This window comes from Cupriavidus gilardii, assembly GCF_013314895.1.
Lineage (GTDB): Bacteria > Pseudomonadota > Gammaproteobacteria > Burkholderiales > Burkholderiaceae > Cupriavidus > Cupriavidus gilardii_C.
Genome location: NZ_JABTYE010000008.1, coordinates 1 through 114624, shown reverse-complemented (window position 1 = coordinate 114624; position 114624 = coordinate 1). Strand labels below are relative to the sequence as shown.

The 114624-nt window shown below is 67.2% G+C and carries 101 protein-coding genes (1 of these 101 only partly in view); 65 read left to right on the top strand and 36 right to left on the bottom strand.

Translation table 11 applies throughout. The features are described from left to right. The 8 genes from HTY53_RS10240 to fliF all read right to left on the bottom strand — a co-directional run. Positions 1–1831 carry the 5' portion of a PhoX family protein gene (locus HTY53_RS10240; RefSeq protein WP_174106383.1) on the bottom strand. 20 nt of this gene lie to the left of the window's left edge, so only the first 1831 of its 1851 coding nucleotides appear in the window; it begins with the start codon at positions 1829–1831; its stop codon lies off the left edge, out of view. Between the two features lie 286 nt (positions 1832–2117). Beyond that, entirely contained in the window at positions 2118–2783 is a 666-nt protein-coding gene (alkB, locus tag HTY53_RS10235) for a DNA oxidative demethylase AlkB (protein ID WP_174106382.1), read from the bottom strand. A 127-nt stretch (positions 2784–2910) separates the two neighbouring features. Beyond that, a complete protein-coding gene (locus HTY53_RS10230) occupies positions 2911–4365 on the bottom strand; it encodes a flagellar hook-length control protein FliK (RefSeq protein WP_174106381.1) in 1455 nt (484 codons plus the stop codon). Between the two features lie 7 nt (positions 4366–4372). Continuing rightward, positions 4373–4831 carry a flagellar export protein FliJ gene (fliJ, locus tag HTY53_RS10225; RefSeq protein WP_174106380.1) on the bottom strand — a complete coding sequence of 153 codons (459 nt, stop codon included), beginning with the start codon at positions 4829–4831 and terminating at the stop codon, positions 4373–4375. Beyond that, a complete protein-coding gene (gene fliI / locus HTY53_RS10220; protein ID WP_238511949.1) occupies positions 4824–6272 on the bottom strand; it encodes a flagellar protein export ATPase FliI in 1449 nt (482 codons plus the stop codon). Before fliI ends, fliJ begins: the two co-directional genes overlap by 8 nt. A gap of 19 nt (positions 6273–6291) precedes the next feature. Then, positions 6292–7056, bottom strand: a complete 765-nt coding sequence (gene fliH, locus HTY53_RS10215; protein WP_174106458.1) for a flagellar assembly protein FliH — start codon at positions 7054–7056, stop codon at positions 6292–6294. Positions 7057–7243: 187 nt separating this feature from the next. Beyond that, complete coding sequence (fliG, locus tag HTY53_RS10210; RefSeq protein ID WP_053823465.1) at positions 7244–8236, bottom strand: flagellar motor switch protein FliG; 993 nt, start codon at positions 8234–8236, stop codon at positions 7244–7246. Continuing rightward, entirely contained in the window at positions 8226–9959 is a 1734-nt protein-coding gene (gene fliF, locus HTY53_RS10205; RefSeq protein WP_174106379.1) for a flagellar basal-body MS-ring/collar protein FliF, read from the bottom strand. The genes fliG and fliF overlap by 11 nt, the downstream gene beginning before the upstream one ends. Positions 9960–10466: 507 nt before the next feature. On the opposite strand from fliF, the gene fliE reads away from it, so the two are divergent. Further along, a complete protein-coding gene (gene fliE, locus HTY53_RS10200; protein ID WP_174106378.1) occupies positions 10467–10787 on the top strand; it encodes a flagellar hook-basal body complex protein FliE in 321 nt (106 codons plus the stop codon). A gap of 246 nt (positions 10788–11033) precedes the next feature. Here fliE and HTY53_RS10195 read toward each other — a convergent pair whose 3' ends face one another. From HTY53_RS10195 to HTY53_RS10160, 8 genes are all read right to left on the bottom strand, one after another. After that, positions 11034–11321 (bottom strand): EscU/YscU/HrcU family type III secretion system export apparatus switch protein, encoded by a 288-nt coding sequence (locus HTY53_RS10195; RefSeq protein ID WP_174106377.1) that lies wholly within the window; start codon positions 11319–11321, stop codon positions 11034–11036. Beyond that, positions 11318–12703, bottom strand: coding sequence for a flagellar hook-length control protein FliK (locus HTY53_RS10190; RefSeq protein ID WP_174106376.1), 1386 nt, complete (start codon positions 12701–12703; stop codon positions 11318–11320). Before HTY53_RS10190 ends, HTY53_RS10195 begins: the two co-directional genes overlap by 4 nt. A 69-nt stretch (positions 12704–12772) precedes the next feature. Then, entirely contained in the window at positions 12773–13108 is a 336-nt protein-coding gene (locus HTY53_RS10185) for a flagellar protein FliT (protein ID WP_174106375.1), read from the bottom strand. Further along, entirely contained in the window at positions 13108–13566 is a 459-nt protein-coding gene (fliS, locus tag HTY53_RS10180) for a flagellar export chaperone FliS (RefSeq protein ID WP_174106374.1), read from the bottom strand. The genes HTY53_RS10185 and fliS overlap by 1 nt, the downstream gene beginning before the upstream one ends. A 21-nt stretch (positions 13567–13587) precedes the next feature. Beyond that, entirely contained in the window at positions 13588–15036 is a 1449-nt protein-coding gene (gene fliD / locus HTY53_RS10175; RefSeq protein ID WP_174106373.1) for a flagellar filament capping protein FliD, read from the bottom strand. Between the two features lie 45 nt (positions 15037–15081). Continuing rightward, positions 15082–15453 carry a flagellar protein FlaG gene (locus tag HTY53_RS10170; RefSeq protein WP_174106372.1) on the bottom strand — a complete coding sequence of 124 codons (372 nt, stop codon included), beginning with the start codon at positions 15451–15453 and terminating at the stop codon, positions 15082–15084. A gap of 130 nt (positions 15454–15583) precedes the next feature. Continuing rightward, entirely contained in the window at positions 15584–16774 is a 1191-nt protein-coding gene (locus HTY53_RS10165; RefSeq protein ID WP_174106371.1) for a FliC/FljB family flagellin, read from the bottom strand. Positions 16775–16996: 222 nt separating this feature from the next. Further along, complete coding sequence (locus HTY53_RS10160) at positions 16997–17326, bottom strand: RNA chaperone Hfq (protein WP_174106370.1); 330 nt, start codon at positions 17324–17326, stop codon at positions 16997–16999. A 945-nt stretch (positions 17327–18271) separates the two neighbouring features. Here HTY53_RS10160 and HTY53_RS10155 point away from each other — a divergent pair. The 3 genes from HTY53_RS10155 (at position 18272) to HTY53_RS10145 (ending at position 22580) form a co-directional block, all read left to right on the top strand. Then, on the top strand, positions 18272–20086 hold the full coding sequence (locus HTY53_RS10155; RefSeq protein WP_174106369.1) for a methyl-accepting chemotaxis protein: 1815 nt from the start codon (positions 18272–18274) through the stop codon (positions 20084–20086). A 119-nt stretch (positions 20087–20205) separates the two neighbouring features. Continuing rightward, a complete protein-coding gene (locus HTY53_RS10150) occupies positions 20206–20700 on the top strand; it encodes a helix-turn-helix transcriptional regulator (protein WP_174106368.1) in 495 nt (164 codons plus the stop codon). 395 nt (positions 20701–21095) lie between these two features. After that, positions 21096–22580 carry an MDR family MFS transporter gene (locus tag HTY53_RS10145; protein WP_174106367.1) on the top strand — a complete coding sequence of 495 codons (1485 nt, stop codon included), beginning with the start codon at positions 21096–21098 and terminating at the stop codon, positions 22578–22580. Between the two features lie 55 nt (positions 22581–22635). Here the strand turns inward: HTY53_RS10145 and HTY53_RS10140 are convergent, their stop codons facing one another. Further along, complete coding sequence (locus HTY53_RS10140) at positions 22636–24066, bottom strand: FAD-binding oxidoreductase (RefSeq protein ID WP_174106366.1); 1431 nt, start codon at positions 24064–24066, stop codon at positions 22636–22638. Between the two features lie 96 nt (positions 24067–24162). Continuing rightward, positions 24163–25758: a PLP-dependent aminotransferase family protein gene (locus HTY53_RS10135; protein WP_174106365.1), complete on the bottom strand. Its 1596-nt coding sequence runs from the start codon at positions 25756–25758 to the stop codon at positions 24163–24165. 135 nt (positions 25759–25893) lie between these two features. Between HTY53_RS10135 and HTY53_RS10130 the strand changes: the two genes are divergently transcribed. From HTY53_RS10130 to HTY53_RS10070, 13 genes are all read left to right on the top strand, one after another. Further along, positions 25894–27213 (top strand): ArgE/DapE family deacylase, encoded by a 1320-nt coding sequence (locus HTY53_RS10130; RefSeq protein ID WP_174106364.1) that lies wholly within the window; start codon positions 25894–25896, stop codon positions 27211–27213. Positions 27214–27376: 163 nt separating this feature from the next. Continuing rightward, on the top strand, positions 27377–28981 hold the full coding sequence (locus HTY53_RS10125; protein WP_174106363.1) for an ABC transporter substrate-binding protein: 1605 nt from the start codon (positions 27377–27379) through the stop codon (positions 28979–28981). A 126-nt stretch (positions 28982–29107) separates the two neighbouring features. Then, positions 29108–30112, top strand: coding sequence for an ABC transporter permease (locus tag HTY53_RS10120; RefSeq protein WP_174106362.1), 1005 nt, complete (start codon positions 29108–29110; stop codon positions 30110–30112). Next, entirely contained in the window at positions 30109–30948 is an 840-nt protein-coding gene (locus HTY53_RS10115; protein ID WP_174106361.1) for an ABC transporter permease, read from the top strand. The genes HTY53_RS10120 and HTY53_RS10115 overlap by 4 nt, the downstream gene beginning before the upstream one ends. Positions 30949–30959: 11 nt before the next feature. After that, entirely contained in the window at positions 30960–32624 is a 1665-nt protein-coding gene (locus HTY53_RS10110) for an ABC transporter ATP-binding protein (RefSeq protein WP_368040964.1), read from the top strand. 92 nt (positions 32625–32716) lie between these two features. Next, positions 32717–33979, top strand: a complete 1263-nt coding sequence (locus HTY53_RS10105; RefSeq protein ID WP_174106456.1) for a 4-aminobutyrate--2-oxoglutarate transaminase — start codon at positions 32717–32719, stop codon at positions 33977–33979. Between the two features lie 42 nt (positions 33980–34021). Further along, positions 34022–35479, top strand: a complete 1458-nt coding sequence (gene gabD, locus HTY53_RS10100; RefSeq protein ID WP_174106454.1) for an NADP-dependent succinate-semialdehyde dehydrogenase — start codon at positions 34022–34024, stop codon at positions 35477–35479. Positions 35480–35552: 73 nt separating this feature from the next. Continuing rightward, complete coding sequence (locus HTY53_RS10095; protein WP_174106360.1) at positions 35553–35891, top strand: cupin domain-containing protein; 339 nt, start codon at positions 35553–35555, stop codon at positions 35889–35891. Beyond that, entirely contained in the window at positions 35888–37630 is a 1743-nt protein-coding gene (locus tag HTY53_RS10090) for a thiamine pyrophosphate-binding protein (protein ID WP_174106359.1), read from the top strand. The genes HTY53_RS10095 and HTY53_RS10090 overlap by 4 nt, the downstream gene beginning before the upstream one ends. 64 nt (positions 37631–37694) lie before the next feature. Next, positions 37695–38768 carry a histone deacetylase family protein gene (locus HTY53_RS10085; RefSeq protein ID WP_174106358.1) on the top strand — a complete coding sequence of 358 codons (1074 nt, stop codon included), beginning with the start codon at positions 37695–37697 and terminating at the stop codon, positions 38766–38768. 24 nt (positions 38769–38792) lie between these two features. Beyond that, positions 38793–40037, top strand: a complete 1245-nt coding sequence (locus HTY53_RS10080; RefSeq protein WP_174106357.1) for a Zn-dependent hydrolase — start codon at positions 38793–38795, stop codon at positions 40035–40037. Continuing rightward, positions 40034–40981 (top strand): DMT family transporter, encoded by a 948-nt coding sequence (locus HTY53_RS10075; RefSeq protein ID WP_174106356.1) that lies wholly within the window; start codon positions 40034–40036, stop codon positions 40979–40981. Before HTY53_RS10080 ends, HTY53_RS10075 begins: the two co-directional genes overlap by 4 nt. 240 nt (positions 40982–41221) lie before the next feature. Further along, a complete protein-coding gene (locus HTY53_RS10070) occupies positions 41222–42208 on the top strand; it encodes a Bug family tripartite tricarboxylate transporter substrate binding protein (RefSeq protein WP_174106355.1) in 987 nt (328 codons plus the stop codon). Positions 42209–42247: 39 nt separating this feature from the next. Here HTY53_RS10070 and HTY53_RS10065 read toward each other — a convergent pair whose 3' ends face one another. From HTY53_RS10065 to HTY53_RS10050, 4 genes are all read right to left on the bottom strand, one after another. Further along, positions 42248–43192, bottom strand: a complete 945-nt coding sequence (locus HTY53_RS10065) for an oxygenase MpaB family protein (protein ID WP_174106354.1) — start codon at positions 43190–43192, stop codon at positions 42248–42250. Positions 43193–43285: 93 nt separating this feature from the next. After that, a complete protein-coding gene (locus HTY53_RS10060) occupies positions 43286–44308 on the bottom strand; it encodes a cytochrome d ubiquinol oxidase subunit II (RefSeq protein ID WP_174106353.1) in 1023 nt (340 codons plus the stop codon). After that, positions 44305–45684 carry a cytochrome ubiquinol oxidase subunit I gene (locus HTY53_RS10055; protein WP_174106352.1) on the bottom strand — a complete coding sequence of 460 codons (1380 nt, stop codon included), beginning with the start codon at positions 45682–45684 and terminating at the stop codon, positions 44305–44307. Before HTY53_RS10055 ends, HTY53_RS10060 begins: the two co-directional genes overlap by 4 nt. Before the next feature lie 6 nt (positions 45685–45690). After that, the gene (locus HTY53_RS10050; protein WP_174106453.1) at positions 45691–46287 is read right to left on the bottom strand and encodes a GbsR/MarR family transcriptional regulator; all 597 of its coding nucleotides are present in this window, start codon (positions 46285–46287) and stop codon (positions 45691–45693) included. 203 nt (positions 46288–46490) lie between these two features. Here HTY53_RS10050 and HTY53_RS10045 point away from each other — a divergent pair, with 203 nt between their 5' ends. From HTY53_RS10045 to HTY53_RS09995, 11 genes are all read left to right on the top strand, one after another. Then, positions 46491–47816, top strand: coding sequence for an NAD(P)/FAD-dependent oxidoreductase (locus tag HTY53_RS10045; RefSeq protein WP_174106351.1), 1326 nt, complete (start codon positions 46491–46493; stop codon positions 47814–47816). A gap of 58 nt (positions 47817–47874) precedes the next feature. Next, entirely contained in the window at positions 47875–48612 is a 738-nt protein-coding gene (locus tag HTY53_RS10040; protein WP_174106350.1) for a response regulator, read from the top strand. Then, positions 48609–49982 (top strand): ATP-binding protein, encoded by a 1374-nt coding sequence (locus HTY53_RS10035; RefSeq protein ID WP_174106349.1) that lies wholly within the window; start codon positions 48609–48611, stop codon positions 49980–49982. Before HTY53_RS10040 ends, HTY53_RS10035 begins: the two co-directional genes overlap by 4 nt. 273 nt (positions 49983–50255) lie before the next feature. Then, positions 50256–52532: a TonB-dependent receptor gene (locus HTY53_RS10030; RefSeq protein ID WP_174106348.1), complete on the top strand. Its 2277-nt coding sequence runs from the start codon at positions 50256–50258 to the stop codon at positions 52530–52532. 106 nt (positions 52533–52638) lie between these two features. Continuing rightward, a complete protein-coding gene (locus HTY53_RS10025; protein ID WP_174106347.1) occupies positions 52639–53325 on the top strand; it encodes a Fe2+-dependent dioxygenase in 687 nt (228 codons plus the stop codon). Then, on the top strand, positions 53322–54413 hold the full coding sequence (locus tag HTY53_RS10020) for an alpha-hydroxy acid oxidase (RefSeq protein WP_174106346.1): 1092 nt from the start codon (positions 53322–53324) through the stop codon (positions 54411–54413). Before HTY53_RS10025 ends, HTY53_RS10020 begins: the two co-directional genes overlap by 4 nt. A 141-nt stretch (positions 54414–54554) precedes the next feature. Then, positions 54555–55115 carry a DUF2796 domain-containing protein gene (locus HTY53_RS10015; protein ID WP_174106345.1) on the top strand — a complete coding sequence of 187 codons (561 nt, stop codon included), beginning with the start codon at positions 54555–54557 and terminating at the stop codon, positions 55113–55115. Positions 55116–55120: 5 nt separating this feature from the next. After that, on the top strand, positions 55121–55849 hold the full coding sequence (locus HTY53_RS10010) for an ABC transporter ATP-binding protein (protein WP_174106344.1): 729 nt from the start codon (positions 55121–55123) through the stop codon (positions 55847–55849). Then, on the top strand, positions 55846–57141 hold the full coding sequence (locus tag HTY53_RS10005) for an ABC transporter permease (RefSeq protein WP_174106343.1): 1296 nt from the start codon (positions 55846–55848) through the stop codon (positions 57139–57141). Before HTY53_RS10010 ends, HTY53_RS10005 begins: the two co-directional genes overlap by 4 nt. 3 nt (positions 57142–57144) lie before the next feature. Further along, positions 57145–57837, top strand: a complete 693-nt coding sequence (locus tag HTY53_RS10000; protein WP_238511889.1) for a DUF3299 domain-containing protein — start codon at positions 57145–57147, stop codon at positions 57835–57837. Between the two features lie 151 nt (positions 57838–57988). Further along, positions 57989–59038 (top strand): asparaginase, encoded by a 1050-nt coding sequence (locus HTY53_RS09995; RefSeq protein ID WP_174106342.1) that lies wholly within the window; start codon positions 57989–57991, stop codon positions 59036–59038. A gap of 157 nt (positions 59039–59195) precedes the next feature. Here HTY53_RS09995 and nhaA read toward each other — a convergent pair whose 3' ends face one another. Both nhaA and HTY53_RS09985 read right to left on the bottom strand, forming a co-directional pair. Next, positions 59196–60434 (bottom strand): Na+/H+ antiporter NhaA, encoded by a 1239-nt coding sequence (nhaA, locus tag HTY53_RS09990; protein WP_174106341.1) that lies wholly within the window; start codon positions 60432–60434, stop codon positions 59196–59198. 293 nt (positions 60435–60727) lie between these two features. After that, the gene (locus tag HTY53_RS09985; RefSeq protein WP_438820945.1) at positions 60728–61684 is read right to left on the bottom strand and encodes a DMT family transporter; all 957 of its coding nucleotides are present in this window, start codon (positions 61682–61684) and stop codon (positions 60728–60730) included. Positions 61685–61760: 76 nt separating this feature from the next. Here HTY53_RS09985 and HTY53_RS09980 point away from each other — a divergent pair, with 76 nt between their 5' ends. The 3 genes from HTY53_RS09980 (at position 61761) to HTY53_RS09970 (ending at position 64013) form a co-directional block, all read left to right on the top strand. Continuing rightward, positions 61761–62210 (top strand): Lrp/AsnC family transcriptional regulator, encoded by a 450-nt coding sequence (locus tag HTY53_RS09980; protein ID WP_174106340.1) that lies wholly within the window; start codon positions 61761–61763, stop codon positions 62208–62210. A gap of 161 nt (positions 62211–62371) precedes the next feature. Then, positions 62372–62989: a 2-hydroxychromene-2-carboxylate isomerase gene (locus tag HTY53_RS09975; RefSeq protein WP_174106339.1), complete on the top strand. Its 618-nt coding sequence runs from the start codon at positions 62372–62374 to the stop codon at positions 62987–62989. Between the two features lie 40 nt (positions 62990–63029). Next, a complete protein-coding gene (locus HTY53_RS09970) occupies positions 63030–64013 on the top strand; it encodes an NAD(P)H-dependent flavin oxidoreductase (protein WP_174106338.1) in 984 nt (327 codons plus the stop codon). 114 nt (positions 64014–64127) lie between these two features. Here HTY53_RS09970 and HTY53_RS09965 read toward each other — a convergent pair whose 3' ends face one another. Then, positions 64128–64856, bottom strand: a complete 729-nt coding sequence (locus HTY53_RS09965) for an SDR family oxidoreductase (RefSeq protein WP_174106337.1) — start codon at positions 64854–64856, stop codon at positions 64128–64130. Positions 64857–65113: 257 nt separating this feature from the next. Here HTY53_RS09965 and HTY53_RS09960 point away from each other — a divergent pair, with 257 nt between their 5' ends. Continuing rightward, positions 65114–66058 carry an Rpn family recombination-promoting nuclease/putative transposase gene (locus HTY53_RS09960; protein WP_174106336.1) on the top strand — a complete coding sequence of 315 codons (945 nt, stop codon included), beginning with the start codon at positions 65114–65116 and terminating at the stop codon, positions 66056–66058. 87 nt (positions 66059–66145) lie between these two features. On the opposite strand, the gene HTY53_RS09955 is transcribed toward HTY53_RS09960, so the two are convergent. Continuing rightward, a complete protein-coding gene (locus HTY53_RS09955) occupies positions 66146–67132 on the bottom strand; it encodes a Bug family tripartite tricarboxylate transporter substrate binding protein (protein ID WP_174106335.1) in 987 nt (328 codons plus the stop codon). 41 nt (positions 67133–67173) lie between these two features. Beyond that, entirely contained in the window at positions 67174–68265 is a 1092-nt protein-coding gene (locus HTY53_RS09950; RefSeq protein WP_174106334.1) for a porin, read from the bottom strand. Between the two features lie 319 nt (positions 68266–68584). On the opposite strand from HTY53_RS09950, the gene HTY53_RS09945 reads away from it, so the two are divergent. The 13 genes from HTY53_RS09945 (at position 68585) to HTY53_RS09885 (ending at position 81926) form a co-directional block, all read left to right on the top strand. Beyond that, a complete protein-coding gene (locus HTY53_RS09945; protein ID WP_174106333.1) occupies positions 68585–69436 on the top strand; it encodes an alpha/beta fold hydrolase in 852 nt (283 codons plus the stop codon). Between the two features lie 200 nt (positions 69437–69636). Then, the gene (locus tag HTY53_RS09940; RefSeq protein ID WP_174106332.1) at positions 69637–69942 is read left to right on the top strand and encodes a recombinase-like helix-turn-helix domain-containing protein; all 306 of its coding nucleotides are present in this window, start codon (positions 69637–69639) and stop codon (positions 69940–69942) included. A 49-nt stretch (positions 69943–69991) separates the two neighbouring features. After that, entirely contained in the window at positions 69992–71059 is a 1068-nt protein-coding gene (locus HTY53_RS09935; RefSeq protein WP_174106331.1) for an aromatic ring-hydroxylating dioxygenase subunit alpha, read from the top strand. Then, positions 71052–71834, top strand: coding sequence for an SDR family oxidoreductase (locus HTY53_RS09930; RefSeq protein ID WP_174106330.1), 783 nt, complete (start codon positions 71052–71054; stop codon positions 71832–71834). Before HTY53_RS09935 ends, HTY53_RS09930 begins: the two co-directional genes overlap by 8 nt. A gap of 95 nt (positions 71835–71929) precedes the next feature. Then, on the top strand, positions 71930–72466 hold the full coding sequence (locus HTY53_RS09925) for a cupin domain-containing protein (RefSeq protein WP_150082231.1): 537 nt from the start codon (positions 71930–71932) through the stop codon (positions 72464–72466). An 86-nt stretch (positions 72467–72552) separates the two neighbouring features. After that, on the top strand, positions 72553–73374 hold the full coding sequence (locus HTY53_RS09920) for an IclR family transcriptional regulator (protein WP_174106329.1): 822 nt from the start codon (positions 72553–72555) through the stop codon (positions 73372–73374). A 14-nt stretch (positions 73375–73388) separates the two neighbouring features. Next, a complete protein-coding gene (locus HTY53_RS09915; protein ID WP_174106328.1) occupies positions 73389–74192 on the top strand; it encodes an SDR family oxidoreductase in 804 nt (267 codons plus the stop codon). Further along, positions 74185–75957 carry a thiamine pyrophosphate-binding protein gene (locus HTY53_RS09910; protein WP_174106327.1) on the top strand — a complete coding sequence of 591 codons (1773 nt, stop codon included), beginning with the start codon at positions 74185–74187 and terminating at the stop codon, positions 75955–75957. The genes HTY53_RS09915 and HTY53_RS09910 overlap by 8 nt, the downstream gene beginning before the upstream one ends. A 12-nt stretch (positions 75958–75969) precedes the next feature. Continuing rightward, complete coding sequence (locus HTY53_RS09905; RefSeq protein WP_174106326.1) at positions 75970–76776, top strand: aspartate dehydrogenase; 807 nt, start codon at positions 75970–75972, stop codon at positions 76774–76776. Positions 76777–76798: 22 nt separating this feature from the next. Next, positions 76799–78274 carry an aldehyde dehydrogenase gene (locus HTY53_RS09900; protein ID WP_174106325.1) on the top strand — a complete coding sequence of 492 codons (1476 nt, stop codon included), beginning with the start codon at positions 76799–76801 and terminating at the stop codon, positions 78272–78274. Positions 78275–78306: 32 nt separating this feature from the next. After that, on the top strand, positions 78307–79281 hold the full coding sequence (locus HTY53_RS09895; protein WP_174106324.1) for a VOC family protein: 975 nt from the start codon (positions 78307–78309) through the stop codon (positions 79279–79281). 42 nt (positions 79282–79323) lie between these two features. Then, positions 79324–80280 carry a PDR/VanB family oxidoreductase gene (locus tag HTY53_RS09890; RefSeq protein ID WP_174106323.1) on the top strand — a complete coding sequence of 319 codons (957 nt, stop codon included), beginning with the start codon at positions 79324–79326 and terminating at the stop codon, positions 80278–80280. Positions 80281–80489: 209 nt separating this feature from the next. Further along, entirely contained in the window at positions 80490–81926 is a 1437-nt protein-coding gene (locus HTY53_RS09885) for an MFS transporter (RefSeq protein WP_174106322.1), read from the top strand. 110 nt (positions 81927–82036) lie between these two features. On the opposite strand, the gene HTY53_RS09880 is transcribed toward HTY53_RS09885, so the two are convergent. Then, positions 82037–82594: a MarR family winged helix-turn-helix transcriptional regulator gene (locus HTY53_RS09880; RefSeq protein ID WP_174106321.1), complete on the bottom strand. Its 558-nt coding sequence runs from the start codon at positions 82592–82594 to the stop codon at positions 82037–82039. A 217-nt stretch (positions 82595–82811) separates the two neighbouring features. Between HTY53_RS09880 and HTY53_RS09875 the strand changes: the two genes are divergently transcribed. After that, positions 82812–83642, top strand: coding sequence for an IclR family transcriptional regulator (locus tag HTY53_RS09875; protein WP_174106320.1), 831 nt, complete (start codon positions 82812–82814; stop codon positions 83640–83642). A gap of 244 nt (positions 83643–83886) precedes the next feature. Further along, on the top strand, positions 83887–84813 hold the full coding sequence (locus tag HTY53_RS09870; RefSeq protein ID WP_174106450.1) for a tripartite tricarboxylate transporter substrate binding protein: 927 nt from the start codon (positions 83887–83889) through the stop codon (positions 84811–84813). A gap of 31 nt (positions 84814–84844) precedes the next feature. Here HTY53_RS09870 and HTY53_RS09865 read toward each other — a convergent pair whose 3' ends face one another. Further along, positions 84845–85684, bottom strand: a complete 840-nt coding sequence (locus HTY53_RS09865) for a FadR/GntR family transcriptional regulator (RefSeq protein ID WP_053823510.1) — start codon at positions 85682–85684, stop codon at positions 84845–84847. A 312-nt stretch (positions 85685–85996) separates the two neighbouring features. Here HTY53_RS09865 and HTY53_RS09860 point away from each other — a divergent pair, with 312 nt between their 5' ends. From HTY53_RS09860 to HTY53_RS09830, 7 genes are all read left to right on the top strand, one after another. Further along, positions 85997–87199 carry an ABC transporter substrate-binding protein gene (locus HTY53_RS09860; protein ID WP_149319557.1) on the top strand — a complete coding sequence of 401 codons (1203 nt, stop codon included), beginning with the start codon at positions 85997–85999 and terminating at the stop codon, positions 87197–87199. A gap of 197 nt (positions 87200–87396) precedes the next feature. Beyond that, entirely contained in the window at positions 87397–88254 is an 858-nt protein-coding gene (locus tag HTY53_RS09855) for a branched-chain amino acid ABC transporter permease (protein ID WP_174106319.1), read from the top strand. After that, positions 88254–89279 carry a branched-chain amino acid ABC transporter permease gene (locus HTY53_RS09850; RefSeq protein ID WP_174106449.1) on the top strand — a complete coding sequence of 342 codons (1026 nt, stop codon included), beginning with the start codon at positions 88254–88256 and terminating at the stop codon, positions 89277–89279. Before HTY53_RS09855 ends, HTY53_RS09850 begins: the two co-directional genes overlap by 1 nt. Next, the gene (locus tag HTY53_RS09845) at positions 89276–90043 is read left to right on the top strand and encodes an ABC transporter ATP-binding protein (protein ID WP_174106318.1); all 768 of its coding nucleotides are present in this window, start codon (positions 89276–89278) and stop codon (positions 90041–90043) included. Before HTY53_RS09850 ends, HTY53_RS09845 begins: the two co-directional genes overlap by 4 nt. Before the next feature lie 2 nt (positions 90044–90045). Next, positions 90046–90747, top strand: a complete 702-nt coding sequence (locus tag HTY53_RS09840) for an ABC transporter ATP-binding protein (protein ID WP_174106448.1) — start codon at positions 90046–90048, stop codon at positions 90745–90747. 33 nt (positions 90748–90780) lie between these two features. Continuing rightward, complete coding sequence (locus HTY53_RS09835; protein ID WP_254599890.1) at positions 90781–92082, top strand: Zn-dependent hydrolase; 1302 nt, start codon at positions 90781–90783, stop codon at positions 92080–92082. A gap of 53 nt (positions 92083–92135) precedes the next feature. After that, positions 92136–93614, top strand: a complete 1479-nt coding sequence (locus tag HTY53_RS09830) for a M81 family metallopeptidase (RefSeq protein ID WP_174106317.1) — start codon at positions 92136–92138, stop codon at positions 93612–93614. 71 nt (positions 93615–93685) lie between these two features. Here HTY53_RS09830 and HTY53_RS09825 read toward each other — a convergent pair whose 3' ends face one another. From HTY53_RS09825 to HTY53_RS09815, 3 genes are all read right to left on the bottom strand, one after another. Continuing rightward, positions 93686–94198 (bottom strand): DUF3597 domain-containing protein, encoded by a 513-nt coding sequence (locus HTY53_RS09825; RefSeq protein ID WP_174106316.1) that lies wholly within the window; start codon positions 94196–94198, stop codon positions 93686–93688. A 241-nt stretch (positions 94199–94439) separates the two neighbouring features. Beyond that, positions 94440–95999 (bottom strand): methyl-accepting chemotaxis protein, encoded by a 1560-nt coding sequence (locus tag HTY53_RS09820; RefSeq protein WP_174106315.1) that lies wholly within the window; start codon positions 95997–95999, stop codon positions 94440–94442. Between the two features lie 228 nt (positions 96000–96227). After that, positions 96228–97115: a LysR substrate-binding domain-containing protein gene (locus HTY53_RS09815; protein WP_174106446.1), complete on the bottom strand. Its 888-nt coding sequence runs from the start codon at positions 97113–97115 to the stop codon at positions 96228–96230. A gap of 137 nt (positions 97116–97252) precedes the next feature. Here HTY53_RS09815 and HTY53_RS09810 point away from each other — a divergent pair, with 137 nt between their 5' ends. Then, positions 97253–97978, top strand: coding sequence for a glutathione S-transferase family protein (locus tag HTY53_RS09810; protein ID WP_174106314.1), 726 nt, complete (start codon positions 97253–97255; stop codon positions 97976–97978). Positions 97979–98073: 95 nt separating this feature from the next. Here the strand turns inward: HTY53_RS09810 and aqpZ are convergent, their stop codons facing one another. Beyond that, positions 98074–98772, bottom strand: coding sequence for an aquaporin Z (aqpZ, locus tag HTY53_RS09805; protein ID WP_174106313.1), 699 nt, complete (start codon positions 98770–98772; stop codon positions 98074–98076). 452 nt (positions 98773–99224) lie between these two features. Between aqpZ and HTY53_RS09800 the strand changes: the two genes are divergently transcribed. Next, positions 99225–99473, top strand: a complete 249-nt coding sequence (locus HTY53_RS09800; RefSeq protein WP_174106312.1) for a hypothetical protein — start codon at positions 99225–99227, stop codon at positions 99471–99473. A 31-nt stretch (positions 99474–99504) separates the two neighbouring features. On the opposite strand, the gene HTY53_RS09795 is transcribed toward HTY53_RS09800, so the two are convergent. Then, positions 99505–102072: a hybrid sensor histidine kinase/response regulator gene (locus HTY53_RS09795; protein WP_174106311.1), complete on the bottom strand. Its 2568-nt coding sequence runs from the start codon at positions 102070–102072 to the stop codon at positions 99505–99507. Positions 102073–102315: 243 nt separating this feature from the next. Then, the gene (locus HTY53_RS09790; protein ID WP_174106310.1) at positions 102316–103641 is read right to left on the bottom strand and encodes an MFS transporter; all 1326 of its coding nucleotides are present in this window, start codon (positions 103639–103641) and stop codon (positions 102316–102318) included. 202 nt (positions 103642–103843) lie between these two features. On the opposite strand from HTY53_RS09790, the gene cyoA reads away from it, so the two are divergent. From cyoA to HTY53_RS09755, 7 genes are all read left to right on the top strand, one after another. After that, a complete protein-coding gene (gene cyoA, locus HTY53_RS09785) occupies positions 103844–105001 on the top strand; it encodes a ubiquinol oxidase subunit II (RefSeq protein ID WP_174106445.1) in 1158 nt (385 codons plus the stop codon). Further along, positions 104994–106997 (top strand): cytochrome o ubiquinol oxidase subunit I, encoded by a 2004-nt coding sequence (gene cyoB / locus HTY53_RS09780; protein ID WP_174106309.1) that lies wholly within the window; start codon positions 104994–104996, stop codon positions 106995–106997. Before cyoA ends, cyoB begins: the two co-directional genes overlap by 8 nt. Continuing rightward, complete coding sequence (gene cyoC / locus HTY53_RS09775; RefSeq protein ID WP_006577860.1) at positions 106990–107646, top strand: cytochrome o ubiquinol oxidase subunit III; 657 nt, start codon at positions 106990–106992, stop codon at positions 107644–107646. Before cyoB ends, cyoC begins: the two co-directional genes overlap by 8 nt. Then, a complete protein-coding gene (gene cyoD, locus HTY53_RS09770; RefSeq protein WP_174106308.1) occupies positions 107643–108083 on the top strand; it encodes a cytochrome o ubiquinol oxidase subunit IV in 441 nt (146 codons plus the stop codon). Before cyoC ends, cyoD begins: the two co-directional genes overlap by 4 nt. Next, positions 108080–108895: an SURF1 family protein gene (locus HTY53_RS09765; RefSeq protein ID WP_438820943.1), complete on the top strand. Its 816-nt coding sequence runs from the start codon at positions 108080–108082 to the stop codon at positions 108893–108895. The genes cyoD and HTY53_RS09765 overlap by 4 nt, the downstream gene beginning before the upstream one ends. 136 nt (positions 108896–109031) lie before the next feature. Continuing rightward, the gene (locus tag HTY53_RS09760; protein ID WP_174106307.1) at positions 109032–110408 is read left to right on the top strand and encodes an ATP-binding protein; all 1377 of its coding nucleotides are present in this window, start codon (positions 109032–109034) and stop codon (positions 110406–110408) included. Beyond that, positions 110395–110979, top strand: coding sequence for a response regulator transcription factor (locus tag HTY53_RS09755; RefSeq protein ID WP_174106306.1), 585 nt, complete (start codon positions 110395–110397; stop codon positions 110977–110979). Before HTY53_RS09760 ends, HTY53_RS09755 begins: the two co-directional genes overlap by 14 nt. On the opposite strand, the gene HTY53_RS09750 is transcribed toward HTY53_RS09755, so the two are convergent. Beyond that, positions 110972–111838 (bottom strand): TetR/AcrR family transcriptional regulator, encoded by an 867-nt coding sequence (locus tag HTY53_RS09750; RefSeq protein WP_174106305.1) that lies wholly within the window; start codon positions 111836–111838, stop codon positions 110972–110974. The genes HTY53_RS09755 and HTY53_RS09750 overlap by 8 nt on opposite strands. On the opposite strand from HTY53_RS09750, the gene HTY53_RS09745 reads away from it, so the two are divergent. Further along, on the top strand, positions 111826–112758 hold the full coding sequence (locus HTY53_RS09745; RefSeq protein WP_174106304.1) for a VOC family protein: 933 nt from the start codon (positions 111826–111828) through the stop codon (positions 112756–112758). The genes HTY53_RS09750 and HTY53_RS09745 overlap by 13 nt on opposite strands. Positions 112759–112940: 182 nt before the next feature. After that, positions 112941–114503 carry a class I adenylate-forming enzyme family protein gene (locus HTY53_RS09740; RefSeq protein WP_174106303.1) on the top strand — a complete coding sequence of 521 codons (1563 nt, stop codon included), beginning with the start codon at positions 112941–112943 and terminating at the stop codon, positions 114501–114503. The last annotated feature ends 121 nt before the right edge of the window (positions 114504–114624 follow it).

Below are 114624 nucleotides of genomic sequence, written 5' to 3'. Positions count from 1 at the left end.
CGTCCTTGTGGCGAACCACGATGGTCGACGAGCGTGCCGGCAGGCTGGCGCTAGGCCATGCGCCGTTCGGGTGCTGGATGTTGATGAAGAACGTCGTCAGGTCCGGCGTGTAGGCGATGCCGGTGATTTCGCAGCCGTGCGGGCCCACCAGGAAGCGCTTGCACTCGCGGGTCTGCTGGTCGACGTAGTGCATCGAGTTGGCACCGAAGATGTCGGTCGTGCTGCTGCCGGTGCCGGCATCGGTCTGCACCCACAGGCGGCCCTTCGGATCGACGCGGATGCCGTCCGGGCTCGAGAAGGTGTCGCCAACGATGTTGCCCTTCAGGTTGTCCGCAGCCAGCGACGGGTCGCCGGCCAGCAGGAAGATCTCCCAGGTGAAAGTGGTGGCCAGCGGCGAGTCGCCCTGTTCCTTCCAGCGGATGATGTGGCCGTGCGGGTTGGTGGCGCGCGGGTTGGCCGGATCGGTGACGCGGCGGCTGCCGTTGTTGGTCAGCGTGCAGTACACGGTCTTGTCCAGCGCGACCGTGATCCACTCCGGGCGGTCCATCAGCGTGCCGCCGGCAACGCGGGCAGCGGCCTTGGTCTTGATCAGCACGTCGGCCTGCGAGTTGAAGTCGACCAGGGTCGGGGCCGGCGGGGTGGTCGATTGCGTGTAGTTGCCCGGATCGCTGGCACCGGTGACCAGGCCGTTCTTGCCGTGCGTCAACTCGACCCACTGGCCCGAGCCGTCGCCGTTGAACTTGGCGACGTACAGCGTGCCCTGGTCCAGCAGGTTGGCGTTGGCGGCGCGGTTGTTCGGATCGAAGGCATTGCTCGGGATGAACTTGTAGATGCAGCCCGGGGTGCCATCGTCGCCCATGTAGAACGCGACGCGGTTGTTGGCGTCGGTCATGTAGGCGGTGTTTTCGTGGTCGAAGCGGCCCATCGCGGTGCGCTTGGTCGGCGCGCCCAGCTCGTTCAGCGGGTCGATCTCGACCACCCAGCCGTAACCCTCTTCGGGGTTGGTCGGGTCCAGGTAGTTGTCGGTGGTTTCTTCGCAGGTCAGATAGGTGCCCCACGGCGTCTCGCCGCTCGAGCAGTTGTTCAGCGTGCCGACCACGCTGCCGCCCAGCGCGCCGGCTGCGGGACCGCTGACCCGGTAGATGGTGTTGCCGGTATAGCGCTTGTTGTAGCGCGAGTCGCGCTTGACGCGCCACTTGCCGTCGACGAACTCGACCTCGATGATCGACACGCCGACCGACGACAGCGCCAGGCGCTTTTGTTCGGGCGTGGCGGTGGCGGCGTTGTAGCTGCCCGGGAACAGGATGGCCGAATCCATCGCTTCGTGATTGATCGCCAGCAGGCCGCCCTTCTGCGGGTCGACACCGGGGATCGCGAAGAAGTGCATGCCGTCGTGGTTGCCGCCGGCCTGACGCTCGGTTTCCGCCGAGCTCTGGAACGAGCCGCTATAGCCAACCGAGCCGATTTCGACCGGATCGCCGGCGGAGAACAGCACCTCGTACGAGTAGTTGTCCGGCAGCGTCACCGTATCGGCGGTGATCTTGTCCGCCACCGGGTTGAAGCCGATGCTGTAGTCCAGCGGCTGGCTCGGGGTCGGGCCAGGGGCCGGTGCCGGCGCGGGAGCCGGTGCGGGATCGTCGTCGCCACCGCAGGCGGCCAGCAGGCTGGTCGAACCGAAGACCGACAGCAGCGACAGGCTCAGGCCGCCGCGCAGCACCTTGCGACGGGCCGGATTGGCGGCGACGATCTCTTCGAGCGTCTGGCCGGGAACGGTGATGTAGCCTTCAGCCGCGCGACGCGGTTCGCGCGCCTTATCGGTGATGTAAGACATGACGGGGGACCTCCCTTTGTTGGATTGAATTGCCGGGCATCGCATCGCGGCCAGATCGAACGCCAATTGCAGGTCATTCAGCGGCCGCATCGTGCCAATGCGATGAATGCAGCGGCAAATGCAGATTGACGGCGAGGTGGATGCTAGGGGCGGTCCGTGACGTCGCGATGAAAAGATGTCTGATGCAATGGCATCAAGTGCACGCCAAGGCGCGGCGTATCGACGGTCGGTGAAATCTTCATCGACGCTTCATCGAAGCGTCATCACGATGTCATGTCGATGCGATTCAACCGGCTTTGCGGAAGGTCAGATTCAGGCGAAGCGCGCCGATCAGCGGGTGGCTGCCGTCGGCCAGTGGTGCGATGCCGTGATAGTAGAGCCGGCTCGGTCCGCCCCAGACGGCAATATCACCGTGGGCCATGCGCACGCGCGCGGGACGATCGGCGCGTTGCGCGCCGCCGAACAGGAACACCGCAGGCAGGCCCAGCGAGACGGAAACGATCGGCGCGCGCAGATCGCGCTCGTTGCGGTCCTGATGCAGCGACAGCCGGGTACCTGGCGTATAGCGGTTGATCAGGCAGGCGTCGGGTGCGAAGTCCGGGTAGCCGGCTGCCGCGGCGGCCTCGCGCGCGATCTCGGCGAAGTCCGTCGGCATCGCGGGCCACGGCCGGCCGCTGTCCGGGTCGATCCGGTCATAGCGATAGCCGCGCGCATCCGATACCCAGCCGAGCGTGCCGCAATTGGTCATCGCCACCGACATGCGAAAGCCGCCGGGTGTGACCAGATGACGGAAGGGGGCTTCGGCCTGGATCTGCGCGATCGCGTCGTGAAGCGCCGCCGCGCGAGACAGCGCGAAGCCGCGCAGCACCACGGCGCCCGGACCGATCGCTTCGTTGTGTTCGCCGCCGCGGCTGTGGGACTCGGGCAGGTTGTCGAACAGGTCGAAGGTCATGGGGGTGCCGCGCGTATCGATTCACTGGGATGGGAATGATACGCCGGTGAGCGCAGTCGCCCGAAGGTTTGCTTCCCTCTCCCGCATGCGGGAGAGGGAGAACACCAAGAGGTGACTATTCGCGGACTCAGGCGAACGTATCGACCTCACCCAGCGCCACGCGGCGCGGCGCGGCTGGTGCCGTGGCGGTCTGCGTCGCGCCAGGCTGCTGGAATTCCGGCATGCCCTGCGCGAAGCCCTGGCCGCGGTGTTGCGGGGCCTGCTGCTGGCCCTGTCCCGGCTGGCCGGCGAACTGTTCGGCGCCGACCGAGGTGTGGCCGAGCTGGATGCCGCTGTCGGCCATCGCATGGCGCAGTTGCGGCAGGGCGGCTTCGACCGCCGCGCGCACGCTGGCGTGCGGCGAGACAAACTGGGCCTGGGCCTGGTCGTTGACCACATTGAGCACAACCTTCAGCGGACCGAGGTCGGGCGGGTTCAGTTGCAGCTCGGCGGTGTGGTTGCCTTGCGTGGTCAGACGGACCATCTGCTGGCCGAGGGCCTGCGGCCACTGCGGATCGCCGACGCGCGGGGCCAGCGGCAGTGTGGCCGGAGCCTGCGAGCCCGACTGCGCCCCCAGCGTGGTGGTGGTGCCATGCGCAAGCGGCGTGGTGCCTTCGATGGGCGCGGCAACCGCGCCGTTGTCTTCGCCCGGCGCCTTGGCGGCGGCCGAAGCGGCCTGCAGGGCGGCCTGCAACGCGGCCGTCGGCGATGCCGTGGTGCTGCTCGCCGCAGCAGCCGGCTGCTGCGCAGGCGCGGCGAACTGGCTGGCGGCGCCGTCGCGGCCGCCGCCGGTGCCGTCATGCTTGCCGCCTGTGTCGGTGGATGCCTGCCCTTGCGCGACGCTCAGCGCGGACTTGGCAGCCGCGTCGAACGACACGGCGGGCTTGCCGGCATCCGCATCGGCCGGCGTGGCGGGCTTGGCCGCGGCCGCGTCCGGCGCGGCGGTGGTCGTTGCCAGCGCTGCGCGTTGCGACGCGATGGTGTTCAGGGTGTCCTCGGCCAGCGACGATGCAGCTTCCGGTGCGGTCGCCGCAGCCGGCAACTGGCCGGCGATGGCGGCGTTCGCCGCGGCAGGCATTGCCGTGCCAACCGCCGGGCCCGTGCCGGCAGCGGCGGCCGCGGCAGCAGCGGCAGCAGCGGGCGCGGCCGGCAGCATCGCCGCCAGCAGCGCCGCCGCAGCCGCGGCTGCGGCGCCGTCGTTGGTGCCGGTCTCGTCGTCGGCCAGATCGGTGCTGTCCTTGCGGCCTTCCGTGGCGCCCTCGGCCTTGCCGGTGCTCGCCTGCGTCTTGCCGGCATCGGCGTCGGCACCGGCGGGGTCCGCCTTCTTGCCCGTGTCCGCGGCCTGCTTGCCGGCGCCGTCGGCCGCCTTGCCGCTCTTGGCGGCCGACGGCTGCTGACTGGCTGCGCTCGCTTCTCCGGCCTGCGTCTGGCGCGCGCGCGCCAGTGCATCGCCGAACTCGCTGGCGCCCGAGGCGGGCTGCGGATTGCGCGGGGCGTTGGCGGGCGCGGTGCCGCCGCTGACGATTTGGCTGATGTCGATCATCTGGGGCTTATTGGTTGTGTCCGCTGCGGATCTGCTGGCTGGCCACGCGGGCGGCGTATTCGTCGGTGGTGCGCTGTTCGCGGCGGGCGGCAATCTGCTGTTCGCGCGACTCCGCGCGGGCGATCAGCGTGTCGAAGGAGTTCAGGCGCTGCTTCTGCTTTTGCCAGTTGGCGCGGCCGGCCAGCAATTGCGATTCGGCCTTGGCGAGCGTCTCGGTCTGCTGGCGGATCGCCGCGTCGAGCGAATCGAGGAACTGCGAGAAGTCGTGCCAGCGCGCCGACGGCATGCCGTTCTGCATCAAGGCCTGCATGCGCGCGCGATATTCCTGGCGGTATTGGGTCAGCGCGGCGAGCTGCTGCTCGGCCTGGGTGCGCTGGCCTTGCAGCCGTCCGAGCTCGCGTGCGGCGGTGTCGGTGTCGTTCTGGGCCAGATCGGCCAGCGTGTTCAACGGAGAGGTCTTAGCCATTCGCGCTCCTGTCGAAGAGCAGATGCAGTTGATCGATCGATTCGCCGTAGCCGGCGCGCTCGTGAATGTCCTGCTGCAGGAAGGCTTCCATGCGCGGGTGCAGACGGATCGCAAGATCGAGTTCGGGATCGGCGCCCGGCACGTAGGCGCCCACGCTGATCAGATCGCGGTTGCGCTGGTAGCGCGACATCAATTGCTTGAAGCGGCGCACCGAGCCGAATTGCTCCGGCGAGATCAATGCGGTCATTGCGCGGCTGATCGAGGCTTCGACGTCGATCGCCGGATAATGGCCGGCCTCGGCCAGGCTGCGCGAGAGCACGATATGGCCGTCGAGGATCGCGCGCGCCGAATCGGCGATCGGATCCTGCTGGTCGTCGCCCTCGGCCAGCACGGTATAGAAAGCGGTGATCGAGCCGCCGCCCTCGGCGCCGTTACCGGCGCGCTCGACCAACGTCGGCAGCTTGGCGAACACCGAAGGGGGGTAGCCCTTGGTTGCCGGCGGCTCGCCGATGGCCAGCGCAATCTCGCGCTGGGCCATCGCATAGCGCGTCAGCGAATCCATGATCAGCAGCACATGGCGGCCCTGATCGCGGAAATATTCGGCAAGGCGCGTCGCATAGGCGGCGCCCTGCATGCGCAGCAGCGGCGAGGTGTCGGCGGGCGCGGCAACCACCACCGAGCGTGCACGACCTTCCTCGCCGAGGATGTTCTCGATGAAGTCCTTGACCTCGCGGCCGCGTTCGCCGATCAGGCCGACCACGATCACTTCGGCGCTGGTATAGCGGGCCATCATGCCGAGCAGCACGCTCTTGCCGACGCCCGAGCCGGCGAACAGGCCCATGCGCTGGCCGCGGCCGACCGTCAGCATGCCGTTGATCGCACGCACGCCGACGTCGAGCACGGTATCGATCGGGGCCCGCGACAGCGGATTGATCTGCGATCCGGCCAGCGGCACTTCGCGCGCGGCCTGCAAGGGCCCAAGGCCATCCAGCGGCCGGCCTGCGGCGTCGAGCACGCGGCCGAGCAGGCCTTCGCCGACCGGCAGCCGCTTCGAGCCGGGCTCGCGTGGCGCGCTGTCGCCGCTGGGCAGAGGCGACGGCTCGAGCGGATAGACGCGTGCGCCGGGGACCAGGCCCACCACATCCGACTGCGGCATCAGATAGAGGCGGTCGGCGCCGAAGCCGACCACTTCGGCTTCCGCCATGCGCGGGCCATGGCCGGGCGCGCCGGCATGGCCGGGAATTTCGATCAGGCAGTCGCTGCCGACCGGCATGCGCAGGCCCACTGCTTCCAGCACCAGCCCGGCGGCGCGGGTCAGCCGGCCGCAGCTGCGCTTGCTGTCGAGCGCCGCGACATTGGCAGCGGCGCCGGCCAGCGCATCGCGCCAGCGCTGCCCATGCAGCTGCGGGGCACCGGCGGGGTCGGTCGCGGCGGGATTCATCGCCGGCGCGGCATCGGGCTCACGCATCGGGCGCTTCCCACGGATCGTTGCGGCCGAGCGCCTTGACGACACGGCTCCAGCGCGTGGCCAGCTTCGCGTCCAGTTCGCCGCTGGCGGCGCTGGCAATGCAGCCGCCGCGTGCCACCGTCGCATCGGGGCGCACCGACCAGCCTGCCGCTTCGAGCTCGCCAGCCAGATGCGTCTGCACCAGCTCGACATCGTCGGGATTGAGCAGCAGGCAGGGTGCGCCGGACAGCGCCGGTTCGTTGGCCAGCAGCTCGCGGACGGCAGGCAACAGCACGGCCGGGTTGTGCGCGACGGTGTCCTGCACCAGCTTGCGGGCGACGTCGAGCGCCAGGGCGATCAGCGTCTGGCCAACCTCGTCGTCGATGCGGCGCAGCGCGCCGGCGAAGGTGGTGGCCAGCTCCTGCAGACGGGCGGCCTCCTGACGCGCGGTTTCGAGGCCGCGCGCATAGCCTTCGCGATGGCCGTCACCATAGCCCTGGGTCTGGCCCTGCGTGTAGCCCTGGGCATAGCCTTCCTTGCGGGCGCCTTCGCGCATCGCGTCGAGCGCGGCGAAGTCGATCGGCGGCGGCGCCGGCTCGTCCGGTTCGGCTTCGAACGCGGGCGGCGGAGGCGGCGGCGCGTCGAAAGCCGACATCTTCCAGCGGCGCCAGCCGTTGCTGTCGTTGCTCCGGCCGGCATGCTTGCCGCCAGGCTGCGGCGCATCGGCGCCGAATGCATCGAAGGACTCGAAGCCGGCGCTGTCGCGGCTGCCGCGCATGTTCAAGCCCACGGAGGGGGCGGAGGGGCCGGAGGGGCCCGACGAAACGGTGGACGCCGAGGGCACGGCGGCGCGGGCCTGGGCGCGCGGCTCGTAGCGCGCGCCGAAACCGTCGTCGCGTTCGTCGTCGCGTTCGTTGCCGACCGGGCCGCCGAGATGGTGGCCCAGCGCCTGCCGCGCGTAAGGGTTAGACATAGGCATCGTCGCCGGCTCCGATCTGGATCTCGCCGGCGTCGGCCAGGCGTCTTACCACCTGCAGGATGCTCTTCTGCTCGGCCTCGACCTGCGACACGCGCACCGGGCCCAGCGCTTCGAGGTCCTCGCGCAGCATCTCGCCCGCACGGGTCGACATGTTGCGGATGAACTTGTCGCGCAGTTCCTGCGGCGCGCCCTTGAGCGCGACGATCAGCGACTCGGTGGCGATTTCCTTGAGCACGCGCTGGATGCCGCGATCGTCCACTTCCAGCAGATTCTCGAACAGGAACATCTCGTCGATGATCTTCTGCGCGAGGTCGCTGTCGTGCTGGCGCACGCCGGCGATCACCGCCTCCTCGTGCGTGGTGTTCATCAGGTTGATGATCTCGGCCGCGGTGCGGATGCCGCCCATGCGGCTGCGCTTCAGGCTCTGGCCCGCCAGCAGCTTGGTCAGCACGTCGGTCAGTTCCTGCAGCGCGCCCGGCTGCACGCCGCCGAAGGTGGCGATCCGCAGCACCACGTCGTTGCGCAGACGGTCGGTGAACAGCGCCAGCACCTCGGAGGCCTTCTGCCGGTCCAGATGGATCAGGATGGTGGCGATGATCTGCGGATGCTCGTCGCGGATCAGCTCGGCCACCGAGGTCGCGTCCATCCAGTTCAGCGAGTCGATGCCGCTGCCCGGATCGCGCGATTCCAGGATGTCCTCGATCACCGACAGCGCGCGTTCCTCGCCCAGCGCCTTGTTCAGGACGCTCTTGATGAAGGTGCTCGAGTCGACCGACAGCGCCAGGAACTGCTCGGTCTCGCTGCGGAACTCGGCCAGCACGGCCGCCATTTCTTCTCGCGTGACGGCGTTCAGCGACGCCATGGCCGAGCCCAGCGTCTGCACTTCGCGCGGCGACAGGTGCTTGAACACCTCGGCCGCCGCATCCTCACCGAGCGACATCATCAGGATGGCGCTCTTCTGCAAGCCCTCACCGTTCATCGCTAGACATCCAGTTCTTGATCACACTGGCGACCAGACGCGGGTCGCGTTGCGCGGCGTCGCGCACCAGGGCGAGATCGCTTTCGTATTTGGCGGTCAGGCGCAGCACTTCCGGATCCGGCTGCTGCTCCTCGACCGGCAGCAGCACCGACTCGGCCGCATTGGCCTCGGCTGGCGGCGGCAACGGCGGCGCGGTGTACTTGCGCAGGATCGGCCGTGCCACCTTGAACCACACGAACAGGGCCAGCAGTGCCAGCAGCAGGTATTGCGCGGCGGTCTTGGCCAGCTCGATCATTTCGGGTTGCTTCCACAGCGGCAGTTCGGGTTTGATCTCGTCGCCGGAGGTGAACGGGCTGTTGACCACATTGAGCGAGTCGCCGCGCGCCGGCGAGAAGCCCATCGCCTCCTTGGCGAGGTTCTCGATCTGCGCCAGTTGCGCGGCCGTCAGCGGCTCGCTGGTGATCTTGCCGTTCGGGCCCGCCACCTGGCGATGGTTGACCACCACCGCCACCGACAGTCGGCGGATGCCGCCCGGTGCCTGCTGCACGTGGCGCACGGTGCGGTCGAGCTCGTAGTTCGTGGTCGAGTCGCGGCGGTTGCTGCTCGGGCCGGACTGGGCGCCGGCGAGGGCGGCCTGCGTATTGGCGGTGCCGGCCTGTTGGCCCTGCGCCTGCTGACCGGCCTGGCCTTGCTGGCCCGGCTGTCCTTGTTGACCCTGTTGTCCTTGCTGTCCCGGCTGCTGCGTGACCACCGGCGCGGCGGCCTGCAGCGGCGGCTGGTTCGACAGCGCGCCCGGCACGCCGCCGACCGGCGAGCCGCCTTGCTGGCTCGATTCGCTGGTCTGCTGGCTGCGGATCGCCGCGCGGGTCGGGTCCTGGTTCGGCTTGAACGATTCGTCGGTGTGCTCGACGATATTGAAGTCGACGTCGGCGGTAACCTGCGCCTTCACATTGCCCTGGCCGACGATGGGCGCGAGGATCGATTCGACGCGCTGCACATAGGTGCGCTCGAGCGTCTGCACGTACTTGAGCTGCGTGGCATCAAGCATGCGCTCGTTGCTGCCGTTGCCGGACAGCAGATTGCCATGCTGGTCGACGATCGAGATCGACTTCGGCGTCAGCTCGGGCACGCTCGACGACACCAGATGGCTGATCGCCGCGACCTGGCCCTCGTCGATGGCACGGCCGGGATGCAACGTCAGCACGATCGAGGCGGTCGGCTTCTGGCGCTCGCGCACGAACAGCGTCGGCTTCGGAATGGCCAGATGCACGCGCGCGGACTGCACCGCGGCGATCGATTCGATCGAGCGCGCGAGCTCGCCTTCGAGCCCGCGCTGGTAATTGACCTGTTCGGCGAACTGGCTGATGCCGAACTTCTGGTTGTCCATCAGCTCCATGCCGGCGTTGCCGCTCTTGGGCAGGCCTTGCGAGGCCAGCCGCAGCCGCATCTCATGGACCTTGTCGGCCGGCACCATCACCGCACCGCCGCCCTCGGCGAACTTGTACGGCACGTTCATCTGCTGCAGCGACGCGATCACCGCGCCGCCGTCGCGTTCGGACAGGTTGCTGTACAGCACCTTGTAGTCGGGGCTGCGCGACCACAGCACGCCGACGGCAATCGCGGCGGCCAGGGCGGCGCCGCCGAGCATCAGCGGCAGGCGCGGATTGCCCTTGAAGCGCTCGATCAATTCCGAGCGGTTGCCCAGCACGGCTGCGGCATTCATGCGCGGACCTCCGTGTTGGCCGACCCGCCGAGCCGGCCGGGCAGGGGCGAACCTTGCCGGGGGCGCAGTGCGCCGCCCTGGCGGTGGCCGGTGTCGGCATGGCTCAGATCACGCAGCAGACAAAACACGCGTACTCTCCGCGATAGTTAAACAAAGGGGCGCCGGTGTCGTTAATGCATTCGCTGGCAGCAAACCAGGGATGCGGGTGGGAAGCGGCAAGACGACAGCCCGCCAGACCCGGCACGGTAGCGATGATCGGTTACCGGGCGCACAGACAATCGGGGGAATAGGGCGGCTTTTCGGTCCGATTTCCCCCTATTCCGGGCGGGACGCGGCGGGTACGCTTCGGCTGCTGGATGGGAAAGGGCGCCCGTATTGCGCGCATGCCCGCCCGGCCGGTCAACAGGGCCGATCAACAGGCCGACCAACTGGCTGACCAACCGTTCGACCAATTCAGGGGCGCCGACCTCGTTTCGGCAACCCGCCAATCACGGAAAAGACAGACCGATGAGTTCGATTGCTTCCATCGAAGGCATGCTGCAGCAGCTGCGCGGCCTGGCGCAGAGCGCGTCGGGCACGACTTCCCAGGCCGCTCCGGCCGCCGCCTCCGGCTTCGCCGGCGAACTGCAGCGCTCGCTGCAAAAGATCAGCGGCGCCCAGGAACGCGCCTACGGCCTGGCCGAGGCGTTCGAGCTGGGCAAGCCGGGAATCGCCCTGAACGACGTGATGATCGAAATGCAGAAGGCCAGCATTTCGTTCCAGACGGGCGTGCAGGTGCGCAACCGGCTGGCGATGGCGTATCAGGAAGTGATGAATATGGCGGTGTAAGCGTCGCGACCCAAATCCTAGGCCGCACCTTTACAACGTGATCATTGAGTTTTCGGACTCGAACAATCGGCGTCCAATAGCAGGCTGCCGCCACAAGTCTGGCGGCGCGTAGGGTTCGTTGTAGGGCAAATTATTCGCTAACCCTATGATCGGTATAGGGATTCGAACCATGCTGTAGGGTTCCGTGCACGGTTCGCAGACGAATCGTGGCCCTGTTCAGCATGTCTTAGGGGTGTTACCGCCCCCTCATTCGATTCGCACGATCCCCGTATCGGCCTCCAGCCGATGCAGCCACGCCAGAAGCTCGGCCACCGCCGTATAGAGCTGCGGCGGGATCTGGCTGTCGAGGTCGACCTGCATCAGCAGGTTGACCAGCGTCGGGGAGTCGTGAACATAGACGCCGGCCTCGCGCGCCTGCGCGATGATCGAGTCGGCGATCAGGCCGTAGCCCTTGGCCACCACGCGCGGGGCCGCGTCGTTTTTCTGGTACGACAGCGCGACGGCGGCGCCGCGGGGCGGGTCCTGCTGGCTCATGCCGCGCCCTCCGCGTCGGTGTCCCGGCGGATCGAGAAATGCAGCAGATCGATGCCGCGCGCGCCGAGGTTATTGCGCAGGCGGTCCTGCGCGTCGTCCAGCATCCGCGCGATGCGGTCTTCCTGCACTGCGAGCCGGGTCTCCAGGCCGTTCGGCGTCAGAGTCAGGCGCGCTTCCACCGTTCCCAACTGAGGCAGTTCCAGCACCAGGCGGCTGGACCATGTGCGCTCGTCCGCGCCGTCGCCGTGCTCGCCGGATGACCCCTGCTCCTGCTGGCGTTCGGCAATGTCCCATTGCATCGGCGTGCCGGGCCACGCTTCGCCGGCCCAGCGGAATTGCTGGGTGGCCAACAGTTCGAGCTGCTGGCGCACGATGCCTTCGGTATCCGGATGGATGGCAGGGGCGGCTTCGGCTTTCGGCATGCTTCCGGTGGCATCGGGCCGGGCCTGTGCGTCGCCGTCGGTGGCCGTGTTCAGGAGCGTCTGCGTCCCGGCCTGGCGGGCGGCATCGTTGGCTGCTGCCTGGTAGGCCTGCGCGGCGGCCTGCAGCGAACGCGGCGTTTCGCTGCCGCGCGGCGCTTCACCGGATCGGGCGCCCGTATCCCGCGGCGTCGCGGCTGGCTCTTCGGTGCCTGCATCGGGGCCCGCGCCCGCCGCGGAGCGGGCCGCATTCAACGCCGCGTCGAGCACCGCCTGCGAGGGCTCGGCGGCGGCCAGCGCCTGGATCGCGCTGCTCAGGGCCTGGGCGTCAGAGGGCGAGGCAGAGGGCAGCGTGGGTAGTGGCGCGGTGGTCGAGGGGCGCATTGCGGCGCCCGGTTCCGCGCCGTAGGTGCCGGCCGCCGATCCCTGACCAGAAGCGGTGCCGCCATGCGGTGCACCGCTGCCCGGATAGGGGTGCCGGCCGATTCCGGCCTGCGGCTCGCGGGCCAGGCTGGCGAGCCCGCGTTCGCCGGCAATCCACTGCGCCAGATGCGACTCGTAGAAGAGCCCGCTGTCCTGCACGAGATGCATCAGCGCCTGCCGCACCTGCATGGAGCCCTCGGGCAGGCGCGAGGGCGGCACGGCCAGCAGCGGACCGGCGCTGCGCAGCGGCGCGGCCGAGCCCTGGGCCAGCAGCGTGAGGATGGTGCGAGCGGCGAAACTCAGGGTTTCGCGCGTGGAGCCGATCGGCGGCGTCGCTGGGGTCTGGCCTTGCGGACCTGTCCGCACCGGCTGTTCGACCGCGCCGGTGGAGGTGCCGTCGGACTGCCGCACCGTGGCGCCGCCGGGGCTGGCCGTGGGAATCAGCGCGGCAAGCTTGTTGGCCGAGACCTGCGCGCGCAGGGTGTTGGCATCGAGGCTTTGCCCTGACGGCGAACCGGGCGGCAAATGGATCGCGGTCATGGGGATGGTTCCGGATGGTCTGCTGGGTCACCGGCTTGCCGGCGACGGCCAGCGGGACCCGGCATGGGCTCAGGCAAGCGTGCGATAGGCGTGCGAAAGGTTCTGACGGCGGCGCGAATCGCCCAGCAATTGGCCCAGGCGCGCCAGGTGCGGCAGCATCAGATCGCGGATGCGGGCGTCGTACGCCAGGATCCGGTCGAGCAGCGCGTGGCGCCGCATCCGTTCTTCGGCCGAGACCGGCACGTTGTGCTCGAGCTCGCGCAGGCGGTCCACCACGGCGAGGTAGACCGTCTGCACGTCGTTGAAGGCGGTCCAGTTTTCCGCCTCGGCGGCCTCGAGCATCTGCTCGGACAGCACCAGCAGTTCCTCGTAATTCAGCACGGTAGGAGACACGGTACGCATCATCAGTTCTCCTGTGCTTCGGCAACGGCCGCCGACTGAGCCGGGGCCGCCGATTGCGCGGCGTGGTCGCCGGCTTCCGGTTCGCCGATCTGCGCCCATGCGGTGGCGAGGTTTTCCAGCAGCGCGTCGACCTCGTTGAGCAGTGTGACATCGCTGCGCACATTGGCCAGCAGCAGCCGGCGGGTCATGTAGTCGTACAGCGCTTCAAGATTGGCGGCGATCTCGCCGCCGGTGTCGTGGTCCAGCACCGCGCGCAGGCCGTTGTCGACAATGTCGATCGCCTTGGAAATGGCCAGGCCGCGCGCCTGCACGTCGCCGGCATCGAGGTGGAACTTGGCCTGCGCAATGGCCGAACGCGCGCCGTCGTACAGCATGGCGATGAGCTTGTGCGGGCTGGCGCTCATGGCCCCGGTCTGCACACCGACCCGGGCATAAGCGTTGATTGCTTGGCGCGCATACATGATGGCGATCCTTGCCGTTGGTTACTTCTTGGTCTGGTTGGCCAGCGCGGCGAACTGCTCGGTCAGATAGCTGCGGGTCTGATTGAGCTTGCTGACCAGCAGGTCCAGTTCCGTGAACTGCGCGCGGTAGCGTTCGATGGTCGTGTTGACGCGGTCCTCGACCTGCGCGTAGCGATCTTCGAGGTCCTTCAGGCTCTCGGTCAGGCCATCGGTGGCAACCTTGATCGCCCCGTTGGTTTCGTTCAGGTCGTCGATGGCGTCGGTGATCTGCTTGCCGTAGCCGCCGGCGCCGGTGGTGTGCGAGAACATCGAGGTCACGCCGCCGAGGTTCTCGCTGATCGCCTTGGTCAGCTTCTTGTCGTCGACCTGCAGCGTGCCGTCCTTGGTGAACGAAACGCCGATCTCCGACAGCGTGATCGTGCCGCCCTTGCCGTCCGGCTGCGGCACGTTCAGCATGCTGCGCAGACTGGTCTGGATCGAGCGCAGCGTGCTGTCGCCGTTCAGTGCGGCGCTGCTGCCGGTGGTCGTGTCGAACGCGGTCAGCGACTTGGCCGTGCTCTGGATGTTGTTGTACGCGGTGACGAAGCCCTGGATCGCGGCCTTGATCGCCTCGGTGTCGCGCGTGACGGTCAGGCTGCTGGTGCCGGTCTTGTTCAGCGTCAGCGTGACGCCCTGGGCCGCATCGGTGACGGTATTGCTCTGGCTGACGACGTCGATGCCATTGATCTTGAGCTTGGCGTTGGTCGCGCGCACCGTCTCCTGCATGCCGCTGGGCTGCACCGCCTGGGTCGGATCGAAGCCGACCAGATTGCTCAGTTCGGGGCTGTCCGCGGTAATGCGCATGCTGGACTGTTCGCCGGTGGTGTTCGAGGTCAGCACCAGGCGATAGGGCGTGCCGCTGCCGTCGTTGACGATGCTGGCGGTCACGCCCACGTTGGCCTGATTGATCGCGTCGCGAATGCCCTGCAGCGAGTTCTGGCCGGGCTTGATCTCGACGGTCTTGGTGCGCGCGGCATCGGCGGTGAAGTCAAGCGGATCGGTGTAGCCGCCGGTGCCTTCGTTGTAGCCCTGGCGGGTGCCGAATTCGAAGGTGATCTTGCCGGTGCCGATCGCGGTGGTCTGGCTGGCGACGTTGGTGCCGACCAGCGATTGTGCCTGCGCGAGGCTGGTGACGTTGACCGAGTAGGTGCCCGGCACGGCGTTGGAGCCTGCCGCGGCGGTCATGATGTCGGTGGAACCGGCCACCGCCTTGGCGGCGCCGAAGGTAGCAGCATCGGCCAGCTTCTTGGCGGCGCTCTGGTAGGCGGACAGCACGCTGCTGAGCGTGCCGTAGGCGGAAAGCTTGGCTTGGTAGCTGGACGCCTGGGTCTCGAGCAGCTTCAGCGGCGCCTTTTCCGCGGCCTCGAGTTTCTCGAGCAGCGCGCCAAGTTCGAGTCCGGAGCCGACACCGATGTTGGAGATGGTAGCCATAGTCTTTTGCCTTTGTTGTTCAGCTTGTCTACGATGCGCGCGTCGTCATGCCGCCTGGCGGACGAACACGCCCTGCAGCCTGTCCAGCGCGCGGGCGAACCGCAGCACTTCCTCGGTCGGCATCTGACGGATCAGTTCGCCGGTTTCCTTGTCGATGACCTTGGTCACCACGCGGTTCGTTGCCTCATCGATCTCGAAGCGCAGGCCGATCGACGTGGTGCGCAGCACCTCTGTCAGCTCGCCGATCGCGCGGCGGATGTCCGCTGCTGCCTCCACGGCCTCGCCTGGAACGGCTGGCGGGATGGCCGGGTCCGCGCCGCCGGCGACCGGCGGCAATGCGGCCGCCGTGCTCTGCGGCACGGCTGGCAGCGCCACGCCGGAGGGCGTGGCGACGGGCGAGACGGAGGGAGGTGCCATGGTCGATTCCGCTTCGGTTCGGTTCGATCGGGGCGCTTCCGAAGAAACGCTTTGCAGGCAGCGAACTGCCTGCAAAGCATTCCCAGCGGAAAACCGGGCCTTGCGGCCCGGCCTTCCGCGCCGTTGCGAATTAACGCAGCAGCGACAGCACGTTTTGCGTGGTCTGGTTGGCTTGAGCCAGCACCGAGGTACCAGCTTGCTGCAGGATCTGCGCGCGGGTCATGTTCGACACTTCCGTTGCGTAGTCAGCGTCCTGGATGCGCGAACGCGAAGCCGACAGGTTCGTCACGGTGGTGCCCAGGTTCGAGATCACCGAGTCGAAACGGTTTTGCACCGCACCCAGCGAGCTGCGCAGCGTGTCGACGTCCGCCAGGGCTGCGTCCAGCTTGGCCAGCGGGTTCGAGCTCGCGCCCGAGGTGATGCTGGACAGTTGGATGTTGGCGGTGTCGATCGCGAAAGCAGCCGAGGTCGGGGTCGACAGGTCGGCCGATTGCGGGTCCAGAGCGATGTAGAACTCCTTCGCAACGGTCGCTTCGACTTCGAAGCCCTTGGCCTTCAGCGTGCTCACTTCGGTTGCGTCGGCAGCCGTGATCGTCACGGTGGCGAACCAGTTGCCGTTGTCGTCCTTCTCGGCCGTGGCGGCCAGGGCAACGCTACCGGCAGCGACGCCCAGGCGCGAGGCCAGGTCGCCAGCGTTGGCTTCGCTCACGGCCGTACCGGTGACTTGCGTCGTGGCGCCGTAGGCGGCCTGGTAGTCAGCGGCGACCAGAGCGGCCGGCGTGCCCTTCGGGCCCGACACGTTGAAGCCGTCCAGACCCAGGGTCTTGGCGGTGATTTCCTTCAGGTCGATGGCGATGATTTCGCCGTCGTTCGCGCCGACCTGGATGTTCATCTTGGTGTCCTTGGCCAGAACCTTGACGCCGTTGAACTGGGTCTGTTCCGAGACACGGTTGATTTCTTCCAGACGCTGCTTGATTTCGTCCTGGATCGACTGCAGGTCCGAAGCCGAGTTCGAGCCGGTCGCGGCTTGCACCGACAGTTCACGGATACGCTGCAGGTTGTTGTTGACTTCCGTCAGCGCGCCTTCGGTCGTCTGCGCCAGCGAGATGCCGTCGTTGGCGTTGCGCTGAGCCTGGGTCAGGCCCTTGATGTTGGCGGTGAAGCGGTTGGCAATTGCCTGACCAGCCGCGTCGTCCTTGGCGCTGTTGATACGCAGGCCCGAGGACAGGCGCTGGATCGCGGTGTTCAGCGCCGATTGCGACGTGTTCAGGTTGTTCTGAGTCATCAGAGACAACGAGTTGGTATTAATGACTTGCGCCATGGTACGACTCCTATTTGCAATGTTTTACGCATTCCGGCGGGTGCCGTAACGTTGGCTGCCTGCACTGCAGGGCGTGAAGTGCCTCCGTTGCCAAGGTTATCGACCGGGCTGCCGAAAGGTTTAGAGTGATCTTCAGGCGGCGGTGCGGAAAGCTGTCATTGCAAGGCTGCGGGCGGGCTGGTGGCGAGCGGGTGGCGGGCTGGCGGCGGCTGCCTGCGGAGCTCAGGCGCGCCGCCGGGTCCGCGTGCGGGGGGTAAAGAGGCGGACAAACTCGGGCGGCACCTCGTCGCGGGGTAATTCGATCGGCTGTCCGTCGGCACTATCCGGGGTGATCGCGGCAATCGCATGCTTGTAGACGATCTGGGGCGCCGGGTCGCCCGGGGCCACGGCGAGCAACACCATATAGGCGTCCGCGCCGACCACAATCCCGTGCAGGCGCACGCCGCTGGTCAAATGGAGGACCACCGGATGGCGGCTGGCGCGGTGAAATGCCAGTTGTCGGTCCTGCAGCTGACGGCCCGGGCGAATGCTTCTGATTTCCTGATACTTCACGACTTCTCCGGTCGAGCCCGATTGGGTTCTGTCGGCAGGCAACGGTACGGGGATCGAGCACGAACCAGCCCGGATGCGGCGTGACGGTATCCGTGTTGGCGAGAGCCTGATCATGGCGAGGGATGAAACATTCGCTCTCGGTACCGGCGCGGGGGAAGTCATCGCGTGTCCTTGCGGCCGTGGCGCTTGTTGTTCGCGGATGTTGTGCCTCGACGGTCGGACTGGCGGTGCTGCCAGGAGAGAAGGGGAATACTTCGGCCCGGAGAGTAACAAATTTTTACAACTCGGGGTTCGAAGGGGCCTCGGCAAGTGCCTAGAAGTAAACCTCTAATTAAGCGCTTGCCTACAAATGCCGATATAGCTTGCGGTTCGACGGGGAAAGTGGCTTCCGATGCGCCGTCGATGCACAGAGCCGCATGGAAAGCCGGTTTCTATCCGAGTACGTACTCACCTCCGCACATTTGGCCGCGCACCGCAACGTCTATTTCTTGTTTTATTCATAAAACAAAGTAGGCGTCACTATCGGCATTTACCCTGATGGAAACTGTATTTACACCTCATCTAAGCACCGCTATAGTCGGCCACGAGCCAATCGGCTCTAGCAGTCCTGGAAAGCCTACGAGCACCCCGCGCGTGGGCTTCTTTTTTTGTGCCCGCGTCCTGTGCAATGCCGGACGTCTCGCCGCCTCAGGCGGAATACCGGATGCTCGGCGTCAATTGGACACCTGTCCTGCCCGCGGCGATCGGTGGAGTTGACGGCGTTTTTGCCTCTTGTTTTCCGTTTGGGCGTGGCGCCAATGCCCGCCATCTCGTCCTCTGGACGTTTCTGGCCGCAACGCGGCACCCGGCCGATCTGCTGCCCATCAAGAAGGCATCCCATTCTGCCGTTAGCGATGCACCGCCGCGCATGCGCGCGGAGTCGACTACGAGAGGAAAGGGGGCGGTATGGGAGGATGGAAGCATTTCGGCATTGGCGCGCGCCTGGCGGGGGCCTTTGCCGCGATGGTTGCGCTGCTGGCCGTGGTGGCAGGCTTCGGCCTGCTCGCGCTTGGCGATATGAACGCGTCGATGCGGGCGACCGTCGAGCAGCGCCTGCTCAAGGTGATGGAACTGGACGGCGTCAAGGAGGGCGCGCAGGCCATTGGCATCATGGTCCGGGATGCGGTGTTGACCGAAGATCCCGCCGTGGTCCAGCAGAATGTCGGCCGCGTCAACGAGCGCCGCAAGCAGATGAGCGCCACGCTCGACGACCTGTCGAAGCTGATCGCCGCTTCGGACAATGCTGCGCTCAAGCAGGTCTTCGACGAACTCGGCAAGCATCGCGCCACCTATAACACCCAGCTCGACCAATTGCTGACGCAACTGCAGGCGGGCGAGTTCGTTGCCGCGCGTGCCGGGCTGATCGTCACGCTGCCGGCCGCGCAGGCGGCGTATTTCGAGCGCCTCGACACGCTGATCGCCTCGGGCCGCAAGATGGCTACCGAAGCGGTACAGCAGGCGGAGGCCGACTATCTGTTCACGCGCAATCTGCTGCTCGCGCTGGGCGCGGTGTCCGCGCTGCTGGCGGTCGGACTGGCCGTGGCGATCACGCGATCCATTACCGGGCCGGCGCGGCAGGCGTTGGCCGCGGCGGAGGCGCTGACACAGGGCGACCTGGCCTTTGCCATCCGCGCCAACGGCAATGACGAGATGGGCCGGATGCTCAAGGCGATGCAGCGCGCCTTCGCGGAACTGTCCGTACTGGTGCGCGGCATCCAGAGCGCCTCCGGCGCGATCGACGGCGCCACGCGCGAGATCGCCAAGGGCAACACCGATCTGTCGCAACGTACCGAGGAACAGGCGGCCTCGCTCGAGCAGACCGCGGCATCGATGGAGCAGCTGACTTCGACCGTGCGCCAGAATGCCGACAACGCCCGCCAGGCCAACCAGCTCGCCGTCAACGCCTCGGCGGTGGCCGCCGAGGGTGGTCGTACGGTGCGCAGCGTGGTCGAGACGATGCAGGGCATCTCGCAGTCGTCGGCGAAGGTCGCGGAGATCATCGGCGTGATCGAGGGCATCGCCTTCCAGACCAATATCCTGGCGCTGAACGCGGCGGTCGAGGCCGCTCGTGCCGGCGAGCAGGGCCGCGGCTTCAGCGTGGTCGCGGCCGAGGTGCGCAGCCTGGCCCAACGCAGCGCCGCGGCGGCCAAGGAGATCGGCGAACTGATCAGCCGCTCGGTGGAGCAGGTCGAAGTCGGCGCCCGCCAGGTCGAGCAGGCCGGCGGCACCATGGACGGCATCGTGGAAGCCGTTCGCCGCGTCACCGACATCATGGGCGAGATCTCGGCCGCCAGCGCCGAGCAGTCGACCGGCATCGAGCAGGTCAACCGCGCGATCGCGCAGATGGAAAGCGTGACCCAGCAGAACGCCGCGCTGGTCGAACAGGCGGCAGCCGCCGCCGAAAGCCTGCAGCAGCAGGCGGCGGGGCTGGTGCAGGACGCGGCGAAGTTCCGTGTCGAGGCGGCGCCGGCCGCATTGCCTCGCGCCCCGCAACCGGCCCGGGAGCCCGTGCCTGCCATGCCGGCGCCGACTGCCAAGGCTGCGGCGCGGGCAGCCTCGGCCTCGCCGCGTGCGACGGCCCCGACTGGCAAGGCTGCGGGTTCTGGTGCCGAGAATCGTGCCGCAACGGGCGCGAAGTCCGGTGGCGTGCCGATGCGGCCTGCCGCGCTGGCCGCCGCGGGAGTGCCGGGCGCTGGCGGGGATGACTGGCAGAGCTTCTAAAACCACGTTGGGGCGCCAGGCAGGCGCCTCAGCGGTGCGCGGCCCTCCGCCGGTGCGATGAATGCAAGATTTGGCGCTCAAGTTTGTCGTCTATATTTGACACAAACTGGAGGCGCCAAATGAATTTCGCTTTATTCGGCAATGCCATTCGCCGCAAGCGGATAGCGCTAGGTCTTACCCAGCAGCAATTGGCCGATATGGCGGGGCTGTCGCGACAGACGTTGAACGGCATCGAGCACGGCCATGTCAACGTCACCCTGGACACGCTCGGCCGCCTCGTGGACGTCATCGGACTGACGTTGGAACTCACGGATCCGGAACAGAAGCGCGGTCGGCCCGTGCGGGCGGTATGGATGGCGGCGAATAGTGCCAATACCAGCTATTCGGGTGTGCTGACGCCAACGGCCTTGGAGCAGGCATTGATCACGGGGCAGGTCCCTGACGGGCTGGAGCCTCAAGTCGCGCAAATACTCGATGAGGCCCCGCTGCAACTGGTGGCCAAGATGGTGGCGGAGGTGGCCTCGCGCCACGATCGAAAGCCAACCGAGATCTGGAAGAACCTGCGCCAGATGGCCCGCGCCGTGATGGCAACGCGGGGCGGCCTATGGGCATGACCGTGACACTCCGTGGTGATTCGAGCGGCGGCAATTCGCCCGGAGCTATGACGACTGTGTGGCCCTGGCAAAAGACTTGTTTGCCACGTTGGACAGCACCAAAGGCCGCAGGGGCGAGTAAGAGCGCGCCGAAAGGCACACTTTTAAGCAAGCGCCTACAATAGCCGTCTGTCCTTCATTAGAAAAGCCGGTCCGGCCAGCGCGGTCGTGCACCGGCTATGTTGTTTCTCCTTGCCCGCCCGATGATCGCTCCCCTTCGTTCTGGCCTGCGCCTTGCCGGCGCGGCTGCTTCCATTGCCGCCGCCACCGGATCGCCGGGGGCGCCCGCCGCGTCAACCTTTCCACCAAAGCCCATTCCTACCGGCGAGCCGACCGGGTCGCCGCCGGTGCCGGTGATGCAGGTCATCTTCGGCCTGATGCTGGCGATCCTGCTCGGTGCGCTGGAGCAGTCGATCGTGGCGGTGGTGCTGCCCGAGATCGCCTTGCGCCTGAACGGCTTCGATGTGATGGCCTGGGTCGTGTCGGCCTACCTGATCGCGTCGACGGTCGCCACGCCGATCTACGGCAAGCTGTCCGACGTGCTCGGCCGTCGCTCGGTGCTGTCGTTCGCGATCGTGCTGTTCCTGCTGGCGTCGATTGCCTGTGCGCTGGCGCAGACCATGCCGCAGCTGATCGTCGCGCGCATCCTGCAGGGACTCGGCGGCGGCGGCCTGATTTCGGTGTCGCAGGCGGCGATCGCCGACGTGGTGCCGCTGCGCGAGCGCGGACGCTATCAGGGTTATGTCAGCGGCGTGTGGGCGGTGGCCAGCATGGCGGGACCGGTGATTGGCGGTTATCTGGCGCACTACCTGTCATGGCGCTGGATCTTCTGGATCAATCTGCCGCTGGCGCTGTTGGCGCTGGTGACCGTGCGTCGGGCGCTGCGTCACCTGCCGGCCAGCGGCGGCCGCAAGCATCCGATCGACTATCTCGGTGCGCTGCTGTTTGGCGGCGGCCTGACCGGCGTGCTGGTGTTCCTGACGCGGCTGGGTCAGGGGCACGATGTCTGGCGCGCCGATTCGCTCGGCCTGCTGGCGGCCGGGGCGGTCGCGTTGCTGCTGTTCTTCTGGCAGGAGCGTCGCGCGGCCGATCCGGTGATTCCGTTGGCAATGCTGCGCGTGCCGACGGTGGCGATCTGCTGCATCACGCTGTTCCTGTGCTTCTTCCAGTTGATCGCGATGTCGGTGCTGTTGCCGCTGCGCTTTCAGGTGGTGGGCGGCGCGCAGGCGGACAGCGCGGCGTTGCGGCTGGTGCCGCTGACGCTGGCGATTCCGTTCGGTGCCTTTATCGCTGGCCGGCTGATGACCTGGAGCGGTCGCTACAAGCCTTTGCAGCTGATCGGCGCGGCGGCCGCGCCGCTGGCGATCGCGGCGCTGGCCTTCGTCGATCCGCGCGCGGTGGTCCTGACCGGGGTCGTGATGGTCGCGCTGGGTCTGGCCATCGGCCTGCAATTGCCGAGCGCGCTGGTGGCGACGCAGAACGCGGTGCCGCCGCAGCAGGTCGGCGTTGCCACCGCGCTGACGGCGTTCTCGCGGATGCTGGGCGGCGCGGTCGGTGTCGCGGTGCTGACCACGGTGCTGATCGCGCTGCTGCGCCATAGCGGCATGGCGGTCAGCCCGCTGCCTGGTGGCGAGGACGTGCTGATGCATCTGTTCCGCGAGGTGCTGTCGCTGGGCGATGGCGCCGAAGCGGCGGCGGTGCGGCAGACCGCGGAACGCTCGTTCCGCGCGCTGTTCCTCGCCAGCGCCGCGGTCTCGCTGCTCGCGCCGCTGCTGGTCGTGCGGCTGCGCGAGGCGACGCTGCGCGGCAGCCCCGTCAAGGCCGCGGCGAGCGTCGAATAGCGATTGCACGATCGGGCAGCGCCATGTCGTTTCACATGGCGCGCCCCCGGGTCATTCACTCGAGATCGACGACCCGGCCCGGGCACAGGATATGGTGCGGGTCGAGCGTCCGCTTCAGCAGACGCATGACCGCCAGTTCCTCGGGCGTACGCGAACATCCGAGGAACGGCTTCTTGTGCGTGCCGATGCCATGTTCGGCAGAAATGCTGCCGCCGAATTCCTGCACGACGCGATAGACCACTTCGCTGATCTCGTGCTCCGGAAAGTCCGGCAGCGCAACGTTGGGCAGATAGACGCTGACATGCAGATTGCTGTCGCCGACGTGGCCGAAGTTCACCAGCTCGGCCCCGGACCATCGGTCCAGCACGGCGGCGCGCAAGGCCTGCGCGAACTCGCCGATGTGGCCGATCGGCAGGCTGACGTCGAACGCGGCGTTGGGCGCCCACATCACCGGAAACTCGGCGACGGCGTCGCGCAACTGCCAGAAGCTTTGCGCCTCCTTGTCGCTGGTCGCGACCGCGGCGTCCTGGATCAGCCCCGCGTCCATCGCGGTCTCCAGCATCGACTCGAAGGCGGGCGCGTCCTGGCCGGCGTCGTCGCCCTGCAGGTCGAGTAGCACGTAGAACGGGTGGCCCGCCGGCAGCGGCGCACGGACGCCCGACACGCGCGTCGTCACCAGTTCGTAGAAGTCGGCCCACATCACCTCGAACGCCGACAACCTGCCGGCCAGCTTGCGCTGGGCATGGCGCAGCAGCTGCACCACGTCTTCGTAGCGCGATAGCGCGCACAACGCGGTCTGCGTGCTGGCGGGCAGCGGCGCCAGCTTCAGCACCGCGCGCGTGATCACGCCGAGCGTCCCTTCGCTGCCGATGAACAGCTGACGCAGGTCGTAGCCGGCGTTGTTCTTCAGCATCTTGTTCAGCGACGTCAGCACGGTGCCGTCCGCCAGCACCGCTTCCAGCCCGAGCACCTGGTCGCGCATCATGCCGTAACGGATCACGCGATTGCCGCCGGCGTTGGTCGCGATATTGCCGCCGATCTGGCAGCTGCCGCGCGCGCCCAGGTCCACGGGCAGCAGCCAGTCCGCCGCGCGCGCCGCTTCCTGCGCGGCCTGCAGCGTGGTGCCGGCCATCACGGTCATGGTGCCGGCCTGCTCATCGATCTCCTCGACGCCGCGCATCCGTTCCAGCGACAGCACCAGTTCGCCGCCCCCAGGCGTCGCGGCGCCGGCCAGTCCGGTCAATCCGCCCTGTGGCACCACCGGCTGACGATGGCGATGGCAGATCGCCAGCACCGCGGACACCTCGGCGGTATTGCGCGGCCGCGCCACCGCGATCGGCGGATTCGGATCGAGCGGGGCGTACCAGTCCTTGCGAAAGCGCGTCTCGATGGCGTCGCCGGTTTGCAGGCCGGCGGGGTCGAGCACCGCGGCCAGTTCGGACAGCAGGGCATCGCGGCTCGCGGCCGCGGATCGGTTTTGCGTCATTGGGCTCGCCATCGAGGGGTCTCGCAATGGATCGGGTGGATAGGAATGAAGGGTACAGGCAGGGCGCAGGCAGGGCGCAAGCATTCGGCAGCGCGATCAGGCGCCGCTCCACGCCTCGCGATTGATCTTCATCGTCGCCTCGCGTCGCGGCTCCTGCGTGCGGGCCAGATGCTCCATCGCCGGTTCGATGACCTCGGCCAGCTTGCGAAACGCCGGCCCGATCTCTTCCTCGGGCACGCAGGCATAACCCATCAGCAAGCCTTGGCGCGCTTGCGTCTCGTCGCTGTAGTAGCGCGACAGGGGCCGCGCGCTCAGGCCCTGCGTGCGTGCCGCCATGCTGATGCCCAGATCGTCGGCGCCGGGCGGAAGATGCATGACCAGATGCAGTCCGGCTTCGTGCGTGGAGGTGGGCCAGTCCGCGCCGAAGCGTTCTGCAATCGCCTCGCGCAGCAGGCTCTGCCGCTGCGCATAACGCAGCCGCACGCGCCGGATATGCGTAGCGTAGTGGCCTTCCTCGATGAAGTCCGCCAGCACCGCCTGCTGGATCAGCTGTCCCTCGCGGAACAGCTCCGACAGCCCGGTGGCGAAATGCGGGGCCAGCGGTTTGGGCAACACCATGAAGCCCATGCGGATGCCGGGAAACAGGGTCTTGGAGAAGGTGCCCATGTAGATCACGCGATCGTGCTCGTCGAGTCCTTGCAGCGAAGCGAGCGGGCGGCCCTCGAAGCGGAATTCGCTGTCGTAGTCGTCCTCGACGATCCAGACGCCGCGCTGGCGCGCGTACTCGAGCAGCATGCGCCGGCGCGACAGGCTCATCACGGTGCCGAGCGGGTACTGGTGCGACGGCGTGGCGAAGATGAAGCGCGGCGGGTTCTGCAGCGTGGCGGCATCGGGCGCGATGCCCTCGCCGTCGACCGGCACCGGAATCGGCTCCACGCCCGAGTTGGCCAACAGGCTGCGCGTGCCCCAGTAACCCGGATCCTCCATCCATGCCTTGTCGCCGGGGTCGGCCAGCAGGCGGGCGATCAGGTCGATGGCCTGATGGATGCCGGTCGTCATGATGATCTGTTCGGGATCGCACCGTACGCCGCGCGCCAGGCGCAGATGCTCGGCCAGGACGCGGCGCAGCGGCATATGGCCGCCGTTGTGCGCGTACGTCAGCAGCTCGGGACGCGGTTCGCGCCAATGCTTGTTCAGCAGGCGGGTCCAGACCGCGCGCGGAAACAGCGAGACGTCGGGCACGCCGGCCATGAATGCACCCCATTGGCGATCGGACGCACCGGCATGCGACACCAGATGCTGGCCGCGCCGCGAAAGCGCGAAGCGGTTCGGGTTTTGCTGCGCCGCAGGCACGGTGATGGTGCCATTTGCCGAGCCAACCTTGTGCAATGCACTATGGTCGGGAAAGGTGTGCGACACAAAGGTGCCACTTCCCGTCGACGCCGTGACATAGCCCTCGGCCAGAAGCTGCTCGTAGGCATAGAGCACGGTGTTGCGCGACACCCCGACTTCCTTGGCCAGCATCCGCGACGCCGGCAGCTTGCAGCCCGCGGGGATAGTCCCGGCAAGGATTTCCTGGCGAATGATCTGATAGACCTGCCGGTTCATATGCGTACCGGCCTTGTCGGCGAGGCCGTCGGTCGGCCGTTCCAGGCGTTGCAGCAGCAGCTCGGAAAGAATGGACGCTTTCAAAATGGCTCCAGCGAAAACGGCAAATATGGACCTATCTATGGTGCCAACTGTGCGCTAATTTCCCACCCATCGCGTGCCGGTGCAAGCAGTTTTCTCATCGGCGAGCCCGCAGCCCGGCGTTCCAAAGGAGCCCCCATGCAAGATTCGGCAAGCCAACTCAGTACCACTGACATCGCCGGCGCCGTCCGCTCGCTGTTGCCCTATATGGTCCAGACGCTGTCCGGTTTCGTCGCGGCGGCAAGCCCTTCGGGACAGGAGCAACCGGCGGCCGACTTCATCGAAGGGGCCTTGCGCGATCTGGGACTTGCATCGGAACGCATCGAACTGCGCGCCGACGCGATCAGGCATCTGCCGCTGTTCTCGCCGCCGTGCTGCCCGGACGGTGGCCGCTACAACCTGCTGGCCACGCATCGGCCGGCATCGAAGGGCGGACGCTCGGTGCTGTTCAACGGCCATCTCGACGTGGTACCGACCGGCCCCGAATCGATGTGGCGCAATCCACCGTACACGCCGGTGGTCGAGGACGGGTGGCTCTATGGCCGGGGCTCCGGCGACATGAAGGCCGGCATCGTCTGCGCGCTGGCCGCGTTCAAGGCGCTGCGCGCGCTGGGCGTGCAGCCGGCCGGCGCGGTCGGCTTCAACGCGGTGCTGGAAGAAGAGAACACCGGCAACGGCGCGCTGGCCACCGTGGCGGCGCTGCGCAGCGCGGTGGGCGCCGGCAAGCTGGCCGCCTTCGATACCGTGATCATTCCCGAGCCGCTCGGCGAGGGGCTGATGAGCGCGCAGGTCGGCGTCTACTGGATGTTCATCGAACTGACCGGAAAGCCGGCCCACGCCGCCTACATGACGTCGGGCGTCAATCCGGTCGAGGCGGGCGTCGCCGTGATGGAAGACCTGCGCGAGCTCGAGGCCGAATGGAACCGGCCGGAGAACCGCCCGCCCGTGTATCGCGACCATGCGCACCCAATCAACTTCAACCTTGGGCAGATCCACGGCGGCGAATGGAATTCGTCGGTGCCGTGCACCTGCACGTTGGGTGTGCGCATCGGCTTCTATCCGCATATGGACATCGACGAGACCAAGGCCATCGTCGAGGCACGCATCCGTGCCACCGTCGCGCGGCTGGCCAGCAATCTCGAACTGGCCATCCGCTACGAGGGCTTCCATGCGCCGGGCTGCGAGTTCGATCTCGACGTGCCGAGCATGCAGGCCCTGGCCGAGGCCCATCGCAAGGTGCATGGCGAGCCGGTCAAGCGCGAGGCGACCACCGCCACCACCGATGCGCGCCATTTCCGCCTGATGCTCGATACCCCGGTGACGTGCTACGGGCCGGTCGCCCGCAATATCCACGGCATCGACGAGTCGGTGTCGCTCGACAGCATGGTGCGTGTGGCCACCACGCTCGCGCAATTCATGCACGACTGGTGCGGCGTCGAGCCGATCGGTCGGACATGAATCGAGCATGGCGACCGGTCACGGCGTGACGGGTCGCACCCGCAGGGACGCAGCGCCCGCAGCAAGCCGTCATTAGGGCTGCCGTAGTGTTTCCGCAGTGCCTCCGCAGTGCCTTCCCAGTGCCATCAGTACCCGCTGTTCACAACGACAAGGAAACGAGCCGATGAAACGAGTTACGACGCGCTTTCAACAGCGCCTGGCTTCGCTGGCGATCGCGGCGGCAGGCCTGACCCTGTTGCCGCTCGCCCTGCCGGCGGGCAACGCCGCCGCCCAGACCACCGGCGGCACGCTGTCCGGCATCGTGCAGCCCGAACCGCCGATCCTGGTCAGCGCCCTCAATTCGCAGGCGCCGACGCAGTACATCGCGGGCAAGATCTATCAGGGCCTGCTGACCTACACGCCGGACCTGAAGCCGCAGCCGGAGCTGGCCAAGTCCTGGAAGATCTCGCCCGACGGCCTGACCTACACCTTCGAGCTGCAAAGCGGCGTCAAGTGGCACGATGGCAAGCCGTTCACCTCGGCCGACGTGGTGTTCTCGATCGACAAGCTGCTGCGCGAGGTCCATGTGCGCACGCGCGCCGTGCTGAACAAGTACATGGCGTCGATCCGCGCGGTCAACGACACCACCGTCGAGATCAAGCTGAAGGAGCCGTTCCCGCCGTTCATCTCGATGTTCGAGACCGGCACCATGCCGATGATGCCCAAGCATCTGTACGAGGGCACCGACTACCGCAACAACCCGGCCAACCAGAAGCCGGTCGGCACCGGGCCCTTCATGTTCAAGGAGTGGAAGAAGGGCGCGTACATCAAGCTGGCCAGGAATCCGAACTACTGGAAGAAGGGCAAGCCGTATCTGGATGAACTGGTCTTCTACGTGATCCCCGATTCGGCCTCGCGCGCGGTGGCGTTCGAGAAGGGCGACGTGCAGGTGCTGCGCGGCGGCGATGTCGACAACGTCGACGTCAAGCGACTGCGCGCGCTGCCCAACGTGGAATACACCACCAAGGGATGGGAGCTGTTCTCGCCGATGGCCAGCATGCTGATGAACCAGCGCAAGCCGCCGTTCGACAACGTCAAGGTGCGCCAGGCGGTCATGCATGCGCTGAACCGCAAGATGATCGTCAACAACATCTTCTTCGGCATGGGCAAGCCGGCGGTCAGCCCGTTCGCGTCCACCACGCTGTTCTTCGACAAGAACATGCCCAACATGGACTTCAACCTGAAGAAGGCGCGCGACCTGATCAAGGAATCGGGCGTCAATGTCGGCCAGTACCCGGTCAAGATCCTGGCCACCTCGTACGGCGCGAACTGGGATCGGCTGGACGAGTACACCAAGCAGATGCTGGAGCAACTCGGCTTCAAGGTCAGCATCGAGTCAGCCGATGCCGGCACCTGGGCGGCGCGCGTCAGCAACTGGGATTTCGACCTGACCACGACCTACACCTACCAGTACGGCGATCCGGCGCTGGGCGTCGAGCGGCTCTACGTGGCCCGCAATATCGTCAAGGGCACGCCGTTCGCCAACGTGCAGGGCTACAACAACCCGAAGGCGGACGAACTGTGGGCCAAGGCGGGCGCCACCATGGATCCGGCCGAGCGCCAGAAGCTCTATAGCGAGGTGCAGCGCATTCTCGTCAACGACGTCGCCAACGCCAATCTGTTCGAACTGGAGTTCCCCACGCTCTATCGCAAGAACGTGAAGAACCTGGTGACCACGGCGATCGGCCTGAACGAGTCGTTCGACAACGTCTCGATCGAGAAGAACTGAGCCGCCATGGCGCCGTAGTGCGCCGTAGCGGGAGTGGTACCCGCCCTGTCTTTTCTCCTCTCTCCCGCCCGCGGGAGAGGGGCGGGGGAGAGGGTGACCGCCACCACGAAGTCAGTGGAGCCTGCCGTGAATTTCCTTTCCTTCCTGATATCGCGTCTTGGCAAGGCCATCGTGGTCGTGCTGGGCGTCGTCATCATCAATTTCTTCCTGATCCGTCTGGCGCCGGGCGATCCCGCCACCGTGATGGCGGGCGAGGCCGGCGCCGGCGACGCCGCCTTCGTCGGCCAGCTGCGCGAGCAGTTCGGCCTCGACAAGCCGCTGCTGACGCAGCTGGGCATCTATCTGAAAGGCGTGGCGCAGCTCGATCTGGGCTACTCCTACCGCAACCATCTACCGGTGCTGGACCTGATCCTGGATCGCTTGCCGGCCACCTTCCTGCTGATGAGCGGGGCCTTCGTCTTCTCGATCGTGCTGGGCGTGCTGCTCGGCGTGATCGCCGCGCGTACCCGCTACGAGAACCGCCGCCGCTGGATCGACAGTGCCGTGATGTCGGGCGCGCTGCTGCTGTACGCGACGCCGCTGTTCTGGCTGTCGCTGATGGCGATCATCCTGTTCTCGGTGGTGCTGGGCTGGCTGCCGGCCTTCGGCATGGAAACCATCGGCGCGGGCTACACCGGCATGGCGCGCGTCAAGGACGTGGCGCTGCACATGATCCTGCCGACGATGTCGCTGGGCTGCTTCTTCATGGCCGTCTATGTGCGGCTGACCCGCGCCTCGATGCTCGAAGTGATGGGCATGGACTACGTGAAGACCGCGCGCGCCAAGGGCGTGCCGGCCAACCGCGTGATCCGCGTGCACGTGCTGCGCAACGCGCTGCTGCCGGTGATCACCTTCGCCGGCATCCAGCTCGGCCAGATGGCCGGCGGCGCGGTGCTGACCGAGACGGTGTTTTCGTGGCCCGGCATCGGCCGGTTGATGTTCGACGCGCTGCTGCAGCGTGATTACCAGCTGCTGCTCGGCATCTTCTTCGTGACCTCGGCCCTGGTCGTCTTCTTCAATCTGCTGACCGACGTGCTGTATCGCTTCATCGACCCGCGCATCTCGGTCGGCGGCAAGGGAGCCACCGCATGAAAGCCTTCCTGCAACGCTATTGCCGCAACTACGGCGCGGTGGTCGGCGCCCTGGTGCTGCTCGCCGTGATCGCCTTCGCGCTGTTCGCGCCGGTGCTGTACGAGGAATCGCCGTGGCTGATGGTGGCCGATCCGCTGATGCAGCCGTTCGCCGATCCGGCCTATCCGTTCGGCACCGACATGCTCGGCCGCGATATCACCGCGGGCATGCTGTACGGCGCGCGCGTGTCACTGCTGGTCGGCGTGATCTCCACCGCGGTGGCGCTGCTGTTCGGCATCCTGATCGGCGCGGTGGCGGGCTACTGCGGCGGCCGCATCGACGACGCGCTGATGCGCTTCACCGAGTTCTTCCAGACCATTCCCCAGCTGGCGATGGCGGTGGTGATCGTGGCGATCTTCAATCCATCGATCTATTCGATCGTTGGTGCGATCTCGGTGGTGTCCTGGCCGCCGGTCGCGCGCCTGGTGCGCAGCGAATTCCTGTCGCTGAAGCAGCGCGAGTTCGTGCAGGCGGCGGTGGTGATCGGCCAGAAGCCGCTGCGCATCATCGCCACGCAGATCCTGCCCAATGCGATGTCGCCGATCATCGTGTCGGCCTCGTTCATGGTCGCCACCGCGATCCTGACCGAATCCGCGCTGTCCTTTCTCGGCCTGGGCGACCGCAACATGATGAGCTGGGGCTTCATGATCGGCGCGGCCCGCACGATGATCCGCGAGGCATGGTGGATGAGCGTGTGGCCCGGCGTGGCGATCCTGCTGACGGTGCTGTCCATCAACCTGATCGGAGAAGGCTTGAACGACGCCATGAATCCGCAGCTGCGCCGCCGCGGCGAATGAGGGAGCGCACCATGCCTGTTCAATCCATGCAGCATCCTCAACACGATCCGGCCGCCGCGCCGCTGCTGTCGATCCGCGATCTGACCATCGCGTTGCCCGCCGGCGGCGACCGGCCCTATGCGGTGCGCGATATCTCCTACGACCTGCATGCCGGCGAGATCCTGTGCATCGTCGGCGAGTCGGGCTCGGGCAAGTCGATGAGCGCCAACGCGATCATGGGTTTGCTGCCGCCCTACCTGAAGCCGCAGGGCGGCCGCATCCTGTTTCGGGGCAAGGACCTGCTGACGCAGGACGAAACCACCTTGCTGTCGATGCGCGGCAAGGACATGGCGATGGTGTTCCAGGAGCCGCTGTCCGCGTTGAACCCGGTAATGACCGTGGGCGACCAGATTGCCGAGGTCATGCGCGTGCATCACGCCTATCCGGGCGAGGCGCGCATGCGCCGCGTGCTGGAACTGCTCGATTTCGTCGGCCTGCCCGACCCGGCCACGCTGGTGCACAGCTATCCGTTCCGCCTGTCGGGCGGCCAGCGCCAGCGCGTGGTGATCGCGATGGCGCTGGCGCTGGAGCCCGCGCTGCTGATCGCCGACGAGCCGACCACCGCGCTCGATGTCACCACGCAGGCCCAGATCCTGGCGCTGATCAAGCGAATCCAGGCCGAGAAGGGCATGGGCGTGATGTTCGTCACCCACGATTTCGGTGTGGTGGCAGAGATCGCCGACCGCGTCGCGGTGATGGAGAAGGGCGTGCTGGTCGAGATGGGCACCTCGCAGCAGGTGCTGAACCACCCGCAGCATCCCTATACGCGCCGGCTGATCGGCGCGGTGCCGCACGGCCGCTGCGGCGAATCGGAGGGCCAGGCCGCCGAGACGGTGCTGGAGGTGCGCAACCTGCGCAAGACCTATGTGTCCGGCGGCGGGCTGTTCTCGCGCAAGCGTGTGGTGCACGCGGTCGACGGCGTCAGCTTCACCGTGCGGCGCGGCGAGACGCTGGGCATCGTCGGCGAGTCGGGCTCAGGCAAGTCGACCATCGGCAAATGCCTGCTGCGGCTGACCGACATCGATGGCGGCGAGCTGGTGTTCCGGGGCCAGGACATTGCCAGGCTGCCGGAACGGTGTTTCCGGCCGCTGCGCAAGGACGTGCAGATGATCTTCCAGGATCCGTTCGCCTCGCTCAATCCGCGCCATACCGTGGGCCGGATCATCAGCGACGGGCCGGTTGCCAGCGGCGTGCCCCGCCAGCAGGCGCAGGCCCGGGCGCGTGAGCTGTTGCAGCTAGTGGGGCTGGAGGACTCGGCCTTCGACCGCTATCCGAACCAGTTTTCCGGCGGGCAGCGTCAGCGCATCGGCATCGCCCGCGCGCTGGCGCTCGAGCCGAAGCTGCTGGTGGCCGACGAGTCGGTGTCCGCGCTCGATGTCTCGGTGCAGGCGCAGGTGCTGGAGCTGCTCGCCACGCTGCAGAAGCGGCTCGATATCGGCCTCATCTTCATCACGCACGACCTGCGCGTGGCGGCGCAGATCTGCCACCACGTGATCGTGATGCACAAGGGCAAGGTGGTCGAGTCCGGGCCGCCGGCCCAGATCTTCGATGCGCCGCGCCACGACTACACGCAGCGACTGATCGCGGCGATCCCCGGCAAGGAGTGGGATCCGAAGGCGATCCGCGCGGCCGCATGACCACGCATTGGCCAGGCCGGCCAGCAACAGCGGCAGCAACCGCGAAACCGACGCCGTCCGCGCGCCCAACCCGAAGCCCCATGGAGAACATGATGAAGAATGCCGAACTGGTCCGCCGCAAGGATGCCGCCACGCCCCGTGGCGTGGGCGTGATGTGCAATTTCTACGCCGAACGGGCCGAGAATTCGGAAATCTGGGATGTCGAAGGCCGCCGCTATATCGACTTTGCCGCCGGCATCGCGGTGCTGAACACCGGCCACCGGCATCCGCGTCTGGTGGCGGCGGTGCAGAAGCAGCTGGAACGCTTCACGCATACGGCCTACCAGATCGTGCCGTACGCCAGCTATATCGAACTGGCCGAGAAGATCAACCAGCGCGCGCCGGGCCAGTGGGCCAAGAAGACCGCGTTTTTCACCACCGGCGCCGAGGCGGTCGAGAACGCCATCAAGATCGCCCGCGCCGCCACCGGCCGGCCGGCGGTCATCGCATTCTCCGGCGGCTTTCACGGCCGCACGATGATGGGCATGGCGCTGACCGGCAAGGTCGTGCCGTACAAGGTCGGCTTCGGTCCCTTCCCCGGCGAGGTCTATCACGCGCCGTATCCGTGCGAGCTGCACGGCGTGTCGGTCGACGACTCGCTGAAGGCGCTGCAGGTTTTGTTCAAGGCCGACGTCGATCCGAAGCGCGTCGCCGCCATCATTTTCGAGCCGGTGCAGGGCGAGGGCGGCTTCAATGTCGCGCCCGACGCCTTCGTCAAGGCGCTGCGCACGCTCTGCGACGAGCACGGCATCCTGCTGATCGCCGACGAAGTGCAGACCGGCTTCGGCCGCACCGGCAAGCTGTTCGCGATGGACCACTACGGCGTCGCGCCGGACATGACCACGATGGCCAAGAGTCTGGCCGGCGGCATGCCGCTGTCGGCGGTGTGCGGCCGCGCCGAGATCATGGACGCGCCGGCGCCCGGCGGGCTCGGTGGCACCTATGCCGGCAATCCGCTGGCGGTGGCCTCGGCCCTCGCGGTGCTCGAGGTGCTGGAGGAAGAAAAGCTGATCGCCCGCGGCGCCGCCCTTGGCGAACGGCTGATGGACCGCCTGCACAGCCTGCGCCCGCGCGTGCCGCAGATTGCCGAGGTGCGCGGGCTGGGCGCGATGGTCGCCGTGGAATTCCAGAAAGCCGATGGCAGTCCGGACGCCGATTTCACCCGCGAGGTACAGAACCGCGCGCTGGAAAAGGGTTTGCTGCTGCTGTCCTGCGGCGTGCACGGCAACGTGATCCGCTTCCTGTTCCCGCTGACCATTCCCGATGCGGTAATGGACGAGGGGCTGGACATCCTCGCAGATGTGCTGGTCCGCTGACCCGCTGAGCGATACCGACGCCCTCATTCCCCGGAGCTGATGATGCAACTGAACGATACCGGCCTGCTGCGTGCGCAGGCCCTGGTTGGCGGCGCATGGGCCGACGCCGATCGCGGCGAATCCTTCGTCGTCACCAATCCCGCCACCGGTGCGCCGATCGGCAAGGTGCCGATGATGGGCGCGGCCGAGACGCGGCGCGCCATTGACGCGGCGAGCGTTGCGCAGATCGAATGGCGCCGCCGCACGGCCCGCGAACGCAGCCAGATCCTGCGCAAATGGCACGAGCTGATGCTGGCACATGCCGACGATCTGGCCTTGCTGATGACCACCGAGCAGGGCAAGCCGCTGGCCGAGGCCAGGGGCGAAGTGGTCTACGCCGCCTCGTTCCTCGAGTGGTTTGCCGAGGAAGGCAAGCGCGTCTGCGGCGATGTGCTGGCCTCCCCGATGGCCGACCGCCGGCTGGTAGTGGTCAAGGAGCCGGTCGGCGTCTGCGCGGCCATCACGCCGTGGAATTTCCCGCTGGCGATGATCACGCGCAAGGTCGCGCCCGCGCTGGCGGCCGGCTGCACGATGGTGCTCAAGCCGGCCGAGGACACGCCGCTGTCGGCGCTGGCACTCGCGGTACTGGCCGAGCGCGCCGGCGTGCCGGCGGGCGTGTTCAGCGTGGTGACCGGCGACGCGGTGGCGATCGGCGGCGAGCTGACGGCCAATCCGATCGTGCGCAAGCTGACCTTCACCGGTTCCACTGAGGTCGGCCGCTTCCTGATGCGCCAGTGCGCCGATACCATCAAGAAGCTGTCGCTGGAGCTCGGCGGCAACGCCCCGTTCATCGTGTTCGACGATGCCGACCTCGATGCGGCGGTGGAGGGCGCTATCGCGTCGAAGTATCGCAATGCCGGCCAGACCTGCGTTTGCGCGAACCGGCTGTACGTCCACGACAAGGTCTATGACGCCTTCGCCAGCAAGCTGGTCGCCGCGGTGGCGCAGCTCAAGGTCGGCCATGGTGTCGAACCGGGCGTGCTGCAGGGTCCGCTGATCAACGAGGACGCGGTGGTCAAGGTGGAATCGCATATCGCCGATGCGCTGGACAAGGGCGCCCGCGTGCTGGCCGGCGGCAAGCGGCATCCAATGGGTGGCACCTTCTTCGAGCCGACCGTGCTGGCCGACGTGACACCGGCGATGCGGGTGGCGAAGGAGGAGACCTTCGGCCCGCTGGCGCCGCTGTTCCGCTTCCACAGCGACGACGAGGTGGTCGGCATGGCCAACGACACCGAATTCGGGCTGGCCTCGTACTTCTACAGCCGCGATTTCGGCCGCATCTGGCGCGTCGCCGAAGCGCTCGAATACGGCATGGTCGGCATCAACACCGGCCTGATCTCGAACGAGGTGGCGCCGTTCGGCGGGGTCAAGCAATCGGGCCTGGGCAGGGAAGGTTCGCGATACGGCATCGAGGACTACCTCGAGATCAAGTACCTGTGCATGGGCGGCATCGACCGCTGACACCGCATGCGCCACGCTCCGCGCCCGGCATCGCGCAGGGCGCGGCACCACTGATTCCAACGCGAGCCCGAGCATGAGCAGACCCCAGGCAGTACCGACCGTGCAGGTCGACAACGAGCGTGTGATCGTCACCGAATGGCGCTTCGCGCCCGGCGCGGAGACCGGTTTTCACCGCCACGGCTACGACTACGTGGTAGTGCCGATGACCACCGGCGCGCTGCTGCTGCAGACGCCGGACGGGGAGGTCACCAGTCAGCTGGTGGCGGGACGCGCCTATTCGCGGCCGGCTGGCGTCGAACACAACGTGATCAACGCGCACGAAGGCGAATGCGTGTTCGTCGAGATCGAGATCAAGACGGCGGCCGGCGCGGCATCGGCCTTATGCACGGCCGCGCACGGAGCCAGATCATGACCGATGCATCCAGTCACGACCGGACCGGCGCCAGCCGATCGCTGCGCGAGCGCAATGGCGGCCAGATTCTGGTCCAGCAACTGCGTATCCACGGCGTCAAACGTGTGTTTCTGGTCCCAGGCGAAAGCTATCTGCCGTGTATCGACGCGCTGTACGACCATCAGGACGCGATTCAGCCGGTGGTCTGCCGCCAGGAAAGCGGGGCGGGCTATATGGCCGAGGCCTACGGCAAGCTGACCGGCGAGCCCGGCATCTGCTTCGTGACGCGGGGCCCCGGGGCGACCAACGCCAGCATCGCCGTGCATACCGCCTATCAGGACTCGACGCCGATGATCCTGTTCGTCGGCCAGGTCGGTAACGACTTCATCGAGCGCGAGGCGTTCCAGGAAATCGACTATCGCCGCATGTTCGGCGAGATGGCGAAGTGGGTCGCGCAAATCGACCGCACCGATCGCATCCCGGAGTTCATCGCGCGCGCCTTCGCGGTGGCAACCAGCGGCCGGCCCGGGCCAGTCGTGCTGGCGCTGCCGGAGGACACGCTGTGGGGCAAGGCCACGGTGCCCGATCTGCCGCGTTACCAGCGTGCGTATGCGGCGCCGGCCCCGGCGGCATTGGCGTCGCTGGGCACGCTGCTGGCGCAGGCGCAGCGGCCGTCCCTGCTGATCGGCGGTTCCGGCTGGACGCCGCAGTCGATGCGCCAGATCGAAGGCTTCGCCGAGCGCTTTGCCTTGCCGGTCGGCGCGGCCTGGCGCCGGCTGGAATGCTTCGACAACCATCATCCGAATTTTGTCGGCCATGTCGGCTGGGGCATGGGCGACGCGCTTCGCGCACGCATCCGTGAGGCGGACCTGCTGATCGCCGTCGGCACGCGCATGGGCGAGGCGACCACCGAAGGCTACACGCTGGTGGAAAGCCCGCTGCCGCGCCAGCGGCTGGTGCATGTCTATCCCGACGCCAATGAGCTTGGCCGCGTGTTTCGACCCACGCTGCCGATTGTCGCCGACGTGGTGTCGTTCGCGCAGGCGGTCGACACGCTGCGTCCGCGGGCCGCATCGGCGTGGGCGAGCGCGACCCGTGCCGCGCGCAGCGAATACCTGGCGCAGCAGGAGCCGGCGCCCGCACCGGGTGCGCTGAATCCGAATGCCGTCGCCTGCCATGTGCGGGACCACGTGCCGGCCGATGCCTGCATCACCGTGGGCGCCGGCAACTACGCGCTGTTCGCGCACGCCTATCACCGCTTCCAGGGCGTCGGCACCAGCCTCGCGCCGACCGTGGGATCGATGGGTTACGGCTTGCCGGCAGCGATCTCGGCCAAGCTCGAATACCCCGATCGCACCGTGGTCTGCTATGCCGGCGATGGCTGCTTCCAGATGAACCTGCAGGAGCTCGGGGTGGCGATGCAATACCGGCTCGGCATCGTGGTGCTGGTCTTCAACAACGGCATGTGGGGCACCATCCGTGCCCATCAGGAGCGAGAGTTTCCCGGCCGCACCATCGCGCTGAGCTTCGACAACCCGGACTTCGCCGAGCTGGTGCGCGCCTATCGCGGCCACGGCGAAGTGGTGCAGAGCGACGCCGAATTCGGCCCGGCATTCGCGCGTGCGCTGGAATTTGCCAACACGCAGCGGCTGCCCGCGCTGCTCGAATTGCGCTACGACCCCGACGGCATCGCGCCCGGCATGACGCTGTCGCAGATTCGCGCCGCGGCGCTGGCGCGCCAGACGGAGCCCGCCTCCTGAGCCCGCGGCGCCGGCAGGCGCAAACCATGACGGCCGACCGCCGCCAACACCTACTCACTACGATATGCGTGCCTTTTTCTCGGATGACCAGTTGCTCCATCAGCCGCGCCAGTTCATGCGCGCGGGCCGGCTATGCGAGCCGACCGACGTGCCTGCACGCGCCGCCGCGCTGCAGTCGGCGCTCGCCGCGCGCGGCATCGATCTCTCGGTCGCGCCCGACTATGGCCGCGCGCCGCTCGAGACGGTGCACAGCGCCGCCTATCTCGACTTCCTGGCGCAGGCCTACGACAAATGGCAGGCTCTTGCGCGCCCCGGCTTCGAGCCCGGCATCGAAGTGCTGCCCAATCTTTCGCCGTACCACAACGGCAAGCTCGACCAGCATCGCCGACCCGATTGCCCCACCGACTCGGTGATCGCGCAGGCCGGCTATTACCTCGGCGATCTGAGCTGCCCGCTCGGCCCGCACAGCTGGCAGTCGATCCTGCGCTCGGCGCACAGCGCGGTGGCGGCGGCCGACCATGTCTGCGGGCAGCACCAGGGCAATGCCATGGCCTACGCGCTGTGCCGGCCCTCCGGCCATCACGCCCACAGCGACCGGGCCGCCGGCTTCTGCTACGTCAACAACGCCGCGATCGCCGCGCAGGGGCTGCTCAAGCGCTTCGGCAAGGTGGCGGTGCTCGACGTCGACGCGCATCACGGCGACGGCACGCAGCAGATCTTCTATCAGCGCTCGGACGTGATGACGATCTCGCTGCATGCCGATCCCGCCGGCTACTACCCGTTCTACACCGGCTATGCCAACGAACGCGGCTACGGCGCCGGCTACGGCTACAACCTGAACTTTCCGCTGCCGCACGGCACCGGGGATGCCGGCTTTCTGGCGGCGCTCGACAGCGCGCTGGACGCGCTGCGCGACTATCGGCCGCAAGCGCTGGTGCTGTCGCTCGGCTTCGATACCTATGTGGACGACCCGATCAGCGTGCTCGCCGTCGGCATGGACGGCTACCGCGGCATCGGCGAACGCATCCACGCGCTGGGCCTGCCGACGGTCGTCGTGCAGGAGGGCGGCTACGAAGTCGAGGCCATCGGCCTCGCGCTGGACGCCTTCCTGTCCGGCTTTGCGCCCGCGATGGCCTGAGCAACGCTTCCCGAGGAGATCACGATGACGACACTGAAGATCGACGGCGAACGCCTGTGGCAATCGCTGATGGAACTGGCGCGCATCGGCGCGACCCCAAAGGGCGGCAATGCGCGGCTGGCGCTGACCGCGCTGGACGGGCAGGGACGCGACCTGGTGACCGGCTGGATGCGGGAGGCGGGCCTGACCGTGACGGTCGACAAGGTCGGCAACATCTTTGGCCGTCGCGCCGGCCGCGACGACGCACTGCCGCCGGTGATGACCGGCAGCCATATCGACACGCAGCCCACCGGCGGCAAATTCGACGGCTGCTTCGGCGTGCTGGCCGGGCTGGAAGTGGTGCGCACGCTGAACGATCTCGGCATCGAGACCGAGGCGCCGATCGAGGTCGCGATCTGGACCAACGAGGAAGGCACGCGCTTCGTGCCGGTGATGATGGGCTCGGGCGTGTTCGCCGGCATCTTCCCGTTGAAGACCGCGCTGGATGCGACCGACCGCGACGGCAAACGCGTCGAGGACGAACTGCGGGCGATCGGCTATGCAGGTACCGCCGAGGTCGGCGGGCGCCAGGTCGGAGCCTATTTCGAGGCCCATATCGAACAGGGCCCGATCCTCGAAGCCGCCGACAACGTGATCGGCGTGGTGACCGGCTCGCTTGGCCTGCGCTGGTACGACGTGACGGTGACCGGCATGGAAGCCCATGCCGGCCCTACGCCGATGCCGCTGCGGCGCGACGCACTGTATGGGGCGACCTTCCTGATGCAGGAGGTCGTGCGCATCGCCAACGATTTCGCGCCGCATGGACGCGGCACCGTCGGCGTGGTCCATGCCCATCCGGCCTCGCGCAACGTGATTCCGGGCGCGGTGACGTTCACGGTGGATCTGCGTCACGAGGACGCGGCCCGCCTCGCCGAGATGGACGCGCGCTTTCGCGCGGCCTGCGCCGCGCTCGCTGCGGGCTCCACCACCGGCGCGCCGCTGGAGGTCGATGTGCGTGACGTCCAGTATTTCCCGCCGACGCCGTTCGCTGCGGAGCTGATCGCAGATGTCCGCAACGAAGCCGAGGCGCGCGGCTACCGGCATCAGGACATTGTCACCGGCGCCGGCCACGACGCGGTCTACATGGCCAGCGTCGCGCCCACCGCGATGATCTTCGTGCCTTGCAAGGACGGCATCAGCCACAACGAGATCGAGGACGCCAGGCCGGAGCATCTGGAAGCGGGCGCCAACGTGCTGCTCGGCGCCATGGTGGCACGGGCGGGCACGTGAGCGCCGCCGCGCCGGTCTCCGGCAACGGCGCCGGCTGGTGGCGCGGGGGCTTGCTGTTCCTCTGCGTGGTGATGTTGTCCGCCACGGTCGATGCCACCGCCAAGCATCTGGTGGGGCGTTATCCGGCGCCCTTCCTCAATGCGGTGCGTTATGCGGCCACCTGCACCGTTGCCATCGCGATGCTGGCGAACGCGGGCCGCCTGCGCTTCTGGCGCACGCCGCATCGCGGCTTGCTGATGTTGCGCGGCCTGATGCTGGCGGTCATGGGCACCTGCTTCATGACCGCGCTGTTGTGGATGCCGCTGGCCGAGGCCACCGCGATCTATTTCATGGCGCCGCTGGTCGTGGTGGCGCTGTCGCCGTGGCTGCTCGCCGAGCGGGTCGGCGCGCGCCAGTGGCTGGCGGTGGCGACCGGGTTCGCCGGCATGCTGCTGATCGTGCGGCCGGGCGGGCAGCTATCGTGGATCGGCACGGCGCTGATGGTGGCCGCCATGCTCGGGTACGCGCTGCTGCAATTGCTGACGCGCCGCATGGCCGGAAAGGTCGATGCGACGGTGCAGTACGGCTTCGCGGCCGTCATCTGCATGATCGCCACCGGCCTGCCGGCGCCGTTCTTCCTGCCCGCGGTGTGGCCGGATCTGGTCGACTGGCTGACGATCCTGGCGATGGGCTTCATGAGCGCGCTGGCCCAGGTGCTGTTGATCCTGGCGCTGCAGCGGGCGCCGGCTTCCACGCTGGCGCCGCTGAACTACTTTCATCTGCTGCTGGCGCTGGTCTACAGCGCCTGGTGGTTCGGCCGCTGGCCGGACGGCATGGCCATGGCCGGCATCGCGTTGATCGTCGGCGCGGGGCTGTCGCTGACGCTGCCGCGGCGTAGCGCCACGGCGCCGGCTTCTCCTTCCTCTTTCCCTGATTCGGAGCGTTGCGCCATGCCACGTCGCTGAGCATGAAGCGGCAATACGGTGAACTACGTCGATCAGGATGGTGCACCGTGATGCAACAGAGGAGCTGGCGTCATGCCGATGGCGCCGGCGGGAGACCTGCGTCCGCATCGCGGTGCTTTTCAGCGTATTTCGCCGGTGGTTCGCATGGCACGGCGGTTGCGGTGTGTTGCCCATGCGCGTGACGGCGATCGTCGTTGTCACGCATCCATCTGTCCGTCTTTCGCTCAAAGAGGTCTGTCGATGCCAGTACGTTCCCGTCTTCTCCGCGCCTGCCTTGGCGCGGCCGCGCTTGCCGTCTTCGCCGCATCGTCGCCGGGTCATGCCGAGTCCGCATGGCCGCGGCAGCCGGTGAAAATCGTGGTCCCATTCAATCCCGGCGCCGCCACCGACCTGATCACGCGCCAGCTTGGGCAGGCCCTGGCCAGGGAGTACGGCCAGAGCTTCGTGATCGAGAACAAGCCCGGTGCCGCCGCGATGATCGGCAGCGAGGCCGTGGCGCGGGCGCCGGGCGATGGCTATACGCTGCTGATGTCCGGGCCCGCGTCGATGGTGACCAACCGCTTTCTCTACAAGAAGCTGAGCTATGACCCGGACGCCTTCGAGAAGGTCGCGGTAGTGGCCTACACGCCCAATATCCTGCTGTCGCATCCGTCGCTGCCGTTCAGGACGCTGCCGGAAATGGTGGCCTACGCCAAGGCCAACCCCGGCAAGCTGACCTATGCGTCTTTCGGTGCCGGCACCACCTCGCACATGGCCGGCGAAATGCTCAAGGCGATGGCTGGCATCGACATCGTGCACGTGCCGTACAAGGGCGCCGGGGAAGCGATTCCGGCCCTGCTGTCGGGCCAGGTGTCGATGTACTTCGACACCATCATGACGGGGCTGCCTTACGTCAAGGCCGGCAAGCTGCGGGCGTTGGGCGTGTCCAACGCCAAGCGCTCTGCGATGGCACCCGATGTGCCGACCATCGCCGAGCAGGGCTATCCCGGCTACGACATCGCGCCCTGGTACGGCATCGTCGCGCCCAAGGGCACGCCGGCCGAGATCGTGGACAAGCTCAACGCATCGATCAACCGGCAACTGCAGGACCCGGTCTTCCGCGACAAGTTGGCCGCGACGGGTGCCGAGCCGCGCGGCGGCAGCGTGGCCGATTTCCGCGCGATGGTCGATGCGGAGATTCCGCGTACCGAGAAGCTGGTCAGGCAGTCGGGGCTGACGCTGCAGTAGGGCGTTTCCGGTGCTGTGGGAGTCAGGTGCGCCGCCGCTTCAGCGCGGCGCCGCAGTGGCCCGCCGGCGGGCGCGCGCCGCCAGCCCGCCGCCCAGCGACCAGCGCAGCGTGGGCGCCAGCACGCGCATGCCGGCCAGCGACAGCGGGCGCCGCAGCGCGCTGACGCTCGCCCCGGCCAATCCGAGTTCGCGCCGCACCCACTCCGGCAGCAGCGCGATGCCGGCATCGGCCATGATCCGTACCGCGGGCACCAGCAGCGGATTGGCCACCGGCATCTGCATCACCAGCCGCACGACCTCATGGGTGCGCTCGGTCACCAGCAATTGCGGGCGCATCCTGTCCAGATACGCCGCGATCTGGTCGCGCGAGCGCGGGACATCGGTGGCGCCCAGCAGTTCGGCGACCAGGGCCACCTCGTCGTAATAGCGATCCTGCTCGGCGGCGGACAGCGGCCGGACATAGCGCAGATAGGCGGCAAGGAAGCTCGAGACCTCGGCCACGTGGACCCAGGTCAGCAGTTCGCGATCGCTGGCCGCATAGGGCCGGCCGTCGGGCGCGGTGCCGTTGACGCCGGTGTGGATGCGGCGCACCCGTTCGATCAGGCGCATTGCGTCGGCGCGGTTGCCATAGGTGGTGCCGGCGATGAACTGGGCGGTGCGTCCCAGCCGCCCCTGCATGTCGGTACGGAAGCTGGAGTGATCCCAGACCCCGGCGAGCGCCAGCGGGTGCATGGTTTGCATCAGCAGCGCGCTGACGCCGCCAGCCAGCATCGCGGGGAAGTCGCCATGCACGCGCCAGCAGACCGCGTCGGGCCCGAACAGGCCCGGATCGCCCGGGGGATTGTCGTAGTCCAGCGTCAGGCCGGAGTTGCTGCGGGTCAGCGCGCGAACGTGTGCGCCGGCCTGCTCGCGCACGCGGCGGACCACGCTGCCGGGGCGCGCCCCGGCGTTCAGCCCCTGTCTGCTTCCTTCACTGCCCTTCATGCCTGCCCGATCTCGTGCCGCTTTCAGTCGATTGGCGCTTTGCGGAGCGCCGTGTCGGCGTTTGAGCGTGCGTTCAACTGCCTGCTCAACAGCCTAATAGTAACGAAGGTCGGTCGCCTTGCCCCAGAACACGCGGTAGGCGTAGATCGTGTAGCCGAGGATGGTGGGCAGCACGATCACCGCGCCGATCAGGATCACCGCCAGCGATTCGGGTGCGCTGGCGGCCTGCCAGATGTCGAGCCGGTCGACCACCAGGTAGGGGAACAGGCTGTAGGCCAGGCCGTTGAAGGCCATCAGGAAGATCACCGCGGTGCCGACGAAGGGCACCCAGCCCCAGCGATCGTTGCCGGCCTTCTGCATCGGTCCCATGCGGCGCAGCATCCGGTCGATGATCACGAACAGCGCGACGGTGATCAGCGGAATCGGCGCCAGCAGGATGATGTTCGGCAGCGAGAACCACTTGTCGAAGATCCGTTCGCTGACCAGCGGCGTCACCACCGAGATGGCGGCAATGCCCACCCCGGTCAGCCACAGGCTGCGCCGCGCCCAGTAGATCGCCCGCGCCTGCAGGCTGCCGGTGGTCTTCATGATCAGCCAGCTGGCGCCGAGCAGGCAGTAGCCCGCGACCAGGCACAGGCCCACCACCACCGCGAACAGCAGGTCGAGCCAGCCGTATTCGAAGCCGGTGATATAGAGGCCCAGCATCAGCCCCTGCGAGAACGAGGCCAGCAGCGAGCCGCCGTAGAAGGCCCAGTTCCACCATGGCTTGTGGTGCGCGCGCGCCTTGACGCGGAAGTCGAATGCCACGCCGCGCAGGATCAGCCCGGCCAGCATCAGCGCGACCGGCAGGTAGAGATTGGTCAGGATCACGCCGTGCGCCATCGGGAAGGCCGTCAGCAGCAGGCCGACGCCCAGCACCAGCCACGTTTCGTTGGCATCCCAGAAGGGCCCGATCGAGGCGATCATTGTGTCCTTGTCGGCGTCGTCGGCGCGCCGCAGCAGCACGCCGACGCCGAGGTCGTAGCCGTCCAGGATCACGTAGATCAGCATCGACAGCCCCATCAGGGCCAGGAAGACCAGCGGCATCCAGCCGGCGGGTTGGGACAGATCGGTCATTGCGCGCTCCGCGGCTTGCCGCCGATGACGGGTTGAGGGGTTTCGATTTCCGGTTCGTCGATCGCCGGATCGGCGCCCGCCCGGCGGGCCAGATAGAAGACCACCGAGATATAGGCGGCGATCAGCAGCAGATACAGCGACAGGTACATCACCAGCGTGGACCCAACCATCGTCGCCGGCACGTCCGAGGCGGCCTCGGCCGTGGTCAGCACGCCGTAGACCAGGTACGGCTGACGGCCGATCTCGGTGACATACCAGCCCGCCACCAGCGCGATCCAGCCCGAGAACGTCATCGCCAGCAGCATGCGGGCCACGCCCCGGGACGGCTCGCCGCGGCGCTTGAACTGCCAGGCCGCCAGCCACGAGACGAGCAGCATCAGCATGCCGATGCCCACCATGATGCGGAAGGCGAAGAACACCGGCGCCACCGGCGGATGCTTGCCCGGGAAGGCATCGATGCCCTTGACCTCGCCGTCGAACGTATGGGTCAGGTAGAACGAGGCCAGCTTCGGGATCGAGATCTCCCAGTCGGTGCTCTGCGTCAGGGCATTGGGCCAGCCGAACAGCACCGCCGGCACGCTCTTGCCGGTGGTCCAGATGCCTTCCATCGCCGCGATCTTGGCCGGCTGATGTTCGAGCGTATTGAGGCCATGCAGATCGCCGACGACGATCTGCAGCGGGATCAGCACCGCCGCCACCATCACGCCGGTGCGCATGGTCGAGCGGACCTCGGGCGAGCGGTCGTTGCGCAGCCAGCGGTAGGCCGAGATGCCGGCCAGCAGGAACGATACCGTGAGCCCCGAGGCGATCAGCATATGGGTCAGGCGGAACGGAAACGACGGATTGAAGATCACCTGCAGCCAGCTGACCACGTGCGCCTTGCCGTCGATCATCTCGAAGCCCGCCGGTGTCTGCATCCACGAGTTCAGCGCCAGGATCCAGAATGCCGACAGCGTGGTGCCGCCCGCCACCAGCAGCGTGGCGATGGTGTGCGTGCGATTGCTGACCCGCCGCATGCCGAACAGCATGATCCCGAGGAAGGTCGCCTCCAGGAAGAACGCCGTCAGCACCTCGTAGGCCAGCAGCGGCCCGGCGATATTGCCGACCGTCTCCATGTAGCCGGGCCAGTTGGTGCCGAACTGGAAGCTCATCGTGATGCCGCTGACCACGCCTAGCGCGAAGGTCAGCGCGAACACCTTGACCCAGAAGCGGTAGGCGGCCATCCAGCGTTCGTCGCCGGTCTTGCCGTAGCGCAGCTTGAAGAACAGCAGCACCCAGCCCAGCGCAATGCTGATGGTGGGGAACAGGATGTGGAAGGTGATATTGGCGGCGAACTGGATCCGCGCCAGCAGGATCGGGTCGAGCGACGACAACATGGGGCACTACTCCTTCTGGGTGCGAGCCGGCTTGCGCTTGCCTTCGGCGGGTTTGCCGCCAAGGGCCCCGGATAGCTTGTCCTTCACTTCCAGCAGCTTAGTCACGCGGGAGCCGAGTCGCATCAATTTTTCCAGCGTGGCGACATCGAGCTTCTGGATATCGCTGAACCAGCCGGTCACCAGCAGGATCAGCTCGTACATTTCCTGCATGCGCCGCTGGGCGTGCTTGTCGTCGGGATTGCTCGGCCTTTCGAGCTGAACTTCCCGCAACATCGACAAAGTGGGGTCGATCTCGCGCCGGCGGCGTTCCTCGGCCAGCGTCCTGAAGATCGCCCAGACATCGTCCGGTGCCGAGAAATATTCGCGGCGGTCGCCCGGCTGATGCGAAAGCCGTACCAGGTTCCACGACTCCAGCTCCTTCAGACCGATGCTGACATTGGAGCGCGAGAACCCGAGGGACTCGGCGATCTCGTCGGCATTGAGCGGGCGCGGCGCGGTAAACAGCAGCGCGTAGATCTGGCCGACGGTGCGGTTGATGCCCCAGCGGCTGCCCATTTCACCGAAATGGAGGACGAAGCGCTGGACCAGGGGCGAGAGTTGCATGTTTGTCTGTTTTGGATTTTCATTAATTTGTGAAAGTTTAGAACGAAATGCCCGGACCGGGCAAGCGTGGCGGCCGGTGTGCGACCGCTTGCCGCATGCCACTCGCACGTCAGCCGCACGTCGGTCGGCGCGCTGTCTCCGGCGCGGTGCCGCTATAGTGCGGGCTTTGCCACGACGCCGACCCTGGAAGGCCGCTCTCTCGCATGCCGCACCGTGTACACCCCCTCCCCAACGACGACCGCACCAATGGCTGGAGCGCCTTGCTGCCGCCGCGCCAACCGACGCCGTCATTGGCGGGGGAGTGGGATGCCGACTGGGTAATCATCGGCGCGGGTTATGCCGGCCTGGCCGCCGCGCGGCGGCTGGCAGAGCAACAGCCCCATGCTTCGATCGCCGTGGTCGAAGCCGGCATCGTCGGCGAGAACGCCTCGGGCCGGAATTCCGGCTTTGCCATCGATCTGCCTCATGCCCCCGAGAGTTCGCCGGCATCGATCGGCAGGGGGCGCGATGCGATTCGCGTCAACCGGTTCGCAATCGCGGAACTGGATCGGCTGATCGGCGTGCATCGGATCGAATGCGGCTGGCGCCAGGATGGCCGCTATCACGCGGCCGTCACCAGCGACGGCGCCGATCGTTCGCTGAGGGCCTATGCCGCCAATCTCGATGCATGGGGTGAGCCCTATCAATGGTTGCCGCGCCCGGCCCTGCGGGAACGCCTGGGCACCGGCTATTACGCCGCCGCGATCCATACGCCGGGCACCTGGCTGATGAATCCGGCCGCGCTCGTGCGCGGGCTGGCGGACAGCCTGCCGCCGCAGGTCCGCTTGTTCGAACGCTCGCCGGTGGTCGAGGTGCAGTTCGACGGGCCGGCGCGGTGGGTCCGCACCGAACACGGCCGAATCCGCTTCGGCAAAGCGATCCTCGCCGTCAATGCCTTCTCGCAGGCGTTCGGCATCTACCGCGAGCGCCAGGTGCCGATGCTGCTGTTCGCCAGCCTGAGCGAGCCGCTGAGCGACGCGCAACTGGCCATGCTCGGTTCGGACCGCAGTTGGGGCATCACGCCGGCGCACGGTGTCGCCGGTTCGACGCTTCGCCTGACGCCAGACCGGCGCCTGATGATCCGGCAGGGCTTCGAATATTCGCCGACGCTCAGGACCACCGAGCACAGACGCGCAGCCGCCAGGGCGATGCATCGGCAACTGCTGCTGCCGCGCTTTCCCCAGCTGGGCGATATCGAACTGGCGCATTTCTGGATGGGCTGGCTCGCCATCTCGCAGAATCATGCGCCCGCGTTCGGCAAGGTGGCCGAGCATGTCCATGCGGTCTCGTGCTGCAACGGCTCGGGCGTGGTGCGCCACACCGCGGCCGGCATGCTGATCGCCGATCTTGCGCTTGGCCAGCACCATTCATTGATCGACGATTTCCTGGTCCAGGGCACCGCCAACCATCTGCCGCCGCGCCCGCTGCGCGACCTTGGCGTCGGACTGACGCTGAAGTGGGAGACCTGGAGGGGCAGAGCGGAGCGCTAGCCGCCCTCACTGTAGAATACGATAACGATTCTCGTTTATTGGTAGCAGTGTGAGCACAATGGAGCCCCGTCCCAGCATCCTGATCGTCGACGATCACAAGGACATACGTGATCCGTTGTCGACCTACATCAGGCGCTTCGATTTCGACGTAGAGGCCGTGGCCGACGGCAAGGCGATGCGTCAGCGCCTGGAAGAGCGGCGGTTCAGCCTGATCATTCTGGACATCATGCTCCCCGGGGAAGATGGTCTGTCGCTGTGCCGTTACGTGTCGGAGCATGTGGGAACACCGGTCATCCTGTTGACCGCCATGACCGAGCAGGCCGACCGCATCGCCGGTCTGGAGATCGGCGCCGCCGACTATGTGGTCAAGCCCTTCGATCCGCGCGAGCTGGTGGCCCGCATTCGCAGCGTGCTGCGCCGCAACCGTCTGCCGGAGCCGCGCGAGCCCAGTGAGGTGCCGGCGCCCCGGGAATACCGCTTCACCTTCTGCGGCTGGACCTTCGATACGAGGACACGGGCGCTGCGCAACCCGCGCGACGAGGAGGTGCCGCTGAGCACCGCCGAGTTTCATCTGCTGCGGGCGCTGGTAGAGAACGCCAACCGCGTCCTGAGCCGCAGCCAGCTGCTCGACATGACGCAGCGCTCGGGCACGATGACGTTCGACCGCAGTATCGACAGCCAGGTCAGCCGCCTGCGCAAGAAGCTGGAGCCGGATCCGCGCCGGCCCGGCATGCTCAAGACCGTTCGCGGCGACGGCTACCTGCTCGCGACCAAGGTGTCGGTCCTCCCCTCATGAAATGGTTTCCGCGCAGCCTGTCGGGCCAGCTCGTGGCCCTGTGGCTGCTGGCGATGCTGGTCGCCCATGTCTTCGCCGTGGTCGCGCTGTCATGGTGGCGCGCGGACAATGTCACGCTCCATCCCTTGTCGGTGCGGACCATCGAGACGCGCATCCTGTCGGCCTATCGGCTGGCCAGCCGGGCGCCCGATGCCGACGCCTTGCTCGAAGACATCAGCCTGCCGGATTCGACGTTCCGGGTCGCTGCGCATGCCATGCCGGATCCGTTCGGCATGGGCGACCAGGAGCGCGCGATCGCGCAGCGCCTGCGCAGCCTGCTCGATGTGGCTCCGAATGTGCCGCTTCACGTCCGCCTGCAGCAGGCTGAGCCCGAGCGGGGCGGTCCACGCGGCGGCAACTGGCTGGAGCAGGCGTTCAACGGCTCGCATGCGCTGGCACTGGATGTGGAAGTCAAGCTCCCCAACGGGCGCTGGCTGCGCAGCCGGCACTGGCCGACGATGGTCCCGGCGCACTGGTCCCGTGTGCTGAGCTTCTCGCTGCTGGTCGGCATGCTGCCGACGGCGCTGATCGCCCTGCTGTTCGGACGCCGGATCATGCGTCCGCTGAGGCTGCTGACCGAGGCTTCGAAGCGCGTCAGCCGCGGCGAGCGGGTCATCCTTCCTTCGCCCGACGGGCTCAGCGGCGTGCGCGAAATCACGCAGGCGTTCAACGACATGCAGGAGAGCCTGACCCGCTTCGTCAACGGGCGCACGCAGATGTTCGCCGCCATCGGGCATGACCTGCGCACCCCGCTGACCTCGCTGCGCATCCGCGCCGAGCTGATCGACGATGACGAGCTGCGCGACGCCATGGTCAAGACGCTGGACGACATGAGCGTCATGGTGGAAGGCGCGCTGCAGTTCGCCCGCGACGATGCGCTGCAGGAGCCCACGCAGGATGTCCGGCTCGACGAGCTGATCCAGGAAATCGTCGACCAGCAGACGATCCAGGGGCGCGTGGTGCGCTGCGCATCGCGGCCGGATCCCGAGATGTTCTATCGCTGCCGCCCCGTTCATCTGAAGCGCGGGCTCGGCAACATCATCGACAACGCCGCGCGCTACGGGCAGGTAGGCATTCGTGTGGTAACCGACAAGGTCCGCAACACCTTGCGCATCGAAGTCGAAGACGAGGGGCCCGGGATCGATCCCGACCATCTGGAACGGGTATTCGAACCCTTCACACGGCTGGATTCCGCGCGCAGTTCGGATACCGGCGGCCTCGGTCTTGGCCTGGCGATCGCCCGTTCCTGCATCCGTGCCCACGGAGGCGACGTCACACTGGAGAATCGGTCCGAAGGGGGCCTGCGGGCCGTCATCGAGCTGCCGAACTAGGCGGCGCCGCGGGGCGCGGGCTGCGCCGCACAGGTGTGCTGGAGATTGTGGCGAATTGTGTCATCCGAATCGAGGCTGCAATAGTTCGCCACAAATCAACAAACGCCGGCAACATCAAATAGTAATCATTCGCATTTTGACGGGCGCCGATGCCTGCCGTTCCCTGGCGAGCGTCGAAATGCGGTGTTCACCTCTTTGACGGGGAGGGTGCTTCTAGTTTCCAGCGAAGGCTCGGCAGCACGTCATGTCCGTTGTCCTTCTCTGGAGTCCTCCGTGCAACAAAGAAAAATAGCGAACGCCATCCGCCTGCTGGTGTCAGGCGCTTCCGCGGGTCTGGTCATTTCTGTCTCGACGATTCCGCTCGCCGCGCACGCGCAAGCCACGGCGGACGGGGACAAGGCTGCGGGCACGGCCAGGACCGGAGGCAACGTGCTGCCGCAGGTAACGGTCTCGGGCGACGCCATCCAGAACACCAATGACGCGCCGCTGGGCATCTCGCGCCTGCCGGAGACGGTGAGGGAAACGCCGAAGACGATCAATGTCGTGCCGCAGGAGATCATCGAGCAGCAGCACGCCACCTCGCTCGAGCAGATCCTGAAGAACGTGCCTGGCATCACGATCTCGACCGGCGAAGGCAATGGCGGTCAGAGCGGCGACCAGTTCCGTATTCGCGGCCTGTCCGCCAAGGGCGACATCTACGTCGACGGCCTGCGCGATTTCGGCGCCTACAAGCGCGATGCGTTCAATACGGAAAGCGTCGAGGTCATCAAGGGACCTTCGGGCGAGAGCTTCGGCGTGGGCAATGTCGGCGGTCTGATCAACCAGACCACCAAGAAGGCGAACCTGCATACCAGCACCAGCATCGATCAGGGCTTCGCCACCGAAGACACCTATCGCACCACCGTCGACAGCAACTTCCGCCTGAACGACACCTCGGCGCTGCGCATCAACGGCATGTTCCAGAACGGCCGCGTTGCCGATCGCGCCCACGTCGGCGACGACCGCCGCGGTCTTGCCATCGATTTCGGCACAGGGCTGGGCACCAGCACCGAATGGCACCTGAACTATTCGTACCTGCGCCGCACCGGCGCGCCGGACTTCGGCGTGCCCGTCGCGCAGGGGGCCGACGGCATCTACCGTCCGCTGACCGAGTACGGCGTGCCGGGAATTTCCTCGTCGACCTCGTACGTGCGCAATACCGATCGCGACAGGACCGATGCGCACGTGGTGTCGTCGAACTTCAAGACGAAGCTCGACAACGGCATCACCGTCAGCAATGACACGCGCTTCAGCTATTACGAGCGCGACTTCTCGGCGACCAATCCTGCCGCAGTCAGTTACGCCAACCTCCAGAGGCTGCTGGCCGGGGGCAACGTCGCCCTGTCGTACGGCGCCGGCGGCGGCATGACGTATCTGCAGCGCGGCTGGGGCGTCCAGAACGTGCTGAGCGCCCGGGGCGAGTTCATGACCGGCAGCCTGCGCCACAAGGCGATGTTGGGCCTCGATACGATCTACCAGCGCGACCATCGCAGCATGGGCACCTGGACCGGCCGCAACAACAACCAGACCGTCGTCAATCCGGTCTTCGGCAACAGCCCGAACGCGACGGTGGCCTACGCCAACACGCGCGACGCCAATGCGACCAACGTTGGCGTGTTCGTCAACGATCGGGTCTGGCTCAACGACAAGTTCTCGCTGCTGGGCAGCCTGCGCTGGGACTACTTCCAGAGCGAATTCTCGACCAGCGCGTCGACGCTGGGCGGCAAGGCCGATTCGAAGAAGCTGAGCCCGGCCATCAGCGCGATCTGGGAGCCGACCAGGGACGCGATGTTCTACACGTCGTTCTCGCGCACCTACCGGCCGGTGGGCACCGATATCGCGGTGGCGGTCGGGGGCGTGGCGTCGGAAGTGCCGCAGAACGGCGTCGGCAACGAGCCCGAGCGTTCGGACACCATCGAGGTGGGCGCCAAGGTCGATTTCCTCGACAAGCGGCTGGGCCTGACCGGCGCGATCTTCCAGACGAAGAAGGCCAACGCCTACACGGTCGATCCGGTGACCGGCGATATCACCAACGGCTTCTCCGATTCCGGCGAAGGCCGCAAGATCCGCGGCGTGGAAGTGGGCTTGAGCGGCCGCATCGTCGGCGGCTGGACCGCCAATGTCGCCTATGCCTACCTGAGCGGCGAGGTGACCTCGGCCAGCAACGGCGCCATCGTCGGCAACGCGGCGCCGGGCGTGTCGCGCCACAACGTCACGCTGTGGACCGCCTATGACATCCCGCATACGCTGCTGCCGGTACCGGGCAAGCTGACCATCGGCGGCGGCCTGCAGTACGCCACCGGCTACTGGGCGGATTCGGCGAACACCGCCAAGATGCCGGACAACTTCTCGCTGGACGCGATGATCGCGTACAAGGTCGGCAAGTACCGGATCTCGCTGAACGGCTACAACCTGACGGACCATCTGAACTATCAGTCCTCGTTCGGTGCGGTGCGCGCGGTGCCGACCTCGCGCAGGACGTTCCTGCTGAACGTCGGCATGACGTTCTAAATGGAAACGAAGGCGCCGGCAGTCTGCGGCGCCTTCGGCTTTTGGGGAAGCCGCTAGAATCGGGACTTCCGCTGCCTCGCCGCCCTTTTCTTGCACCGACGCTGCCATGCTGGTCCAGATCCCCGATGTCCTGACCCCCGAAGAGATCCGGTATTGCCGGGAACGGCTCGAGCGCTCGCAATGGGTCGACGGACGCGTGACTGCTGGCGATCTGGCCGCGAAGTCCAAGCACAACCTGCAGATTCCGGTCGACAGCGCCGAGGCCCGCGAGCTTGGCGAGCTTGTGCTGACGGCATTGGGGCGCCACCCCACCTATCATTCGGCCGCGCTGCCCTTGCGCGTGATGCCGCCGATGTTCAATCGCTACGACAGCGAGATGACCTTCGGCACCCATGTCGACAATGCGATTCGCACGGTGCCGGGAACCGGCGGCATGCGGATTCGCGCAGATGTGTCCAGCACGCTGTTCCTGTCCGATCCCGACGAGTACGACGGCGGCGAGCTGGTGATCGAGGACCTCTACGGCTCCCACACGGTCAAGCTGCCCGCCGGGCATCTGGTGCTCTATCCCGCCTCGTCGCTGCACAGGGTGACGCCGGTCACGCGGGGGACGCGCTGGGCCTCGTTCTTCTGGGCGCAGTCGATGGTCAAGGACGACGGCCAGCGCCGCATGCTGTACGAACTCGATCTCGCCATCATCGAGATCCGCAAGCAACTGGGCGATGACAAGGACGCCGTGCTGGCCCTGGTCAATCACTATCACAACCTGCTGCGTCGCTGGGCGGAACTGTGACGCGCTGGCAAATCCCTGCCGATACCGTCTCGCTGCGCGACTATGAGCGGCGATTCCATGAACGGACGGAGCCCGCCATTCGCGCCTATATCGCCGGCGCCGCCGCGGATGGCATCACCCAGCACGAGAACGGTGCCGCCTTCGAGCGTCTTCGGCTGATGCCCCGGGCGCTGGCCGACATGTCGCAGGCATCGGCACGACGGACGCTGTTCGGCGAGGTGCTGGACCATCCGATCCTGATCGCACCGACGGCCTTTCATCGGCTGGTGCATCCGGACGGCGAGCTGGCGACCGTGCAGGCGGCGTCGCTGACGCGCACGTGGATGACGGTCAGTACGCAGTCGAGCGTCACGCTCGAGGACATCGCGCGGGCATCGACGGTGCCGCTGTGGTTCCAGCTGTATTTCCAACCCCGAACGCAGGACACGCTCGATCTGGTGCGCCGCGCGGAGCAGGCCGGCTACCGGGCCATCGTCGTGACGATCGACGCGGCGGTCAGCGGCGTGCGCAATATCGAGCAGCGGGCGGGATTCCGCTTGCCGGACGACATCAGCGCCGTGAATCTCGCCGGCTATCCGCTGGTCGCGCCGGTCAGCGCAAGCAACGGCAGCCCCGTCTTCCGCGGCATGCTGAAGAATGCGCCGACGTGGCGCGATATCGAAGCCCTGTGTCGGCAGACTTCGCTGCCGGTGCTGGTCAAGGGGCTGCTCAACCCGCAGGATGTCGAGCCTGCACTGCGCGCCGGGGTTGCAGGCATCGTGGTATCGAACCATGGCGGACGTACGCTGGACACCGTACCGGCAACGATCGATTGCCTGCCCGCCATCGCGGCGCTAGTCCGCGGCAGGGTGCCCGTATTGCTCGATGGCGGGATCCGACGCGGAACGGACATCGTCAAGGCGATCGCTTCGGGCGCGACGGCGGTGCTGCTCGGACAACCGGTCCTCCACGCGCTGGCGGTGGGCGGCATGCCGGGCGTGGCGCATATGCTGACGTTGCTGCAGACCGAGCTGGAGATCGCGATGGCGCTGACGGGCTGCCCCACGTTGGACGCGATCGATGCGTCCGTTCTGGCGCCGTCGCGATAGCGGTGTTGGCGGGCGCCGAGCGCCGGGAGCGGGCTCGCTACTGATAATAAGTTATCATTTTCCGATCCATGCGCGCCGCCGGGCGTGCTGTCTTTCATCCTGTCCGGGGAACCGGCAGCATCGCAGAAGGACGATCGACACATGTATTCGCTACTCTCGCGCCCTCTGTTTGCCATCGCCTTCGCCGCGATATCGATTGGCGGTCAAGCGCGGGCCGCCGAACCCCATGTTCATGGGCAGGCCACGCTCGATGTCGCCGTCGAGGACCAGGTGCTGTCGATCGCGCTGGCATCGCCGCTCGACAATGTGTTCGGTTTCGAGCGCCTGCCGCGCACCGACGCCGAGCGGCAGAAGGTCCGTCAGGCGGTCGCCAGCCTGCGCGATGGCGCGGCGCTGTTCTTTCCTTCTCCCGAGGCGGATTGCCGCTTCGAAGCCGCGCAGGTCCATCTCGGCGCGCTGCACCACGGCTTGACCGGCGAGGGCGAGGCCCCGCGGGGCAAGGTGCACGCCGAGCACCAGCAGCATGCGGATCTCGATGCGGACTACCGCTTCCGCTGCACGCGTCCCGAGGCACTGCGTTCCGTCGAGGTGCGCGTGTTCCGTCTGTTCCCTGGCGTGAACCGGATTGCCGCGCAGCTTGCCACCGACAAGCGCCAGTCGGGCACGACGCTGACGCCGGCACAGTCGCGCCTGCGTTGGTGAGGGTGATGGCTGCTGCAACACCACAAGCGGATCGAGGCGAGCCGCTTGTGGCCGCCGAGAACGTCGTCTTTCGCTGGCCTGGACGCGATGGCGGTGCGCTGACGCTGCCGTCGTTCGAACTGGCGCGCGGCGAGCATTTGTTCGTGTCCGGCCCAAGCGGTAGCGGCAAAACGACATTGCTGTCGCTGTTGGCCGGCGTGGTGGCGCCTCGCCAGGGCACCGTCCGGGTCGCCGGCACCGACCTGACAACGCTGCCGGCCGCGCGCCGCGACCGCTTCCGCGCCGACCACATCGGCATCATCTTTCAGCAGCTGAATCTGCTCCCTTATCTGTCCGTGCTCGAGAACGTGCTGCTGCCGTGCCGCTTTTCCGCGAGCCGCAAGGCCCGCGCATGCGAGCAAGCCGGCGGAACCGGGGAGGCCGCCGGCATGCTGCTCGAGCGGCTCGATATGCCGGCCAGCCTGTGGCGGCGCCCCGCAGCGCAGCTGTCGGTCGGACAACAGCAGCGGGTGGCGGCGGCACGAGCGCTATTGGGGCGGCCGGCGCTGATCCTGGCCGACGAGCCCACATCCGCGCTCGATGCCGCCCGGCAAGCTGCGTTCATGGCGCTGCTGCAACGAGAGTGCCGAGCATCGGGCGCCGGGTTGGTGATGGTCAGCCACGACGAACGCCTCGCCTCGGGCTTCGACCGGCGCTTTACGATGCCCGTCGCCGACGAAGGGGAATCGACATGACGGCGCTGATGGCGATCGCCGCGCGCAGCGCCTGGAACCGGCGCGCCAACCTGGTGTGGATGGTGCTGGCCATCGCGTTGTCGACAGCGTTGCTGCTCGGCATCGAGCGGGTCCGGCATCAGGTGCGCGCCAGCTTCGCGCAGTCGGTGTCGGGCACGGACCTGATCGTCGGCGCCCGTACCAGCCCGATCCAGCTGGTGCTGTACGCGGTATTCCGGCTCGGCGGCGCGACCAGCAACATCAGCTGGGACAGCGTGCAACGCCTCGCCAGCCACCCGCAGGTCGCGTGGACGATCCCGCTCTCGCTCGGCGATTCGCATCGCGGCTTTCCGGTGCTGGCGACCACGGCCGCCTATTTCGAGCATTTCCGGCATGGCGACGGCCGTGCATTGCGGCTCGCGCAGGGCAGGCCCTTCGGCGTCATGCATGACGGCATGGATGACCGCATGTTCGATGCGGTGCTCGGCGCCGAAGTCGCGCGCCGCCTCGGCTATCGCATCGGGCAGCAGATCGTGCTGACCCATGGCGATGGCGCGGCACCGGGCGCGCTGCGCCTCGAGCACGACGACAAGCCCTTTACCGTGGTCGGCATCCTGGCGCCGACCGGTACGCCAGTCGATCGAACCATCCATATCGGCCTGGAGGCGATGCAGGCCATCCATCTCGATTTTCAGGGCGGCACACGCGTGCCCGGCGCCACGATTGCCCGCGAGCATCTGCGCCGATTCGATCTGACGCCCGATAGCGTTACCGCGGTGCTGGTCGGCCTCAAGCTGCGCTCGCGAGTCTTCGCCCTGCAGCGCGAGATCGCTCAGGACAAGCGTGAGCCGTTGATGGCGGTGTTGCCCGGCGTGGCCCTCGACGCGCTGTGGGACGTGGTCGATATCGCGGAGAACGCGCTGCGTGCCGTATCGGCGATGGTCGCGGTGATCGGGCTGGCCGGTCTGGCATCGTCGATTCTCGCTGCGCTCGGCGAGCGTCGCCGCGAACTGGCGATCCTCAGAGCGGCCGGGGCGCGGCCGCGCGACATCCTGGCGTTGCTGGCCATCGAGGGCATGATCCTGATGCTGACCGGCGTGGTCGCGGGCGTCGCGCTGCTTTCGCTGACCTCCGCGCTGCTGGCGGGCTGGCTGGAAGCGCGTCTGGGTGTGGCCCTGCCGGTATCCTTGCCGAGCGTGGCGGAACTGCCGATGCTGGCGGCGCTGGTGCTGGCCGGGTTTGCAGCGAGCCTGCTGCCGGCATGGCGCGCCTACCGCCTGAGCCTGGCAGACGGGCTCAATCCAAGGACATAAGGCATGACAAGGCAAACGGGAACCGAAACGCGAACCAACCCGCAGCGCCGCAAGTGGCTGCGCGCGGCGGGCGGCGTGGCGGCGGTGGCTGGTCTGAGCGCCGCGGGCCTCTGGTGGATCCGCCGCGGCGGCGATTCGGCTGGGTCGGCTGCGGCGGCGCGGCCCAAATACGCGATCGGCGAAACGCTGGAACGCCAGGCGCCTGCTGCCGCTGCTGCGCCCACCAGCTATCGCGAGATCGAATGGGACGCCTTGCTGCCGAAGGGATGGGATCCGCTGGCGCCGCTGAAGGGCCTCGATCTGGCGCAGATGGAAGATGGCGATCCACGAGCCCAGGCAGCGCTGGAGAAGGCAAAACAATACTGGCAGCAAGCACCCGTCGAACCGTCGCTCGACGGCTCGCCGGTGCGGCTGCCGGGCTTCGTGGTGTCGCTCGGCGGCGAAGGCGAGGCCATCAGGGAATTCCTGCTGGTGCCGTACTTCGGCGCCTGCATCCACGTGCCGCCGCCGCCCGCCAATCAGGTCGTTCACGTTCAGGCCAGGGCACCACTGCAGGGTATCCGTACGATGGACACCGTATGGATCGAGGGCGTGCTGCGCGTCGAACGCGCGGAAACGGCGATGGGCGACAGCGGCTACGCGATGCGCGAGGCACGGGTCGAACCGTATCTGGAGCCGAGGCGCGAACGGCCCTGAGCCGATGGCAATGGAACGGCGTGCTGTGCGCGCAGCGGCTCCCGCGCATTGCGCGGCGCCCCGGAAACACCGGATGGCGTGGGGCGGCAAGATGTGGCCCAATGCGCAACGAACCCTTCGGTTCCGATAACCACATCCCAGGAGACTTCGAATGAAGCCAGGCCGCGCCCTGCTCAGCATGCTGCTGTTCGCATCCGCTACCACCGCCTTCGCGCAGAACAAGCCGGTGGTGCAGTTCATCGCCACGGGCGGCACCATCGCCATGAAGATCGACCCGGTCAAGAACGCACCAGTGCCGGCGATATCGGGCGACGACCTGCTCGCGACGGTGCCCGATATCGGCAAATACGCGACCATCCAGGTCAACAATCTGTCCAACGTGCCGTCGGACTACATGGACCCGCCGCGCTGGATCCAGCTGACCAGAGCGGTGCAGGCGTCCCTGGATCGGCCGGACGTGGCGGGGGTGATCGTGTCGCACGGCACCGATACGCTGGAGGAAACCGCGTACTGGCTCGATCTGACGGTGCGGTCGGACAAGCCGGTCGTGCTGATCGGCGCGCAGCGCAACGCGTCGTCGCCCGACTTCGATGGCCCGCGCAATCTGCTCAATGCCGCGCGCATCGCCGTCGACGAACAGTCGAAAGGCAAGGGTGTGATGCTGGCCATGAACAACCAGATCAATGCCGCCCGCTACGTCACCAAGACCCACACGGCGAATGTCGAAACGTTCAATTCGGGCGACTTCGGTTTTATCGGCGAGGTATATCCGGACCGCGTGATCTACGTCAGCACGCCAGCGCGGCGCCAGCATGTTCCGATTCGCACGGACAAGATGCCCGACGTGGAAATCGTGGCGATGTACGGCGGGGCGGACGGCGCGGCCTTGCGCAGTGCGGTCGACCGCGGCGTCAAGGGCATCGTGGTGCAGGCGCTCGGCATGGGCAACATGAATCAGCCGATGTTCGAGGCGGTCAAATATGCGTTGTCGAAGAACGTACCGGTCGTGATCTCGACACGCGTGCATAACGGACGCGTGCTGCCGAACTACGGCTTCGTCGGCGGCGGCAAGACGACGTTCGACGCCGGCGCCGTCATGGCCGACGATCTGAAGCCGGCGAAGGCCCGCATCCTGCTGATGCTGCTGCTGCAAAGCGGGCTGAGCAGCCAGGCAGACCTGCAGGCCGCGTTCAACCGCTGACTTTGCCGAGGTCGCCCGGCACTTCCCGCATCGACACCTGGCCGAGCTGACCGCGACGATCGCGGCTTACGACATGGTGTCGCGCTGCGCGGCTCCCTCTCCCGCTTGCGGGAGAGGGTTGGGGAGAGGGAAGGAGGGCATCAAAGCGTCCGGGCGCTCAGCGCACCGACGTGCCGCCCGAAGGCGATGCCCGATCGGCCTCGAAGTCCATCGTATCCATATCGACATCGGTCGCCACCGGCTTGCCGAACAGCTTCAACCAGACGAAGCCGAGCACGCCCGCGGTCAGCGACGCCAGCAGGATCGCCATCTTCGACGCATTGATGATGCCCGGCTCGCCGGTAAAGGCGAGGTTGGTGATGAAGATCGACATGGTGAAGCCGATACCGCCCAGAAGGCCCGCGCCGACGACATGGCGCCAGCGCAGATCCAAAGGCAGCTTGCACAGGCCGATGGCGACCGCAAGGAAGCTCAGGATCGCGATGCCCAGCGGTTTGCCGACCACCAGCCCGGCCAGGATGCCGAGGCTGTTCGACGAGCCCAGCTCCTGCGCCCAATCGCTGCCAACCACGATGCCGGTATTGGCCAGCGCAAAGATTGGCAGGATCACGAATGCCACCGGCCGGTGCAGCACATGTTCGAGGCGGTGCGACGGCGATGCCTCGTCGTCCTGCCTGGCGGAGAACGGAATCGCGAACGCCAGCAGCACGCCGGCGATGGTCGCATGGACGCCGGACTTCAGCATCAGGAACCACATCAGTACGCCGCCCACTAGATACGGGACCAGCGACATCACGCGCAGCACGCGGTTCATGACGAGCAGCACGCCGAATACCGCCAGCGCGCCGGCCAGATAAACGACCGACAGCTCGGCCGTGTAGAACAGCGCGATCACGATGATGGCACCGAGGTCATCCATCACGGCAAGCGCGGTCAGGAAGATCTTCAGCGAGGCGGGCACGCGGCTGCCGAGCAGCGCCAGCACGCCCAGCGCAAACGCGATGTCCGTTGCCATCGGAATGCCGATGCCGGCCTGCGTCGGCGTGCCGCCATTGAATCCGAAGTGAATCAGTGCTGGTACGGCAATGCCGCCGGCCGCCGCAACGATGGGCAGCAAGGCGTTCTTGAAGCTGGACAGTTCGCCGTTGTACAGCTCCCGTTCGAGTTCGAGGCCGATCAGCAGGAAGAAGATCGCCATCAGCGCGTCATTGATCCAGTGCTCGACGCTGAGACCGGCGACTTTCACATGCCAGATATGGAGGTACTGATCGCCGAGCGCCGAATTGGCCAATATCAGCGAGAGGATCGTGCAGACGATCAGCAGGATGCCGCCGGCCTTTTCCGACTCGAAAAAGCGCTTGAACGTATTGGAGAGTCTTCTTTGTACGATTGCCATGTGGCCCCTCTTGCGGGAGATATACCGGGATGGAAGCGAATGGAATTCCCCGCGCGCAGGCGCGCTGGCGGTTCGCAGGGCCGGAAGGCGCGAACGGCAGCGCCGCGTGACAACGCGGTGAAACGGGGAATCGACCAGGGGAGTGGTCTGGAGAAGGGTGGTGCATGCATCGGTCGCGGAAAAGCCGCGTGGCGGCCCGACCGACGCAAATCCTGCCACCCCGTGAGGGTGAGCACCCAGGCGCGAGTATACCGGAGCGGGATGGCAGGAGGGCTGGACGTCGCTGTGTGGGGTCAGCTTTTGGCCGTGGCAGCGCCGTGCCGGCGCCCGAACGGCAGCCGCCATCCCAGCGTCATGCCCGCCGCGGCAATCAGGATCGCCGCGGCGCCGGCCCACTGCGCCCAATCGAGCCGCAGCCCGAAGGCCACCATATCGACGACGATCGCCACGACCGGATAGATGAAGGAGAGCGCCGCGGTCATCGCCGTCGACAGCTTCTGGATCGCGCCGTACAGCAGGATATAGACCAGCCCGGTATGGACCACGCCGATCGTCATCAGCATCGTCCATGAGCCGTCATAGGCCGCGAAGTCCGACAGATTCGCAAACGGCGTCAGCATCGCCATGCCGACGCAGGCCTGGATCAGTGCGATCAAATGCGGGGGCACGCCCGCCAGGCGCTTGGTGATGATCGCCGCGACCGCATAGAAGAATGCCGCACCGAGGGCCAGCGCGATGCCGCCGAGATAGTCGGTCGCGCCATGCCCGTGATCCGGCTTGGCCTGCACGATCATCAGCACGCCCGCGAACGCGATCAGCAGCCAGGCCAGCTTGGTCAGCGTGATGCGTTCGGAAAACAGCAGCGCGCCCAACGCAACGAGCATGAAAGGCTGCGTGTTGTAGACCGCCGTCGCGATCGAAATCGACGCGCGCGGATAGGCGGCGAACAGCAGCAGCCAGTTCATCACGATGGCGACACCGCCCAGCGCGGCCAGGCCCAGCGTGCGCCAGGTCAGCTGCCGCAGCATGCCAAGGGCCGCGCAGACCGCGAACAACGTCAAGGCGCCGAACAGGCAGCGCCAGAACACCACGTCGTGGATTGGCTGTCCGGACTTGACCACGAACCAGCCGATGGTGCCGGACAACACCATCGAGGCCGTCATTTCGGCTGTGCCGCGTAGGGAATTCACCGTCTTTCTCCTGAAGGCTGAATGGTGTTTAGAATCGCACGACGCAGGGGCGGATTCTATAGCCTCCGTTAGGACGGAGCGGCGCTGTGCCTGTATTTGGAAGGCAGATTGCCTTCTTTACCGAGGAATCGAAAAAATGCTGGACGATGTCGATCGACGCATCCTGGCCGTGCTCGCCGAGGACGCCCGAATTTCACTGAAAGAGTTGGCCGCTCGCGTCGGGCTGTCGCCGCCGAGCACGTCGGAACGGCTCAAACGTCTGGAAGAGCGGAAGGTCATCCGTGCCTTCACCGTCGATATCGATCCGGCCGCGCTGGGTTACCCGCTGCAGGCCATCGTTCGCATACGGCCGATGCCCGGCAAGCTCCATATCGTGCAAAAGCTGATTGCCGAAATTCCGGAGATCGGCGAATGCGACAAGGTGACCGGCGAGGATTGCTTTGTCGCGCGGCTGTATGTGCGTTCGATCGAGGAGCTGGACGGGTTGCTGGATCGCGTCGCGCAGCTCGCGGAGACCAATACCTCGGTGGTCAAGGCCAAGGTCGTGCCGAAACGCGGCGCGCCGATCGGGGAGACCCGCGAATAGGGCAGCGCGTCGCCCGCCGATCGTCGCAAAGTGTCGTTCCGATCTGCATGGTGGAACGACCGCGGAAAATCTTGCCAAAAACCGGCGCGACGGTACATTGTTGCGGAGAACCGGAGGGCGAGATCGTCCGGCCATATCACCATCGGAGGTGGAGACAAGCGATGCGTACCGTCAGCGTGCAGTTCCTGTTCGATTTCGGCAGTCCCAACGCCTATCTCGCGCACAAGGTCATTCCCGGCATCGAAGCGCGGACCGGGGTCAAATTCGAATACGTGCCGATTCTGCTCGGCGGCCTGTTTCGGCTGACCGGCAATCGTTCGCCGATGGAGGCCTTTGCCGGCATCAAGAACAAGCCGGAATACGGGCGGCTGGAAATGCAGCGCTTCATCAGGCGGCATGGCCTGACCGCGTTCCGAATGAATCCCCACTTTCCGGTCAACACCCTGCAGATCATGCGGGGCGCGGTCGCGGCCAGTCACGATGGCAGCTTCGAGCGTTATGTCGATGCGGTCTTCAGCGCGATGTGGGAACGCGGGACGAAGATGGACGATCCGGCCGTCATCGAGGCTGCCCTGAATGAAGCCGGCCTCGACGGTGCCCGTCTGCTGGAGGCGATCAACCAGCCGGCCGTCAAGGAGACGCTGCTGGCCAATACGCAGCTGGCCTTCGAGCGCGGCGCCTTCGGCGCGCCGACCTTCTTCGTCAATGACGAGATCTTCTTCGGCAAGGACAGCCTGCGCGACGTCGAAGAGGAAATCGTGCGGGCGCGCGCCGCCTGACCGCAGATCGCCCTTCCACCCATTCGGAGCCTTCTTGCCCATGAAAACACGCATCACGGAACTGTTCTCGATTCGCTACCCGATCATCCAGGGCGGCATGCATTTCGTCGGTCTTGCCGATCTGGCGGCGGCCGTTTCCAATGCCGGCGGGCTGGGCATCATCACGGCGCTGACCCAGCGCACGCCCGAACTGCTGGCCAGGGAAATTGCGCGTTGCAAAGAGATGACCGACCAGCCGTTCGGCGTCAATCTGACCTTTCTGCCGACGTTCTCGGAGCCGCCCTATGCGGAGTACATCGCCGCCATCGCCGAAGGGGGCGTACGCATCGTCGAGACTGCCGGCCGCAGTCCCGAACAGTACATGCCGGCCCTGAAGGCGGCCGGCATCAAGGTGATTCACAAATGCACGTCGGTGCGCCACGCGCTGAAGGCGGAGAAGATCGGCTGCGATGCGGCCAGCGTCGACGGTTTCGAGTGCGGCGGCCATCCCGGCGAGGACGACGTGCCGAACATGATCCTGCTGCCGCGGGCCGCGGAGACGCTGAAAATTCCGTTCGTTGCTTCGGGTGGTATGGCGGATGGCCGCAGCCTGGTGGCCGCGCTGGCGCTGGGCGCCGACGGCATCAATATGGGCACGCGCTTCCTGGCCACCGAAGAAGCGCCGGTTCACATCAACGTCAAGCAGGCGATCGTCGAAGCGAGCGAGCTCGATACGCGGCTGATCATGCGGGCGCTGCGCAATACGGAGCGCGTACTGAACAATGGCGGCGTCGAGCGGCTGCTCGAGATCGAGCGCGAGAAGGGCGCCGATCTGAAGATTTCGGATATCTACGACCAGGTCGCCGGCATCTATCCGAAGGTGATGGTCGAGGGCGATGTCGAGGCCGGCGCATGGAGCTGCGGCATGGTCGCCGGCCTCATCCACGATATCCCGAGCGTCAAGACGCTGGTCGACCGCATCGTCAGGGAGGCCGAACAGCTGACGTTCGAGCGCCTGGCGGGGATGTTCGACGCGGGGCGCTGAGCGGTGCCTGGCTGCGCTAGTCGCCGGTCCCTGCCTCTGCGGGGACGACGTAGCTCGGCTCGTGCAGGAGTTGCTGTCGTTCCCGGGAACGCGGGGACCGAGTGACTCAGCCAGTCACCACGCTTCGATCCACGGCCGCAGATCGAGCTCGTGCGTCCACGCGTCGCGCGGCTGCTGGTGCAGCATCCAGTAGGCGTCGGCGATATGCTCGGGATTCAGGATGCCGTCGCGATCCTTCAGCGCATAGCGTTCGGGGAAGTTCTCGCGGATGAAGGCCGTGTCGATGGCGCCGTCGATGATCGGATGGGCGACATGGATGCCCTGCGGCCCCAGCTCCTTCGCCATTGCCTGCGCCAACGCGCGCAGGCCGTGCTTGGCGCCGGCGAACGCCGCGAAGCCGGCGCGTCCGCGCAGGCTGGCCGTGGCACCGGTGAAGAAGATCGAGCCCCGGCCGCGCGGCACCATCACGCGGGCCATCTCGCGGCCCATCAGGAAGCCCGCGAAGCAGGCCATCTCCCACACCTTGAAGTAGACCCGGGCCGTCGTGTCCAGAACGTCGAAGCGGACATTCGCGCCGATATTGAAGACCGCCACCTCGATCGGCGCGATCTCCGATTCGATTCGCTGGACCAGGCTCGTCATCTCCTCTTCCTTGCGCGCGTCCGAACCAAAGGCATGCGCGATGCCGCCCTCGGCCTCGATCTGCTGAACCAGCGGCGCCAGCTTGTCGGCATTGCGCCGGGTCACGCAGGCGATATAGACCTCGCGCGCAAAGCGTCGGGCGATCGCACCGCCGGTTGCGTCGCCGGCGCCGATGACGAGGATGGCCTTCTTTTGGGTCATGGTGTCTCCTTCGGGGCGGCCTTGCGCCGCCGGTCATCCCGGCAGCGAGCCGATTGAGTTGTGTTTGCAACGCCGGATAGTGTCTGCGATTTTGCCGAAGGCTGCTGGCGGCCAGAACGGCCACGGCGCGTCGGTCGTTCAGACGATTCTCAATGTCGAGCGACGCCGACATGAAACCCAAAATGCGTGACCTTCTGTGAAGCACCGAGAGCCCATGCGCAGGATGCTGTCGGCTTCGACACTGCTCGATGCCAACCATGATTCAACTCGACGACGCCAGCTACAAACAGTTGTATTCATCGCCCGCGATGGTCCGCAATCTTGTCTCGGGCTTTATCCCCGACGAATGGCTGCATGGGCTGGATTTCAGCACGCTGGAATGCATCCATGGCCACTATGTCTCCGACGATCTGCGGCAGCGGGCCAACGACATGGTGTGGCGGGTTCGCGCCGATGACGAATGGCTCTATCTCTATTTGATGATGGAGTTTCAGAGCACGGTCGATCACGGCATGCCGGTACGGATCATGTCCTATCTCGGGCTGCTCTATCAAAGCTTGATCCGCAAGGAGTACGTCAAGCCTCGACGAGGCATCCCGCCGGTGCTGCCCATCGTCCTTTACAACGGCGAAGGGCCATGGGATGCGCCCACCGATATCGCAGCGATGCTGCCGGACGTGCCCGGACTTGTCGGTGAGTACCTGCCCAAGCTTAAATATCTGTTGTTGGACAGCGGACGCATCGGCAAGGAACAGCTGCGCGCGATGCGCAATCCGGTTGCGGTGCTGATGCAGCTGGAAGAGGCGGAAACCCAGCAGGAGGTCGGCGAGTTGATCGACAAGCTCGCGGACATCGTCAAAGGCGATGAGGAACTGAAGCGAATCTTCCTCAATGTGTTGCCGGGACTGATCGGCAGGCGCAGCGGCAACACCTTGGACGTACCGGTGGCCAATGATCTTGTGGAGATGAAGATGAAGCTAAGTCAGAGTTTCAAGGTGTGGGAGCACGAATATAGGGCGGCCGGACGGCTGGAAGGCGAGGCCCGAATACTGCAGCGGCAGCTTACGACTCGCTTCGGACCGTTGCCGGAACATGCGTTAGCCAGGATTCAGGGCGCAACGGAAGAGCAGCTCGATCACTGGTCAACGCGATTGCTTCGCGCCGAAACGCTGGCCGAGGTATTCGAAGACAACCCGGCATGAGCGCCCGGCTTTTTCACACAGGCCAACATCCAAAACGGCGCCGCCCTCCGCTTTCCGCGAACGACGGCGCCAATACCTCACCGCATATCAATCCGCCTGAATCCCGAACTCCTTGACGATCCGCGCGTAGCGGTTCGCATCGGCCGCGATCAGCTTGCCAAGGCTGGCCGCATCGCCGCCGACCGGGCTGATGCCGAAGGTCGCCATCTTTTCGACGATGTCCGGCATCTTCAGGATCTCGTTGATATGCCCGTTCAGCGTGCGCACCACGTCCGCCGGCATGCCCTTCGGACCGAGGATCGCCTGCCACGCGCCGACTTCGACGTCCTTGTAGCCCAGCTCGGCCAGCGTCGGCACGTTGGGCGCGAACGGCGAGCGCTTGGGATCGGCCACGGCGATCGGCAGCAGGCGGCCGTTGGTCACGTACTGGAACACGGCGCCATAGGTGGAATAGGTCATCGGCACCTGGCCGCCGAGCACGTCGACCACCGCCGGCGCGGTGCCGCGATACGGGACCTGCGCGATCCGCACGCCGGCCGCCTTGTTGAACAGCTCGCCCAGGATATGCATCGGCGAGCCGTTGCCCGGCGAGGCATAGGTCTGCACCGTGCCGGCCTTGGCGCGCGCGACCAGGTCGCTCATCTTGCTGATGCCGGTCGACTTGTTGACGACCACGAACAGCGACTGGCTGCCGGTCTGGATCACCGGCGTGAAATCGCGCTGCACGTCATAAGCCGCGCCGGAGCCGGGTTTGAGAACGAGCGGGGCGAGCGCCACGGTGTTCGGCGCGGCCAGCAGCGTGTAGCCGTCCGGCGCCGCCTTGGCGACGTAGGCGCTGCCGATCGTGCCGGCGGCGCCGGTCCGGTTCTCGACGACGACCGACTGGTTCAGCCGGATCGCCAGCTTCTCCGCGATCATGCGGGCCAGCACGTCGGTGTCCCCGCCGGCCGGATAGGCGACCACGATCGTGATCGGCTTGCTCGGATAGCCTTGCGCCTGCGCGGCGCCCGCGCCGAGCAGCGCGCCGGCCGCGGCAACGGCCGCGATCAGTTTGCGGGTGGTGGACTGCTTCATGGTTCCTCCAGTTGTCTGCGCTCGGGAGCGATGGATGGCGATCAGAACACGTGCTTGATGCCCAGCATCGCGCCGAGCTGCGAGCCGCCGGGACGCGTGTTCGAGCCCGGCGATCCGCCGCTGACCGAGGTGGCCAGCGTGCCGTCGTTATCGATGAAGCCCGCCGTCGCATAGACCATGGTCCGCTTCGAGAAGGCATACGAGCCGCGCAGCGCGTACAGCATCTGGTCGTTGTCGCTGTGGCGGTACTTCAGGTAGTAGACCTGCCCGGCGAGCTGGAAGGCGGGCGTGATGTCATAGGCCAGGCCGGCGTACCACATGTCGCTGCGCGGGGTGGGGCTGGCCTCGTTGTCGCGGCGGATCAGGCCGGCACCGGCCTTGACGCGGTCGAGCAGCACATAGCCGCCGAGCGACAGGCGATCGTCGGTCAGGCTGCTGCTGGTCAGCCCGGCGAACGCGCCGGGGCCGCCGCGCAGCGAATCGTAGGCGGCATGCACACCCCAGGTCCTGGTCGCGTACTGGACCAGCGCGGACCAGGCGCGGCAGGCGCGCGCGTCGGCCGGGTTCTCGCCCGCGCAGTTGGTGCCCGACGGGCTGGGGCCGGCGTTGACCGCATCGCGGCCGAAGCTGTACGAGGCGCCGACGGTCAGGCCGCCGAACGTCCCCTTGTAGACCACCGAATTGTCGTGGCGGGTGTTGGGGATATAGCTGTCGAGGGAACCCGATCCGTAGACGTTCGGACCGAGGATGTCCGAGTCGAGGATCGCCCAGAACAGCATGGTGTACTGGCGGCCCAGCGAGATCTGGCCCCACGGGCCCGACACGCCGACCCAGGCCTGTCGCCCGAACAGCCGGCCGCCCTGATTGGCGTTGCCGGTATCCGGCCCGAAGCCCGACTCCAGCACGAACAGGCCCTTGAGCCCGCCGCCAAGATCCTCGGTGCCGCGAATGCCCCAGCGCGACGGCACCGTCGCGGTCAGGTTGGGCATGCGGACAACGCTGTCCTTGTCCGGGCCGACGTTGTTCACGTATTCGATCCCGGTATCGACCACGCCGTACAGCGTGACCGATTGTGCGGCCGCCATCATCGGCGCGGCGGCAAGCACAGCCAGTGCGATCCGTCCAAATTTCATTGCGATTCCTTCCCGATTCCGTCTCGTGGTGGTTCCTGGCAGCCGCGTCGTCTCTGTGGCCGATCGCGTCCGTCCCGTTGTTGTGGTGGCAGTCCTGATATTCGGTTTCGTTTCATATATAAAACGACGAATTACATAGGAAACGACAAGCGCAATATAGCGGGGGTTTTCGCTTCGGGCGGGCAGGGAATTCCCTAGCGCGGCGCTAGGTGTTTACGCGGATCTTCACGAGGATTTCCGGGGGATATAGTCGGGAAGTTTTTACCTAAGGACGTGAGTTTCATATATGGAACATAACTCCCAACCCGCGGCGCCCCCGATGCTGGCCCAACTCGCGGATACGTTTGTGCAAGCGGTGGCGACGGTCGATGCCGACGGGGCGCAGGTGGCCTACCGCAGCGGCGGCAGCCAAGGGCCTGTGGTGTTGCTGTTGCACGGCATCAGCTCGGGCGCAGCGTCATGGCTGCCCTGCGCGAGCCTGCTCGCCGCCCATGCGCGGGTAATCGCGTGGGACGCGCCCGGCTATGGCGCGTCGAGCCCCCTTGCCGAGAAGGCGAGGCGCGCCGCCGACTACGCCGTCCGATTGCAGGGCCTGGTGCGGGCACTCGACCTGCGGCCGGCCGTGATCGTCGGTCATTCGCTCGGCGCATTGATGGCGGCTGCCTACCTGGCACAGGCCGAGCCGGACCGGCGGCCGGCCCGTGTGCTGCTGGCCAGTCCGGCACAAGGCTATGGCGCCGCAGGCAAGGAACAGAAGGCGGCGGACGTTGCGCGGCAGCGCCTCGACGCGCTGGCAACGCTCGGCGTCACCGGCTTGGCCGAACGCGGCCCCTCGCGGCTATTGAGTCCGAACGCGGATGCCGGTGCGCGTGAATGGGTGCGCTGGAACATGAGCCGCCTGAACCCGGACGGCTACCGCCAGGCGGTGGCGATGCTGTGCGGCGACGACATCGACGCCTACCTGGCGCGCCGGCCTGAGGGCGTCGCGGTCGAGATCGGCTGCGGCACGCTGGACGTGGTGACGCCGCCGATCGGTGCCGAAGCGCTGGCGCAGCGGTTCGGTCTGCCATTCACGCCGATCGCCGATGCCGGCCATGCCTGCTACATCGAGCAGGCGGCCGCGGTGGCGGGGTGGATTCGCGCGGCGTTGGACCAGCGTCCCGCACGCTAGCCGGACGTCGTCGTCGTCCCCGCAAGCGCTGGGACGACAGCATCACCTCTTTCCTCTCCAACGCCCGATTCCCGGGTAAACCCCAGTCCAATCCCGCAGCGCCGAGGTCTATAGTTCAACCGTGTTCAATACATGGATCGCTGTTCCATATATAAAACATACAGCGAGACACCGGCCGATCGGAAAAAGGAGCAAGCGCAATGGAAATCGTCGACTACAACCCGCAGCTCGCGCCCTGGGACAAGCCCGCGCCGAACAACGTGGCGGGCAAGGGCTATATCGAGCGGCCGGGCAAGGTGCCCAACATCGTCTGGCAGACGCGTTCGGCGTTGCCGACGGCCTACGAGAACGCGCTCGGCGACGCGCTCGAAGCCGCCTTCGAGGCAGGCGCGACGACGCCCGAAGACGTGGTGCGCGCCTTCAACCGCGCCGGCTTCCTGACCGCCGACGGCCAGCCCTGGACAGAGGCGCGCTTTCTGGCCGAGATGCAGCGCCTCGGCGCCTGACCCAGACGACCCCCGACGACACCCAGCGGTCCCGCAAGAGAGAACAACGATGGAATCGAACAAGCAAGCCCGCATCGAAGAACGGCTCAATACCGGCCTGCGCAACTACTGGTATCCGGTGGCCGCGTCGTGGTCGGTCACCCATTCGCCGATCGGCATCACTCGCCTGAGCCAGAACATCGTGCTGTGGCGCGACGGCGCCGGCCAGGTCCACGCGCTGGAAGACCGCTGCCCGCACCGCGGCGCGCGTCTGTCGATGGGCTGGAACCTCGGCGATCGCGTCGCCTGCTGGTATCACGGCGTCGAGGTCGGCGGCGACGGCCAGGTCAAGAGCGTGCCGGCGGTCGAGAGCTGCCCGCTCGAAGGCAAGACCTGCGTGCGCAGCTATCCGGTCCAGGAGAAGGCCGGCGCGATCTTCCTGTGGTTCGGCGACCGCGCTCCGGTCGAGGGCCCCGACAGCGCCGACACGCTCCGCCTGCCCGAAGAGCTGGAGAACCCCGAGCACAGCCACTTCCTGTGCGTCGCTCACTGGGACTGCAACTACCGCTACGCCATCGACAACGTCATGGACCCGATGCACGGCGCCTATCTGCATGCGGTCTCGCATTCGATGGCCAGCGGCGAGAAGCAGGCGGTCATGGCGGTGCGCGAAACCGAGCACGGCCTGATGTTCGAGAAGACCGGCCAGCGCGGCGTCAATTTCGACTGGGTCGAGTTCGGCGAGACCGGCACGATGTGGCTGCGCCTGGCGATTCCGTATCGCCCGAAGGTCGGCCCCGGCGGTCCGTTCGGCATCGTCGGCGTCGCCACGCCGGTCGATGAGGAGCACTGCATGGTGTTCTTCTGGCGCACCCGACATGTCCAGGGCTGGGAGCGCGATGTCTGGCGCTTCCTCTACCGCAACCGGCTGGAAAAGCTGCACTGGGACGTGCTGGAGCAGGACCGCGTGGTGCTCGAGTCGATGGCGCCCAACGCCCGCGACCATGAAATGCTGTACCAGCACGATGTCGGCATCACGCGCGTGCGCCGCCTGCTGCGCCGCCGCGCCGAGCAGGAGCTGGCCGATGCGCCGGTGGCGATGCTGCAGCCGGCCCCGGGAGTTGCCAGCCATGCCTGAGTTCCAGCATCCCGGCGACACGTCGTCGATGCTCGCCGGTCGCAAGGTGCTGGTCACCGGCGCCGCGCGCGGCCTGGGCCTGGCCTTTGCCACCGCGATCGCCGAAGCCGGCGCTTCGGTCGCGATGGCCGACGTCCTCGCCGAGCGCCTGCACCAGGAGGCCGACGCGCTGACCTCGCGCGGCCTGCACGCGGTGGCGCTGCCGTTGGACCTGGCCGATCCCGCCTCGGTACAGGCCTGCGCTGCCGAGGCGGTGCGGGAACTGGGCGGCCTCGACGGCCTGGTCAATAACGCCGCAGTGACCGACTCCGGCGGGCGCGATGCCAGCGCCATCGATATCGCCACCTGGGACCGCGTGATGAACGTGAACGTGCGCGGCACCTGGCTGATGACCACGGCCTGCCTGCCGGCGCTGCGCGACAGCGGCCGCGGCGCCATCATCAACCTGGCCTCCGACACGCCGCTGTGGGGCGCGCCGAACCTGCTGGCCTACGTGGCGAGCAAGAGCGCCATCATCGGCATGACCCGATCGCTGGCGCGCGAGCTCGGTCCCGACAACATCACGGTCAATGCCGTGGCGCCGGGCCTGACGCTGGTCGAGGCGACCGAGTACGTCCCGCAGAAGCGGCACGAGCTCTATCGCGAGCAGCGCGCGATCTCGCGCGAGCAGCTGCCCGCCGATGTCTGCGGCGCTGTGCTGTTCGCGCTGTCCGATCTTTCCCGCTTCGTGACCGGCCAGACTCTGGCGGTGAACGGCGGTTTTGTCATGCATTGACGCATCGATGTACCGACGTACCGACGTACCGACGTACCGAAGACCCTCAAGACCCTGAAGACACCGAAAGACCCGAAAGACCGAAGGAAATCCAAATGAGCGATCTCTCCGAACAACAAGACCTCAAGCGCAGCTGGGACCGTCCCGAGGGCGCCTCGTTCGAACAGTGGATGGAGGGCCGGGTCGCGCGCTTCGCCACGCGCCGCTACGACTGGAACGCGCTGAAGTTCCAGGCCGACTACGACCCGAAGTACCGCCGCGCGCAGATGCGCTATCTGGGCACCGGCGGCACCGGCGTGGCCGCGGACAGCAATACCGTGCCGTCGGAGCACTTCACCTTCTCGACGATGATCATTCCGGCCGGTCATGAAGGCCCGTCGCACCTGCACACCGACGTCGAGGAAGTGTTCTTCATCCTGCGCGGCAAGATCAAGCTGGTGCTGGAGAAGGACGGCGAGCGCTACGAGACCATCCTGACCGATCGCGACCTGGTGTCGGTGCCGCCGGGCGTCTATCGCGAGGAAATCAATATCGGCGAGGAAGACGCGCTGATGTGCGTGATGCTCGGTGCGAAGAAGCCGATCACGCCGACCTATCCGCCCGATCACCCGCTGTCGAAGATCAAGCGCTGACATCCCGCGGCGGCCGCCGACCGAAGCATCACGACGCGATGCGACCACACGACGCAAGCGGCCGCCCCGCCCGACCCCGGATTCCCATGACCCAACCTCTGCCGCCGGACACCGTCCAGGACAAGTACATCGTGCCCGGCCTCGAACGCGGCCTGCGGCTGCTCGGCGAATTCAGCCGCGCGGAACGCACGCTGAGCGCGGCCGAACTGGCCCGGCGCCTGCAGGCGCCGCGCTCGACGGTGTTCCGCCTGCTCGCCACGCTGGAGATGCTGGGCTTCGTCGAACGCACCGACAACGGACGCGAATACCGCCTTGGCATGGCGGTGCTGCGGCTGGGCTTCGAGTACCTGGCCTCGCTGGAGCTGACCGAGCTCGGCGCGCCGCTGCTCGATCGCCTGCGCGACGAGACTGGCTATCCGTGCAACCTGGTCGTGCGCGACGGCCGCTCGATCGTCTATGTCGCCAAGTCGGTGGCCCCGCGGCCGTTCGCCAGCAGCGTCAACGTCGGCACGCGGCTGCCCGCGCATGCCACGGTGCTGGGGCGCGTGCTGCTGGAGGACCTGACGCTGGCCGAGCTGCGCGAGCTCTATCCCGAGCCGCATCTGGAAGCCTTCTCCGAAGGCACGCCGCGCACGGTCGACGCGCTGTTCGAGATGGTGCAGACCGACCGCGAGCGCGGCTACGTGCTGCAGGAGGGCTTCTACGAAGCGAGCATCTCGACGATTGCGGCGCCGGTGCGCGACCGCAGCGCGCGCGTGGTGGCGGCGATGGGCGTGACGATCCCGGCCTCGCATATCGATCCCGACGAACTGGGCGGCATGGTCGAGAAAGTCAGAAACACCGCGGGCGAGCTGTCGCGCCTGCTCGACTACCGGCCGCAGCTCGGCCGCAAGGTGGTCAACCTGTGAACGGAGCAAGCAAGATGTCCATGATTGAACTCGGCGGCAAGGTTGCCGTCGTGACCGGCGGCTCCTCCGGCATCGGCCTGGCCACGGTCGAGCTGCTGCTGGAGGCCGGCGCCGCGGTGGCGCTGTGCGGCCGCGACGCCGACCGGCTGGCCACCGCCGAGGCGCAGCTGCGCGACGCGCATCCGGGCTGCCGCCTGCACGCGGCGACCTGCGACGTGCTGCAGCCCCAGCAGGTGCGTGCCTTCGCCGCCGAGGTCGAAGCGAACCTCGGCCCCGCCGACATGCTGATCAACAACGCGGGGCAGGGCAGGGTCTCGACCTTCGCCGATACCGAGGACCAGGCCTGGCTGGAGGAACTGCAGCTGAAGTTCTTCTCGGTGATCCACGCCACCCGCGCCTTCCTGCCGCAGCTCGAACGATCGCCGAGCGCGTCGATCGTTTGCGTCAACTCGCTGCTCGCGGTCCAGCCCGAGCCGCATATGGTCGCCACCTCGGCGGCCCGCGCCGGCGTGCACAACCTGGTGCGCTCGCTCGCCACCGAGTTTGCGCCGAAGGGCATCCGCGTCAACGGCATCCTGCTGGGCCTGGTCGAATCGGGCCAATGGCGCCGCCGTTTCGAGGCGCGTCCCGAAGCCGACCGCCATCTGGACTGGGCCGCGTGGACCGCGCGCCTGGCACAGCAAAAACATATTCAACTCGGCCGTCTCGGCCTGCCGCAGGAGGCCGCGCGCGCCATCCTGTTCCTTGCCTCGCCGTTGTCTTCGTACACCACGGGCAGCCACATCGATGTTTCCGGAGGACTCTCCCGTCATGCGTAACGAACAACCCCAACAAGATCAACAAGCCGCGCGCGAGCAGCAGGTCACCGTCGGCTGGGCCATTGCGGCCTTCCTCGAGCAGTGCGGCGTCAAGGCGGCGTTCGGCGTGATCTCGATCCACAACATGCCGATCCTCGACGCGATCGGCGAACGCGGCAAGATCCGCTTCGTGCCGGCGCGCGGCGAGGCCGGCGGCGCCAATATGGCCGATGCGTGCGCGCGCACCACCGGCGGGCTGGGTGTTTGCCTGACCAGCACCGGCACCGCCGCCGGCAATGCGGCCGGCGCGATGGTCGAGGCGCTGACCGCGGGCACGCCGCTGCTGCATATCACCGGGCAGATCGAGACGCCGTATCTGGACCAGAGCCTGGCCTACATCCACGAGGCGCCGGACCAGCTGACGATGCTGAAGGCCGTGTCCAAGGCCGCCTTCCGCGTGCGCAGCGCCGATACCGCGATCAGCACCATCAAGCTGGCGGTGCAGACTGCGCTGACGGCGCCGACGGGCCCCGTCAGCGTCGAGATTCCGATCGACATCCAGGCCGCGCTGATTCCGCTGCCAACCGACCTGCGCCCGCTGCCGGTGCCGACCCACGTGCCGTCGGCACACGCGCTGGACGCGCTGGCCGAGCGCCTGATCCATGCACGGCGCCCGCTGCTGTGGCTGGGCGGAGGCGCCCGCCATGCCGGCGCGCAGGTCAAGCGGCTGCTGGACCTGGGATTTGGCGTGGTGACCAGCACGCAGGGCCGCGGCATCGTGCCCGAGGACGACCCGCGCTCGCTGGGCGCGTTCAATCTGCACAAGCCGGTCGAGCAGTTCTATCAGACCTGCGATGCGATGGTGGTGGTCGGCTCGCGGCTGCGCGGCAACGAGACGCTGAAGTACGAGCTGAAGCTGCCGCGTCCGCTGTTCCGCGTCGACGCCGATCCGGCCGCCGAGGGCCGCTGCTATCAGAGCGACTACTTCGTCAGCGGCGACGCCGCGTTGGTGCTCGACGGCCTGGCCGATCGACTGGAAGCGCGCATGCAGATCGACCCGGCGTTCGCCGGCGACCTGCGCCGCGCCCACGAGATCGCGGTCAAGGGGCTGGTCGACGGCCTCGGTCCGTACTCGGCGCTGGTCGAGGCGCTGCAGGGCGCGGTGGGCCGCCACTTCAACTGGGTGCGCGACGTCACCGTGTCGAACAGCACCTGGGGCAACCGCCAGCTGCGCATCTTCGATTCGCGCGCCGGCGTGCATGCGCTCGGCGGCGGCATCGGCCAGGGCCTGGCGATGGGCATCGGCGCCGCGGTCGGCGCGGCGGCCACAGGCTCCGGCAAGAAGACCTTCTGCCTGGCCGGCGACGGCGGCTTCATCCTGAACCTGGGCGAACTGGCCACCGCGGTGCAGGAGCGTGCCGATCTGGTCATCGTGCTGATGAACGACAAGGGCTACGGCGTCATCAAGAACATCCAGGACGCGCAGTACGGCGGGCGCCGCCACTACGTCGACCTGCATACGCCGGACTACGCGGCGTTGTCGAAGGCGCTGGCGCTGCGCCATCGCCGCGTCAGCCGTCTCGACGAGATCGGTGCCGCGCTCGATCAGGCCACCGCGGAGCCGGGCCCGTTCCTGCTGGAGATCGACATGCTGTCGATCGGCAGCTTCAAGACCGCGTTTGCCGGCCCGCCGGTTAACGTCGCAGAGTCCGCCGCCGAGTCCGGGGAAGAACCGGCGCAGGGTGCGGCCGAACGCGCCGCCGAACGCGCCACGCTGACGGCCTGAAGGAGAACGGCGATGCTGCATGTGTCGATGGTGGGCTGCGGCGCGATCGGGCGCGGCGTGCTGGAGTTGCTCAAGTCCGATCCCGACGTGGTGTTCGACCTGGTGATCGTGCCGGAAGGCACGATGGACGAGGCGCGCAGCGCGGTGTCCGCGCTGGCGCCCCATGCCCGCGTCGCCACCCATCTGAGCGAGGCCGACGGCCGTCCCGACCTGCTGGTCGAATGCGCCGGCCATCGCGCGCTGGAGGAGCACATCGTGCCGGCGCTCGAACGCGGCATTCCGTGCATGGTGGTGTCCGTCGGCGCGCTGTGCGAGCCGGGCCTGGCCGATCGGCTGGAAGCGGCGGCACGGCGCGGCGGCACCCAGGTGCAGCTGCTGTCGGGCGCGATCGGCGCGATCGACGCGCTGGCGGCGGCGCGTGTGGGCGGCCTCGATGAAGTCATCTATACCGGCCGCAAGCCGCCGCGCGCCTGGAAGGACACGCCGGCCGAGCAGCGGGTCGACCTCGATGCGCTGGACGGCCCGACCGTGATCTTCGAGGGCAGCGCGCGCGATGCCGCGCGCCTCTATCCGAAGAATGCCAACGTCGCCGCGACGCTGTCGCTGGCCGGCCTGGGCCTGGACCGCACCGCTGTCAAGCTGCTGGCCGACCCGGGCGTCGAAGAGAACGTCCATCACGTGGAAGCGCGCGGCGCCTTCGGCGGCTTCGAGCTGACCATGCGCGGCAAGCCGCTTGCCGCCAACCCCAAGACCTCGGCGCTGACCGTGTTCAGCGTGGTGCGCGCGCTGGGCAACCGCGCGCATGCGGTGTCGATCTGAACAGCCGAATCAAGACGCGAACATGAAGACGCAAGACCTTCTCCCCATCTGCATCGCCGGCCAATGGCGCCTGGGCGGCGGCGACCGCTATGCCACGCGCTATCCCGCCACCGGCGAGGTGGTCGCGGAGCTTCACGCGGCGAGTCTCGCCGACGTCGAGGAAGCGGTGCAGGGCGCGCAGCGCGCCTTCGAGACCAGCGGCTGGGCCCAGCGCAAGCCGCACGAGCGCGCCGCGGTGCTGTATCGCGTCGCCGAGTTGATCCGCGCTCGCGCCGAGCCCTTGGCCCAACGCCAGCGGCTGGACAACGGCAAGCCGATCAGCGAGACGCGCGCGTTGGTCGCCAGCGCCGCCGGCACCTTCCAGTTCTTCGCCGCCGCCTGCGAGACACTGGAGGAAACGCTGACGCCGCCGCGCGGCGACTTCCTGACCATGAGCGTGCACGAGCCGATGGGCGTGGTCGCGGCGATCACGCCGTGGAACTCGCCGATCGCCAGCGAGGCGCAGAAGCTGGCGCCGGCGCTCGCCGCCGGCAATGCGGTGGTGGTCAAGCCGGCCGAGGTCACGCCGCTGATGGCGCTGGAACTGGCCGCGATCTGCGAGGAAGCCGGCGTGCCCAGGGGCCTGATCAGCGTGCTGCCGGGCAAGGGCTCGGTGATTGGCGACGCGATCACGCAGCATCCGCTGGTGCGGCGCGTGTCGTTTACCGGCGGCACCACCACCGGCAAGCACATCGCGCATATCGCCGCCGACAAGATGATGCCGGTGTCGCTGGAACTGGGCGGCAAGTCGCCGACCATGGTGTTTGACGACGCTGACCTCGACCACGCGGTCAACGGCGTGCTGTACGGCATTTTCAGCTCGTCGGGCGAATCGTGCATCGCGGGTTCGCGGCTGTTCGTCGCGCGCTCGCTGTACGAGCCGTTCATGGACCGCCTGGCCGCCGGCGCCGCACGGCTGCGCGTCGGCGACCCGGCCGACGAGCGCACCCAGATGGGGCCGCTGATCACGGACCGCCATCGCGATTCGATCGAATCCTTCGTCGCGATGGGCGTCGAGGAGGGCGGGCAGCTGCGCACCGGCGGCGTGCGGCCGAGCGTGCCGGGGCTGGAGAACGGCTACTTCTATACGCCGACCATCATCGAGGGGCTGGATAACCGCGCCCGCATCTGCCAGGAAGAAATCTTCGGGCCGGTGCTGGTGGCGATGCCGTTCGACGACGAGGACGACCTGATCGCGCAGGCCAACGACAGCGTCTATGCGCTGGCGGCCGGCGTCTGGACGCGCGACTACAAGCGCGCCTGGCGCGTGGCGCGCGCGGTGCAGGCGGGCAACGTCTGGATCAACACCTACAAGCAGTTCTCGATCTCGACGCCGTTCGGCGGCTGGCGCGACAGCGGCCTGGGGCGCGAGAAGGGACGACTGGGAATCCTGCAGTACATGGAGCAGAAGAGCGTGTACTGGGGCCTGCATCAACAACCGCTGCCGTGGGCCAACTGAAATTGAGCCGGCGGCGGCCGCTGGAGACCGATATGAATCAAGTACTGGGCATCGACGAGATCGTCTACGGCGCCGACGATTTCGACGCCTGCCGCGGCTTCTTCAACGATTGGGGTTTGATCCTGAAGCGCGACGATACGCAAGGGCTGGATTTCGAGACGCTGAACGGCTGCCGCGTGCTGGTGCGCCGCATCGACGATCCCGCGCTGCCGCCGGCGATCGAGGCCGGCCCCACGCTGCGCGAGGTGGTCTGGGGCGTCGATACGCCTGCCGCGCTGGAGCGCATCGCCGCGGCGATTGCCGGCGAAGACGGCTTCGTCCGCCAGGGCAGCGGCGACGAGACGCGCATCGGCTGCACCGACCCGAACGGTCTGGCCGTGCGTTTCCAGCTGACCCGCAAGCGCGATGTCGAGGTCGAATGCGCGGCGATGAACACCTGGAGCGCGAAGCCGCGCGTGAACCAGCGCGGGCCGATCTACGAGCGCGCGACGCCGATCGAGGTTGGCCACGTGGTGTTCTTCGTCAAGGACGTCGATGCCACCGAGCGCTTCTACACCGAGAAATTCGGCTTCGTCGCGTCGGACCGCTATCCGGGCCGCGGCGCCTTCCTGCGCTGCGCCGACGAGGGCGGTCATCACGACCTGTTCCTGCTGCAACTGCCGCAGCCCAAGAGCGGGCTGAACCATGTGGCGTTCACCGTGCGCGATATCCACGAAGTGTTCGGCGGCGGCATGCACATGTCCCGCACCGGCTGGGAGACGCAGCTCGGCCCGGGCCGCCATCCGATCTCGTCGGCCTACTTCTGGTACTTCAGGAACCCGGCCGGCGGCCTGATCGAGTACTACGCGGACGAGGATCACTGCGATGCCCACTGGGAGCCGCGCGAATTCGAGCCGGGCCCGACGATGTTTGCCGAATGGGCCATCGAAGGCGGCATCGACGGCAATACCCGCCGCCAGAAGAATGCCGGCGGCCCGGAAGGGAAGTTCCTGACCGAGAAACGTTGAAGACGGCGCCTCCCGGCGCGAATGGATTCAGAAGGAAGTGTGATGAGTGCCAGCCCCACCCTGACGATGCGCGTGCAGGCCATGCGCTACGAAGCCCGCGGCGTCGTCAGCATCGAACTGCAGGACCCCACGGGGGCCGCCTTGCCGGAATTCAGCCCCGGCGCCCATATCGACCTGCATCTGGGCAACGGCCTGGTGCGCAGCTATTCGCTGTGCGGCGCGCCGGAAGCACGGCACAGCTATACCGTCGGCGTGCTGCTCGATCGCGGCAGCCGGGGCGGCTCGCGCTATATCCATGAGCAGCTGCGCGTCGGCGCCACGCTGCCGGTCGGCGCGCCGCGCAACAACTTCGAACTCGACGAGAGCGCCTCGCATACGGTGCTGGTAGCCGGCGGCATCGGCGTGACGCCGATCGTCTGCATGGCCCGCCGCCTGCACCAGCTCGGCCGCCCCTTTACGCTGCTCTACTGCGCGCGTTCCCGCGAGGAGGCGGCCTTCGTCGCAGAACTGCAGGCCTATGGCGATGCGGTGCGCCTGCATTTCGACGCCGAGGCTGGCGGCCCGCCCGACCTGGCCGGCATGCTGGCCGGACAGGACCCGGGCACGCACTTCTACTGCTGCGGACCCGGCCCGATGCTGCAGGCCTTCGAGTCCGCCTGCGAGGCGCACGGCTATCCGAACGTCCATATCGAGCGCTTCGCCGCCGACCCGTCGGTGGAGGCGGTGCAGGAAGGCGAATACGCGGTGTCGCTCGCGCAGTCCGGCATGGAGGTCAAGGTGCCGGCCGGCAAGTCGCTGCTCGACGCGCTGCTCGAAGCGGGCATCGCGGTCGACTACAGCTGCCGCGAAGGCGTCTGCGGTTCCTGCGAGACGCGCGTGCTGGAGGGCGAGCCAGACCATCGCGACGGCGTGCTCAGCAAGGCCGAACGCGCCGCCAACCAGTCGATGATGGTCTGCGTGTCGGGCTGCAAGGGCAAGCGGCTGGTGCTGGATCTGTAGCCGGGCAGCCCGATAGGCGGGTTCACACCGCATCGCTCCGTGGCGCGCCGTGTCCCGCGGCGCCGCCGGTTTCGTCCCCTCACCGTCCGTTCCCACAACAGGTCCGCGCCACGGCCGCGGACCGGCCATGGCAAATTCAGGAAGCAAGCATCGTGTTGACAGAAAGACAAGAGCTGGCCCCCGCCAGTGTTCCAGGGCCGGCCACGGCCATGTTTCGCGGCGGCGCGGACGGTGAGGCCACCGGCGCTGGCGCTGGCGCGTCCGCCACGAACGCCACGGCCGCCGAAGCTGCGGGTGGCGTGACCCGCGGCCAGATCGTCGCCCGCATCGAGCGTCTGCCGAACAACCTGATGCACGTGAAGGCGCGGCTGCTGATCGGGCTGGCGACCTTCTTCGACGGCTTCGACGTGATCGCGATCGCGGCCACGCTGCCGCTGCTGATCGCGCAGTGGTCGCTGACGCCGGGCCAGATCGGCTTCCTGATCGCCGCGCCCTCGGTCGGGCAACTGGTCGGCGCGCTGTTCTTCCCGTGGCTGGCCGAGCGCTATGGCCGGCTGCACTCGATCGCCTGGAGCGCCGGCATCATCGGCCTGATGAGCATCGCCTGCGGCTTTGCGCCGTCGTTCGAGCTCTTCGCGCTGCTGCGGATCGTGCAGGGCCTGGGCCTCGGCGGCGAGCTCCCGGTCGCGGCGACTTATATCAACGAGGTCACGCGCGCGCATGGCCGCGGGCGTTTCGTGCTGCTGTACGAGGTGGTGTTCCCGATCGGCCTGCTGGTATCGAACGGCGCCGGTGCCTGGCTGGTGCCGCGCTACGGCTGGGAGGTGATGTACTTCATCGGCGGCGTGCCGATCGTGCTGTTCTTCGTGCTGCGCAAGATCATTCCCGAGTCGCCGCGCTGGCTGGCCGAGAAGAACCGCATGGCCGAGGCGGACCGCGCGGTGCGCGCCTTCGAATCGCATGCGCGCACGCCGCTGCCGCCGGTCGGCGATGTCGCCGCGTTCGATGCGATGGCCGCCCGGCACCCGAAGCGGCGCGTGCGTGATCTGCTCAGCGGTCCCTACCGGGGCCGCACGCTGGCGGTGTGGATGCTGTGGGCGACCTGCGGCTTCATCCAGTACGGCCTGTCGACCTGGCTGCCGACGATCTACAAGACGGTCTATCATGCGCCGCTGCAGCTGGCGCTGAACCTGGCGGCCGGGGCCTCGGTGCTGGGCGTGGTCGGCTCGCTGGTCTGCGCGATGGTGGTCGACAAGGTCGGCCGCAAGCCGGTGATCAACGTGTCGTTCGTGCTGTGCGCGCTGTCGCTGGCGCTGGCCGGGCTGCTGCATGCGCAGTCGGTCTATGTGGTGGCGACCCTGTGCGCGTTCGCGATGGGTTTCCTCGCCAGCGGCTTCATCACCGCCTATGTCTATACGCCGGAGCTGTATCCGACCAGCGTGCGGGCGATGGGCTGCGGATTCGGCGGCGCCTGGCTGAAGATCGCGGCGATCTTCGCGCCGACGCTGATCGCCGGCACCATCGGCAGCGGCGATCTGAGCAGCGCCTTCTATGCGCTCGCGCTGGTGCCGTTCGCGGCGGCGCTGACGGTGCACTGGCTCGGCATCGAGACCAAGGGCAAGGTGCTGGAGCAGCTCGAGGCGTGAAAGTGTTGTCCCGTCTCGTCGTTCCCGCGCAGGCGGAAATCCGGCGACTTGCTCGGCGGCCAGGTGCCAATGCCGCTGGGCCCTCGCATGCACGGTGGCGACGCCGTGTCCTACCTTGCGATCGCGCTACTCGGGTCCACCCCCGGGCCCATCACGCATTGCGCGTGCAATTTCCGCAGCGCCCGATAAAGCGCCTCGCGCTCCCCGGTGTCCAGCAAGCGGAGTACCGCGGCCTGATGGCGCCGCGCCAGCGGAATGACCTGGTCGTGCAGGGCCATGCCGGCGCGCGTGATGCTGCAGAACAGCTTCTTGCGGGGCGTATTGCCTGCGCTGGTCAGCTTCACCAGCCCGCGCTGTTCGAGCAGGCGCAGCGTGCGGCTGACCAGGGCCTTGTCCGAGGTCGACTGCACCACCAGTTCGGCGAACGGCAGTTCCCCCGCATGCGCCAGCAGCGCCAGCAGGCGCCATTCCGGCACGGTCAGGTCGAACTGTTCGGCATAGGGCTGGGTCACGGTCCGCCGCAACGCGTTGACCAGTTGACTCAGCATCGTGGTCAGGAAATCGTCGACCGTCAGGCCGGTTCCCTGTTCATCGAGCCCGGTCCAGGGCGTGCGCGCCTCGCGTGTTCCGGCGGCGCCCTGGCGGCTGACCTCTGCAGATGTCTTCATCGTATCGGCCTGGATCGAAGGGGAGATGGGCGGCGATTGTCGCACAGGGATCGGCGGCTACAGATCGGATGCGGCGCGGCGAAGGCAGCGATTCTGAAGTCGCGCGCCATTCCACAAAGGAGACGGGGCCGCTCGGTGCTTTCCGTTCCCCGCGTCGGCGTGTTATATGAGTGTCGATTATCTGGATGGAACGCACCCGAGAATTCGAGAACCGATCATGAACAACGCTTCCCTGCCCGACGATTCCCAGGAACGGTACATCGTGCCCGGCCTGGAGCGCGGCCTGCGGCTGCTCGGCGAGTTCAGCCGTACCGACCGCACGCTGTCGGCGGCCGAACTGGCGCGGCGCCTGCAGATTCCGCGCTCGACCGTGTTCCGCCTGCTGGCCACGCTGGAGATGATGGGCTTCGTCGAGCGCACCGACGGCGGGCGTGAATTCAGGCTCGGCATGGCCGTGTTGCGGCTGGGCTTCGAATACCTGGCCTCGCTGGAGCTGACCGAACTGGGCCGGCCGCTGCTGGAGCGGCTGCGCGACGACATCCAGCTGCCTTGCAATCTGGTGGTGCGCGACGGCCGCTCGATCGTCTATGTGGCCAAGTCGGTGGCGCCGACGCCGTTCGCCAGCACCGTCAACGTCGGCACACGGCTGCCGGCGCACGCCACCGTGCTGGGACGCGTGCTGCTCGAGGACCTGACCATGGCCGAGCTGCGGCAGCTCTATCCGGAGCCGCAGCTCGAAGTGTTCTCCGACAGCACGCCGAGGACGGTCGAGGAATTGTTCGACATGGTGCAGCGCGACCGCGAGCGCGGCTATGTGCTGCAGGAAGGTTTCTTCGAGGCCAGCATTTCGAGCATCGCCGCGCCGGTGCGCGATCGCAGCGGCAAGGTGGTGGCGGCGATGGGCGTGACCATTCCGGCGGCGAAGATCGATCCGACCAGGCTCGATACGCTGGTCGAGAAGGTACGGGGAGCGGCGCTCGAGCTGTCGCGCCTGCTCGACTATCGGCCGCAGGACGAGGGCAAGGTGGTGCCGCTGCATCGCGGCTAGCCGCCAATCGGAAAGAGCGGCCGGCTGGCCGCGGACGCAGGAGAGCACGATGAAGCGGGGCATGCCCCAGGCGGGGACGGTGGCTGCGACAGTCGAGGCAACAGGCGCGGCAATAGTCGCGGCAACAGTGGCGGCGACAGTGGCGGCAAACCATCGGCCGACGCAGCCGCGCCGCACCTTCGCCCCGGCCTTTGCCGCGACCGTTGTCGCAGCCTCTGTCCTGACGGCCGCCATCGCGGCCGGCATGCCGCCGGCCAATGCCGCCACGGCCTGCGCGACGACCCGCATCGTGGTGCCGTTCCCCGCTGGCGGCCCGGCCGATCTGCTGGCCCGCACGCTGGCCCACGGCATGCAGCGCGGCCAGGGCCGCACCGTGATCGTCGACAACAAGCCGGGCGCGAACGGCAATATCGGCATCGACGCGGTGCGGCGCGCGGCCGGCGACGGTTGTACGGTGTTGATCGCGCCCGCCGGCAATCTGACGATCTATCCGACGCTGATGCCGCAGCTGCCCTACCGCGTCGAGCGCGACTTCCGCCCGGTGTCGCTGCTGGCCAGTTCGCCGAATGTGCTGGCGGTCCATCCGTCGGTCAAGGCGAACTCGGTTGCCGAACTGGTTGCGCTGGCGAGGACCGCCCAGCGCGACGGCACGCCGCTTGGCTATGCCAGCCCTGGTGTCGGCAGCGGACTGCACCTGGCCGGCGAGCTGTTTCGCCAGAAGGCCGGCGTGGCGCTGCTGCATGTTCCTTACAAGGGCACGACGCAAGCGCTGAACGATGTGGTCGGCGGCCAGGTGCCGATCCTGCTCGGCACGCTGCCGACGCTGGCGCCGTTCATCCAGTCGGGCGCGCTGCGCGCGCTCGCCGTGACGCAGGCCAGGCGCTCGCCTGCCGCGCCGAACATCCCATCGATGGCGGAGCAGGGCATGGCCGGTATCGAGGTCAGTTCGTGGTACGCGATGCTGGCTCCGCGGGCGACGCCGGCCGAGACGGTCGCGCAGTTGCACGAGGCGGTGCGCACCGTTCTCGCGACGCCGGCGGTGCGGGCGGACTTGCAGCGCCAGGGCATGGAGCCGCAGGCGAGCACGCCGGAAGCGCTGGCGACACGAATCCGGGAAGAAACCGCGAGCTGGGCCGAGCTGATCCGCGCGAACGGCATCAAGGCCGAATAGAGAGGAGACACCGCGCGCCCGACGCGCGTTCTCAACCCGCCTGCTCGGGCTCGCGGTCGCGCGGGCGCACTACCAGCGACCGGCGCGGCAATTCCGAATCGAGCACCAGGCGCCCGTGCACGCGCCCGTTCATCCGCGTGATATGGCGCGTGCAGTCCTGCATATGCGCGGCCATCAGCTTGCGGACCTGCTCGGCATCGCGCGCGCGGGCCGCCGCCACGATCTTCTTGTGGAAGCGGACATTGGACGCGCCGAACTTCTCGTGCTCGCAGGCCGGCGTGTCGTTGCCGAACACCACCAGCTGCCGCAGCATCTCGTTGATCAGCTCGCAGCAGAAACGCAGCATCGGATTGGGATTGGCGGCGGCCAGGATGTCGTGAAAACTCAGGTCCTCCTGGCGCTGGTCCAGCGGCGCCGCCGCCGAGGCCGAGGTGGGGTCGCACAGGTCGATCGTGTGTTCGAGCGCGCGGAAGTCGTCCTCGGTCAGATGCGGCACCGCGCCGGCGGCCAGCTCCGGCTCGAGCAGACGGCGTACGGTATAGACGTCCGCGATGCCGACGTCCTTGAAGAACAGATAGTTCTGCATCAGCTGGAAGGTGCGATCGAGCGGCACCTCGACGATGGTGCCGCCGCCGGCCGGGCCGGTGCTGACGCTGATCAGCCCCTGCACCTCGAGCGACTTCAGCGCTTCCCGAATCGTGCTCTTGCTGACGCCGAAGGTCTGCTGCAGCTTGATCTCCTGGGGCAGCTTGTCGCCCGGCTTCAGATCGCGCTCGGTGATCAGGCGCTTCAGTTCCTCCGCGACCAGATCGGCGCGCTTCTGTTTGCGAATCGCCAGAGCCGGCGCCTTCGCGCCGCGAAACGTCACCATGGATTGTCCTTCCTTTCGTTTGAGCGCCATGCCTGTGCGGCATGCGCTGCGCCGGCGCAGTGCAACTCGCGCGGCGGTCCATCGCGGTGCGCGCGGCACCGCCATCGCGCATCCGGTTCGCGTCCGCGGGCGCAGGTAAACCCTGACCGGCGCTTCATTGACAGTCGCGCAAACCGGCTCCTATGATGCCTTCAACCAGTTTATACGTATAAATAGAATAAACGGGTTCGATTCTTGCTGTAGCGCTGTTGCGATCCTGTCGCGTGCCGGACCTTCCCTTTCGATGGACCCCACAGATCCAAGGAGTGAGCTTTGAATCGTCGTGACGTGCTCAAACTCGGCGCGCTGGCCGCCGTTCCCGCTTCCCTGCTGCGTGCCGGCGCCGTGCTGGCCGCCGACGACGCGATCGAACTCGGTTGCCCGGTGCCGATGTCCGGCCCGTTCGCGGCCAACGGCAAGTTCGCCGACCTCGGCATGAAGCTGATCGTCGAGCAGTACGGCAAGGTGCTCGGCAAACCATTGCGCTACAGCGTGCTCGATACCGAGGGCAAGCCCGCCACCGCGGTGCGCAAGGTGCAGGAGCTGGCGCAGCAGAAGAACGCGCGCTACTTCGCTGGCGGCATCCTGTCGTCGGAGTCGCTGGCAATGGGCAAGGAGGCCGAGAAGTTCGGCGGGGTCTTCGTCACCACCGCCGGCGCCGACGAGATCACCGGCAAGGACTGCAACCGCGCGACCTTCCGCTGGTCGGTGCCGACCTACGGCGCGATCGAGCGCACCGTGCGGCCGCTGATCGAGTCGATGCCCAAGGCGAAGCGCTGGTACACGATCACGCCGCAATACGTGTTCGGCGAGGGCTTGTTGTCGGCGGCAAAGAATATCTTCAAGGAGAAGGGCATCGAGCACGTGGGCAACAGCTACCACGCGCTCAACGAGAAGGAATTCAGCGGCTATCTGACCAACGCGATCGCGGCCAAGCCCGACGTGCTGCTGATCCTGAACTTCGGCTCGCAATCGGCCGACACGCTGCGCCAGGCCGTCAGCTTCGGCATGAAGAAGAACACCACGATCCTGCTGGCCTGGGCGTCCGGGCTGGAGCAGTTCGAATCGCTCGGTGCGGACCTGTGCGACGGCGTCTATTTTGGCGCGCAATACTGGCACGGCGTCGATACGCCGCTGAACCGCGATCTGGTGCAGCGCTGCAAGGCAACGTTCAAATCCAATCCCAACTACAGCCTGGCCGGCTCGTACATCTGCACCAAGCTGATGCTCGACGCGATGGTCAAGGCCGGCAGCGCCGATCCGAAGGCCGTGATCGCAGCGATGGAAGGGCTCAAGTACGAGGGGCTGACCGGCCCCGAGGAAATCCGCGCGGCCGACCACCAGGTGCTGAAGAACTACTACCTGCTCAAGGGCAAGGCCAAGGCCAGGATGAAGGACAAGGACGACTACGCCGACGTGATCAGCGTCGGCAAGGCGTTCCTGCCGCCCGAGCAGACCCAGTGCAAGATGGCGTAAACGACCCTGCCGGTCTTCTCCCCTCTCCCGCTTGCGGGAGAGGGGCGGGGGAGAGGGCAAGGGGCGATTGCAGGACTACCGCGCTTCGCAACCCCCTCTCCCCAACCCTCTCCCCCTGATGGGGAGAGGGAGAACGTTGCGCCTTTCAGTGGTCAGAGGGCGCTATCCAACGCGACAGCAAAAGCGAAAAGCGCTTCATGAACGTCTACCTGTTGCAGGTCATCAACGGCATCGGCATCGGCATGCTGTATTTCCTGCTGGCTGTCGGCCTGTCGATCGTCTTCGGCCTGCTGCGCTTCGTCAATTTCGCGCACGGAGCCTTCTATGCGCTCGGCGCCTATCTGTGCTTCCAGGCGCTGCAGCTGGGCATGAACTTCTGGGCCGCGCTGGTGCTCGCCCCGCTGATGATCGGTGCACTCGCCTGGCTGATCGAGCGCGTGATGCTGCGCCACGTCTACGCCCAGCCCCATGAGTTCCACATTCTGGTGACGGTGGGCCTCGCGCTCGCGGTGCAGGAGCTGATCATCGTCGGCTGGGGCCCGCTCGGCGTCGACGTGCCGCCGCCCGACGCGCTGCAGGGCGTGGTGATGTGGGGCGACTTCATCTATCCGAAGTACCGGCTGTTCGTGATCGCCTTCACCGCGCTGCTGGCGGTGGCACTGTGGTGGCTGCTGGAGGGCACGCGGCTGGGCAGCGCGGTGCGTGCCGGCAGCGAGTCGACCGAGATGGTGTCGCTGCTCGGCATCAACGTGTTCCGGCTGTTCAGCCTGATGTTCGCGCTCGGCGCGGCCACGGCCGCGATCGCCGGCGTGCTGGCCGCACCAATCCGCGGCGCCGAACCGTTCATGGGCGTCGAGGCGCTGGGCGTCGCCTTCATCGTGGTGGTGGTCGGCGGCATGGGCAGCTTCACCGGCGCGCTGATCGGCGGGCTGCTGGTCGGCGTGGTGCAAAGCCTGATGAGCACGCTGTGGCCCGAGGGCGCGCGGCTGATGATCTATGTCGCGATGGCCGCGGTGCTGCTGCTGCGTCCGCACGGCCTGCTGGGGAGAGGATGATGGCGTATCGATTCTGGTGGCTGGCGCTGGCCGTCACGCTGCTGCTGCCGCTGACCCTGCGCTCCGGCACGCTGGCGACCGAGGTGCTGATCTACGCGATGGCGGTGATGGCCTGCAATCTGCTGCTCGGCTATACGGGCCTGCTGTCGTTCGGCCAGGGCATCTTCTTCGGTCTGGGCAGCTATTCGCTGGGGCTCGCCCTGACCCGCATCGCCTTGCCCGTGCCGCTGTCGCTGGCCCTGGCGATCGCCATCGGCGCGGTTGCGGCGGCGCTGGTCGGCTGGTTCTCGATCCGGCAGCGCGGCACCTACTTCGTGATGCTGACGCTGGCGTTCTCGCAGATGTTCTATTTCCTGGCCTATTCGGTGCCGTCGCTGACGGGCGGCGACAACGGCCTGCTGGACATTCCCCGGCCCGCGCTGTCGATTGCCGGCCGCGAGCTGCTGTCGCTCGCCTCGCCGTGGCAGTTCTACGGCTTCGTCGCGGTGCTGTTCCTGTTGGTGTTTTTCCTGGTGCTGCGCGTCACCGATTCGGTGTTCGGCCGCACGCTGCTGGCGATCCGCGACAACGAGGAGCGTGCGCTCGCGGTCGGCTACAACGTCAAGGCATTCAAGCTGCTGGCCTTCGTGATCTCGGGCGCGGTGACGGGCCTTGCCGGCGGCCTGCACGCGATGCTGACCGGCATCGCGCCGCTGGCCAATATCGACTACCACGTCAGCGAGATGATCCTGATCATGACGGTGATCGGCGGTACCGCCAACGTGTTCGCCTCGGTGCTGGGCGCCGCCTTTTATGTGCTGCTGGCCGACTGGCTGTCGACGCTGTGGCCGCGCTGGCTGATGCTGCTCGGCTTCCTGCTGATCGCGGTCAGCCTGTTCATGCAGCGCGGCCTGTGGGGCCTGGGCACGACGATCTGGCTGCGGCTGCGCGGCATCCGCCGCGAGCCGGCCGCGATCGGCCCCGACACGGAAGCCGCCGCGGGAGTCGCCACGGAAGCAGTCACCGCAAGGGAGGAACGCGCATGACCGCCCCGATCCTCGAGGCCACCGGCGTGGTCAAGCAGTACGGCAAGTTCATGGCCCTTGGCGGCGTGGATCTGCGCGTGATGCCGGGCACCGTGCATTCGGTGATCGGGCCGAACGGCGCCGGCAAGACCACGCTGTTCCATATGCTGACCGGCACGCGCAGCGTCACCAGCGGGCGTATCGTCTTCGATGGACACGACGTCACCGGCGAGACCGACTATCAGCGCGTGCAGCGGGGCATCGCGCGCTCGTTCCAGGTCACCAGTCTGTTCCCCAGCCTGTCGGTGCGCGAGAACCTGCGGCTGGCGGCGCTCGGCACGCAGCCGCGGCGCGCGATGAACTGCTGGCGCCGGCCGGTGGGCGAGCTCGCTTGCGCCGATACCGTCGAGCGCGTGCTGCAGCGGCTGGAGCTGGCCCGCGTCGCCGATGCGGTGGCCGGTGCGCTGTCGCACGGCCAGCAACGCCGGCTCGAAGTCGGCATGGCGCTCGCCGCGCGGCCGCGCGCGATCTTCCTCGACGAGCCGACCTCGGGCATGGGCGTCGACGATCTTGGTGCGATGAAGCGGCTGATCCGCGGGCTGGCAGAGGACCATACCGTCGTGCTGATCGAACACAATATGGACATCGTGATGGACATCTCCGACACCATCACCGTGATGCAGCAGGGCAAGGTGCTGATGGAAGGCCCGCCCGACAGCGTGCGCGGCGACCCACGCGTGCGCGCCGCTTATCTGGGCAACATGATCACCGGAGGGCAGCGATGACGATGCTCGATGTGCAAGGCATCCACGGCTACTACGGCAAGAGCCACGTGCTGCAGGGCGTGTCGCTCGCGGTGGGCGAGGGCGAGCTGGTCACGCTGCTGGGACGCAACGGCGCAGGCAAGTCCACTACGCTGAAGGCGATCGCCGGCGTGGTGCCGCCGCGCGGTGGCCGCGTGCTGTTTCGCGGCAACGATATCACCGGACTGCCGCCCCATCGCATTGCCGCGCAGGGGCTTTGCTTCGTGCCGGAGCATCGCGGCATCTTCAAGCTGCTGACCGTCGAGGAGAACCTGAAGCTCGGTGCCCGGCGCGATTCTCCGTGGCAACTACACGACGTGTACCAGATATTTCCGCGCCTGCGCGAGCGCCGCCGCAACAGCGGCGCGAATCTCTCGGGCGGGGAGCAGCAGATGCTGGCCATTGCCCGCGCGCTGATGAATCATCCCCGTCTGCTGATGCTGGACGAACCCGTGGAAGGGCTGGCACCGGTGATCGTCGAGGAGATCGTCGCGCAGTTGAAGGCGATCCGCGCGGCCGGCGTGCCGATTCTTCTGGTCGAACAGAACCTGGAGGTCTGCACGCAGCTGGCCGATCGGCACGTGATCATCGAACAGGGCGCGGTGGTCTACACCGGCAGCAATGCCGAGTTCATCGCCGACGAGGCGGTCAAGGACCGCTACCTCGGCGTCGGCCTGGCGGCCTGAATGGAACGACGTAGCGGACGAGAGTCGACGGACATGGCAGAAGACACCACCAACAACACCCGGGCCGGGACCGCACAGGGCGGCAACGCACAGGCCGGCACCGCGGCGCTGCGTATCGACGGCGCCCGCCTGTGGGACGCGTTGATGCGGCTGGCGCAGATCGGCGCGACGCCCAAAGGCGGCGTCTGCCGGCTCGCGCTGACTGACCTTGATCGCCAGGGGCGCGACTTCTTCGTTGCCGAGGCGAAGGCGATCGGCTGCACGGTACGCGTCGATGCGATCGGCAACATCTTTGCACGCCGGCCCGGCCGCGACGACACGCTGCCTCCGGTGATGACCGGCAGCCATATCGATACGCAACCGACCGGCGGCAAGTTCGACGGCAACTATGGCGTGCTGGCCGGGCTCGAGGTGTTGCGCACACTCGCCGACGCCGGCATCGTCACCGATGCGCCGCTCGAGGTCGCGGTATGGACCAACGAAGAGGGCTCGCGCTTCGTGCCGGTGATGATGGGCTCGGGCGCCTTCATCGGCGAATTCGCGCTGGATCATGTGCTGGCGCAAACGGACCGCGATGGGGTGCGCGTCGGCGACGCGCTGCGCGAGATCGGCTATGCGGGAGAGGAACCGGTCGGCGGCCGCGCAGTGGGCGCGTATTTCGAAGCCCATATCGAACAGGGACCGGTGCTCGAAGCGAACGACACGGTGATCGGCGTGGTCACGGGCGCCCTCGGGCAACGCTGGTATGACGTGGTGCTGACCGGCATGGAGGCGCATGCCGGCCCGACGCCGATGGCGCTGCGGCGCGACGCACTGCTGGCGGCGTCGGAACTGGTCGGCATCGTCAATCGCATCGCGCTGGACCATCCTCCGCACGGACGCGGCACGGTCGGCTGCCTGTCGGTCCATCCCGATTCGCGCAACGTGATCCCCGGACGCGTGTCGATGACAGTGGACCTGCGCGCGGCCGACGACACCGTGCTGTCGGCGATGGACGCCGCATTGCATCACGCCTGCCACGCGCTGTCCGCGCGCTCGGGCATCGATATCGACGTCAGGCAGGTGGTCTACTTCCCGCCGCAGCCCTTCGAGCCGCGGCTGGTGCAGGCTGTGCGCGACGGCGCCGCGCAACTGGGGCTGTCGGCAATGGAAGTGGTCAGCGGCGCCGGCCACGATGCCGTCTATCTGGCCCGAGTCGCGCCGACCGCGATGATCTTTGTGCCCTGCAAGGATGGCATCAGCCATAACGAGATCGAAGACGCGCGCCCCGAGCATCTGGAAGCGGGCGCCAATGTGCTGCTGCACGCGATGCTCGACGCCGCGCGTCGGGGCTGACGCCTCTGCCTGGCACGGCCTCCGATCCACCGCCGTATCAACCGGACCCCGCGATGAAAATCCTGATCGCCCGCCTGAACCACGAGACCAATACCTTCTCGCCGGTGCCCACGCCGCTGGCGTCGTTCGATCCGCGTTATGGCGAGGACGGCTACCGCGCCGCGCGCGGCACGCGCACTGCGGCCGGCGCCTTTATCGATCTTGCCGAGGCCACCGGCGCGCAGATCGTCGTTCCGGTCATCGCCGGCGCCAATCCGAGCGGCCGCGTCGCGGCGCAGGCCTATACCGCGCTGTGCGACGCGATCGTCGAGGCCGCGCCGGGCTGCGACGCGGTGATGCTGGACCTGCACGGCGCGATGGTGGCCGAGAACAGCGACGACGGCGAGGGCGACTTGCTCGAACGGCTGCGGGCCGTGCTGCCCGACGCGCCGATCGCGGTCGCGCTGGACCTGCACGGCAACATTACGCAGAAGCTGATCGACCATGTCGACGTGGCGGTCAGCTTCAAGACCTATCCGCACGTGGACATGTACGAGACCGGCGAGCACGCGGGCCGGCTGCTGCTGGACCATATCGCGGGCCGTACCAGGCCGGTGGTCGCCTGGCGCCGCTTGCCGCTGCTGACGCATACGTTGTGCAGCCGCACCGATCAGGGCGCGATGCAGCGCGCCCTGGCGCTGGCCAAGCAGGCGGAGGCGGAAGGCATGCTGGGGGTGTCGGTGCTGGCCGGCTTCGGCCTGGCCGATATCGCTGCGCCTTGCCTGAGCGTGATCGTGGTCGGCGACGGCGATGCAGCGGCTGCCGACGCGGTCGCGCAACGCATTGCGCAGCAGATCTGGGACGATCGCCCCGGCTTCGTCTACGACAGCGAGCCGCTGGCCAAGTCCATCGCACGTGCTGGCGAACTCGCCAACGCGCCGGGGGAGGGCCCGGTGCTATTGCTCGATCACGGCGACAACTGCATGTCCGGCGGCACTTGCGACAACATGGCCGTGCTGCACGAAGCGTTGGCGCAGGGCCTGACAGGCATTGCGGTCGGGCCGGTGTGCGATCCGGAAGCGGTGGCGGCATTGGTCGCTGCCGGCGTGGGCGCCACGGTGACGCTGCCGGTCGGCGACAAAGTCGCCTTGACCCAGCTCGGCGTCTATCCGCAATCGAAACCGTTGACCGGCAAGGTCGCCGCGCTCGGCGACGGCGAATACGTGATCAGCGGTCCCACCTATACCGGCCAGCGCATCCGCATGGGGCGCAGCGCCCTGCTCGATATCGGCGCGGCGCAGATCGTGATCGTCGAAACGCCGCAGGAGCATTGGGACCTCGGCATCTTCACGCATATCGGCGTAGACCCGCATCGCGCCCGTTTCCTGCTGCTGAAATCGCGCATGTACTGCCGGCCAGTGTTCGTGCCGATCGCACGCGCCGTGGTCGAATGCGACGGCGAGGGGGTGACCAGCTCGCGCTACGAGCGCTTCCCGTTCCAGCGCGTAGCGCGGCCGGTCTATCCGCTCGATCCCGACACGCGCTGGCCGTAAAACGCCCGCGATAAAGGAGGGCGGGCCGATCCATCGGCCCGCATCTCTCGCTCGGTCCGCCGCGGAGAGCATCAATCGCGCAATTCCGGCGGCAGTTTGCCGCCGTTCCGGGCCAGTTCCTGCATCACGCGCTTGTGCAGCCACGTGTTCATGGCGGCCGAGTCGTTCATGTCGCCGTTGTATTGCAGTTCGCGGGCGAGCTCCTTGCGGTGCTCCAGGCTGCTGTCGAGCCCGAGCGCCTTCATCGTGTCGACGATCGACGTGCGCCAGTTCAGCTTCTGGCCGCTCTGCTGGGCCAGGTCATCGAGGATCTTCTCGACGTCGACCTCCGACAGCGGCGCGCTTGCTGCTCCGGTCGCGGTTCCGGCCGCGGTACCGCCGGCCGTGGTGTTCCCGCCGCCGGTGCCCGCCGTCACTGGTGCCGTGGCCGGGGGCGCGGCCCCCTGCGTCTGACCGGTCGCGCCGGTCTGCGGCTGGCCCGCAGTGCCGGTCTGCGGCTGCTGCGCCTGCGTGGACGCCTGCGTGGAAGGCTCGGGCCGCGCCTTGCCGCGCAGCCTGTTCAGGATTTCGCCAAAGATGCTCATTGCAGATCCTCCGGTTGCGATGTGCTGCCAAGTGCTGCGATGTACTCGGCTGTGCAGGGGGCAGCCCAAAGTTCGGGCTGCGCCACGCCACCACGCAGGATCCGCGCCACGGCGCCACAGCCGATGCCGTCGTGAGGCGGTCTCGGCTAGGCGGGTACTTTTGACAAGGATTGCCGCTTTTATTGAGCGCGCCAAAGCAGACGGGCCGCATCGCGGCCCGTCCGGCTTGTCACTGCGTCGATCAGGCGATCGTCATCTGCGCCGTACCGAGCCGGAACGTCGACACCGCCTGCTTCAGCCGCTGGGCCTGCTCCTCCAGCGAGCCCGCCGCTGCCGCCGCCTGCTCCACCAGCGCGGCGTTCTGCTGCGTCACGGTGTCCATCTGCGTGACCGCCTGGTTCACCTGCTCGATGCCGGCGCTCTGCTCGGCCGAGGCCGCGCTGATCTCTCCCATGATGTCGGTGACGCGTTTGACCGCGCCCACGATCTCGTCCATGGTTTGGCCCGCTTCGGAGACCAGCTGCGACCCCTTCTCGACGCGCTCGGCGGAGGCGTCGATCAGCGACTTGATCTCCTTGGCTGCGGTGGCGCTGCGCTGCGCGAGGCTGCGCACCTCGCCGGCAACCACCGCGAAGCCGCGGCCCTGTTCGCCGGCGCGCGCGGCTTCGACCGCGGCGTTCAGCGCCAGGATATTGGTCTGGAAGGCGATGCTCTCGATCACCGCGATGATGTCGGTGACCTTCTTCGACGCGCCGTGGATTTCGTCCATGGTGTCGACCACCTGGCCGACCACATTGCCGCCCTTGACCGCGATGTCGGAGGCGTCGACCGCCAGCCGGCTGGCCTGCTTGGCGTTGTCGGCGTTCTGGCGAACGATGCTGGTCAGCTGCTCCATGCTCGATGCCGTCTCCTGCAGCGAGGCGGCCTGCTCCTCGGTACGTTGCGACAGGTCGGTGTTGCCGCTGGCGATCTGGCTGGTGCCCGTCGCGATGGCTTCGGTGCCGACGCGCACCTCGTTGACGATGCGCAGCAGGTTGCCGTTCATCTCGGCGAGAGCCTGCAGCAGCTGGCCGGTCTCATCCTTGCTGTCGACGTCGATGCGGGCGCTGAGGTCGCCGGCGGCAACGGTGCGCGCGATGTTCACCGCGCGATGCAGCGGACGCGTGATGCCGCGGGTCAGCCAGATCGAGAACGCGATGCCGATGCCCAGCACCAGCACGCCAAGCGCGATCAGCCGGCTGCGCGCGGTCTGGTAGACAGCCTGGATGTCGCGCGCGGTGGCGTCGATGCTGGCGCGCTGGATGTCGAGCAGCTTCTGGATTTCGCCGAGGTAGGCGTCGCCGGCCGGCACGAATTCCTTTTCCAGCACGGCATTCGCTTCGTCCGTCAGGCCTTCCTGCTTGAGCGTGGTGATCTTGTCGCGCGAGTTGTTGTACGGGTCGCGCACGCGCAGGATGGTCTGGAAGGCCTGCTTTTCCGCATCGGTGGTCAGCATCGGCTCGATCTTGTCGCGCAGATCGGCAATCGCCTTGACCGAGGCCTTGGTTTCGTTCGCGAAGAACGCGCCGAGCGTCGGATCCGAGCTCTTGGCCACCGCGGTGGTGCGGCGCACGCTGGTATGCATGTAGCGATACCAGTCGCTGACCAGCCGTTCCTTCGCCAGCGGCTGCTGCATCATGTCATGCGTGCGTTCCGCAACCTGCTGCAGCCGCAGGACACCTAGTCCGGTCATCAGCGTGGACAGCAGCAATACCACGCCAAAGCCGATGCCAAGGCGCGCCCCTATTCCCAAGTTTTTCATTTCTTCTACCTGATGGACATTGAATCGCGGCGAAACGAAAAGCGCGCGGACATGCCGCGCGCAGATGCGGTTTCGCTCTGTTCGCTTTTGTGTTGCCGCCCGTTCGCTGACGATTGCTTCGGGGGTCGATGTCAGACAACGGCAATTGACGGGAAAACTTGAGCGGAGACGGGGCAGTCGGGAGAAGAAAGACGAGGAGAAAAGAGACGGGAAACCGATCGGTTCAGCTCACTCGTCGGCGAAGCATTCGACCAGAAATTCGACCACTGCCCGTACCCCCGGCAGCTGCCCGCGCCGATGCGGCATCACGATCGAGGTCATCACGCGGCCCGCAGTCCAATCGGGCAGTACGCGCACCACCTCGCCGCGCTGCAGGGCCGCCCGGCAGACCGACAAGGGCAGGCAAGCCACGCCCAGACCGGCCACGGCCGCGCTCAGCAGCGCGGTCGATTCGTTGGCGGTCATGCGCCGGCGCGGACTGACCGCAACCGTCTCGCCATCGCGGTCCAGTCGCCAGCTTGTCGCCATCGGACCCGTCAGCAGCGCGTCGTGGCCGGCCAGCGCCTCGGGCGTCTGCAAGGGGCCGGCAGCGTCGAGATAGCGTGGTGCGGCGACGAGGACGATCGGCTCGGACGACAGCAGCCGCTGCACCAGCTCGGAGTCGGGCAGCGGCGTGAAATGGCTGCGGATCGCGAGGTCGTAGCCCTCCTCCGCGACATCGACGAAGCGGTCGGACACGTCCAGCTGGATATGCAGCCTGGGGTAAGCGATCGCCAGTTCGGGCAGCCGCGGTGCCAACGTCTGCTGCGCGACCGGCACCGAGGTAGTCAGCCGCACCGTGCCGCTCGGCTCGGCGGCGCGCTGGCGCACCACGTCATGCGCGGCCTCGGCCTCGATCAGCGCGGCGCGCGCGTGCTCGTGGAAGGCACGGCCGACATCGGTCAGCGTAAAGCTGCGGGAACTCCGGTGGATCAGCCGCGCCTCCAGCCGCTGCTCGAGTTCGGCCACACGCTTGCTCAGCGTCGACTTCGGAATGCCGAGCTGCCGGGAGGCCGCCGCAAAGCCGCCATGTTCCACGGCGGCGACAAACAGGGAAAGGTCGTTCAGATTGAGCATCGAAGTCGGGGGCAACTCATATCAAAGTCCATGAATATGGACGTTGCGTTGAATTTTTACCGACTACCGCTCCAATGTCTACAAATCTATAGTCTCTCCGTCGGCCCGGCGTTCGGGCCCTTTGATCGGAGAAAACAATGACCCCCATCCTGTTCTATGGCGTCCCGTCGGGCTGCTCGTTCGGTTCCATCGTGGCGCTCGAATGGCTCGGCCAGCCGTATCGGCTGAGCCGGATCGAGATGCCCGAGGTTGTCACCAGCGAAGCCTTCCGTCGCATCAACCCGGTGGGCGAAACCCCGGCGTTGGCCACCGATACCGGCGCGATCGTGACGGAAAGCATGGCCATCATGAACTGGATCGGCGCACGCGGCATCGAGGCGTCGATCGGCTTTGCCCAGGGTACGCCGGAATTCGACCGGCTCAACCAGATGCTGGCTTACCTGAACACGACGTTCTTCAACGCCTTCGTGCCGCTGTGGCATCTGTATGAACACGCCAGCGACGACACCACCAAGGCGGTGCTGCGTGAATACGGCACGGCCAAGGTGAAGAAGGCGCATGCGCAGCTGGACGCGATGCTGGGCGATCGTCCGTGGCTGCTGGGCGATCGGCGCACGGTGGCCGATGCCTACTTCGCCGGCATTGCGCGCTGGACCGACTATCACGGGGTGGTGAACCGTGCCGACTATCCGAACCTGGACCGGCTCTATCGGCAACTGCAGGACGATCCGGCGGTGCGCTTCGCGCATGGGATCGAGGCGGAAGGGGAAGTGAAGTCGGCCGGCGGCTTCGTCGGTCACGTCGACCTGGAGCAGGCCTGGGCGGAAATCGTCGCCAAGCGCGAGCAGCGCCTGGCAGCCTGAAGCGGTGAAGGGCCCGGCGGCATATGGCGCCGGGCCATCGCTGTTGCTGTCTCTGTCGCTATCTCAGTCGCTATCTCTGTCGTTACCCCTGTCGCTTATTCGTCGTCGCTGTACAGCACGCGGCCGACCACGCCGGCGGCGATCGCCCCGACGATCGGCGCCACCCAGAACAGCCACAGCTGATGCATGGCCATGCCGCCCACCATCAGCGCGGGGCCGGTCGAGCGGGCCGGGTTGACCGAGGTGTTCGACACCGGGATCGTCACCAGGTGGATCAGCGTCAGGCACAGGCCGATGGCAAGCGGGGCCAGCGCGCCGTGCGCGCGTTGCGACGTCGCGCCCAGGATGATCAGCACGAAGAAGAAGGTGGCCAGCACCTCGGTGGCGAACACCGGCATCATGCCGAAGCCCGACGGCGAGCCGGCGTCGAAGCCGTTGGCGGCCAGGCCGCTGACGGTGACGTCAAAGCCGGGCTTGGCGTCCATCAGCTGCAGCAGCACCAGCGCGGCGAGCGCGCCGCCGATCACCTGCGCCACGATATAGACCGGCGCTTCCTTCCACGGGAAGCGGCCCGCGGTCGCCAGGCCGACCGTCACGGCCGGATTCAGGTGGCAGCCCGACACCGGACCCACCGCATAGGCCATGGTCAGCACGGTCAGGCCGAAGGCCAGCGAGACGCCGGCAAAGCCGATGCCCAGGTGCGGAAAGGCGGCCGCCAGAACGGCCGAGCCGCAGCCGCCGAATACGAGCCAGAACGTGCCGAAGGCCTCGGCAAGGGGGCGCTTGAAGTGCATGGATCCTTCTCCCGATTTGAATGTGGCGCGCCGCACGGACACGCGGGGGCGACGTCCGATAGGTCGCAGCGTGCGGGTGGATTCTAGGTGCCGCTTACGGCAATGTCATGACTCAAAGCGCACTCTTTGCAGTCGTTCACAATTGACGAGGTTAATGGACCGGGCCTCGAGCCGCGCGATCGCGAATGCTGTCGTGCCAGCCGATGTACTCGAACGCTAGCTGTCAGAAAGAAGCACTGGTGGGAGGAAGGCATTCGATCGGCAATGTCAGGCTGTCTTCGGCTCGAAGCCGAAACCGAACGCGCGCCGTGCGTTGTCTCGATGGGACGGTCGCCGCCATTGGACCGCGCCGCGTCGCAGCATGACAACGCACCCACCGGCGCCGAAGATTTTGGATGTGTGTCGGCTGGCGAGCCGGCAGGGTGCCGCGACGATGCCATTGCGAGAGCCGTATGTACAAAGTCTATTGGACCACCTACGACCCCGACGGCGCGCCTACCGCGCATGCCGAGGACTACGGCTCCGATCAGCTGGCCGCCGTGCTGGCGCGTTGCGAGGCGCTGCGGGCGCGGCAGCGCGCCGGGGAGCCGGTCGGGTTCGTGACGATGGTGTCGGAGAATCCGTATAGCGTCGGGCATCCAGGGGCGGCCGATGTCGAGCCAGGCTATGCCTGGTACAAGCGGCGGCCGCCGCCGCGCTAGGTCGCGGCAGGATGCCGGCGGCTGCGCCGGCTTACTGCACCGCTTCGATATCGCCCATCCACGGACCGAGTTCGCGCCGCAGCGTCGACAAATCGATCGGCTTGCCCAGCACGCGGGCGCCGGCGATCGGCTCCTGCAGGTCGGCACCGGCGCCATAGCCGGTCATCAGCACCACGTCGATATGCGGTTGCTGGGCGCGCAGCGCCACCGCCAGCGCGTCGCCGGCCATGCCGGGCAGCGTGATATCGGTCAGCAGCACATCGAAGCGCCGCGCGCCCGCCAGCTGCAGCGCTTCTTCCGCCGAGCCCGCCGCGGCGCAATCGAGACCGAAACCTTGCAGGACTTCCTGCATCGCCTCGCGCGACGGCACGTCGTCCTCGACCAGCAGGACGGCAGCGGCCACGCCATCCCGCGCGGACGGGGAGAGCTGGACCGGCGACGGACCGCTGTTGCGGCGATGCGCGTCCAGCACGGCCCGCACCGCCCGGGCCAGATCGTCGCGCCGATAGGGTTTGTTCAGCAGCGTCACGCCGTGGTCGAGCTTGCCGAGGTGGAAGATCTCGTCGCGCGTATAACCGGAGGCGAACAGCACCGGAATCGGCGGCCGGCGCTGCGCGGCGCGGCGCGCCAGTTCGCCGCCCTTGATCGTGCCGGGCATGATCACGTCGGTAAACAGCAGGTCGATGCCGATGCCGCTGTCGATCAGCGACCAGGCGGCGTCGCCATTGGGGGCGATGCGCACGCGATAGCCCAGCTGGGCCAGCATCTCGACGGCGGTGATGCGCACATCGGGATCGTCCTCGACCACCAGGATCGTCTCTCCACCGCCCACCGGCGCGGGTTCCTGTTCGGCGGCCTCGGGCGTCTCGGCTTCGAGGCAGCGCGGAAAGAACATCTGCACGGTGGTGCCGCGGCCGACCGTGCTCTGGATCGCGATATGGCCGCCGCTCTGCTTGACGAAGCCGAACACCATGCTCAGGCCCAGGCCGGTGCCGTGGCCGTCCGCCTTGGTGGTGAAGAACGGTTCGAAGGCGTGTTCCAGCACGTCGGCCGTCATGCCGGTGCCGGTGTCGGACACGCGGAAGACCACGTAGTCGCCGTCCGGCCGTTCCGGCGCGTTGGCGGTCCAGGTGTCGGCGCCGGCGTCGGGTGAGGGCACGCCATCGAGCACGATATTGGCGGCCGAGATGGTCAGCGTGCCGCCGCCGCGCATCGCGTCGCGGCCGTTGATGGCGAGGTTCAGCAGCGCGTTCTCGAGCTGGTTGCGGTCGGCCTTGACGTTCCACAGGTCGTCGGGCGTCCGGGTTTCGACCTTGATCGCCTCGCCCAGCGCGCGATGCAGGATCTCCGCCATGCCGCCGATCAGTCGGCCGGGGTTGATCACTGCCGGCGACAACGGCTGGCGGCGCGCAAAGGCCAGCAGATGGGAGGCCAGCTTGGCGCCGCGGCGCACCGCGTTGGCGGCGGTCGCGATGCGGCCCTGCGCGATCGGGTTGTCGCCGGCTTCGGCGGCGAGCATCTGCAGATTGCCGCTGATGACCTGCAGCACGTTGTTGAAGTCGTGGGCGATGCCGCCGGTCAGGTTGCCGATCGCCTCCATCTTTTGCGCCTGGCGCAACTGGCCCTCGGCCAGCGCGCGCGCCGCGATCGCGTCGGCGATGCGTTTTTCCAGCGTCTCGGTCAGCTGTCGCAGCGCCTGCTCGGCCAGCTTGCGCTCGTCGATGTCGATCAGCACGCCCGGGAAGCGGTAAGGCTCGCCATGCGAGTCGAACTCGCACTGGCCGTTGGCCTGGACCCACAGATAGCTGTCGTGCGCGCGCCGGATCCGGTATTCGGCGCGGAACGGCGCGCCGGTGCGGATCGCCTCGTCGGTCAGGCGGGCGAGCTCCGCGATGTCGTCGGGGTGGATCACGGCGTTGATGATTTCGCGGGGCACGCCCTGCACCGCCTGCGCCAGCCCGACCGAGAAGGTCCGTGCGAAGCGTTCGTCACCGGTCAAGGTGTCCGAGGCGATGTCCCAGACCCAGGTGCCCAGCACCGCGCCGGTGTTGAGCGCCAGTTGCAGCCGTTCGTTGGCCTGCTGCAACGCGCTCTCGGCTTCCTGCCGCCAGCGCTCGGTCAGCACGCGCTCGGTGGTTTCGACCACCACCGCGAGCACGCCGGCCGGGACGCCGTCGTCATTGGCCACCGGGCTGTAATAGAGATCCATCCAGACGTCCTCGGGACGTCCGTTGCGCAGCAGCACCAGTTCCTTGTCGCGGAAGGACAGCGTGCCGCCGGCCAGGCATGTCTGCATCACGTGTCGGTTGAAGTCGGCCACCTCGGGCCAGCCCAGCTCGACCGGGCAGCCGAGCAGATACGGATGCCGGCCGCCCGCGAACACGGCGTAGGCATCGTTGTAGATCATGTAGCCCTGTTGGCCCCACAACATCACCATCGGCACCGGCGAGGCAAGCAGAAGCCGGACCGCGGCGCACAGGCTGGGCTTCCAGCTGTCGATCGGACCAAGCTCGGTGGTGGACCAGTCGAACGCGCCGATGCGCTGGGCCATTTCGCCGTGCCAGCCGGAACAGTCGTGATGTTCTGCCAGGAGTGGCATGGTGTGAAGCGAGAGTGGCGACAGGGAGATTGTGCTGGCGGACAAGGCGTTTGCCAATGCCGGCGCCCCGGAAGGGCGGCTCAGCAGCCCCACCGCTATATATATAGAGCCAGAGGCGAGCGCCGGGGCAGGGGACTGTGGCGCCCCGACACGGCGGGCAGGCCGCAAAGGGGCTGGGAAGGTGAGCGCGGCGGCGGGGAGCCGCCGCGCCGGCCTCAGTGGCGAGTCGTCAGTGGCGAGTCGTCAGTCGCGCGTTTCCAGCGCGCGGTTGATGCGCAGCGCCAGCATCGTGCACGCGACACCCGACAGCAGATAGATGCTGACCGCGACCAGGCCGAACTTGACCGACAGGCCGAGGGCGACCAGCGGCGCGAAGGCGGCGCCGAACAGCCAGGCGAAGTCCGAGGTCAGCGCCGCGCCGGTATAGCGGAAGCGCCGTTCGAAGTTCGAGGTCACGGTGCCGGAGGCCTGGCCATACGACAGGCCCAGCAGCAGGAAGCCGATCAGGATGAACAGGTCCTGCCCTGCCTCCTCGCCGCCGAGCAGCATCGGCGTGAACAGGCTGAACACGCCGATCAGCGTCGCCAGCAGGCCCAGCGTGGTGCGCCGGCCGATGCGGTCGGCGATCCAGCCGGACAGGATGGTGCCGACGATGCCGACCAGCGCGCCGGCGATCTGCACCTTCAGCACGCTGTTGACGCTTTGGGTCGCCTGCAGCGCCAGCCAGGACAGCGGGAACACCGTCACCAGGTGGAACAGCGCGTAGCTGGCCAGCGAGGCGAAGGCGCCGATGAAAATGTTGTAGCCCTGGCCGCCCACCATTTCGCGGGTGCTGATCGGCTCCAGCTCGCCTTCCTCCAGCAGCCGGGTGTATTCCTCGGTCACCACCAGGCGCAGCCGGGCGAACAGCGCGACCACGTTGATGGCGAAGGCCACGTAGAACGGATAGCGCCAGCCCCAATTGAGGAAGTCGTCCGCCGCCAGGTTGGCGTGCAGGTACAGGAACAGGCCGCTGGCCACCAGGAAGCCGATCGGCGCACCGAGCTGCCCCAGCATCGCGTACCAGCCGCGCCGGTCGGGCGGCGCGTTCAGCGCCAGCAGGGAGGGCAGGCCGTCCCAGGAGCCGCCGAAGGCCACCCCTTGCAGGAAGCGGAACACCGCCAGCATCACGATGGCGTTCTGGCCCAGCGAGGCATAGCCGGGCAGGAAGGCGATGCCGACCGTCGAACAACCGAGCAGGAACAGCGCGGCGGTCAGCTTGACGCCGCGGCCCCAGCGCCGCTGGATCGCCATGAACAGCGCGGTGCCCAGCGGGCGCCCGATAAAGGCGAACGCAAAGATGGTGAAGGCGTAGAGCGTCCCTTCCAGCCGCCCGGCGAACGGGAAGAACACCGCCGGGAAGACCAGCACCGACGCGATGCCGTAGACGAAGAAGTCGAAGTACTCGGAGGCCCGGCCGATGACGACGCCGGTGGCGATCTCGCTCGGCGCGACGGGCGAATGCGGTCGGTCGTCGCTGGCGGCGAGTGAAGGGAAAGGCGCTTGCGAATCGTGCGTGATACTCGACATGCTTCCTCGCTAAATCAGGATAGCGCTACGCCGGACGGACGCGCCCGCCAGGCGCCGCGACCATTGGGACAAAATGTCCAATTCTCCGCGCTTGCCGAATAGAGTACATTTCGCCTCGGTTGTAAAAGCTGCGTCCGTCGCACCCGAAGCATTCGTAGTACCAGTCTCCCCCAAGACGGCTACGCTATTTCCTCTGCCGGCAATGCCCCTCATTAATACCATTCGCGGGTTGATTTTGCTGCCCGCCATTACCCTATTGACAGGTTGTAATGCTGTGTTGTTGTCTCCTTCGGGTGACATCGCGGTACAGCAACGTAACCTAATATACATCTCCACGGCGCTGATGCTGCTGATCATCGTCCCGGTGATCGCGCTGACGCTGTTCTTCGCCTGGCGGTATCGGGCGTCGAACAAGAACGCCACCTACTCGCCCGACTGGGACCATTCCACGACGCTGGAACTGGTGATCTGGTCGGCGCCGCTGCTGATCATCATCGCGCTGGGCGCAATTACCTGGGTCAGCACCCATGCGCTGGACCCGTACCGGCCGCTGGAGCGGATCGACGCCAAGCGTTCTCTGCCGACCAACGTCAAGCCGTTGACGGTGGAAGTGGTGGCGCTCGACTGGAAGTGGCTGTTCTTCTATCCGGAGCACGGTATCGCCACGGTCAATGAGATGGCGGCGCCGGTCGACCGTCCGATCCAGTTCAAGATCACCGCGTCGACGGTCATGAACTCGTTCTTCGTGCCGGCGCTGGCAGGGCAGATCTACGCCATGCCGGGCATGGAGACCAAGCTGCACGCCGTGATCAACAAGCCGGGCGAGTACGAGGGCCTGTCGGCCAACTACAGCGGCGCCGGCTTCTCGGGCATGCGCTTCAAGTTCCACGGCCTGGACGAGCAGGGCTTCGATGCCTGGATCGCCAAGGCGAAGGCCAGCGGCCAGACCCTGACGCGCGAGGATTATCTGAAGCTGGAACAGCCGAGCGAACGCGAACCGGTGCGCTACTACGCCAGCGTCGACAAGGGTCTGTACGACAAGATCCTGAACCGCTGCGTCGAGGCGAACCGCATGTGCATGAACGAAATGATGGCGATCGACGAGCAGGGTGGCCAGGGCAAGCCCGGCGCCTTCAACGTCGCCACGCTCGACCCGGCCACCCGCGCCCGCCTGGGCCTGCAGGATGCGCCGGTGCGCAGCTATGTCGGCGGCATGTGCACGGTCGCCGATCCGGACGGTTCCGGTGCCTTCGGCCCGGCGGCCTCCACTTTTGCGCCGGCCGGCGAATCCGCCGCCGTGACGCTTCCCCAGCTTCCTCTTACACAACGCGCTGTAGCCGGCGTTGACCAGCATGCTTGACAGTTTCGACCTCACCAAGCTCATTTTCGGCCGTCTCTCCTGGGAGGCGATCCCGCTTCACGAGCCCATCCTGATCGCCACCTTCGCGGCGGTCGTGCTCGGCGGCCTGACGCTCCTGGGCGCGCTGACGTACTTCCGCGCCTGGGGCTACCTGTGGCACGAGTGGTTCACCAGCATCGACCACAAGAAGATCGGCATCATGTACATCGTGCTCGGTCTGGTGATGCTGCTGCGCGGCTTCGCCGACGCGATCATGATGCGTCTGCAGCAGGCGATCGCCTTCGGCGACAACATGGGGTATCTGCCGCCGCATCACTACGACCAGATCTTCACCGCCCACGGCGTGATCATGATCTTCTTCGTGGCGATGCCGCTGGTAACGGGCCTGATGAACTACGTGGTGCCGCTGCAGATCGGCGCGCGCGACGTCGCCTTCCCGTTCCTGAACAACTTCAGCTTCTGGATGACCACCGCCGGCGCCGTGCTGGTGATGGTGTCGCTGTTCGTCGGCGAATTCGCCAAGACGGGCTGGCTGGCCTATCCGCCGCTGTCGGGCATCCTGCAGAGTCCGGACGTGGGGGTGGATTACTACATCTGGGCCTTGCAGATAGCGGGGATCGGCACACTGCTCTCCGGCGTCAACCTGCTGGTGACCATCGTCAAGATGCGCGCCCCGGGCATGACGATGATGAAGATGCCGGTCTTCACCTGGACCTCGCTGTGCACCAACGTGCTGATCGTCGCCGCCTTCCCGGTGCTGACGGCCGTGCTCGCGCTGCTGTCGCTGGACCGCTACGTCGGCACCAACTTCTTCACGAACGACTTCGGCGGCAACCCGATGATGTACGTGAACCTGATCTGGATCTGGGGCCACCCTGAGGTGTACATCCTGATCCTGCCGGCGTTCGGCATCTTCTCGGAAGTGGTGTCGACCTTCTGCCGCAAGCGCCTGTTCGGCTATGCGTCGATGGTCTACGCGACGGTCGTGATCACGGTGCTGTCGTACCTGGTCTGGCTGCACCACTTCTTCACGATGGGTTCGGGTGCCAGCGTCAACTCGTTCTTCGGCATCACGACGATGATCATCTCGATCCCGACCGGGGCGAAGATCTTCAACTGGCTGTTCACGATGTACCGCGGCCGCATCCGCTTCGAAGTGCCGATGCTGTGGACGGTTGGCTTCATGGTGACCTTCGTGATCGGCGGCATGACCGGCGTGCTGCTCGCCGTGCCGCCCGCCGACTTCGTGCTGCATAACAGCCTGTTCCTGATCGCCCACTTCCACAACGTGATCATCGGTGGCGTGCTGTTCGGCCTGTTCGCCGGCATCAACTACTGGTTCCCGAAGGCGTTCGGCTTCAAGCTCGACGAGTTCTGGGGCAAGGTCTCGTTCTGGTTCTGGCTGGTCGGTTTCTATGCCGCGTTCATGCCGCTGTACGTGCTGGGCCTGATGGGCGTGACCCGCCGCGTCAGCCACTTCACCGATCCGTCGCTGCAGATCTGGTTCCAGGTCGCCGCCGTCGGTGCGTTCCTGATCGCGATCGGCATCGCCGCCTTCCTGATCCAGCTGGTGGTCAGCTTCAAGCGCCGCGCGCAGCTGCGCGACGTGACCGGCGATCCGTGGGATGGCCGCACGCTGGAATGGTCGACCTCGTCGCCGCCGCCCGCGTACAACTTCGCGTTCACGCCGGTGGTGCATGACAACGACGCCTGGTGGCAGATGAAGGACCGCGGCTACCAGCGTCCGCAGAAGGGCTTCCTGCCGATCCACATGCCGAAGAACACCGGTGCGGGCATCATCCTCGCCGGCCTGTCGACGGTGCTGGGCTTTGCGCTGATCTGGCACATGTGGCTGCCGGCCGCCGTCTCGTTCGTCGCCTTGCTGGCGGTGGCGATCGGCCACACCTTCAACTACCAGCGTGACTACTACATCCCGGCGGAGCACGTCGTCCGCACCGAGGAAGAACGCACCCGCCTGCTTGCACAACATGCTTGACACCATCGCAACCCAACCGGCCGGCGCCAGCGGCGCGCCGGTCCGCGGCGGCTCCAACGAGCTGCGCTTCTACCTGCCGACCGAGCATCATCCGCAGAACGGTACGATGCTGGGCTTCTGGCTGTACCTGATGAGCGACTGCCTCATCTTCGCCTGCCTGTTCGCCGTGCACGGCGTGCTCGGCCGCAGCTATGCGGCGGGCCCGTCGGGCGCCGACCTGTTCGACCTGCCGCTGGTGGCGCTGAACACGTCGATGCTGCTGCTGTCGTCGATCACCTACGGCTTCGCGATGCTGGAGATGCAGCGCAACAAGCTCAAGGGCACGATGGTGTGGCTGGCCATCACCGGCCTGCTGGGCGCGGCCTTCGTCGGCCTCGAACTGTACGAGTTCTCGCACCTGATCCACGAAGGTGCGGTGCCGCAGCGCAGCGCGTTCCTGTCGTCGTTCTTCACGCTGGTCGGCACCCACGGGCTGCACGTGACCTTCGGCATCATCTGGCTGATCACGCTGATGTTCCAGCTGAACAAGCACGGCCTGATCGCGGCCAACAAGCGCCGCCTGATGTGCCTGTCGCTGTTCTGGCACTTTCTGGATGTGGTCTGGATCGGCGTGTTCACCTTCGTCTATCTGATGGGAGTCATGGTATGAGCGCCCACGACTATTCGTTCTCGAACCTGGCCGACCAGGGCAAGGCCGGCCATCACGGCGATCACGGCCATGGCCACGACGATCACCACGATCACGACGATGGCGCCGCGCATGGCACCCTCAAGAGCTATGTGATCGGCTTCGTGCTGTCGGTGATCCTGACGGCGATCCCGTTCTGGCTGGTGATGGGCAAGGTCATCGACAACCAGAACACCACCGCACTGGTGATTCTGGGCTTTGCCGCCGTGCAGATCGTGGTCCACATGATCTACTTCCTGCACATGAACACCAAGTCGGAAGGTGGCTGGAACATGCTGGCGCTGATCTTCACGATCGTGCTGGTGGTCATCACGTTGGCAGGCTCGCTCTGGGTCATGTATCACATGAATACGAACATGATGCCGACGATGACGCACGACATGAAATCGATGCCTTGACCTCGCCTCGACTCGCAAAACACAGCCCGGATCGCAAGCCCGTTCCCCGCAGCCCGGCCACCCTCGCGGTGCTGGCGCTGCTGGCGGTACTGGCTTTCGCCGGGCTGTTTGCTTTGGGCACCTGGCAGGTCGAACGCCGCGCCTGGAAGCTCGATCTGATCGAACGTGTCGAGGCGCGGGTGCATGCGCCGCCGGTCGACGCACCCGCGCCGGAGCGCTGGCCGCTCGTCAACGCCGCAGCCGACGAATACCGGCATGTCCGCGTGACCGGGACCTTCCTGCACGATCGCGAGACGCTGGTGCAGGCCGCCACCGCGCTCGGCGGCGGCTTCTGGGTGATGACGCCGATGCGGATGCGCGACGGCACCGTGGTGCTGATCAACCGCGGCTTCGTGCCGCAGGAGTACCGCGGGCGCGAGACCCGTGCGGACAACGAGCCCACGGGGGAGACCACGGTCACCGGGCTGCTGCGCATCAGCCAGCCCGGCGGCGGCTTCCTGCGCAGCAACGACCCCGCAGCCGAGCGCTGGTATTCGCGCGATGTGCAGGCCATCGCCGCGGCGCGCGGGCTCGAGCGGGTCGCGCCTTACTTCATCGATGCCGATGCCGATGCCGATGCCGATGCCGGTCCGCAGGCCGCGCCTGGCGCGAACGCCGCGCCGCGCCGCTGGCCGGTCGGCGGGCTGACCGTGGTGACTTTCCACAACAGCCATCTGGTCTATGCGCTGACCTGGTACGGGCTGGCGCTGATGGTGCTGGGCGCCGCCTGGTACGTCGGCCGCGAGGAACTTCGGCTGCGCCGCGGCCGATGAGGGACAATGCGGGACATGCTGGCCCGCCCCGCCTGCCGTGCATGACCCGTATGCCCGCCATGCCGGGCATGCCTTGGCCCGCGGCGCCCCGGTGGCTCGCTTCGATCGCCGGCGCCATCCTGCTTCGACCCTGACGATGCCTCTTTCCACCGATTCCCCCCTGAAGCCCGCCGGCCCGGCGCTGGGGGCTGCCAATGGCGCCCCTGCTCCCGAGCGGCGGGGCGAGCGGGCGCGCGATGCCACCGCCCGCAAGAACATGGAGCAGCTGATCGAGCTGCGCTGGATCGCGGTGCTCGGCCAGGTCGCCACCATCAGCGTGGTGCATTTCGGCCTGGACGTGCCGCTGCCGGTCAACCAGATGCTGGCGGTGCTGCTCGGTCTGATCGCCTTCAACGCGCTGAGCCTGCTGCGGCTGCGCTTTGTCGCCGAGGTCTCGCAGACCCAGCTGTTCGTTTCGCTGCTGGTCGATATCGGCATGCTGACCGCGCTGCTGTATCTGAGCGGTGGCGCCTCCAACCCCTTCGTCTTTCTCTATCTGCTGCAGGTGATCCTCGGCGCGGTGCTGCTGCAGGCGTGGTCGATCTGGGTCATCGTGGTGGTCACCGCTTCGTGCTTCGCCGGGCTGGCGCTGGTCGGCAAGCCGCTGGCGCTGCCGCCGGACCACGAGCAGGGCCTGGGCAGTCTCTATATCCAGGGCATGCTGATCTGCTTCGTGCTGAACGCGGCCCTGCTGGTGGTCTTCATCACGCGGATCATGCGCAATCTGCGCGCCCGCGACGAGCATCTGGCCGACCTGCGCCAGCGCGCCGCCGAGGAGGAGCACATCGTCCGCATGGGCCTGCTGGCCTCGGGCGCCGCGCACGAACTGGGCACGCCGCTCGCCACGCTGGCGGTGATCCTGTCCGACTGGCGCCGCATGGAGCCGTTCTCGAAGGACCCCGAACTGCTGCAGGAGCTCGGCGAGATGCAGACGCAGGTGCAGCGCTGCAAGTCGATCGTCAGCGGCATCCTGCTGTCGGCGGGCGAGGCGCGCGGCGAGGCGCTGACCGAAACCACGGTGCGCCGCTTCGTCGACGATCTGGTCGCCGAATGGCGCGCGACGCGGCCGGTCGGCGAGTTCTCCTACGAATACCGCTTCGGCCAGGACCTGCCGATCCTGTCGGACTCGGCCATCAAGCAGATGGTCTGCAACGTGCTGGACAACGCGCTGGAGGCCTCGCCGCGCTGGGTCGGGCTCGACGTGCGGCGCGAGGATGATACGCTGGTGCTGTCGGTGCTAGACGAAGGCCCCGGTTTTGCGCCGCAGATGCTGGAGCGGCTGGGCAAGCCCTATCAGTCGAGCAAGGGCCGGCCGGGCGGCGGACTGGGTTTGTTCCTGGTCGTCAACGTCGCCCGCACGCTGGGCGGCAGCGTGTCCGCGCTCAACCGTCCGCAGGGCGGCGCCGTGGTGACGATGAAGCTGCCGCTGGCGGCAATCACGCTGGAAGAGGAGGCCGAAGATGCAGCCCAATGACCCCGAGCACAACACCGCGGCGGTCGGCGAACCCACCACGGAGGGCCGCGTGCTGATGATCGTCGAGGACGATGCGGCCTTCGCCCGCACGCTGCGCCGCTCGTTCGAACGGCGCGGCTATCAGGTCCTGCATGCGACCAGCCTCGAAGGCATGAACGAACTGCTGAAGGAGCATTCGCCCGGCTATGCGGTGGTGGACCTGAAGCTCAAGGGCGAGGCCTCGGGCCTGGCTTGCGTGCAGGCGCTGCACGCGCACGATGCCGACATGCTGATCGTGGTGCTGACCGGCTATGCCAGCATCGCCACCGCGGTCGAGGCCGTCAAGCTCGGCGCCTGCCACTATCTGGCGAAGCCCTCGACCACCGACGACATCGAGGCCGCCTTCGAGCGCGCTACCGGCGATGTGGACGTCGAGGTCACCGGTCGTCCCACTTCGATCAAGACGCTCGAGTGGGAGCACATCCACGAGACGCTGGCTGCGACCGGCTTCAATATCTCCGAGGCGGCGCGCCGGCTCGGCATGCATCGCCGCACGCTGGCGCGCAAGCTGGAGAAGCAGCGGATCAAGTAGTCCGACGGCCGCGCCCGGGCGCTCCCGCCGCGCCCGCCGTCGTGCTTGCCGTGGCCCCCGCGATGGCGTCCGCCTTGCCGCTGCCCAGTGGCTGGAATTCCGGCAACGGCCGGGACGCCACTTCACGGGCCTCGCCGATCTCCATCCCCAACCCGCACAGCACGGTCGCTGCCACGGCCCGATCGTGACCGGCCGGCGTGAGCCCATGCGCCACGCTGCGCATTGCCTGCGAGATCGTCCCGCTGATCATGTCCATTGCCGCCGCCTCGCTGGCGATGCGGAAGCTGCCCTGCTTGACGCCTAGACGCAGATCCGCCAGCGCGTCGCTGCTGATCTGCCGGATCAGCGACGGGGAGACCGACACCACGTCGAGCAGGACCAGCGCCCACTGTGGGCTTTGGTGCGCCAGCCACAAGTACCGGCGATTGCCGATGGCCATGCGTTCCGCGCCCGCAGGGATATGCGCGTAGCTATCTGATATCCGCTGACATAGCGTCTGACCGACCCACAAGGCGATCGCCTCGATGATCTGGCTGCGCGATTCGAAGTGGTTATAGACGGTGGCCGGCGTCATGCCGGCAACGCCGGCGATCTCCTGGATCGTCGCCGCGCCGATACCCCGCGTCGAGATCACCTGAATTGCGGCGGCGAGCAACTGCCGCCGCGTACGTTCGCGCTTGGGAAGGGGCGTGGCCGATACCGTCAGCGTGTCGTGCAACTCGGGCGGCAACGGCGGCATTGACAACGCCATGCCGGCTGCTATATTTTGCATGCCATCCATTTTTAGATGGTCCATATAAATTTGGATTACCAATGTGATTTTACCGCGATTGGAGCGAGACGACGATGCAGGCCGCAATCAAGCTGGGATATCTGGTGTTCGAGGTGCGCAAGCCCCACCGGTGGGCGCAGTTCTGTGAAGGCATGCTGGGTTTGCCGGCGCCGCTGAGCAATACCGACGGCAGCCTCGGCTTTCAGCTGGACGAGGCGGCGCAGCGGCTGGTGGTGCGGCCCGGCGGCGCGGACGATGTCGCCGCGCTGGGACTCGAGTGCGCCAGCGATGCGGTGCTCGACGCGCTGCTGCGCCGCCTCGAACAAGCCGGCCATACGGTCGAGCGGGACCTGGCCGCGTTGGCGCGGGCGCGGCGCGTCCAGCGGCTGTGTCGCGTAATCGACCCGGCCGGCAATGCGGTGGAACTGCATACCGGCCCGCAGTCCGCGGGCAGGCCTTTCGCTTCGAAGCTGGTATCCGGCGGCTTTTGCACAGGCGAGCTGGGTCTTGGCCACGCCGTGCTGGTGAGCCGCGATCCGGTGGCGATGGTGCGCTTCTATGTCGACGGGCTCGGGTTCGGCATCAGCGAACGGCTGGCGACGCAGATCGGGCCCGTCACGTTGGGTGGGGTGTTCCTGCATTGCAATCGTCGGCACCATTCCGTGGCGATCTTCGATCTGCCGTGGAAGAAGCGTCTGCACCATTTCATGTTGCAGACACGGGAACTGGCCGATGTCGGCGCCGCCTTCGAACGCGCCGGGAGGCTGAAGGTCCCGCTGAGCCTCGGGCTGGGGCAGCATCCCGATCCCGACGGCACCTTTTCCTTCTATGGCCGCACGCCGTCCGGCTTCGATTTCGAGATCGGCGCCGGCAGCAAGGAGATCGAGCCACGCGGCTGGCGGCCGGTGTCGGCGACGATGACCAGCAGCTGGGGGCACAAGCCGCGCCTGCAATTGCGGTTGCGGATGGCAGCCGCCATGATCGGCCGACGTCGGCATGCGGCCTGAAGCGCGGCGCAGAGGCACGGATCTCCGATTGAGGCTTACGGTATGACGAAGGCAGGGCTTCATCGGTACGTAAACGCCGATGGGGCATCGCGAATACAATGGCAGCGGTGATTTTAGAAAAATAAGTCGGTCCGCGCGCACTGGTACGCGCCGCCGCACCAATCGCTAGGAGACATCCCGTCATGCAGATCGCGTCCCTGCTGGACCAGCCGCTCGGCAATCTCGCCGACTGCGTGCGTGCCCACGCCAACGCCCGCCCCGAGCATCCCGCTGTCATCGACGATCGGGCCAGCCTGTCGTATCGCGAGTTCGACGGGCTGATCGACCGCGTGGCCGCCGCCCTGCAGCGCGATGGGCTGCAGCCGGGCGATGCGCTGGCGATCTGCGCCGCCGCGTCGATCGAGTATGCGGCGGTATTCCTCGGCGGGCTGCGCGCCCGCGTCGCCATCGCGCCGCTGGCACCGTCGTCGACGCCGCAGGCGCTGGCCGGCATGATCGCCGACTCGGATGCGAAGCTGCTGTTCGTCGACGCACCGGTGCTCGATGCCCTGCAGGGCGCCGGCATCGAAGCCACGGTGCCGCGCATCGGTCTGCGCGGCGCGCCGACCGGCAACCTATTCGAGCAATGGCTGGCGCCCGCCGGCAGCCGGCCGCGCGAGACGCCGCTGCGAGACGGGCAGGTCTTCAACATCATCTATTCGTCCGGCACCACGGGCGCGCCCAAGGGCATCGTGCACGACCACGCGCTGCGCTGGAACCAGATCCGCCGCGTCAACGAGACCGGCGGCTACGGAGCCGACGCAGTGACGCTGATTGCCACGCCGCTGTATTCGAACACCACGCTGGTCAGCTTTATCCCGACGCTGGCGCTTGGCGGCACCGTGGTGCTGATGCCGAAGTTCGACGCACAGCGCTATCTCGAGCTGGCCGAGCGGCATCGCGTCACCCACGCGATGCTGGTGCCGGTGCAATACCAGCGGCTGCTGGCCCGCGAGGATTTCGATCGCTACGACCTGTCGTCGTTCCGGATGAAGTTCTCGACCAGCGCGCCGCTGTCCGCCGCGTTGAAGGCGGACATCCTGCGCCGCTGGCCGGGCGGGCTGGTCGAGTACTACGGCATGACCGAAGGCGGCGGCAGCTGCGTGCTGGCCGCGCACGAATTCCCGGACAAGCTGCATACGGTCGGCAAGCCGATGGAAGGGCACGACATCCGGCTGATCGACGACGACGGCAACGAGGTGCCGGTGGGCCAGATCGGCGAGGTGGTCGGGCATTCGAACACCATCATGACGGGCTATCACAAGCAGCCCGACAAGACCGCCGCCGCGGAGTGGTACGACGCCACCGGCAAGCGTTTCATCCGCACGGGCGACGTGGGCCGCTTCGACGAGGACGGCTTCCTGACGCTGATGGACCGCAAGAAGGACATGATCATCAGCGGCGGCTTCAATATCTATCCGAGCGACCTCGAAGCGGTGCTGCAGCAGCATGCGGACGTGGTCGAATGCGCGGTGGTCGGCGTGCCGTCGCAAAGCTGGGGCGAGACGCCGGTCGCCTTCGTGGTGTTGCGCGAGGGCGCTGCCGTCGACGCCGAAGCGCTGCGCGAATGGGTCAACGCGCAGGTCGGCAAGACCCAGCGGCTCGCCGCGCTGGAACTGTGCCCGCAGCTGCCGCGCAGCGCGATCGGCAAGGTGCTCAAGCGCGAGCTGCGGGATGGGTTTCGTGGGGGCAGGGGGCTCGACTGAGCGTTGTCGCGAGGCAGGCGCCGTTGCCCTCTCCCCCGCCCCTCTCCCGCGAGCGGGAGAGGGGAGCAAACCGGCGAGGCGCCAGACTCTTGCCAACTGTGTTCTCCCTCTCCCCCTCAGG

Bases quoted from the DNA above. Each gene is read 5' to 3' on its own strand.
- HTY53_RS09895 (WP_174106324.1), top strand. From the start codon at position 78,307: ATGAATCAAGTACTGGGCATCGACGAGATCGTCTACGGCGCCGACGAT.
- HTY53_RS09915 (WP_174106328.1), top strand. From the start codon at position 73,389: ATGTCCATGATTGAACTCGGCGGCAAGGTTGCCGTCGTGACCGGCGGC.
- HTY53_RS10035 (WP_174106349.1), top strand. From the start codon at position 48,609: ATGAAATGGTTTCCGCGCAGCCTGTCGGGCCAGCTCGTGGCCCTGTGG.
- HTY53_RS09980 (WP_174106340.1), top strand. From the start codon at position 61,761: ATGCTGGACGATGTCGATCGACGCATCCTGGCCGTGCTCGCCGAGGAC.
- cyoA (WP_174106445.1), top strand. From the start codon at position 103,844: ATGCCCCTCATTAATACCATTCGCGGGTTGATTTTGCTGCCCGCCATT.
- gabD (WP_174106454.1), top strand. From the start codon at position 34,022: ATGCAACTGAACGATACCGGCCTGCTGCGTGCGCAGGCCCTGGTTGGC.
- HTY53_RS09760 (WP_174106307.1), top strand. From the start codon at position 109,032: ATGCCTCTTTCCACCGATTCCCCCCTGAAGCCCGCCGGCCCGGCGCTG.
- HTY53_RS10080 (WP_174106357.1), top strand. From the start codon at position 38,793: ATGACGACACTGAAGATCGACGGCGAACGCCTGTGGCAATCGCTGATG.
- nhaA (WP_174106341.1), bottom strand. From the start codon at position 60,434: ATGGCAATCGTACAAAGAAGACTCTCCAATACGTTCAAGCGCTTTTTC.
- fliJ (WP_174106380.1), bottom strand. From the start codon at position 4,831: ATGGCTAAGACCTCTCCGTTGAACACGCTGGCCGATCTGGCCCAGAAC.
- HTY53_RS10025 (WP_174106347.1), top strand. From the start codon at position 52,639: ATGCTGGTCCAGATCCCCGATGTCCTGACCCCCGAAGAGATCCGGTAT.
- HTY53_RS09930 (WP_174106330.1), top strand. From the start codon at position 71,052: ATGCCTGAGTTCCAGCATCCCGGCGACACGTCGTCGATGCTCGCCGGT.
- fliF (WP_174106379.1), bottom strand. From the start codon at position 9,959: ATGAATGCCGCAGCCGTGCTGGGCAACCGCTCGGAATTGATCGAGCGC.
- HTY53_RS10130 (WP_174106364.1), top strand. From the start codon at position 25,894: ATGCAAGATTCGGCAAGCCAACTCAGTACCACTGACATCGCCGGCGCC.
- HTY53_RS09755 (WP_174106306.1), top strand. From the start codon at position 110,395: ATGCAGCCCAATGACCCCGAGCACAACACCGCGGCGGTCGGCGAACCC.
- alkB (WP_174106382.1), bottom strand. From the start codon at position 2,783: ATGACCTTCGACCTGTTCGACAACCTGCCCGAGTCCCACAGCCGCGGC.
- cyoB (WP_174106309.1), top strand. From the start codon at position 104,994: ATGCTTGACAGTTTCGACCTCACCAAGCTCATTTTCGGCCGTCTCTCC.
- HTY53_RS10055 (WP_174106352.1), bottom strand. From the start codon at position 45,684: ATGTTGTCGTCGCTCGACCCGATCCTGCTGGCGCGGATCCAGTTCGCC.
- HTY53_RS09845 (WP_174106318.1), top strand. From the start codon at position 89,276: ATGACCGCCCCGATCCTCGAGGCCACCGGCGTGGTCAAGCAGTACGGC.
- HTY53_RS09945 (WP_174106333.1), top strand. From the start codon at position 68,585: ATGCTGGCCCAACTCGCGGATACGTTTGTGCAAGCGGTGGCGACGGTC.
- cyoC (WP_006577860.1), top strand. From the start codon at position 106,990: ATGCTTGACACCATCGCAACCCAACCGGCCGGCGCCAGCGGCGCGCCG.
- HTY53_RS10165 (WP_174106371.1), bottom strand. From the start codon at position 16,774: ATGGCGCAAGTCATTAATACCAACTCGTTGTCTCTGATGACTCAGAAC.
- HTY53_RS09840 (WP_174106448.1), top strand. From the start codon at position 90,046: ATGCTCGATGTGCAAGGCATCCACGGCTACTACGGCAAGAGCCACGTG.
- HTY53_RS09890 (WP_174106323.1), top strand. From the start codon at position 79,324: ATGAGTGCCAGCCCCACCCTGACGATGCGCGTGCAGGCCATGCGCTAC.
- HTY53_RS09975 (WP_174106339.1), top strand. From the start codon at position 62,372: ATGCGTACCGTCAGCGTGCAGTTCCTGTTCGATTTCGGCAGTCCCAAC.
- fliH (WP_174106458.1), bottom strand. From the start codon at position 7,056: ATGCGCGGCAGCCGCGACAGCGCCGGCTTCGAGTCCTTCGATGCATTC.
- HTY53_RS09745 (WP_174106304.1), top strand. From the start codon at position 111,826: ATGCAGGCCGCAATCAAGCTGGGATATCTGGTGTTCGAGGTGCGCAAG.
- HTY53_RS09925 (WP_150082231.1), top strand. From the start codon at position 71,930: ATGAGCGATCTCTCCGAACAACAAGACCTCAAGCGCAGCTGGGACCGT.
- HTY53_RS09965 (WP_174106337.1), bottom strand. From the start codon at position 64,856: ATGACCCAAAAGAAGGCCATCCTCGTCATCGGCGCCGGCGACGCAACC.
- HTY53_RS10090 (WP_174106359.1), top strand. From the start codon at position 35,888: ATGACCGATGCATCCAGTCACGACCGGACCGGCGCCAGCCGATCGCTG.
- HTY53_RS10115 (WP_174106361.1), top strand. From the start codon at position 30,109: ATGAAAGCCTTCCTGCAACGCTATTGCCGCAACTACGGCGCGGTGGTC.
- HTY53_RS10150 (WP_174106368.1), top strand. From the start codon at position 20,206: ATGAATTTCGCTTTATTCGGCAATGCCATTCGCCGCAAGCGGATAGCG.
- HTY53_RS09900 (WP_174106325.1), top strand. From the start codon at position 76,799: ATGAAGACGCAAGACCTTCTCCCCATCTGCATCGCCGGCCAATGGCGC.
- HTY53_RS09855 (WP_174106319.1), top strand. From the start codon at position 87,397: ATGAACGTCTACCTGTTGCAGGTCATCAACGGCATCGGCATCGGCATG.
- HTY53_RS09875 (WP_174106320.1), top strand. From the start codon at position 82,812: ATGAACAACGCTTCCCTGCCCGACGATTCCCAGGAACGGTACATCGTG.
- HTY53_RS09905 (WP_174106326.1), top strand. From the start codon at position 75,970: ATGCTGCATGTGTCGATGGTGGGCTGCGGCGCGATCGGGCGCGGCGTG.
- HTY53_RS09950 (WP_174106334.1), bottom strand. From the start codon at position 68,265: ATGAAATTTGGACGGATCGCACTGGCTGTGCTTGCCGCCGCGCCGATG.
- HTY53_RS10170 (WP_174106372.1), bottom strand. From the start codon at position 15,453: ATGGCACCTCCCTCCGTCTCGCCCGTCGCCACGCCCTCCGGCGTGGCG.
- HTY53_RS10105 (WP_174106456.1), top strand. From the start codon at position 32,717: ATGAAGAATGCCGAACTGGTCCGCCGCAAGGATGCCGCCACGCCCCGT.
- HTY53_RS10145 (WP_174106367.1), top strand. From the start codon at position 21,096: ATGCAGGTCATCTTCGGCCTGATGCTGGCGATCCTGCTCGGTGCGCTG.
- aqpZ (WP_174106313.1), bottom strand. From the start codon at position 98,772: ATGCACTTCAAGCGCCCCCTTGCCGAGGCCTTCGGCACGTTCTGGCTC.
- HTY53_RS09920 (WP_174106329.1), top strand. From the start codon at position 72,553: ATGACCCAACCTCTGCCGCCGGACACCGTCCAGGACAAGTACATCGTG.
- HTY53_RS10155 (WP_174106369.1), top strand. From the start codon at position 18,272: ATGGGAGGATGGAAGCATTTCGGCATTGGCGCGCGCCTGGCGGGGGCC.
- HTY53_RS09960 (WP_174106336.1), top strand. From the start codon at position 65,114: ATGATTCAACTCGACGACGCCAGCTACAAACAGTTGTATTCATCGCCC.
- HTY53_RS10005 (WP_174106343.1), top strand. From the start codon at position 55,846: ATGACGGCGCTGATGGCGATCGCCGCGCGCAGCGCCTGGAACCGGCGC.
- HTY53_RS09850 (WP_174106449.1), top strand. From the start codon at position 88,254: ATGGCGTATCGATTCTGGTGGCTGGCGCTGGCCGTCACGCTGCTGCTG.
- fliS (WP_174106374.1), bottom strand. From the start codon at position 13,566: ATGTATGCGCGCCAAGCAATCAACGCTTATGCCCGGGTCGGTGTGCAG.
- fliI (WP_238511949.1), bottom strand. From the start codon at position 6,272: ATGAATCCCGCCGCGACCGACCCCGCCGGTGCCCCGCAGCTGCATGGG.
- HTY53_RS10095 (WP_174106360.1), top strand. From the start codon at position 35,553: ATGAGCAGACCCCAGGCAGTACCGACCGTGCAGGTCGACAACGAGCGT.
- HTY53_RS09795 (WP_174106311.1), bottom strand. From the start codon at position 102,072: ATGCCACTCCTGGCAGAACATCACGACTGTTCCGGCTGGCACGGCGAA.
- HTY53_RS09740 (WP_174106303.1), top strand. From the start codon at position 112,941: ATGCAGATCGCGTCCCTGCTGGACCAGCCGCTCGGCAATCTCGCCGAC.
- HTY53_RS09885 (WP_174106322.1), top strand. From the start codon at position 80,490: ATGTTTCGCGGCGGCGCGGACGGTGAGGCCACCGGCGCTGGCGCTGGC.
- HTY53_RS09955 (WP_174106335.1), bottom strand. From the start codon at position 67,132: ATGAAGCAGTCCACCACCCGCAAACTGATCGCGGCCGTTGCCGCGGCC.
- HTY53_RS10010 (WP_174106344.1), top strand. From the start codon at position 55,121: ATGGCTGCTGCAACACCACAAGCGGATCGAGGCGAGCCGCTTGTGGCC.
- HTY53_RS10000 (WP_238511889.1), top strand. From the start codon at position 57,145: ATGACAAGGCAAACGGGAACCGAAACGCGAACCAACCCGCAGCGCCGC.
- fliE (WP_174106378.1), top strand. From the start codon at position 10,467: ATGAGTTCGATTGCTTCCATCGAAGGCATGCTGCAGCAGCTGCGCGGC.
- HTY53_RS09830 (WP_174106317.1), top strand. From the start codon at position 92,136: ATGAAAATCCTGATCGCCCGCCTGAACCACGAGACCAATACCTTCTCG.
- HTY53_RS10185 (WP_174106375.1), bottom strand. From the start codon at position 13,108: ATGATGCGTACCGTGTCTCCTACCGTGCTGAATTACGAGGAACTGCTG.
- cyoD (WP_174106308.1), top strand. From the start codon at position 107,643: ATGAGCGCCCACGACTATTCGTTCTCGAACCTGGCCGACCAGGGCAAG.
- HTY53_RS10045 (WP_174106351.1), top strand. From the start codon at position 46,491: ATGCCGCACCGTGTACACCCCCTCCCCAACGACGACCGCACCAATGGC.
- HTY53_RS09835 (WP_254599890.1), top strand. From the start codon at position 90,781: ATGGCAGAAGACACCACCAACAACACCCGGGCCGGGACCGCACAGGGC.
- HTY53_RS10065 (WP_174106354.1), bottom strand. From the start codon at position 43,192: ATGAAGGGCAGTGAAGGAAGCAGACAGGGGCTGAACGCCGGGGCGCGC.
- HTY53_RS09790 (WP_174106310.1), bottom strand. From the start codon at position 103,641: ATGTCGAGTATCACGCACGATTCGCAAGCGCCTTTCCCTTCACTCGCC.
- HTY53_RS10230 (WP_174106381.1), bottom strand. From the start codon at position 4,365: ATGATCGACATCAGCCAAATCGTCAGCGGCGGCACCGCGCCCGCCAAC.
- HTY53_RS10040 (WP_174106350.1), top strand. From the start codon at position 47,875: ATGGAGCCCCGTCCCAGCATCCTGATCGTCGACGATCACAAGGACATA.
- HTY53_RS09815 (WP_174106446.1), bottom strand. From the start codon at position 97,115: ATGCTCAATCTGAACGACCTTTCCCTGTTTGTCGCCGCCGTGGAACAT.
- HTY53_RS09880 (WP_174106321.1), bottom strand. From the start codon at position 82,594: ATGAAGACATCTGCAGAGGTCAGCCGCCAGGGCGCCGCCGGAACACGC.
- HTY53_RS10050 (WP_174106453.1), bottom strand. From the start codon at position 46,287: ATGCAACTCTCGCCCCTGGTCCAGCGCTTCGTCCTCCATTTCGGTGAA.
- HTY53_RS10060 (WP_174106353.1), bottom strand. From the start codon at position 44,308: ATGACCGATCTGTCCCAACCCGCCGGCTGGATGCCGCTGGTCTTCCTG.
- HTY53_RS10195 (WP_174106377.1), bottom strand. From the start codon at position 11,321: ATGAGCCAGCAGGACCCGCCCCGCGGCGCCGCCGTCGCGCTGTCGTAC.
- HTY53_RS10070 (WP_174106355.1), top strand. From the start codon at position 41,222: ATGCCAGTACGTTCCCGTCTTCTCCGCGCCTGCCTTGGCGCGGCCGCG.
- HTY53_RS10190 (WP_174106376.1), bottom strand. From the start codon at position 12,703: ATGACCGCGATCCATTTGCCGCCCGGTTCGCCGTCAGGGCAAAGCCTC.
- HTY53_RS09910 (WP_174106327.1), top strand. From the start codon at position 74,185: ATGCGTAACGAACAACCCCAACAAGATCAACAAGCCGCGCGCGAGCAG.
- HTY53_RS10125 (WP_174106363.1), top strand. From the start codon at position 27,377: ATGAAACGAGTTACGACGCGCTTTCAACAGCGCCTGGCTTCGCTGGCG.
- HTY53_RS10085 (WP_174106358.1), top strand. From the start codon at position 37,695: ATGCGTGCCTTTTTCTCGGATGACCAGTTGCTCCATCAGCCGCGCCAG.
- HTY53_RS09940 (WP_174106332.1), top strand. From the start codon at position 69,637: ATGGAAATCGTCGACTACAACCCGCAGCTCGCGCCCTGGGACAAGCCC.
- HTY53_RS09810 (WP_174106314.1), top strand. From the start codon at position 97,253: ATGACCCCCATCCTGTTCTATGGCGTCCCGTCGGGCTGCTCGTTCGGT.
- HTY53_RS09870 (WP_174106450.1), top strand. From the start codon at position 83,887: ATGCCGCCGGCCAATGCCGCCACGGCCTGCGCGACGACCCGCATCGTG.
- HTY53_RS09995 (WP_174106342.1), top strand. From the start codon at position 57,989: ATGAAGCCAGGCCGCGCCCTGCTCAGCATGCTGCTGTTCGCATCCGCT.
- HTY53_RS09825 (WP_174106316.1), bottom strand. From the start codon at position 94,198: ATGAGCATCTTTGGCGAAATCCTGAACAGGCTGCGCGGCAAGGCGCGG.
- fliD (WP_174106373.1), bottom strand. From the start codon at position 15,036: ATGGCTACCATCTCCAACATCGGTGTCGGCTCCGGACTCGAACTTGGC.
- HTY53_RS09970 (WP_174106338.1), top strand. From the start codon at position 63,030: ATGAAAACACGCATCACGGAACTGTTCTCGATTCGCTACCCGATCATC.
- HTY53_RS09865 (WP_053823510.1), bottom strand. From the start codon at position 85,684: ATGGTGACGTTTCGCGGCGCGAAGGCGCCGGCTCTGGCGATTCGCAAA.
- HTY53_RS09820 (WP_174106315.1), bottom strand. From the start codon at position 95,999: ATGAAAAACTTGGGAATAGGGGCGCGCCTTGGCATCGGCTTTGGCGTG.
- HTY53_RS09800 (WP_174106312.1), top strand. From the start codon at position 99,225: ATGTACAAAGTCTATTGGACCACCTACGACCCCGACGGCGCGCCTACC.
- HTY53_RS10110 (WP_368040964.1), top strand. From the start codon at position 30,960: ATGCCTGTTCAATCCATGCAGCATCCTCAACACGATCCGGCCGCCGCG.
- HTY53_RS09935 (WP_174106331.1), top strand. From the start codon at position 69,992: ATGGAATCGAACAAGCAAGCCCGCATCGAAGAACGGCTCAATACCGGC.
- HTY53_RS10015 (WP_174106345.1), top strand. From the start codon at position 54,555: ATGTATTCGCTACTCTCGCGCCCTCTGTTTGCCATCGCCTTCGCCGCG.
- fliG (WP_053823465.1), bottom strand. From the start codon at position 8,236: ATGAACGGTGAGGGCTTGCAGAAGAGCGCCATCCTGATGATGTCGCTC.
- HTY53_RS10140 (WP_174106366.1), bottom strand. From the start codon at position 24,066: ATGACGCAAAACCGATCCGCGGCCGCGAGCCGCGATGCCCTGCTGTCC.